This is a genomic window from Bradyrhizobium sp. ORS 278, assembly GCF_000026145.1.
In the GTDB taxonomy this organism is placed as follows: Bacteria; Pseudomonadota; Alphaproteobacteria; order Rhizobiales; family Xanthobacteraceae; genus Bradyrhizobium.
This window is the reverse complement of the sequence record NC_009445.1, coordinates 4682412-4794055: the sequence shown is the minus strand read 5'-3', so window position 1 is coordinate 4794055 and position 111644 is coordinate 4682412. Positions and strand designations below refer to the sequence as shown.

The 111644-nt window shown below is 66.3% G+C and carries 109 protein-coding genes, 1 tRNA gene and 1 pseudogene (1 of these 111 only partly in view); 65 read left to right on the top strand and 46 right to left on the bottom strand.

Going from position 1 to position 111644, the window contains the following annotated elements; genetic code table 11:
- On the bottom strand, positions 1-2198 hold the 5' portion of the coding sequence (locus tag BRADO_RS21410) for an efflux RND transporter permease subunit (protein ID WP_011927434.1). 1027 nt of this gene lie to the left of the window's left edge; the window shows 2198 of its 3225 coding nt (coding positions 1-2198); it begins with the start codon at positions 2196-2198; the stop codon falls past the left edge of the window.
- Positions 2195-3160 carry an efflux RND transporter periplasmic adaptor subunit gene (locus BRADO_RS21405; protein WP_157872683.1) on the bottom strand — a complete coding sequence of 322 codons (966 nt, stop codon included), beginning with the start codon at positions 3158-3160 and terminating at the stop codon, positions 2195-2197. Before BRADO_RS21405 ends, BRADO_RS21410 begins: the two co-directional genes overlap by 4 nt.
- A gap of 232 nt (positions 3161-3392) precedes the next feature.
- On the opposite strand from BRADO_RS21405, the gene BRADO_RS21400 reads away from it, so the two are divergent.
- Both BRADO_RS21400 and ccoG read left to right on the top strand, forming a co-directional pair.
- Positions 3393-3596, top strand: a complete 204-nt coding sequence (locus tag BRADO_RS21400) for a DUF2892 domain-containing protein (RefSeq protein ID WP_008966006.1) — start codon at positions 3393-3395, stop codon at positions 3594-3596.
- A 43-nt stretch (positions 3597-3639) separates the two neighbouring features.
- Positions 3640-5082, top strand: coding sequence for a cytochrome c oxidase accessory protein CcoG (gene ccoG / locus BRADO_RS21395; protein ID WP_011927432.1), 1443 nt, complete (start codon positions 3640-3642; stop codon positions 5080-5082).
- A 937-nt stretch (positions 5083-6019) separates the two neighbouring features.
- Here the strand turns inward: ccoG and BRADO_RS21390 are convergent.
- From BRADO_RS21390 to BRADO_RS21375, 3 genes are all read right to left on the bottom strand, one after another.
- Entirely contained in the window at positions 6020-8875 is a 2856-nt protein-coding gene (locus BRADO_RS21390; RefSeq protein WP_083794936.1) for an AAA family ATPase, read from the bottom strand.
- A 392-nt stretch (positions 8876-9267) separates the two neighbouring features.
- Positions 9268-9552 carry a hypothetical protein gene (locus BRADO_RS21380; protein WP_011927429.1) on the bottom strand — a complete coding sequence of 95 codons (285 nt, stop codon included), beginning with the start codon at positions 9550-9552 and terminating at the stop codon, positions 9268-9270.
- Positions 9553-10105: 553 nt separating this feature from the next.
- A complete protein-coding gene (locus tag BRADO_RS21375; protein ID WP_011927428.1) occupies positions 10106-10744 on the bottom strand; it encodes a TetR/AcrR family transcriptional regulator in 639 nt (212 codons plus the stop codon).
- Positions 10745-10999: 255 nt separating this feature from the next.
- On the opposite strand from BRADO_RS21375, the gene BRADO_RS21370 reads away from it, so the two are divergent.
- The 8 genes from BRADO_RS21370 to BRADO_RS21335 are packed head-to-tail and all read left to right on the top strand — an operon-like array spanning position 11000 to position 19383.
- Positions 11000-11860: a xanthine dehydrogenase family protein subunit M gene (locus tag BRADO_RS21370; protein WP_011927427.1), complete on the top strand. Its 861-nt coding sequence runs from the start codon at positions 11000-11002 to the stop codon at positions 11858-11860.
- Positions 11861-11868: 8 nt separating this feature from the next.
- Positions 11869-12387: a (2Fe-2S)-binding protein gene (locus BRADO_RS21365; RefSeq protein WP_011927426.1), complete on the top strand. Its 519-nt coding sequence runs from the start codon at positions 11869-11871 to the stop codon at positions 12385-12387.
- The gene (locus BRADO_RS21360; RefSeq protein WP_011927425.1) at positions 12384-14759 is read left to right on the top strand and encodes a xanthine dehydrogenase family protein molybdopterin-binding subunit; all 2376 of its coding nucleotides are present in this window, start codon (positions 12384-12386) and stop codon (positions 14757-14759) included. The genes BRADO_RS21365 and BRADO_RS21360 overlap by 4 nt, the downstream gene beginning before the upstream one ends.
- A gap of 25 nt (positions 14760-14784) precedes the next feature.
- Positions 14785-16035 (top strand): ABC transporter substrate-binding protein, encoded by a 1251-nt coding sequence (locus tag BRADO_RS21355; RefSeq protein WP_011927424.1) that lies wholly within the window; start codon positions 14785-14787, stop codon positions 16033-16035.
- Between the two features lie 10 nt (positions 16036-16045).
- Entirely contained in the window at positions 16046-16918 is an 873-nt protein-coding gene (locus BRADO_RS21350) for a branched-chain amino acid ABC transporter permease (protein ID WP_011927423.1), read from the top strand.
- Positions 16918-17919 carry a branched-chain amino acid ABC transporter permease gene (locus tag BRADO_RS21345; RefSeq protein ID WP_011927422.1) on the top strand — a complete coding sequence of 334 codons (1002 nt, stop codon included), beginning with the start codon at positions 16918-16920 and terminating at the stop codon, positions 17917-17919. The genes BRADO_RS21350 and BRADO_RS21345 overlap by 1 nt, the downstream gene beginning before the upstream one ends.
- On the top strand, positions 17916-18671 hold the full coding sequence (locus BRADO_RS21340) for an ABC transporter ATP-binding protein (RefSeq protein ID WP_011927421.1): 756 nt from the start codon (positions 17916-17918) through the stop codon (positions 18669-18671). The genes BRADO_RS21345 and BRADO_RS21340 overlap by 4 nt, the downstream gene beginning before the upstream one ends.
- Complete coding sequence (locus BRADO_RS21335; protein ID WP_083794934.1) at positions 18664-19383, top strand: ABC transporter ATP-binding protein; 720 nt, start codon at positions 18664-18666, stop codon at positions 19381-19383. Before BRADO_RS21340 ends, BRADO_RS21335 begins: the two co-directional genes overlap by 8 nt.
- A gap of 14 nt (positions 19384-19397) precedes the next feature.
- Here the strand turns inward: BRADO_RS21335 and eutC are convergent, their stop codons facing one another.
- On the bottom strand, positions 19398-20186 hold the full coding sequence (gene eutC / locus BRADO_RS21330; protein WP_011927419.1) for an ethanolamine ammonia-lyase subunit EutC: 789 nt from the start codon (positions 20184-20186) through the stop codon (positions 19398-19400).
- Entirely contained in the window at positions 20183-21568 is a 1386-nt protein-coding gene (locus BRADO_RS21325) for an ethanolamine ammonia-lyase subunit EutB (protein ID WP_011927418.1), read from the bottom strand. The genes eutC and BRADO_RS21325 overlap by 4 nt, the downstream gene beginning before the upstream one ends.
- Positions 21569-21825: 257 nt before the next feature.
- Here BRADO_RS21325 and BRADO_RS21320 point away from each other — a divergent pair, with 257 nt between their 5' ends.
- Positions 21826-22170 (top strand): Lin0512 family protein, encoded by a 345-nt coding sequence (locus tag BRADO_RS21320; protein WP_011927417.1) that lies wholly within the window; start codon positions 21826-21828, stop codon positions 22168-22170.
- A gap of 83 nt (positions 22171-22253) precedes the next feature.
- Here BRADO_RS21320 and BRADO_RS21315 read toward each other — a convergent pair whose 3' ends face one another.
- Complete coding sequence (locus BRADO_RS21315) at positions 22254-23159, bottom strand: LysR family transcriptional regulator (RefSeq protein WP_011927416.1); 906 nt, start codon at positions 23157-23159, stop codon at positions 22254-22256.
- 89 nt (positions 23160-23248) lie between these two features.
- On the opposite strand from BRADO_RS21315, the gene BRADO_RS21310 reads away from it, so the two are divergent.
- Positions 23249-24265: an NAD-dependent epimerase/dehydratase family protein gene (locus BRADO_RS21310; protein WP_011927415.1), complete on the top strand. Its 1017-nt coding sequence runs from the start codon at positions 23249-23251 to the stop codon at positions 24263-24265.
- On the opposite strand, the gene BRADO_RS21305 is transcribed toward BRADO_RS21310, so the two are convergent.
- The 3 genes from BRADO_RS21305 to BRADO_RS21295 form a co-directional block, all read right to left on the bottom strand.
- Positions 24253-24834 (bottom strand): type II toxin-antitoxin system VapC family toxin, encoded by a 582-nt coding sequence (locus tag BRADO_RS21305; RefSeq protein WP_011927414.1) that lies wholly within the window; start codon positions 24832-24834, stop codon positions 24253-24255. The two genes, BRADO_RS21310 and BRADO_RS21305, sit on opposite strands and share 13 nt — an antisense overlap.
- A gap of 1 nt (position 24835) precedes the next feature.
- On the bottom strand, positions 24836-25060 hold the full coding sequence (locus BRADO_RS21300) for a hypothetical protein (protein ID WP_011927413.1): 225 nt from the start codon (positions 25058-25060) through the stop codon (positions 24836-24838).
- Positions 25061-25277: 217 nt separating this feature from the next.
- The gene (locus tag BRADO_RS21295; protein WP_011927412.1) at positions 25278-25943 is read right to left on the bottom strand and encodes a helix-turn-helix domain-containing protein; all 666 of its coding nucleotides are present in this window, start codon (positions 25941-25943) and stop codon (positions 25278-25280) included.
- A 208-nt stretch (positions 25944-26151) separates the two neighbouring features.
- Here BRADO_RS21295 and BRADO_RS21290 point away from each other — a divergent pair, with 208 nt between their 5' ends.
- From BRADO_RS21290 to BRADO_RS21275, 4 genes are all read left to right on the top strand, one after another.
- On the top strand, positions 26152-27648 hold the full coding sequence (locus tag BRADO_RS21290) for an amidase (RefSeq protein ID WP_011927411.1): 1497 nt from the start codon (positions 26152-26154) through the stop codon (positions 27646-27648).
- Positions 27649-27685: 37 nt separating this feature from the next.
- On the top strand, positions 27686-28036 hold the full coding sequence (locus tag BRADO_RS21285; RefSeq protein WP_011927410.1) for a RidA family protein: 351 nt from the start codon (positions 27686-27688) through the stop codon (positions 28034-28036).
- A gap of 15 nt (positions 28037-28051) precedes the next feature.
- Positions 28052-29290 carry an FAD-binding oxidoreductase gene (locus BRADO_RS21280; protein WP_011927409.1) on the top strand — a complete coding sequence of 413 codons (1239 nt, stop codon included), beginning with the start codon at positions 28052-28054 and terminating at the stop codon, positions 29288-29290.
- A gap of 258 nt (positions 29291-29548) precedes the next feature.
- A complete protein-coding gene (locus BRADO_RS21275) occupies positions 29549-29923 on the top strand; it encodes a hypothetical protein (protein ID WP_011927408.1) in 375 nt (124 codons plus the stop codon).
- 113 nt (positions 29924-30036) lie between these two features.
- On the opposite strand, the gene BRADO_RS21270 is transcribed toward BRADO_RS21275, so the two are convergent.
- From BRADO_RS21270 to BRADO_RS21265, 3 genes are all read right to left on the bottom strand, one after another.
- Positions 30037-31209 carry a polysaccharide deacetylase family protein gene (locus tag BRADO_RS21270; RefSeq protein WP_041757649.1) on the bottom strand — a complete coding sequence of 391 codons (1173 nt, stop codon included), beginning with the start codon at positions 31207-31209 and terminating at the stop codon, positions 30037-30039.
- Positions 31210-31229: 20 nt separating this feature from the next.
- Positions 31230-31379, bottom strand: a complete 150-nt coding sequence (locus BRADO_RS35130; protein ID WP_157872599.1) for a hypothetical protein — start codon at positions 31377-31379, stop codon at positions 31230-31232.
- Positions 31380-31471: 92 nt separating this feature from the next.
- Positions 31472-32326, bottom strand: a complete 855-nt coding sequence (locus BRADO_RS21265; RefSeq protein ID WP_050781027.1) for a polysaccharide deacetylase family protein — start codon at positions 32324-32326, stop codon at positions 31472-31474.
- A gap of 91 nt (positions 32327-32417) precedes the next feature.
- Between BRADO_RS21265 and mgtE the strand changes: the two genes are divergently transcribed.
- From mgtE to BRADO_RS21220, 9 genes and pseudogenes are all read left to right on the top strand, one after another.
- Positions 32418-33836, top strand: a complete 1419-nt coding sequence (gene mgtE / locus BRADO_RS21260) for a magnesium transporter (RefSeq protein WP_011927405.1) — start codon at positions 32418-32420, stop codon at positions 33834-33836.
- 82 nt (positions 33837-33918) lie between these two features.
- Positions 33919-34209 carry a DNA-binding transcriptional regulator gene (locus BRADO_RS21255; protein ID WP_011927404.1) on the top strand — a complete coding sequence of 97 codons (291 nt, stop codon included), beginning with the start codon at positions 33919-33921 and terminating at the stop codon, positions 34207-34209.
- Positions 34210-34283: 74 nt separating this feature from the next.
- Positions 34284-35102 (top strand): aldo/keto reductase, encoded by an 819-nt coding sequence (locus tag BRADO_RS21250; RefSeq protein WP_011927403.1) that lies wholly within the window; start codon positions 34284-34286, stop codon positions 35100-35102.
- A 129-nt stretch (positions 35103-35231) separates the two neighbouring features.
- On the top strand, positions 35232-36098 hold the full coding sequence (locus tag BRADO_RS21245) for a hypothetical protein (protein ID WP_011927402.1): 867 nt from the start codon (positions 35232-35234) through the stop codon (positions 36096-36098).
- Between the two features lie 165 nt (positions 36099-36263).
- Positions 36264-36923 (top strand): glutathione S-transferase family protein, encoded by a 660-nt coding sequence (locus tag BRADO_RS21240; RefSeq protein WP_011927401.1) that lies wholly within the window; start codon positions 36264-36266, stop codon positions 36921-36923.
- A gap of 45 nt (positions 36924-36968) precedes the next feature.
- A pseudogene (locus BRADO_RS21235) lies at positions 36969-37370 on the top strand (YidB family protein); the annotation flags it as partial.
- A 201-nt stretch (positions 37371-37571) separates the two neighbouring features.
- Positions 37572-37763: a hypothetical protein gene (locus tag BRADO_RS21230; RefSeq protein WP_008964405.1), complete on the top strand. Its 192-nt coding sequence runs from the start codon at positions 37572-37574 to the stop codon at positions 37761-37763.
- A gap of 311 nt (positions 37764-38074) precedes the next feature.
- Entirely contained in the window at positions 38075-39064 is a 990-nt protein-coding gene (locus BRADO_RS21225) for a hypothetical protein (protein WP_011927399.1), read from the top strand.
- 20 nt (positions 39065-39084) lie between these two features.
- Positions 39085-39525 carry a DUF1489 family protein gene (locus tag BRADO_RS21220; RefSeq protein ID WP_011927398.1) on the top strand — a complete coding sequence of 147 codons (441 nt, stop codon included), beginning with the start codon at positions 39085-39087 and terminating at the stop codon, positions 39523-39525.
- A gap of 140 nt (positions 39526-39665) precedes the next feature.
- On the opposite strand, the gene panC is transcribed toward BRADO_RS21220, so the two are convergent.
- On the bottom strand, positions 39666-40517 hold the full coding sequence (panC, locus tag BRADO_RS21215; RefSeq protein ID WP_011927397.1) for a pantoate--beta-alanine ligase: 852 nt from the start codon (positions 40515-40517) through the stop codon (positions 39666-39668).
- A gap of 262 nt (positions 40518-40779) precedes the next feature.
- On the opposite strand from panC, the gene BRADO_RS21210 reads away from it, so the two are divergent.
- From BRADO_RS21210 to BRADO_RS21195, 4 genes are all read left to right on the top strand, one after another.
- Complete coding sequence (locus BRADO_RS21210; RefSeq protein WP_011927396.1) at positions 40780-41703, top strand: division plane positioning ATPase MipZ; 924 nt, start codon at positions 40780-40782, stop codon at positions 41701-41703.
- Positions 41704-42192: 489 nt separating this feature from the next.
- Positions 42193-43080, top strand: coding sequence for an alpha/beta fold hydrolase (locus BRADO_RS21205; RefSeq protein ID WP_011927395.1), 888 nt, complete (start codon positions 42193-42195; stop codon positions 43078-43080).
- Between the two features lie 123 nt (positions 43081-43203).
- Positions 43204-43950, top strand: a complete 747-nt coding sequence (locus BRADO_RS21200; RefSeq protein ID WP_011927394.1) for a hypothetical protein — start codon at positions 43204-43206, stop codon at positions 43948-43950.
- An 88-nt stretch (positions 43951-44038) separates the two neighbouring features.
- Positions 44039-44755 carry a DnaJ domain-containing protein gene (locus BRADO_RS21195; RefSeq protein ID WP_011927393.1) on the top strand — a complete coding sequence of 239 codons (717 nt, stop codon included), beginning with the start codon at positions 44039-44041 and terminating at the stop codon, positions 44753-44755.
- Between the two features lie 232 nt (positions 44756-44987).
- Here the strand turns inward: BRADO_RS21195 and BRADO_RS21190 are convergent, their stop codons facing one another.
- On the bottom strand, positions 44988-46748 hold the full coding sequence (locus BRADO_RS21190; protein ID WP_011927392.1) for a D-alanyl-D-alanine carboxypeptidase: 1761 nt from the start codon (positions 46746-46748) through the stop codon (positions 44988-44990).
- A gap of 442 nt (positions 46749-47190) precedes the next feature.
- Between BRADO_RS21190 and BRADO_RS21185 the strand changes: the two genes are divergently transcribed.
- The 3 genes from BRADO_RS21185 to clpA all read left to right on the top strand — a co-directional run bounded on the left by BRADO_RS21185 (position 47191) and on the right by clpA (position 51333).
- The gene (locus BRADO_RS21185) at positions 47191-47532 is read left to right on the top strand and encodes a phasin family protein (protein WP_011927391.1); all 342 of its coding nucleotides are present in this window, start codon (positions 47191-47193) and stop codon (positions 47530-47532) included.
- A 749-nt stretch (positions 47533-48281) separates the two neighbouring features.
- Positions 48282-48614 (top strand): ATP-dependent Clp protease adapter ClpS, encoded by a 333-nt coding sequence (gene clpS, locus BRADO_RS21180; protein WP_011927390.1) that lies wholly within the window; start codon positions 48282-48284, stop codon positions 48612-48614.
- A gap of 331 nt (positions 48615-48945) precedes the next feature.
- The gene (gene clpA / locus BRADO_RS21175; protein ID WP_011927389.1) at positions 48946-51333 is read left to right on the top strand and encodes an ATP-dependent Clp protease ATP-binding subunit ClpA; all 2388 of its coding nucleotides are present in this window, start codon (positions 48946-48948) and stop codon (positions 51331-51333) included.
- A 241-nt stretch (positions 51334-51574) separates the two neighbouring features.
- Here the strand turns inward: clpA and BRADO_RS21170 are convergent, their stop codons facing one another.
- The 5 genes from BRADO_RS21170 to BRADO_RS21155 all read right to left on the bottom strand — a co-directional run bounded on the left by BRADO_RS21170 (position 51575) and on the right by BRADO_RS21155 (position 55466).
- Positions 51575-52336: a sulfite exporter TauE/SafE family protein gene (locus BRADO_RS21170; protein ID WP_011927388.1), complete on the bottom strand. Its 762-nt coding sequence runs from the start codon at positions 52334-52336 to the stop codon at positions 51575-51577.
- A 58-nt stretch (positions 52337-52394) separates the two neighbouring features.
- The gene (locus BRADO_RS21165) at positions 52395-53825 is read right to left on the bottom strand and encodes an MFS transporter (RefSeq protein ID WP_011927387.1); all 1431 of its coding nucleotides are present in this window, start codon (positions 53823-53825) and stop codon (positions 52395-52397) included.
- Positions 53826-53924: 99 nt separating this feature from the next.
- On the bottom strand, positions 53925-54272 hold the full coding sequence (locus tag BRADO_RS21160) for a cytochrome c (protein ID WP_011927386.1): 348 nt from the start codon (positions 54270-54272) through the stop codon (positions 53925-53927).
- Between the two features lie 22 nt (positions 54273-54294).
- Positions 54295-54456: a hypothetical protein gene (locus BRADO_RS35480; protein ID WP_011927385.1), complete on the bottom strand. Its 162-nt coding sequence runs from the start codon at positions 54454-54456 to the stop codon at positions 54295-54297.
- A gap of 53 nt (positions 54457-54509) precedes the next feature.
- Positions 54510-55466, bottom strand: a complete 957-nt coding sequence (locus BRADO_RS21155; protein ID WP_011927384.1) for a helix-turn-helix domain-containing protein — start codon at positions 55464-55466, stop codon at positions 54510-54512.
- A gap of 196 nt (positions 55467-55662) precedes the next feature.
- Here BRADO_RS21155 and BRADO_RS21150 point away from each other — a divergent pair, with 196 nt between their 5' ends.
- Entirely contained in the window at positions 55663-56676 is a 1014-nt protein-coding gene (locus BRADO_RS21150) for a carbon-nitrogen hydrolase family protein (RefSeq protein ID WP_011927383.1), read from the top strand.
- Between the two features lie 15 nt (positions 56677-56691).
- Here BRADO_RS21150 and BRADO_RS21145 read toward each other — a convergent pair whose 3' ends face one another.
- Complete coding sequence (locus BRADO_RS21145; protein ID WP_011927382.1) at positions 56692-57153, bottom strand: PEGA domain-containing protein; 462 nt, start codon at positions 57151-57153, stop codon at positions 56692-56694.
- A gap of 113 nt (positions 57154-57266) precedes the next feature.
- Positions 57267-58199 (bottom strand): glycine/sarcosine/betaine reductase selenoprotein B family protein, encoded by a 933-nt coding sequence (locus BRADO_RS21140; RefSeq protein WP_011927381.1) that lies wholly within the window; start codon positions 58197-58199, stop codon positions 57267-57269.
- Positions 58200-58348: 149 nt separating this feature from the next.
- Here BRADO_RS21140 and BRADO_RS21135 point away from each other — a divergent pair, with 149 nt between their 5' ends.
- The 8 genes from BRADO_RS21135 (at position 58349) to nadC (ending at position 65476) form a co-directional block, all read left to right on the top strand.
- On the top strand, positions 58349-59317 hold the full coding sequence (locus BRADO_RS21135) for a lytic transglycosylase domain-containing protein (protein WP_050781025.1): 969 nt from the start codon (positions 58349-58351) through the stop codon (positions 59315-59317).
- Between the two features lie 102 nt (positions 59318-59419).
- Positions 59420-60166, top strand: coding sequence for an AzlC family ABC transporter permease (locus tag BRADO_RS21130; protein WP_011927379.1), 747 nt, complete (start codon positions 59420-59422; stop codon positions 60164-60166).
- A complete protein-coding gene (locus BRADO_RS21125) occupies positions 60163-60507 on the top strand; it encodes an AzlD domain-containing protein (protein ID WP_011927378.1) in 345 nt (114 codons plus the stop codon). Before BRADO_RS21130 ends, BRADO_RS21125 begins: the two co-directional genes overlap by 4 nt.
- Before the next feature lie 71 nt (positions 60508-60578).
- The gene (gene tsaA, locus BRADO_RS21120) at positions 60579-61055 is read left to right on the top strand and encodes a tRNA (N6-threonylcarbamoyladenosine(37)-N6)-methyltransferase TrmO (RefSeq protein WP_011927377.1); all 477 of its coding nucleotides are present in this window, start codon (positions 60579-60581) and stop codon (positions 61053-61055) included.
- Positions 61056-61069: 14 nt separating this feature from the next.
- Complete coding sequence (locus tag BRADO_RS21115; RefSeq protein WP_011927376.1) at positions 61070-62026, top strand: membrane protein; 957 nt, start codon at positions 61070-61072, stop codon at positions 62024-62026.
- Positions 62027-62094: 68 nt separating this feature from the next.
- Positions 62095-63081, top strand: a complete 987-nt coding sequence (gene nadA / locus BRADO_RS21110; RefSeq protein ID WP_011927375.1) for a quinolinate synthase NadA — start codon at positions 62095-62097, stop codon at positions 63079-63081.
- The gene (locus tag BRADO_RS21105) at positions 63078-64631 is read left to right on the top strand and encodes an L-aspartate oxidase (RefSeq protein WP_011927374.1); all 1554 of its coding nucleotides are present in this window, start codon (positions 63078-63080) and stop codon (positions 64629-64631) included. The genes nadA and BRADO_RS21105 overlap by 4 nt, the downstream gene beginning before the upstream one ends.
- Positions 64628-65476, top strand: a complete 849-nt coding sequence (nadC, locus tag BRADO_RS21100; RefSeq protein WP_011927373.1) for a carboxylating nicotinate-nucleotide diphosphorylase — start codon at positions 64628-64630, stop codon at positions 65474-65476. Before BRADO_RS21105 ends, nadC begins: the two co-directional genes overlap by 4 nt.
- Positions 65477-65483: 7 nt before the next feature.
- Here nadC and BRADO_RS21095 read toward each other — a convergent pair whose 3' ends face one another.
- The 4 genes from BRADO_RS21095 to BRADO_RS21080 form a co-directional block, all read right to left on the bottom strand.
- Positions 65484-65909 (bottom strand): HIT family protein, encoded by a 426-nt coding sequence (locus tag BRADO_RS21095; protein WP_008963324.1) that lies wholly within the window; start codon positions 65907-65909, stop codon positions 65484-65486.
- A 60-nt stretch (positions 65910-65969) separates the two neighbouring features.
- Positions 65970-67178 (bottom strand): GNAT family N-acetyltransferase, encoded by a 1209-nt coding sequence (locus tag BRADO_RS21090; RefSeq protein WP_011927372.1) that lies wholly within the window; start codon positions 67176-67178, stop codon positions 65970-65972.
- Between the two features lie 113 nt (positions 67179-67291).
- Entirely contained in the window at positions 67292-68044 is a 753-nt protein-coding gene (locus BRADO_RS21085; RefSeq protein WP_011927371.1) for a glycerophosphodiester phosphodiesterase, read from the bottom strand.
- 30 nt (positions 68045-68074) lie between these two features.
- Positions 68075-68542: a RidA family protein gene (locus tag BRADO_RS21080; protein WP_011927370.1), complete on the bottom strand. Its 468-nt coding sequence runs from the start codon at positions 68540-68542 to the stop codon at positions 68075-68077.
- A gap of 205 nt (positions 68543-68747) precedes the next feature.
- On the opposite strand from BRADO_RS21080, the gene BRADO_RS21075 reads away from it, so the two are divergent.
- Positions 68748-69608: a cell envelope integrity EipB family protein gene (locus BRADO_RS21075; RefSeq protein WP_011927369.1), complete on the top strand. Its 861-nt coding sequence runs from the start codon at positions 68748-68750 to the stop codon at positions 69606-69608.
- An 8-nt stretch (positions 69609-69616) separates the two neighbouring features.
- Here BRADO_RS21075 and BRADO_RS21070 read toward each other — a convergent pair whose 3' ends face one another.
- Positions 69617-70915, bottom strand: a complete 1299-nt coding sequence (locus BRADO_RS21070; RefSeq protein WP_011927368.1) for a DNA polymerase IV — start codon at positions 70913-70915, stop codon at positions 69617-69619.
- Between the two features lie 5 nt (positions 70916-70920).
- Complete coding sequence (locus BRADO_RS21065; protein WP_011927367.1) at positions 70921-71220, bottom strand: DUF3572 domain-containing protein; 300 nt, start codon at positions 71218-71220, stop codon at positions 70921-70923.
- 218 nt (positions 71221-71438) lie between these two features.
- On the opposite strand from BRADO_RS21065, the gene BRADO_RS21060 reads away from it, so the two are divergent.
- From BRADO_RS21060 to BRADO_RS21030, 6 genes are all read left to right on the top strand, one after another.
- On the top strand, positions 71439-71804 hold the full coding sequence (locus tag BRADO_RS21060) for a response regulator (protein WP_008964019.1): 366 nt from the start codon (positions 71439-71441) through the stop codon (positions 71802-71804).
- Between the two features lie 12 nt (positions 71805-71816).
- Positions 71817-73238 carry a PleD family two-component system response regulator gene (locus tag BRADO_RS21055; protein ID WP_011927366.1) on the top strand — a complete coding sequence of 474 codons (1422 nt, stop codon included), beginning with the start codon at positions 71817-71819 and terminating at the stop codon, positions 73236-73238.
- An 813-nt stretch (positions 73239-74051) separates the two neighbouring features.
- Complete coding sequence (locus BRADO_RS21050) at positions 74052-74408, top strand: hypothetical protein (protein ID WP_011927365.1); 357 nt, start codon at positions 74052-74054, stop codon at positions 74406-74408.
- Positions 74409-74866: 458 nt separating this feature from the next.
- Positions 74867-75256, top strand: a complete 390-nt coding sequence (locus BRADO_RS21045) for a DUF1127 domain-containing protein (RefSeq protein WP_011927364.1) — start codon at positions 74867-74869, stop codon at positions 75254-75256.
- 585 nt (positions 75257-75841) lie between these two features.
- Positions 75842-76255, top strand: coding sequence for a DUF1127 domain-containing protein (locus BRADO_RS21035; RefSeq protein ID WP_011927363.1), 414 nt, complete (start codon positions 75842-75844; stop codon positions 76253-76255).
- Positions 76256-76515: 260 nt separating this feature from the next.
- On the top strand, positions 76516-76746 hold the full coding sequence (locus BRADO_RS21030; protein WP_011927362.1) for a hypothetical protein: 231 nt from the start codon (positions 76516-76518) through the stop codon (positions 76744-76746).
- A gap of 13 nt (positions 76747-76759) precedes the next feature.
- Here the strand turns inward: BRADO_RS21030 and BRADO_RS21025 are convergent, their stop codons facing one another.
- From BRADO_RS21025 to topA, 7 genes are all read right to left on the bottom strand, one after another.
- Entirely contained in the window at positions 76760-78112 is a 1353-nt protein-coding gene (locus BRADO_RS21025; RefSeq protein ID WP_011927361.1) for a globin-coupled sensor protein, read from the bottom strand.
- 222 nt (positions 78113-78334) lie between these two features.
- Positions 78335-78502: a 50S ribosomal protein L33 gene (rpmG, locus tag BRADO_RS21020; protein ID WP_008960778.1), complete on the bottom strand. Its 168-nt coding sequence runs from the start codon at positions 78500-78502 to the stop codon at positions 78335-78337.
- A gap of 119 nt (positions 78503-78621) precedes the next feature.
- Complete coding sequence (locus tag BRADO_RS21015; protein ID WP_011927360.1) at positions 78622-79947, bottom strand: LLM class flavin-dependent oxidoreductase; 1326 nt, start codon at positions 79945-79947, stop codon at positions 78622-78624.
- A 387-nt stretch (positions 79948-80334) separates the two neighbouring features.
- A complete protein-coding gene (locus BRADO_RS21010; protein ID WP_011927359.1) occupies positions 80335-81093 on the bottom strand; it encodes an NUDIX hydrolase in 759 nt (252 codons plus the stop codon).
- Positions 81094-81132: 39 nt separating this feature from the next.
- The gene (locus tag BRADO_RS21005; RefSeq protein ID WP_011927358.1) at positions 81133-81588 is read right to left on the bottom strand and encodes a DUF983 domain-containing protein; all 456 of its coding nucleotides are present in this window, start codon (positions 81586-81588) and stop codon (positions 81133-81135) included.
- Positions 81585-83984: a ribonuclease R gene (rnr, locus tag BRADO_RS21000; RefSeq protein ID WP_011927357.1), complete on the bottom strand. Its 2400-nt coding sequence runs from the start codon at positions 83982-83984 to the stop codon at positions 81585-81587. The genes BRADO_RS21005 and rnr overlap by 4 nt, the downstream gene beginning before the upstream one ends.
- A gap of 4 nt (positions 83985-83988) precedes the next feature.
- On the bottom strand, positions 83989-86736 hold the full coding sequence (topA, locus tag BRADO_RS20995) for a type I DNA topoisomerase (protein WP_011927356.1): 2748 nt from the start codon (positions 86734-86736) through the stop codon (positions 83989-83991).
- Between the two features lie 269 nt (positions 86737-87005).
- Between topA and BRADO_RS35475 the strand changes: the two genes are divergently transcribed.
- A complete protein-coding gene (locus tag BRADO_RS35475; protein WP_011927355.1) occupies positions 87006-87170 on the top strand; it encodes a hypothetical protein in 165 nt (54 codons plus the stop codon).
- A gap of 11 nt (positions 87171-87181) precedes the next feature.
- Here the strand turns inward: BRADO_RS35475 and dprA are convergent, their stop codons facing one another.
- The 5 genes from dprA to BRADO_RS20970 form a co-directional block, all read right to left on the bottom strand.
- On the bottom strand, positions 87182-88297 hold the full coding sequence (dprA, locus tag BRADO_RS20990) for a DNA-processing protein DprA (RefSeq protein ID WP_011927354.1): 1116 nt from the start codon (positions 88295-88297) through the stop codon (positions 87182-87184).
- A gap of 64 nt (positions 88298-88361) precedes the next feature.
- Positions 88362-89645 (bottom strand): patatin-like phospholipase family protein, encoded by a 1284-nt coding sequence (locus BRADO_RS20985; RefSeq protein ID WP_011927353.1) that lies wholly within the window; start codon positions 89643-89645, stop codon positions 88362-88364.
- A 214-nt stretch (positions 89646-89859) separates the two neighbouring features.
- Entirely contained in the window at positions 89860-90456 is a 597-nt protein-coding gene (gene plsY / locus BRADO_RS20980; RefSeq protein WP_011927352.1) for a glycerol-3-phosphate 1-O-acyltransferase PlsY, read from the bottom strand.
- Positions 90457-90486: 30 nt separating this feature from the next.
- Positions 90487-91788, bottom strand: coding sequence for a dihydroorotase (locus BRADO_RS20975; RefSeq protein ID WP_011927351.1), 1302 nt, complete (start codon positions 91786-91788; stop codon positions 90487-90489).
- Between the two features lie 23 nt (positions 91789-91811).
- Positions 91812-92765, bottom strand: coding sequence for an aspartate carbamoyltransferase catalytic subunit (locus tag BRADO_RS20970; RefSeq protein WP_011927350.1), 954 nt, complete (start codon positions 92763-92765; stop codon positions 91812-91814).
- 251 nt (positions 92766-93016) lie between these two features.
- Between BRADO_RS20970 and BRADO_RS20965 the strand changes: the two genes are divergently transcribed.
- From BRADO_RS20965 to BRADO_RS20955, 3 genes are all read left to right on the top strand, one after another.
- On the top strand, positions 93017-94660 hold the full coding sequence (locus BRADO_RS20965; RefSeq protein WP_011927349.1) for an acyl-CoA dehydrogenase family protein: 1644 nt from the start codon (positions 93017-93019) through the stop codon (positions 94658-94660).
- On the top strand, positions 94657-95481 hold the full coding sequence (locus BRADO_RS20960; protein WP_011927348.1) for a CPBP family intramembrane glutamic endopeptidase: 825 nt from the start codon (positions 94657-94659) through the stop codon (positions 95479-95481). Before BRADO_RS20965 ends, BRADO_RS20960 begins: the two co-directional genes overlap by 4 nt.
- Positions 95482-95553: 72 nt before the next feature.
- Positions 95554-96297: a CPBP family intramembrane glutamic endopeptidase gene (locus BRADO_RS20955; RefSeq protein ID WP_244422858.1), complete on the top strand. Its 744-nt coding sequence runs from the start codon at positions 95554-95556 to the stop codon at positions 96295-96297.
- On the opposite strand, the gene BRADO_RS20950 is transcribed toward BRADO_RS20955, so the two are convergent.
- On the bottom strand, positions 96294-97223 hold the full coding sequence (locus tag BRADO_RS20950; protein WP_011927346.1) for an AEC family transporter: 930 nt from the start codon (positions 97221-97223) through the stop codon (positions 96294-96296). The two genes, BRADO_RS20955 and BRADO_RS20950, sit on opposite strands and share 4 nt — an antisense overlap.
- A 4-nt stretch (positions 97224-97227) precedes the next feature.
- Complete coding sequence (gene ruvX, locus BRADO_RS20945; RefSeq protein ID WP_011927345.1) at positions 97228-97713, bottom strand: Holliday junction resolvase RuvX; 486 nt, start codon at positions 97711-97713, stop codon at positions 97228-97230.
- Between the two features lie 171 nt (positions 97714-97884).
- Here ruvX and BRADO_RS20940 point away from each other — a divergent pair, with 171 nt between their 5' ends.
- Entirely contained in the window at positions 97885-99462 is a 1578-nt protein-coding gene (locus tag BRADO_RS20940; RefSeq protein WP_011927344.1) for an ABC-F family ATP-binding cassette domain-containing protein, read from the top strand.
- Between the two features lie 181 nt (positions 99463-99643).
- Here the strand turns inward: BRADO_RS20940 and BRADO_RS20935 are convergent, their stop codons facing one another.
- Together BRADO_RS20935 and BRADO_RS20930 are read right to left on the bottom strand one after the other, a co-directional pair.
- Positions 99644-100579, bottom strand: coding sequence for a cyclase family protein (locus BRADO_RS20935; protein WP_011927343.1), 936 nt, complete (start codon positions 100577-100579; stop codon positions 99644-99646).
- Positions 100580-100806: 227 nt separating this feature from the next.
- Positions 100807-101697 (bottom strand): LysR family transcriptional regulator, encoded by an 891-nt coding sequence (locus BRADO_RS20930; RefSeq protein WP_011927342.1) that lies wholly within the window; start codon positions 101695-101697, stop codon positions 100807-100809.
- A gap of 106 nt (positions 101698-101803) precedes the next feature.
- Between BRADO_RS20930 and BRADO_RS20925 the strand changes: the two genes are divergently transcribed.
- The 6 genes from BRADO_RS20925 (at position 101804) to BRADO_RS20900 (ending at position 106347) form a co-directional block, all read left to right on the top strand.
- Positions 101804-102787, top strand: coding sequence for a nitronate monooxygenase family protein (locus BRADO_RS20925; RefSeq protein ID WP_011927341.1), 984 nt, complete (start codon positions 101804-101806; stop codon positions 102785-102787).
- An 18-nt stretch (positions 102788-102805) separates the two neighbouring features.
- On the top strand, positions 102806-103882 hold the full coding sequence (locus BRADO_RS20920; RefSeq protein ID WP_011927340.1) for a nitronate monooxygenase family protein: 1077 nt from the start codon (positions 102806-102808) through the stop codon (positions 103880-103882).
- Between the two features lie 119 nt (positions 103883-104001).
- Positions 104002-104289 (top strand): Asp-tRNA(Asn)/Glu-tRNA(Gln) amidotransferase subunit GatC, encoded by a 288-nt coding sequence (gene gatC, locus BRADO_RS20915; protein WP_011927339.1) that lies wholly within the window; start codon positions 104002-104004, stop codon positions 104287-104289.
- A gap of 65 nt (positions 104290-104354) precedes the next feature.
- On the top strand, positions 104355-104588 hold the full coding sequence (locus BRADO_RS20910; RefSeq protein WP_011927338.1) for a hypothetical protein: 234 nt from the start codon (positions 104355-104357) through the stop codon (positions 104586-104588).
- Positions 104585-106060, top strand: coding sequence for an Asp-tRNA(Asn)/Glu-tRNA(Gln) amidotransferase subunit GatA (gene gatA / locus BRADO_RS20905; protein ID WP_011927337.1), 1476 nt, complete (start codon positions 104585-104587; stop codon positions 106058-106060). Before BRADO_RS20910 ends, gatA begins: the two co-directional genes overlap by 4 nt.
- On the top strand, positions 106057-106347 hold the full coding sequence (locus tag BRADO_RS20900; protein WP_011927336.1) for a hypothetical protein: 291 nt from the start codon (positions 106057-106059) through the stop codon (positions 106345-106347). Before gatA ends, BRADO_RS20900 begins: the two co-directional genes overlap by 4 nt.
- A 3-nt stretch (positions 106348-106350) precedes the next feature.
- Here BRADO_RS20900 and BRADO_RS20895 read toward each other — a convergent pair whose 3' ends face one another.
- On the bottom strand, positions 106351-106998 hold the full coding sequence (locus BRADO_RS20895) for a hypothetical protein (protein WP_011927335.1): 648 nt from the start codon (positions 106996-106998) through the stop codon (positions 106351-106353).
- Positions 106999-107246: 248 nt separating this feature from the next.
- Between BRADO_RS20895 and gatB the strand changes: the two genes are divergently transcribed.
- From gatB to BRADO_RS20875, 6 genes are all read left to right on the top strand, one after another.
- On the top strand, positions 107247-108731 hold the full coding sequence (gene gatB / locus BRADO_RS20890; protein WP_041756774.1) for an Asp-tRNA(Asn)/Glu-tRNA(Gln) amidotransferase subunit GatB: 1485 nt from the start codon (positions 107247-107249) through the stop codon (positions 108729-108731).
- 57 nt (positions 108732-108788) lie between these two features.
- A complete protein-coding gene (locus tag BRADO_RS35120) occupies positions 108789-109187 on the top strand; it encodes a hypothetical protein (RefSeq protein ID WP_157872597.1) in 399 nt (132 codons plus the stop codon).
- A gap of 284 nt (positions 109188-109471) precedes the next feature.
- Positions 109472-109966: a hypothetical protein gene (locus BRADO_RS35115; protein WP_011927333.1), complete on the top strand. Its 495-nt coding sequence runs from the start codon at positions 109472-109474 to the stop codon at positions 109964-109966.
- Positions 109967-110169: 203 nt separating this feature from the next.
- The gene (locus BRADO_RS20885; protein WP_011927332.1) at positions 110170-110436 is read left to right on the top strand and encodes a hypothetical protein; all 267 of its coding nucleotides are present in this window, start codon (positions 110170-110172) and stop codon (positions 110434-110436) included.
- A 204-nt stretch (positions 110437-110640) separates the two neighbouring features.
- Positions 110641-110997, top strand: a complete 357-nt coding sequence (locus BRADO_RS35810) for a hypothetical protein (RefSeq protein WP_244422857.1) — start codon at positions 110641-110643, stop codon at positions 110995-110997.
- Between the two features lie 126 nt (positions 110998-111123).
- Positions 111124-111217, top strand: a tRNA-Ser gene (locus tag BRADO_RS20875).
- Positions 111218-111644: the final 427 nt, after the last annotated feature.

The following is a 111644-nucleotide window of genomic DNA, read 5'->3' as shown; positions in this document are numbered from 1 at the left end:
TCGTCGATGTCGACGATGAAGGGCACATCGGCGAACACCTTCTTCATCTCAGCGGTAACGGCACGCCTAGTCGCCGCGTCCGGGCCGTAAATCTCGGCGAGCAGGGTCGCCAGCACCGGCGGCCCGGGCGGCACTTCGACCACCTTGATGCTGCTGCCGGATGGCACCGACACCGCCTTCAGTCGCTGCCGCAGGTCGAGCGCGATGTCGTGGCTCGAGCGCTTGCGGTCGCCGCGCGCGGCGAGATTGACCTGGAGTTCGCCGAGCTCCGGCCGTTCCCGCAAGTCATAGTGCCGGACGAGACCGTTGAAATTGAACGGCGCCGCCGTGCCGGCATAGCTCTGCACGTTCGTGATTTCCGGCAGCTGATGCGCGATGTCGGCCGCGGCGAACAGCGTCCGCTCGGTATCCTCCAGGCTCGCGCCTTCCGGCAGATCGACCATCACGGCGATCTCCGACTTGTTGTCGAACGGCAGCAGCTTGACAGTGACGGACTTGGTCGCGAACAGCGTCATCGACAGCAGCGTGGCGATCCCGACGCCGAGCAGGAAGATCCATGCGGAGCGCTTGCTGGCGACGATTGCACGCGCCACGCTGCGATAGATCCGCCCGAGCCGGCCCTCGCCATGGGCATCGTGATGCGCGCTGGCTGCGGCGGCGACCTGCTTCGGCGCGAGTCGCAGCATCAGCCAGGGCGCCACGACCATCGCCACGACAAACGAGAACAGCATCGCGGCCGAGGCGTTGGCCGGGATCGGCGCCATATAGGGGCCCATCAGGCCCGACACGAACAGCATCGGCAGCAGGGCGGCGACCACGGTGAGGGTGGCGACGATCGTGGGATTGCCGACCTCGGCCACCGCCTCGACGGTCGCCTGCAGGCGCGGACGGCCGTCGTGCATGCCCCAATGGCGGGCGATGTTCTCGACCACGACGATGGCGTCATCGACCAGGATGCCGATCGAGAAGATCAGCGCGAACAGGCTGACGCGGTTGATGGTGTAGCCCATCAAATTGGCGGCGAACATCGTCAGCAGGATCGTGGTCGGGATGACCACGAACGTGACGAGCGCCTCGCGCCAGCCGATCGCAACTGCGATCAGGACGACGATCGAGATCGTGGCGAGGCCGAGATGGAACAAGAGCTCGTTGGCCTTTTCATTGGCGGTCTCGCCATAGTCGCGCGTCACCGTGACCGCCACGTCGTTGGGAATGAGTATGGTCTTCAGTCCTTCGAGCCGTTGCGCGATATCGTGCGACACCACGACCGCATTGGCGCCGGCGCGCTTGGCGAGCGCCAGGCTCACCGCAGGCACGCGGTGCCAGTCTCCCTTGTCGTTGCGTGCGTCGTCCCAGACGCGGTGCTCCGCAAGATTGGGGCCGACGACCACGGTCGCGACGTCGCGCACATAGACCGGGCGGCCGTCGCGGGTCGAGATCAGCAGCAGGCCGATATCAGGGATGCCGGCGAGCGTCTGCCCGGCGGTGACGTTCCGCACGATGCCGCCGTCGCGGACGTCGCCGGCGAGGAAGGAGCGGTTCGCATCCTTCACCTTGGCGACGAGCTGCTGCAGGGTGACGCCGAACAGCGACAGCTTTTCCGGGCTGGGCTCGACGCGGATCTGCTGGGCACCGCCGCCGGAGATGTAGGTGAGCCCGATATTGTCGACCTTGGTCAGCTCCGCGCGCAACTTGTCGGCCAGCTCATAGAGGTCCTTGTCGGACCAGCGCTCGGCGGCTTCCGGCTTTGGCGATAAGGTCAGCACGGTGACCGCGACGTCGTTGATCCCACGGCCGACGATCAGCGGCTCGGGGATGCCCACGGGGATGCGGTCGAGGTTGGCGCGGATCTTCTCGTGGACGCGCAGGATCGCATCCTCGAATTTGGTGCCCACCAGGAACCGCGCGGTGACCATGACGCGGTCATCCTCGGTCTGGCTGTAGACGTGCTCGACGCCGTCGATCGCCTTGACGATCGTCTCCAGCGGCTTGGTCACGAGCTCGACACCGTCGGGCGCGCGCAGGCCGTCGGCGTTGACGCGGATGTCGACCATGGGCACGCTGATCTGCGGCTCCTCCTCGCGCGGGATCACGACCACCGCGATGAGGCCGACGACGAGCGAGGCGAGCAGGAACAGCGGCGTCAACGGCGAGGCGATGGTCGCCTTGGTCAGCTTGCCTGAGAGCCCGAGTTTCACGGCTGCACCAATTGGTCGCCGGCGCGCAGGCCGGACAGGATTTCAAGTCCATCGGGAAGATCGGCGCTCGGCAGCGCGCGGCCGCGCTGCACCGGCACGCTCACCTGTTGCGCGCCCTGCTGCAGCTGGACGGTGTCGATGCCGAAGCGGGTGATGACATAGCGGGAGGGGATGACATAGGCCTCGCGCTGGCCGCCGGAGATCCATACCCGCAGCCGGTCGCCGACGAAATACTGGCCGAGGCCCGGGACGATCGCGTCGGCGACGACGCGGCCTTCCTCGATCTGCGGATAGACGAGGTCGATCACGCCCCATTTGTCGCCGCTCTCGCCGAACTCGGCGCCATCCAGACGGATCTTGTCGCCCGCCTTCAGGAACAGCGCATGGCGCTCGGGCACGCGCAGCCGCAGCTTGAAGTTCTGCTGCGCCACCGTGACTACGGGATCGCCGGGCAGGACCACCGAGCCGACCGTCACCAGTTTCTTCAGCACGCGACCGTCGTCGGGCGCCAGCACCTGGCCTTCGCTCATCTGCTGGTTGACCACCGCGCGCTCGGCGGTTTTGGCCCGCAGCGAATTCTCCGCGACGTTGAGCGCGGTGCGCGTCTCGTCGAGCTTGACGCGGGGCAGGGTGCCGCGCTCGACCAGACCCTCGGTGCGGGTGAAGTCGATCTGCGCCTGGTTGGCCTGCGCCTGCAGCGCCTCGATCTGAGCGTCGAGCGACTTGAGCTGCAGCGCGAGCTTCTCGTCGCCGATCAAGGCGATCGGTTGGCCTCGCTTGACCGGGTCGCCTTCGCGCACCGAAAGCTGCGCGATGGTGCCGCCGATGCGACCGCGCGCCGGAACGACGCTGACGCTTTCCACGGTCGCGAACACCGCCTTCTCGTCGGCGACCTGACGCGGGGTCACCGTCAGCGTTTCGGCTTGAGACGCAATTGTTTGCCAAGTCATCTGCCACGCCATGGCGGCGATCAGAAGCCAAAATCCGCGCATCACTTACCCGCTCGTTTGAAACTATCTATTGCGTATATACGAATTTACGAATATATCTTCAAGGGCTCGGCGGCACTTTCAGTCTGCTGGCACGGGTGGCGTGGCCCCGTCGGGGACGTTGCGAAAATCCGGAACCGCGGGACGGCCGTACGCCCCACCTCGGGCTTGATTCCGCTCAAATCCATCCATGGAGAACCATGCCATGAACGTCGATAAAGCAGTTCTCACCTTCGCAGGATTCGTCGTCCTGCTCAGCCTCGCGCTCGGCTGGTATGTCAGTCCGTACTGGTTCCTGCTGACGGCCTTCGCCGGCCTCAACATGATCCAGGCGTCGTTCACCGGCTTCTGCCCGGCGGCGATCGTGTTCAAGAAGCTGGGCTTGCGCAGCGGAAATGCGTTCTCCTGAGCCGGAGTGCGGTGGGGCGAGATGACGACGAAGCAAGGGCATCATGGCCGACCAGGGCGAAACCTACATTGTCGGACCGCTCTACAAGGCGCGCGACAAGGTCTATCCCGCCGCCGTGCACGGCCGTTTCCGTCGGATCAAATGGACGATACTGTGCATCACGCTCGGCATCTACTATCTGCTGCCGTTCGTGCGCTGGGATCGCGGCCCGGGAATGCCGAACCAGGCGGTGCTGGTCGATTTCCCGCACCGCCGTTTCTACTTCTTCTTCATCGAGCTGTGGCCGCAGGAGGTCTACTATTTCACGGGCCTTCTGATTCTTGCGGCCGTCACGCTGTTCCTGATGAACGCCCTCGCGGGCCGGCTGTGGTGCGGCTATCTCTGCCCGCAGACGGTCTGGACCGATCTGTTCTACGCGGTCGAACGCTGGGTCGAAGGTGACCGGCGCGAGCGCATGCTCGGCGACAAGCGCGGCTGGACCTTCAGCCACATCCGCAAGGTCGCGACCAAGCACTTCCTCTGGATCATGATCGGCTGGTGGACCGGCGGCGCCTGGGTACTGTATTTCGACGACGCGCCGACCCTGGTGAAGGACCTCGCCACCTTTCACGCGCCGTTCACAGCCTATCTCTGGATCGGTATTCTGACGGCTACGACCTATCTGTTCGCCGGCCATGCCCGCGAGCAGGTCTGCATTTACATGTGTCCGTGGCCGCGGATCCAGGCGGCGCTGACCGACGAATGGGCGCTCAACGTCACCTACAAGGGCGACCGCGGGGAGCCGCGGATGTCGGTCAAGAAGGCCGAGGCGGCGCGGCTGCAGGGGGAGCCGGCGGGCGACTGCGTCGACTGCCATCAATGCGTCAACGTCTGCCCGACCGGCGTCGACATCCGCAACGGCATCCAGCTCGGCTGCATCCAGTGCAGCCTGTGTATCGACGCTTGCGATTCCGTGATGACCCAGATCGGCCGTCCGACCGGCCTGATCGGCTACGACACCGACATCAACGTCGCCAGGCGCCGCGAGGGCAAGCCGGAGATCTATCGGCTCATCCGGCCGCGGACGATCATCTATGCGAGCTTCATCGCCATCGTCGGCGGCGTCATGCTGTACACGCTGGCAACCCGCGGCACGATGGGCATCAACGTCCTGCATGAGCGCAATCCGCTGTTCGTGCAGCTGTCGGACGGTGGCGTGCGCAACGACTACACGGTGCGCCTCCTGAACAAGCGCGGCGCGCGGGACTTCGTGCTCAATGTCGTCGGCCTGCCGAACGCGAAGGTGACCGTCGCCGGCGAGGCGCGTGAGGCTGACGGCCGCATGGTGATCGATGTCGGCCAGGACCAGACGCGGGAGATCCGCGTCTCGATCGAGGCCAAGGGAGCGGGCCTGCCGGCTGCGCCGGTCGACATCGAGATGAGGATCACGGATCCGGCGACTGGAGCGTCGGTGAGCAAGCACGACCACTTCGTGCCGGCGAGTTGATAGTAGGGGCTGGACGGGACGCGCGTTCGTGGGCCTCATGTTTCGAGACGCGCCGCAAGCGGCGCTTCTCACCATGAGGGGCGGGTTCCGAGACCGGCGTCAGCTGGGTGCTCATGGAGAGGATCAGGCGCCGAGAGCGGCGCTACACACAGGACGACGCATACGCAAGGAGCGCGTCTGTCCCGTGTCTTGCTCCGAGCACGCCGTTTACACATGGACGATGAGCGGGGCAACACTCCCTCCTCACCCTGAGGAGGCCGCCAGAGGCGGCCGTCTCGAAGGGGCGAGGCCCACGATGTTGCCCCCCATCATCGCTCGACGAGTGCCAAGAGGCGTTCACGGAGTCAAACAGCGCATTCGAATTCAGTTAGAACGAGACATCGCCGAGCGTTCCCGCGGCGCAGATGCGCCCGGGTCGCTCCAGTCCGTTCCGCCCTTTTCAAAGAAGAGGGCGCGGGGAATGCCGGGCGCTGGCCGCACCCATGGCCCGCCTGCGGAAAAAAATGCAGGCGGCAGTCACCACAGGTTCAGCCGAGAACACCCGGCATTCCCCGCGCGATGGTTTTCACGCTTATAACGCGCTCTCCCCGGTGTCCGGCTTGTTAGCCACCGTCGCCGCCGGATCACCGCCGGACGGCTTGGCGCCAGCTTCGGGGCGCCAGGACCACGCGTCTTCACGTCCGCAACCGGCTGTTCGTCGGCGTGCCACCAGGGCACGCTGCAGCATGGCTGCGGCCACCGCATCCCACCCCGCGTCTCGTGACGATCGCGATGCGCCCCTCTAGCCGAGGCGGGACGCCGGAACTTAATCACATATTCGAAAAAAACGAAAGCATTTGTTTCGTCCCTCGAAGGCAGTCGCCACGATCCGTCTGACGGACTTGATAAAAGTAAGGCACCGTGCCGCGCGCGAGAGGCGCCAGAGGAGACGCGGCGCTCATACGAGTCGCCCGTCGGGCAGGCCGGGGATGTCGGCCGCGAGCGAGATGCGTTGCGAAAAGGCGGCGGCCTGCTGACTGGCTGCAACGGCGAGCGCGTTGGCGTGAGCCTGCTCGGCTTCCGGGCGCTGGCCCCGGCTGAGCAGCAGTCGGCTCTGCAGATGATGGATCTGCGACAGGTACCAGCGCTCTTCGGAGCGCATCGCCTCGGTGACGGCCCTGTCGATCGTGCTCTGGGCAATCATCGGGTCTCCGGCCGACATTTCCATTTCGGCCAGGATGGCGAGGAACCAGGGGATGCCCAGACGACGGCCGTGGCGGCAGAGATTGTCGATGGCGAGCCGCATCGGGTGCTGCAGATCCGCCCCGTCGCCGCGTCGGAAGCGGGTAGCGAGGTCGAGGACGCGGGCATAGTCGAGATGCGGCAAGGCATGGTCCGCGCAGAGCCGCAACAGCAATCGCGACAGCCCGTCGCGACCCGACGCGCCGCCGATCAGATCGAGCATCAACGCATGAGTGAGGACGTAGGTCTGAGTGGGGACATGTTCGGCGCGGTCGGCGTCCCCAAGCGCCTCCTGGGCGAGACGTGTGGCTTGCGCAGCGTCTCCCGTGACAAAGCTGGCAAGCGCAAGACAGACCTTGGCCGGCGGTCCAGGCACGACGCTGAAACGCGCTTGCGCGCCGCGATCACGTTCTGGATCGTACATGTCGACCGCGGTGCGGAGATGGTCGTGCGCCTGCGCGAAGCCGCCCATGAACCAGAACGCCGTCCCCAATGTGCGGTGCGCGACGCCGATCTCCGTTGCGGTGCCGGCGTCGTCGGCCTCGCGGACAAAATCGCTCCCGACGGCGCGGGCTTCGCCCAGCCGTGCGTTCATCATGTTGCCGGCCCAGAGACCGTAATAGGAGGCAAAGCGTACCGCCACCTGGTCGATGCGCGCGGCAAGCTCGCGCGCGCGGGCGAACGCCATGATGGCCTGCTCGGTGCTGCGCGCCCAGAGCAGCGTCTGACCATAGGCGACCTGCAGGGCGAGCCGTTCGGTCAACGCCAAGGATGCAGCCGAGCTATCTGGCCCACCGCCGTCGGCGATGGCGATCGCCTTTCCGAAATGAACGAGCGCTTCCTCGAAGGAGGCGTTGCGCATCGCGTCCTCGCCGGCGCGGCGCCACCACGGGAGCGCTCGGTGCGGTTCTCCGCCGATCGCAAAGTGCGATGCGATGACCTCAGGTGCTGCGGACGGCCGGACCGGCATCTGCTGCAGCATCGCCGTGGCGATCCGCAGATGCAGCGAGCGCCGCTCGTCGGCCGGGATTGTCGCGGCTACGGCGTCGCGCAGCAGCGCGTGGCGGAAGGCGAAGGCGGCTTCGTTCCTGGGCCGTTGCGGCAGGATCAGGCCGCTCGCCAGCAACGGTGCGAGCAGGACTTCGAGCTCGGCTGCCGCGAGATCGGCCACCGCCGCAATCAGTCGCGCGGTAAAACTTTCGCCCGCAATCGCGGCAAGCTGGGCAATCCGCAGGGCGGGGCCGAGGCGATCCAGCCGGACCGTCAGGGAGGCCTGCAGCGATGAGGGGATGTCGCGCGCGAGCGTGATGCCGCCATCCAACGCGGCCTGCGTGAGCTCTTCGACGAACAAAGGCACACCGGCGGAACGCTCGATGACGGTCTTGACGACTTCGGCTGCGATTGCGGATCGTTCGCAGATGCTTGCGATCATTTCGCTGATATCATGAGGACTGAGCCGGTTGAGGGTCAGCAGGCTGACGTGGTGCTGACCGATCCAGGGTGGCGCGATGTCCGGTCTGAACGTCAGCACCATCAGGAGGCGGAGGTGCTTGGTGCGGTCGACGAGGCGATCCAAAAGCTCAAGGCTGGTCGGATCAATCCAATGGATGTCCTCGACCACCACGATCGCAGGCGCAGCCAGAGACTGCCCTTCGATCCGCCGCAGCAGCGCATCGAGCACGCGTTGGCGGCGTTCAGGTGGACTCCATCCGTGTTCGTCCGTGCCGTCGTTCGCATGCCGCAGCAACGAGGTGAGCGCCGACCGATCCACCGGCGCGATCGGTAAGCCCTGCAGGAATGCCTCGAGTTTCGCTATACGCTCATGAAGCTCATCCTCGCTCGCGATGCGCGCGGCTGTCTCGATTTCGCAAATGGCGGGATGAAGCGGGCTGTCCGATCGTCCGGCGGCGCAGACGTAATGCAGACATTGCTCCGGCGCTGCCGCCGCCTGCGCCAGGAATTCGAGGATGAGGCGCGATTTCCCGATGCCCGCTTCGCCGCTCAGCAGCACGACTTGTCCGTCGCCACCGGCCGCCTCGCGCCAGCGTCGCAGCATCCACTCGAGCTCATCGTCGCGGCCGACGATCGACGCGTTTCCGGACATGGCTCTGCTGGTGTCTGCGGGCCGTTCCTGGTCGGCTGCGATCATCCGAGCGGGCGCACAGAGACGGGGTTCGATCGGTGGGGATGGCGCAGCGGATCCGACGCGCCCGCCGTCCGCCAGTGCGGTGACTGCGGCATCGAAGCGATAGCCACGTCCGACGACGGTGCGGATCAAGCGTTGCTGCTCGTCGCCCAGCGCCAGACGAACCTCGCTGACACATTGCGCCAGCGACGCATCGGAGACGTTGGCGGTCGGCCAAACCGCCGCGATCATCTCGTCCTTGCTGATGAGCCGTCCCGCATGACGCACGAGGTGACAGAGAACGCCGAAGCTTTTCCGCCGCAACCTGATCTCGCCATGCTGGTCACGAACACAACCGCTTTCGAGGTCGAGGACGAAGCTCCCGAAAGCTACTCTGAGCTCATTCTCCGGTGGCTGTCGCCATGCCATCTGCAGAGCCTGCCTCATTGCAGTGTGCAGGTCGATCCGTTGCCCGGCGCTTGCACCGGCCGCCTACAGCGAGGAGCGTAGGCGACGGCGGACAGACTGGCAATTAGTACGGCCGATAGATGTTCTTCTGAAAGGCGTCCGTGAGTTGCAGCCATCGTGTCGAGTCGAACCACGTCGAAAAGCGTCATCGGTCCTCGTTCACATAGGTTATTGTCGGCAGCACGAAGGCGGCGGGACCTTGTGGCAGAGCCAAGATCAGCGACGGTGCGCGGAACCGATCGTTTCCCGGACCTGAGGAGAACCGACTCCCGCCAGCGCAGGCGCAGTTGAGAGCATGATGCTTTCCAGCAAGCGCCGTGGCAGGCCGTCGGCATCGGACGTCGCGCGGCCGCCGATCCGGCGGGGAGCACTCAGGCCCCGATCGCGGCGGGCGTGCGGGTGGTGGCGCGCCAATGCACGCCGCTTCCGATCATGGCATCGCGATAAGCCGCATAGCTGGTCGGAAACGCGCCGGTGGCGGGGCCTTCCGGCGGCAATCCGCGCCGTCTCGGCCACCAGAACCAGCCGCCGCAATCCTTGTGCGCGCCATTCGGCGCCTTGTCGAAGTAGAACACCTCGAAATGCATCCCAGTGGTCGGGTGGATGTCGAAAATCGGCGCGTGTGGGGATAGTAAGGGATCTTCAGCGGTCTGCATTGAAATCTCCTTTGCAATATTTACTCTCATAATCAGCAACTGGAGCGGTGCGATGTCGCCCCGAGAACTCGGTCAGACGGCTCATCCGGCAGAACAAGTGGTTCGCGCTCCAGACTTCAACGCTGGACCGGCTGCAATCTGAATGCGTACGGCTTGGCGTCTGGCCGTCGATGGTCAATGTCGCTGCCGGCTGACGGAATGAGGCCGGCTCGGAACTAAAATTGATTAAAATCGCCGAGAAGTAGATCAGGAAAATCGTACCAAGTCGTCAAATCCGTTTCAAAAAAACATCAATAAGCGATCAAATCGACGGCTGCAGGGCGTCGCGGCAGTGGAGAATGCGGCCCGTCTCGAACGTCGTCATGGCCGGCCTTGTCCCGTCCATCCACGGTGCGATGCTTAGGACGAGAGATGCAGATGCCGGTGCGAAGCGCGGGGCATCACGAGAAGCTGATTTGCCGCCTCGCCCTTGGCTCTCGTCGGGTCGGCCGCATGCTCGTGCGGCCGCCCGTTTTTGCTCGCGACCGCTCGGTGTGCGCGCCGGCACCACTGGTCACGATGAGCTGCCGGCCTTGCCGTTCTGAAGAAGTTTCGGAAGCGCCAATTGCGCCCCATCGAGGAACAGCTGTATCGCGTCGCGAACGGTCTGATCGAGATCGATGGGAACGGGAGTCTCGTAGATGAACTTGCGGATCGCGAGATAGAAGATGCGGCCATGCAGCCCCCAAAACATCTCGGTCTCGCGGCCGCTGAGGGGGGAGGTCTGAATGTCCGGCAACGCGAGCTCGTGACGCAACTCGATCGCCGCCGGCTCAATGATCTCTCGCCTGACCAGATCGAGATAGCGTCCAGCGATTCCGAACGACTTCAATCCGGAGAATACGAAGATGCGGACCCAATTATACTCGAACACGCGGGCCACGTAGTCGAGATAGAAGCTCGTCAGTCGCACCTGCAGCGGCTTGCTGCGGTCGCGGATCAGCGGGCTCCAATCCTGCGACCAGCGGCTGAGATAAACCTCCTGGTAGACACGCTCGATCAGCGCTTCCTTGCTCGGGAAGTGGCGGTAAATCACCGAATGCGCGATGCCCATGCGTTTGGCGAGCTCGCGCGTCTGGCCCTCGAAGCCGCGCTCGGCGAAGAAGCGGATCGCCTCCTCGACGATCAGCCGCTCGCGGTCGGCCGCGCGCATGTTGCGGCGCTTCGCTTGCGGCGCGCCGCGGGCACCTGCCTTGCGGGCGCGGCCTGCCTTGATGCTGGTTGTCTTCGGGGCGCTGACCATGGTCTCGACCGATTGTCGCAGAGGCTTTCTGATAGCCGATAGCAGATTTGAGACCAATCGTTCGTTTCCAGTTGACCGCGGCCGCCGCGGCGTGCGACTGTTTTGAGACCAGATGGTCACAAATCTGGGTGTCCGGGCTGATGAGCCTGGCGAGCGAGGAAACGGATGAAAGCGAGGGCTTTCAGCTATTTTCGTGCAACGACAATCGACGACGCGCTGGCGGCGCATGCGCGCGCCGGCGAAGATGCGCGATTCATTGCCGGCGGCCAGAGCCTGGTTCCGGCGCTGGCGCTGCGTCTGCAGTCGCCGCGAGTGCTGATCGATATCAATCACATCGAGGAGCTGCGGGGCATTCGACGCGAGGGCGATCGGCTGCGCATCGGCGCGCTGACGCGGCATTGCGAGATGCTGACAGAGCCGCTCATCGCGGAGTTCGCGCCGTTGCTGCGCGCAGCCGCGCCGTTCGTCGCGCATCCCGCCATTCGCAACCGCGGCACGCTCGGCGGCAGCGTTGCGCTGGCCGATCCGGCCTCCGAGTTCCCTGCGATGGTGCTGGCGCTCGGCGCCGAGATCGAGATCGCCGGCCCGTCCGGCCGCCGGCGCGTCCAGGTGGACGAGTTCTTCATCGATCTGTTCGAGACGGCGCTCGCGCCGGGCGAGCTTCTCGTCGCGATCCATGTGCCGCTGTTTCGCAGCAACCAGCGCATCGCGTTCGACGAGCTGGCGCGGCGCCGCGGCGACTATGCGCTGGTCGGCTGCGGCACGATCGCGACCTTCGATCAGCATCGGATCGCCGACATCCGCATCGCGCTGTTCTCGGTTGGCAATCTGCCGACGCGGGCGATGTCCGCGGAGGCGGCGCTCATCGGCTCGCGGCTTGATGCCCAGCGGATTGCTGTGGCCCAAGATGCGCTGAGCCATGATCTCACGCCGGCAGACAGCGACGATGTTCCCGCGGCGATGCGCATGCATCTGGCGCGCGTGCTGCTCGGCAGGCTTCTCGGGCGTCTCGGGGAGGCGGCATGACGGGCACAATGCTCGAACGCGACGACGCCGATGACGCGATCCGCGTCCGCATGGTCGTGAATGGTCGCAAGGTGGCGTGCGACGTCGCGCCGCGCGATACGCTGGTGGACTGCCTGCGCGGTCCGCTCGAGCTGACCGGCACCCATGCCGGCTGCGAGATGGGCGCCTGCGGCGCGTGCCTGGTTCAGTTCGACGGCCATGCGGTTCACGCGTGCCTGATGTTTGCGGTGCAGGCCGAGGGTGCGCGGATCGATACGATCGAAGGCCTCTCGGAGCGTGGCGTGATCGCCGATCTGCAAGCGGAGTTTCATCGCCGCAATGCCCTGCAATGCGGCTTCTGCACGCCGGGCATGCTGATGACGGCGCACGAGCTGTTGTCGCAGATGGCGCGGCCCAGCCGCGAGGCGATCCGGGATGCGCTGTCCGGCAATTTCTGCCGCTGCACCGGATACGAGGCGATCGTCGATTCCATTGCCGCCGTTGCCGAGGCGCGTGCGGCAAAGGCCGCCGAGGGGCCGTCGCGATGACCGCGCCGCTGACATCGCTGGATCGTCCCAATTCCTATATCGGCCGCTCTGTCCCACGCCCGAATGCCAAGCGGCTGCTGGCGGGGCGCGGGCGCTACGTCACCGATCTCCGCCTGCCGCGCATGCTTCATGCGGCCTTTTTGCGCAGCCCACATGCGCATGCGCGCATTCTCAGCATCGACATCGAAGCTGCGCGCGCGCTGGCCGGAGTGCATCTGGTCGCGACCGGCGCAGACCTGGCCAGGATCTGCACGCCCTGGACAGGAACGCTCGATCATTTCAAGGGGATGGTCTCGGAGCCGCAGCTGCCATTGCCGCTCGATCGCGTTGTATGGGCCGGCCAAGCCGTGGTCGCTGTGGTCGCCGAGAGCAGGGCGGTCGCGGAGGACGCGCTGGAGCTGATCGCGGTCGACTACGAGGAGCTGCCGGCGGTGGTCGATCTCGACGCCGCGCGCGCACCCGACGCTCCCACGGTCAACCCGGCCGCATCGTCCAACATCTGCTTCCGCGCCCAGCTCGATAGCGGCGGTGTCGACGAGGCCTTTGCGTCCGCGGCTCACGTCGTCGAGCAGGAGTTCAGCTTTGGCCGGCACACGCCTGTCACGCTGGAGCCACGCGCCGTCGTCGCCGACTACGAGTCCGACACCGGCATGCTGACGGTGCACCACGCGACGCAGACGCCGTATCAGTTCCAGGATCTGTATTCACGCCACTACGGCATCCCTGAAGCGCGCGTGCGCGTGATCGCGCCCGACATCGGCGGCTCGTTCGGGATGAAGCTGCACGTCTATCACGAGGACATGGCGGTGGTCGGGCTGTCGATCCTGCTCGGGCGTCCGGTGAAGTATGTCGCCGACCGGATCGAGTCGTTCGTCTCCGACATCCATGCCCGCGATCACCACGTGCGGGCGCGCATGGCGGTCGACGCCGACGGCAAGATCCTCGCCATGGACATCCATGACGCCACCGCGGTCGGCGCCTTCTCGACCTATCCGCGCACCAGCGTGGTCGAGGGCAACCAGGTGATCCGCCTGATCGGCGCGCCCTATGATTTCAAGTCGTATCGGGCGGTGCTGGAGGTCGTGTTTCAGAACAAGGTGCAGACCAGTCAATATCGCGCCGTCGGCCATCCCATCGCCTGCGCCGTCACCGAGCGCATGGTGGATCTTGCCGCGGAACGCATCGGCGCCGATCCCCTCGCGATGCGCGCCAGGAACGTGATCGCCGACGATGCCTATCCAACGGCGTCCCCGACCGGCTACAAGTTCGAAGCGCTCTCGCACGAGGCTTGCCTGCGGCGCTTGCGCGAGATCATGAGCTACGACGGATTGCGCGCCGAGCAGGCGGAGCTGCGCCGGCGCGGTGTCCACCGCGGCATCGGTATCGCGACCTTCGTCGAAATCACCAATCCGAGTCCGGCCTTCTATGGCGTCGGCGGCGCCCGTATCTCCTCGCAGGACGGCGCGACGCTCAGCCTCACGCCGTCCGGCGAGGTGCGCTGCGCCATCTCGGTCACCGAGCAGGGGCAGGGCACCGAGGCGATCATCGGCCAGATCGTCGCCGATCAGCTCGGTCTCGCCCAGGAGCACGTGAAGATCATCACCGGCGATACCGAAGTCACGCCGCATGGCGGTGCGACCTGGGCCTGTCGCGGCGCCGGCATCGGCGGCGAGACCGCGCTGCAGGCCGCGCGGCAGCTCAAGGCCAATATCGTGGAGATCGCCGCTCTGATCCTGCAGGAGCGGCCGGCCGCACTCGACATCGTCGATGGGCAAGTCGTGGGCAAGGCGACCCGGCAGCCGCGCATCCCGGTCGCCGAAATCGCGCGCATCGCCTATTTCCGCTCGGACACGCTGCCGCCGGGTACGCAGGCGCAGCTGACCGTCAGCCATCACTTCGCGCCGCAGGGCTATCCCTTCGCGTTCACGAATGGCGTGCAGGGCTGCTATCTCGAGGTCGACACAGACACCGGCTTGATCAAGCTGTTGAAGCACTACGTCGTCGAGGATTGCGGCCGCATCATCAATCCGATGCTGGTCGACGAGCAGCTGCGGGGCGGCGTCGTGCAGGGATTGGGTGCGGCGCTGTTCGAGGAATGCCGTTATAGTGAGACCGGCCAATTGCTGAACGGCTCGTTGGCTGATTATCTCGTGCCGATGGCGATGGAGATGCCGGATATCGTCATCGACCACGTCGAGACGCCGACGGCGGACACCATTCTGGGCGCGAAAGGATGCGGCGAGGCCGGCACGGCGGCGGCATCGGCCTGCGTGCTCAATGCGGTGAATGACGCGCTGACGCCGTTCGGCGCATCCATCAATGCCATTCCGATCACGCCTGCGCGCGTGCTCAAGTCGCTCAATCAATACTAAACAAAACAAGATGAGGGAGGACATCATGCCAGGCTTCGAGACCAAGCTGCGACCTGCCGGACTATCCCGCCGCAAGGCATTGATGGCCATGTCGGCGGGCGCCGCCGCGTTGGCGATGCCGCGGCTCGGCCGCGCCGCCGACGACAGCATCCGCATCGGTTTCCCGACGCCGCTGACCGGCCCGTTCGCGGCCGAGGCCCGCGATCAGGTCAAATGCGCCGAGCTCGCCGTCAAGCTGGTCAACGACAAGGGCGGCATCGCCGGCCGCAAAGTCGAGCTTCTGGTGCGCGACGACAAGCTCAATGCCGGCGAGGCGGCGACGCGGACGCTGGAGCTGATCGAGAAGGACAAGGTGCACGCCGTCGTTGGCGCGCTGTCCAGCGCGGTGCAGCTCGCCGTCAACGAGGTGACCCGCGCTCGCGGCGTGATCTATGTCTCGATCAGCCAGTCCGACACCATCAACGAGGTGAAGGATTTCAGCAAATATACCTTCCACGAAGCGCTGAACCCGCACATGACCACGGCGGCAGTGGCGCGGCAGACGCTCAAGAAAGGCATGAAGGTCGCGCATCTCGTCGCCGACTATGCCTATGGCCATGAGATGCTGCGCGGCTTCAAGCGCGCGCAAGCCGCCATCGGCGCCGAGAGCGTCGGCGAGATCCTGCATCCGTTCGGCGCCGCCGACTACTCCACCTTCATGCCGCGGCTGATGTCGCTGCGTCCGGACGTGCTGTGCATCAGCAATTTCGGCCGCGACCAGGCCAATGCGATCAAGCAGGCCGTCGATTTCGGCATCAAGCAGCAGATGAAGATCGTCGTGCCGGTCATCCTGCACAACCAGCGCCTCGCGGTCGGTCCCGACGTGTTCGAGGGCGTGGTCGGCGGCGCGAACTACTACTGGGGCCTGGAAACCCAGAACAACACGGCGGCCGAGTTCAACACCGCGTTCCGCGCGGCCAATGGCGGCGCTATCCCGACCGACTATGGCGCCTATGGCTATTCCGGCGTCGGCTCGCTGCTGCAGGCGATGCAGGCGGCTGGCGGCACCGAGACCGACAAGGTCGTCGCGGCGCTGGAAGGGCTGCAGTACGACCTGACCAAGGGTCCGCAGCATTATCGCAAATGCGACCATCAGTCGGTGCAATCGGTGCTGGTGCTGGAATCGAAGAAGAAATCAGCCATGGCCAACGAGAACGACCTGTTCGCGATCGTGGCCAGCGACCCCGGCGCCGAGGAGATGCTGCGCAGCTGCAGCGAACTCGGCCACGCGACCTGACCCCGACCGCATGGGCCTCTCGCTGATCATCATGCAGCTGTTCTCCGGCATCGCCCTCGCGGCGGTGCTGGTGATCACGGCGCTCGGCCTCACCATCGTGTTCGGCATGCTCGGCGTGGTCAATTTCGCCCATGGCGCGCTGTTCATGATCGGGGCCTATGCCGGGCTGTACCTGGCGTCGCTGACCGGCAGCTTCTGGTGGGGGCTGGTGCTCGCGCCGGTGCTGGTCGGCGCCTTCGGCATGCTGATCGAGTTCCTCCTTGTTCGTCGCCTGTACGGGCGGTCGATCGATGACCCCCTGCTGCTCACCTTTGGCCTCAGCTACATCCTGGTCGAGGGCGTGCGCATCGTGTTCGGCAGCGACGGCATTCCGTTTCCGACGCCGCCGCAGCTGATCGGCGTGGTCGATCTCGGCGTCGGCTTCTTTCCGAAATACCGGCTGTTCGTGATCGCGCTGGTGGGGGTCGTGCTGCTGCTGCTCTGGCTGATGCTGGAGAAGACCCGCATCGGCCTGATCGTCCGCGCCGGCGCGCGTGATCCTCAGATCATGCGCGTGCTCGGCGTCGACATCGGCAAGGTGTGGCTCGCGATCTTCGGCCTCGGCGTCGGGCTCGCCGCGCTCGGCGGCGTGCTGGCCGGGCCGATGCGCAGCGTCAATCCTGAAATGGGCACGCTGGTGCTGGCGGAAGCCTTCGTCGTCACCGTGATCGGCGGCCTCGGCTCGATCATAGGCGCGGTCGTCGCCGGGCTGATGGTCGGCATCTGCATCAGTATGGTGGCGCTCTTCGCGCCTGAAATGGCGACTATTGTGATGTTCGCCTTGATGGCGGCCGTGCTGCTGGTCCGGCCACAAGGCCTGTTCGGCGTCAAGGGGAGGGCGTGATGAGGGTGCAGTCGACCGGCGAAGCGCCGTCGCTCTCCCAAAGCCAACGCCTGTTTGCGGTCCTGTCGGATCACCGCGTGCTGGTGTCGCTCGTCGCGCTCGCGCTGCTGCCCTGGTTGCTGCCGTCGAAGGCGCTGGCCGTCAACGTCCTGATCTACGGCGTCGTGGTGATGGGCTACAATCTCCTGTTCGGCTACACCGGGCTCTTGTCGTTCGGCCACGCCGCCTTCTCCGGCGCCGGCGCCTATCTGACCGGGATCGCCATAGGCCGCTGGGGTCTGCCATGGTTCGCCGCGGTGCCGCTCGCGATCGCCGCGAGCACCGCGCTGGCCGCCCTCATCGGCACGATCTCGACACGCACCCGCGGCATCTACTTTTCCATGGTCACGCTCGCGCTCGCGCAGCTGGTCTATTACGTCGCATTGCAGGCCTCGTCCCTCACCGGCGGCGAGAACGGGCTGCGCGGCTTCACCGTCGACCGCATCAATCTGTTCGGGCTGCCGATCAACTTCCTCGATCCGGTCAACAAATACTACCTCTTGATGGCCTTCGCGGCGCTGGCGCTCTGGGTACAGTCGCGTATCCTCAATTCGCCGTTCGGCGCGGTCATCGAGGCGATCCGCGAGAACGAGCAGCGCGCGCGGGCCTGCGGCTACGACGTCGAGCGCTGCAAGCTGATCGTGTTCATGCTGTCGGGTGCGATCTCCGCGGTCGGCGGCTGCATGTCGGCGCTGCATCTGTCGATCGTGCCGCTCGATTCCCTGCATTACCAGACCTCGGGCATGATCGTGATGATGGTGCTGCTCGGCGGCGCCCGGAGCTTCTTCGGACCGTTCATCGGGGCGGCCACCTTCCTGATCCTGGAGGATGTCGTCTCGCTGTGGACGCCGCATTGGCAGATCGTCGTCGGCGCGATCTTCGTCGTATTCGTGCTGTTCCTGCCGAAGGGCATCTGGGGCACGCTGCTCGACGTGCTGCCGTTTGCACGGGAGCGGCGATGAGCACCGCGCTGCTGCAGGCCGAAGGCATCGGCCGCCGCTTCGGCGGCTTCACTGCGCTCGAAGACATCTCGGTGTCGTTCGCCAGGGGCGAACTGACCTCGATCATCGGACCGAACGGCGCCGGCAAGAGCACGTTCTTCAACATCCTTTCCGGCACCTTGTCGCCCAGCATGGGCACGCTGCGCTTCAAGGGGCGTGAGCTCAACGGCATGCCGCAGCACCGCTTCGTGCACCAGGGCATCTCGCGCTCGTACCAGATCACCAACATCTTTCCGGACCTGTCGGTGCATGAGAACGTCCGGGTCGCGGCCCAGGCGATGCGCGTGAGCTACGACATCTGGCGCAAGCGTGCCGATCTCGTCGAGCTGAGTGAGCGCGCGGATGCGGCGCTGGCGTCGGTCGGGTTGATCGGCAAGAGCGGCGAGCAGGCCAAGTTTCTCGCGCACGGCCAGCAGCGCGCGCTGGAGATCGCGATCGCGCTGGTGTCTGAGCCGGAGTTGCTGCTGCTCGACGAGCCCACGGCGGGCATGGGGCCGGAGGAGACCAAGGCGATGGTCGCGCTGCTCGAGCGGCTGGCCGAGAAGCGCACGGTGCTGCTGGTCGAGCACAAGATGAAGATGGTGCTCGGCCTGAGCCAGCGCGTGCTGGTGCTGCATCACGGCCGGCTGTTCGCCGACGGCAAGCCGGAGGAGATCCGCGGCAATCCCGACGTGCGCCGGGTCTATCTGGGACAGAGTGAAGGCTATGGCTGAGACCGCGTTGCTCGAGCTCGATCGTGTCCAGGCCTGGTACGGCGCCAGCCACGTGCTCCACGGCATCTCGCTGCGCGTGAACGAGGGCGAGGTGGTCGCGCTGGTCGGCCGCAATGGCGCCGGCAAGACCACGACGCTGCGCACCGTGATGGGACTGATGCCCAAGGCCGAAGGCCGCATCCGCTTCGCTGGTCAGGACCTGCTGCCGTTGCCGGCGCATCGTCGCTTCCATCTCGGCCTCGCTTATGTGCCGGAGGAGCGGCGCATCGTGCCCGGCCTGTCGGTGCGCGAGAATTTGCGGCTCGGCCTCGTGGCGGCCAAGGCCGAGCTCGACGAGCGCGCGGCGATCGCCGAGATCGCCGAGACCTTTCCGCGGCTGCGCGAGCGGCTCGACCAGGAGGGCGTGACGCTCTCGGGCGGCGAGCAGCAGATGCTGGCGATCGCGCGCGCCCTGATCGCGCGGCCGCGCATGGTGCTGCTCGACGAGCCGTCGGAGGGTATCATGCCGGTGCTGGTGGAGGAGATGGGCGTGCTGTTCCGGCGGCTGCGCGACCAGGGCAAGACGCTGCTGCTGGTCGAGCAGAATGTCGAATGGGCGCTGCGGCTTGCCGATCGCGCCGTGATCATCGACCAGGGCGAGGTCGTGCATGAGAGCAGCGCGGCGGCGCTGCTCGCCGACAAGGACATCCAGGACCGCTATTGCGCGGTGTGATGGTCTTTCCATGATCAGGAGCTGCCATCCTCCAGTGCTGGCAGTTGTGGCAGCCGTGCGAGGCTGACACCTGCCGCCTGGTGCTGGAACATCCGCGCGATCAGCTCCGCGCTCTGCTTCGCCGCGTCGTCCGGCGCGAGACCGCCGTGGCGGACATTGGAGATGCAGTTGCGCTCGCTATCGACGCGGCCGCGGCGCGGCATCCAGGTCAGGTAAAGGCCGAGTGAATCCGCCGCGCTCAATCCCGGCCGTTCCCCGATCAGGATGATCGAGGCTGACGCCCCGAACAGTTCGCCGACGTGATCGGCGAGCGCGACGCGTCCCTGCGACGCAATGATGATCGGCGACAGTCGCCGTCCGGTTGCCGCAAGCAGCGGCATCAGCGTGTCCAGCACGGGCAGGGCGTTGACCTGCACTGCGCGGCTGCTCAATCCGTCAGCCACCACAAGTACGATGTCGGCCGGCGCGCGCGGCTCGGACAGCAGTGCTTCCGACGCCGGCGAGAGCAGGCGGCCCTCGTCGGGTCGCTGCAGATAGGTGGCGCGATCGGCGGCGCGGCTGTGCACGGCGAGCGCCGGCCAGCCGCGCGCGGTGGCGTCAGCGGCCAATTGTTCCGCGTCGAACGGCTTCAGCACGGCGTCGCGAGCCTCGGCATGCGCGGCCTGGAAGCCGAGATGCGCCGATGTCGGCACGCCCGGGCCGCAGCGGCCGAGCGCGATGCGGGCCTCGGTGTAGCGCGACAGCCAGGTCCAGTCGTCCGCGGATGAGGTTGCGGGCGCCTTGTTCTCCACGCCGTTCATCATTCGGCTCCCAGCAGCGGCAGTGCCGGCATCAGCCGCTCCGGCTCGAAGCGCAGCTCGCCCTTGGCGTCGCTGATGCCGGTCGCCGCGAGCCACGCCTCGAACTCCGGCGCCGCGCGCTTGCCGAGCACCTTCCGCACATACAGCGCGTCGTGGAACGAGGTGCTTTGATAGTTCAGCATGATGTCGTCGGCGCCGGGCACGCCCATGATGTACGTGCAGCCGGCGATGCCGAGCAAGGTCAGCAGTGCATCCATGTCATCCTGATCGGCCTCGGCGTGATTTGTATAGCAGACGTCGCAGCCCATCGGCAGTCCCAGCAGCTTGCCGCAGAAATGATCCTCCAGCCCCGCGCGGATGATCTGCTTGCCGTCGTAGAGATATTCGGGGCCGATGAAGCCGACGACCGTGTTGACCAGCAGCGGCCGGTAGCGTCGCGCGACCGCGTAGCAGCGGGCCTCCAGGGTCTGCTGATCAACGCCGCAATGGCCCGAGGACGACAGCTCGCTGCCTTGGCCGGTCTCGAAATACATCACATTGCCGCCAGCGGGGCAGCGCTGAAGACTGTTGGCGGCGGCGAGTGCCTCGTCGAGCAACGCCAGCGTAATGCCAAAGCCGCGATTGGCTTCCTCCGTGCCCGCCAGCGACTGGAACACCAAGTCGACCGGCGCGCGGCGCTCGATCGCCTTCAGCGCGGTGGTGACGTGGGCCAGCACGCAGGACTGGATCGGCGCATCGGACGCCAGCCGCAACGTCTCGATCATGTCGAGCAGCCGCACCATCGTGTCGACGTCGTCGCTCGCCGGATTCATGCCGATGGTCGCATCACCGACGCCATACATTAGCCCGTCCAGGATCGACGCCGCGACACCCTTGGGATCGTCGAGCGGATGGTTGGGCTGCAGCCGCGTCGACATCGTTCCCTTCAGTCCGATGGTGCAGCGGAAGCGCGTGATCACCTCGCATTTCGCGGCGACGGTGACGAGGTCCTGCAGCCGCATGATCTTGCAGACGGCCGCGACCATCTCCGGAGTCAGGCCCAGCGACACCGCTGCCAGCATCGTCGCATCGGTCGCATCCGACAGCAGCCATTCGCGGAACGAGCCGACTGTGAGACTAGCGATGGCAGCGAATGCAGCGCCGTCGTGCTGATCGACGATCAGCCGCGTGACCTCGTCGCTCTCGTAGGGAATGACCGCCTCGTTCAGGAAATGCCGCAGCGGCAGATCGGCCAGCGCCATCCGCGCCGCGACGCGCTCGGCCGCATCCTGCGCGGCGAGACCCGCGAGCACGTCGCCCGAGCGCAGCGGCGTCGCCTTCGCCAGCAGGGTCCTGAGGTCGTCGAAGCGATAGGTCGTGCCGCCCAGCGTGTGTGAAAAGCCCATCAATGGTCTCCTCGATGATGATGAGAGGTAGCGCTGGCGGCCGGATCGACCGAATGAATTTTCGGACCAGGAGAGGCGCAAGTGGACGTCATCGCGAGGGTCTTTTCCTGGGGCGTTTCAGAGCATCATCATGCACGATATATGCCCGCCTTCGATGACCATTCTTCGTCTCGGCAACACTGGTGTCTGCCGGGTTGCGCCGGTCGTGCGCTCGGCTAAGGTCGCGGGCCAAACAACGCAATTCGAGGACCACCGCCATGGCGCGCATTCGCTGTATCACCGAGATGGGCATGGGAGTCGACGTCCATGGCCGCGATGCCACCAAGGCCGCGAAGCGCGCGGTGTCGGATGCGATCCGCCATTCCAGCCTCGGCTTCTTCCGCATGGTCGGCAAGACGCCGCAGGACATGCTGGTCGACGTCACCATCGGCGTGCCGTATCCGGAGGCCGTCGACACGGCGGCGGTCGCCAAGGAGCTGCCCTATGGCACGGTGACCGTCACCGCCGTGAAGGGCGGGCTGGAAATTCCGGCGGAGGCTGGCAGCGATGCGATCATCATCGCCAATGCCGCAGTGCTGGTGCATCTCGACGACGGCAAATAGGCCGAGCGGCATGGGAGATCAGCCGGCGCTTGCATCGTTGCGCGCGGACGAAACAAGGCGCGCCACGCGGCGCGTCTCCGCCGTCACCGGCTGCCCTCGCTGACCCATCGCGCCAGCCCCTCGGCCAGTCCATCGACCATCACGCGGATCGGCGGGGAGTCCTTCTGGTCCTCGTGCACGGCGAGCCAGCAATCGAGCTCAAAGGCGATCTGGCCGGCGAGCACCGGGAGCAGCGCGGGATTGCGCCTCGCCATGGCTTTCTGCATGCCGCCGATGCCTAGGCCGGCTTCGATCGCGGTCACCTGGGCGACGTCGGAGTCGGTGCGATAGGAGAAGAGCTCGCGCGAGATCGGCAGCTGTGAGCTCGCGACCGAGCGCGCGGAATGATCGTCGCGGTCGAAGCCGATGATGTGGTGCGCGCCGAGCTGTTCGATCGTGTCGGGCAGGCCGAAGCGGGCGACGTAGTCGCGATGGGCATACAGGCCGAGCGGAACGCTGCCGATGCGGCGGGCGACGAGGCCGTCCTGCTTGGGCCGGATCATCCGCACCGCGATGTCGGCGTCGCGCCGCAGCAGGTCGTCGGTGCGGTTGTTGAGCACGAGCTCGATGACGATCTCGGGAAAGCGGTGGCGGATGCCGGCGAGGATCGGCGGCAGCACGAAGGTGCCGACGATCTCGCTCGCCGAGATCCTGACCACGCCGCGCGGCTGTTGCGCATCGCCGCCGGTTTTTGCGGTCCGGACCAGCGCGGCGAACGCCGCTTCCATCGCCTCGGCATGCGGCAGCAGCGCCGTGGCCGACTCGGTCGGCAGCAGGCCGGCCTGCGAGCGGGTGAACAGGGCGACGCCGAGGCCGGCTTCCAGCTCGTCGATGTGACGGCCGACCGTCGGCTGCGTCAGCCCGGTCGCGCGCGCCGCGGCGGACAGGCTGCCGCGCCGGACCACGGCCAGGAAGGAGCGCAACAGGCTCCAGTCGGAGATCTCGTGCATAAGAAAATGTATAGCGGCTAAAGAATGTTTGGCAATTTTCGTTTTGCGACGGCCGGTCCAGCTTGCTGGACACAGCAAGGAGATCAGCCATGTCCGACACCACATCGACCACCCCGACCGCCTTGGTTCTCGGCCTGACCGGCGCGATCGGCGGCGCCATCGCGGCGAGCCTGGCGCGGCGCGGCTTCGCCATCCGCGCGCTGACCCGCCGCCCGGCCGCAGACCGGCCGTCGCTCGCCTTTCCCGTCGACTGGCGTGACGGCGATGCGCGCGACGCAGCCTCCGTGCGCGCGGCCGCCGAGGGGGCCAGCCTGATCGTCCACGGCGTCAATCCGCCCGGCTATGCGCGCTGGCGCGAGGAGGCGCTGCCGATGCTCGCCAACACCATTGCGGCGGCGAAAGCCGTCGGCGCGACAATCCTGTTTCCGGGCAATGTCTACGTCTACTCGTCAGCATCGCCGGCGGTTGTCAGCGAGTCTACGCCGCGCCGGCCGACGACGCGCAAGGGCCGGGTGCGGCTGGAGATGGAGGAGATGCTGGAGCAGGCGGCGCGCGACCACGGCGTCCGCGTCATCGCCCTCAGGGCCGGCGACTTCTTCGGCCCCGGCGTGACGAATTCCTGGTTCGCGCAGGCGCTGGCGAAGGGCGGCATGGCCGCGACATCCGTTCAGCGCCTGACACGACCCGGCATCGGGCATGCCTGGGCCTATGTGCCGGATCTCGCCGAGACGTTTGCGCGGCTCGTCGACATCCGCGCGGAGCTGCCAGCCTACACGATGCTGAATTTCGCCGGCCACTACGATGCGACGGGCCACGACATGACGGATGCGGTGCGACGTGTCCTCGGCCGGCCTGATCTGCCGGTGAAGCCGTTCCCCTGGATCATCCTCTGGCTCGCCGCGCCATTCGTCGGCTTCATGCGCGAGGCGCTTGAGATGAGGTGGCTGTGGACGCAGAGCCTCGCGCTAAACAATGACCGGCTGGTCGGGTTGCTCGCGGCAGAGCCGCATACGGCACTGGATGAGGCGGTGAGGGCGGCGCTGAGAGGACTGGATGAACTCATCGTTCCCAGACACGGACCAAGCCATGATGCTCAGGTCCGATGAGACTCGCGTCGCCTATAAAAGAGCGCTCGTGCCGCGGGGACGAGCTGCAAAAGCGGGTCGTAGTCAGCAACGTTTGCGGTCAGAACGACGAGGCCCAGTTTTTGGGCTTGCAGCAACAACACGCAGTCTTGGAGTGCGCGGAGCTTGCTGTCCCTCTCGTAGCCCTGAAGGCGACAAAGAATGCCGGATAACAGCGCGGCGCGTCCGAGAATGTCGCCATCGGGTACAAAGATGCGATGCGGCGGCATGGCCTGGATCTGTTCTCGGATCACAGTGACGACGAGCGCCGTGCGCGGGTCGGAAGGATTCAGAACGCCGACCGTGTGCATCAGCTCCTGAACAGCAACCGTCGAATGATTGACCTGCCGATGCGCGATCACGTCGTCGAGGATCGCAGGCGACCGATTCTGCATCTGGTCGATATAGACACAGGTGTCGAGCAGAAGTCCTTGTCCGGCGATCGGGCAGTCGTCGAGGAAGGGAAGCTGGTCGTCGCGCCGGCGGGGCAGTGTCCGTTGGGGATCGAACCGTGCCCACCGTCGTGCGGCGTCGAAGTTGAACGCCGCCACATCAAAAACCTAACTTCAGTTTCGGGTCCACTTTGCCGCGCGCCTGCCTGAACACATCGGCGAAATTGTCTTCGAGCGCAATTGTCGCCAAGGCAAACTCGATCAGGTCCGTATCGGTCTCGATCCCCGTTTGCCGTTTGGCCTGTCTCACGAGCGCAGAACTTACGCGGCCGCCGATACGGCCGGCTTTGTCCTTCAGGAGGCCGGACTGTTCGGCGGCCCGCATGACCGCCTCCACACGTGTCTCGCGTCCCACACGTGACTTTGGCGTAAGCTCGCGCGGCGTGACCTGCCGCGTGGAGCCACTCGCGCCCCGTCTATGCCCGCGGATCCGAGATCGAGGGGATCGTCCCTTGGTCATGAGCGTGAGGTCCTGTTGAACAAAAAGCGCTTCTGTCCAACATAGCGGTCGGCAGTCAGCCCTGCAACGCCGCGCCATCCCTTCACTCCACCGCATCCCTCTTCGCGATCCGGTGCAACTGCTCGAACAGATCCGCCTGCTCGCTGGTGCAGAGGCACACGCCCTGCGCCGAGGCCGCTTCGCCGGCGTTGAGGTAGGCGTGGCCCATGGTGCTGTCGAGGTAGATGCCGTCGCCTTCGTGCAGGATCTCCGGCGCGTAGAACTCGGTGTGCACGGCGATGGTGCCGCGGGTGACCAGGAAGTACTCCTCGCCGCTGTGGCGGAGCAGGGGGCCGAACTCGTCGAGCGTGCGGGCGCGGACCTCGGTGATCATCGGCACCATGCGCTTTCCGATCAGGTCGGTACATTGATAGGTGTAGGTGTAGAATTTGGTGCTGACAATCTGGCCCTGGCCGGCGCGGCTGACGCTGCGGCGGGCGGTCACCGGGCGGCCAGGCTCGGGGCGCGGCGCGGCCGGGCTGAACAGCTCGGCGATGTCCATCTGCAGGCCCGAGGTGAGCTGCAGCAGCTTGTCGTAGGTCAGCGACATCAGGCCGTTCTCGACCTTCGACAGGGTCGACAGCGCCATGCCCGTTTTCTCCGCGACCTGCTTCAAGGTCAGCCCGCGCGCCTGCCTGGCGGCCTTCAGGCACTGGCCGAGCTGGGAATGAGGACCTTCGGCGGGCGCGCTGATGGCGGTATCGGTCACTTGTGTCTCCGGAAAATCCGTTAGCGGATCGGCATTGTCGCGGTGCCTCACCGGCTCGCCAATCTGGCGCGAAAGCGCAGCACAATCAATCATCTGTCTGCATGGTCCATGGGCATGCATGAACTGCGGTGGAACTGTGCGTTTTCGCCTCGTGCATATCATTTCTTATGTGCTAAATAGTTTTCCGATTTGGAAAGAGAAGTGCTCCGTGACGGCCCTCTGCGATCAAACTGCCAATGAGCTGGTCAAGCTCCTGAAATTCAAGGCGATCTCGCCAGTCGCGCTGCTCGATTCGTGCCTGGAGCGGATCGGCGCGGTCAATCCGGCGGTCAACGCGGTGGTGACCTTGGACGAGCCGGGAGCGCGGGCGGCGGCCCGGCGCGCCGAGTCGGAGCTTCTCCGCGGCGAGGACAAGGGTCCGCTGCACGGCCTGCCGGTGCTGATCAAGGACACCCAGGACACCGCCGGGATGCGCTCGACCTATGGCAGCCCGATCCTGGCCGGCAACATTCCGGCGATCGACCAGGCGTCGGTGGCGCGGCTGCGCGCGGCCGGCGCGATCATCTTCGGAAAGACCAACACGCCGGAATGGGCGGCCGGCGGCAATACCCGCAATCCCGTGTTCGGCGCCACCGGCAATCCGTTCGACACGCTGCGCTCGGCGGCCGGCTCCTCCGGCGGCTCGGCGGCGGCGCTGGCCTGCGGCATGGCGCCGCTCGCCTCGGGCTCGGACACCGGCGGCTCCTTGCGCAATCCGGCCGGCTTCTGCGGCATCGTCGGTTTCAGGCCGTCCTATGGGCTCGTCGCGAGCGAGAAGCGCGCGCATGGCTGGTCGTGCCTGTCGACCGACGGGCCGATGGCGCGCGACGTCGCCGACACCGCGCTGATGCTGTCGGTGATGGCAAGCGACGATGTGCGCGATCCGCTCGCCTATACGCTGCCGGGCGAAGCGGTGCGCGGACAGCCTGCGCGCTGGGCCGTGCCGCCGCAGGTGGAGTTGCGCAAGCTCAGGCTCGCCTTCACCGAGGATTTTAATTTCGCGCCGACCGAGCAACTGATCCGCCGCGCCTTTCGCGCCCGCGTGTCGCGCATCGCGCCGCTGTTTGCCGAGGCCGCCGAGGCCGCGCCGGATTGCAGCGGCGCCGACGAGACCTTCGCGGTGCTGCGCGCGTCGCTGTTCCTCACCCAGCACGGCAAGAACTATCGCGAGCGGCCCGAGATGATCGGGCCGAACGTGCGCGCCAATGTCGAGGAGGGGCTGTCCTACAGCCTCGCGGATTTTTCGCGCGCCGCGGCCAACCAGACCCGGATCTATCGCGCCTATCAGAGTTTCTTCGCGAAGCACGACGTGCTGATCAGTCCGACCATCACGCTGAGCCCGCGGCCCTGGTCGGAGCTGTATCCGGCCGAGATCGACGGCGCGCCGACCAAGTCCTACTTCCACTGGCTGGCGCTGGCCTATGCGGTGACGCTCGCGGGGCATCCCGCGCTCAGCCTGCCGCTCGGCGTCGACAACAACGGGCTGCCGTTCGGGCTGCAGATCGTGGGCCCCCGCGGCGGCGATGCGCTGGTGCTCGGCGTGGCCGCGGCGCTGGAGCAGGCGTTCGCCGGCGATGCCGAGCTGCGCCGTCCGCAGCCGGATCTGACCAGGCTCGCCGCGTTGCCGCCGCTGTCGCAGACGCCCGGCTTCATGGCCTGGGATTGAAGCGTGGCATCATCAATACAGTCTTCTGGAGCTAGCAATGTCCGACGCAAACTCATGGCCGTTCTCGCTGGTGCGCCGCGCCGGCGGTCTCGTGTTCCTGTCGGGCGAAGTGCCGGTCGCCGATGACGGCAGCATTCCCGAGGGCATCACGGCGCAGACCGATCTGGTGTTCAAGCTGATCTCGGAGACGCTGGCCGGCGAAGGGCTTTCGCTCGACGACGTCGTGTCTTGCATGGTGCATCTCGCCGACAAGGCCGATTTCGCCGACTACAACGCGGCCTATCGCAAGCATTTCAAGGATCCGCTGCCGGTGCGCACCACGGTGCAGGCGCAGATGATCGCGGATGTGAAGCTCGAGGTCACCGTCGTCGCGGCGGCGCGGGCCTGATCAGGAGTGATGACGATGCGGAGCGCAATCGTTCTTGGCGGGGGCATGGTCGGCGTCGGCACGGCGCTGCACCTGCAGATCAGGGGCTGGTCGGTGGCGCTCGTCGACCGCCGCGAGCCCGGCCGCGAGACCAGCTACGGCAATGCCGGCATCATCCAGAGCGAGGCCGTCCGGCCCTACGCGATGCCCCATGACATCGCTGGCGTGCTCGACATCGCGCTGGCGCGCACCAATGACGTCCACTACACGCTCGCCGGCCTGCCGTATCACGTGCGGCCGCTGCTGCAATATTGGTGGAATTCGTTTCCCGCGCGCCACGAGATCCTGACGCGCACCTATGCGCAGCTGATCGCGCGTGCCGCGCCCGAGCACGAGCCGCTGATCCAGGCCGCCGGCGCCGGCAATCTCGTGCGCCGCGACGGCTTTCGCGTGCTGCATCGGACGCAAGCGCAGTTCGACAAGGAGGCGAAAGAAGCCGAAGCGGTCGGCAAGGCGTACGGGGTCAAGTACAGACTGCTCAGCGCCAGCGAGCTGGCGAAGGCCGAGCCCGGCCTGACCGACAGCGGCATCGGCGGCCTGCACTGGCAGGAGCCGTGGACGGTGTCCGATCCGGGGAGCCTCGTTGCGTCCTACGCGGATCTGTTCGTCAAGCGCGGCGGCAGGCTGCTGACGGGCGACGCGACGACGCTGTCGCAAGCGGGCAGCGGGTGGGCCGTCACGACGCAGGAAGGCCGCATCGAGGCCGAGGCCGTCGTCGTCGCGCTCGGGCCGTGGTCGCCGGAATTTCTGAAGCGCTTCGGCATGGACATTCCGATGGTGCGCAAGCGCGGCTATCACCGCCACTATTCAGGCGGCGCGCCGCTCGATTTGCCGCTGCGCGATGCTGCCTTCGGCTACCTCATGAACCCGATGGCCAAGGGCGTGCGCATCACCACCGGCGCCGAGCTGTCAGCGCCGGATGCGAAGCCGACGCCGGTGCAACTCGGGAAGGCCGAAGCGGCCGCGCGCCAGCTGATCGATCTCGGCCAGCCGGTCGAGCCCGAGCCGTGGCTTGGTACGCGCCCGTGCATGCCGGACATGCTGCCCGTCGTCGGCCAGGCGGCGCGGCACAAGGGCCTGTGGCTGCATTTCGGCCACGGCCATCAGGGCTTTACCCTGGGACCGGCGACCGGCCGCATCCTCGCCGAGCTGATGAGCGGCGAAAGACCCGATGTCGACGTGACGGCGTGCGCGCCGGCGCGCTTCGGTGCGTAGCTCGCCCCACAACCTCGAGACGTGAAGATCGCTTCAGCTGCGTGCAGGCTGAAACTTGGACAGCCGGCGCAGCTGATTGTTTACCACGGCGCTCATCATGGTACGCAACCGGTATACGAAGACGGCACCAATGTCATGGCTTCACGAATTTGCAAGCCGGCGCGTCTACGGTCGCATGAGTTGGGCCGGGACGCGGGGGACGACACTCTTTTCGTGAGTTCGATCGGCCCGCGATCCGGACATCGTGCGGGGGAGCAGATGAACTTCACGGGCCTTGCCTATCGTTTCCTATCGAATTTCCTGTTTCTCGCGGCTGTCTATCTCAGCCTGAACTACATCGAGAACTATCAGAACCGCGCCGTGCTGGCGCTCGTCATTCTGATCTATGCCGGCATGCGGGCCGTCACCGTGGTCCGTACCTTCCACTTCTTTGGCCGCATCGAGAAGCTGGAGATGGATGTGCGCCGTCTTACCGGCATGCTCGGCGACGGGCCGGTCGGCCAGGTCATCAACAAGCAGGTGGTGTCGGACGTCGGCTCGCTGCGCAAGGATGGTGAGCAGAAGTCCTACATGGACCTGTTCTTCCTGGCGGCCGGCGTCATCCTCTGCGTCAGCAAGCTGATCGGCAAGTGATCATCGCGCCGCGCGCTGCGCGCGGCCGCATCGAAGGAGCCGCATCGAAGGATCTGTCGAAAAAGGGGCGCAGCGGCGCCCCTTTTTCGTGTCACGAGCGGAGGTGTCCGGCCTCAGCGCTTGCGCAGGCTGGCGAGGCGCACCGGGCGGGCCGGCGGCTTGGCGGCGGCCTGGCCCTCGACGCGGACGACCTGATGCCGGTGGGCCGACAAGGGGGCGACCGGCGGCCAGGCGAACAGCTCGGCCGCGGGCGCGGGCAGGGCCGGTGCGGTTGCGATCCGCGCCGTCACGGCGGGACGCGGCCACGCCGGCTTCGGCAGCGAAGCCGCGGGCACATCGAGCTTGCCGAAATCATCCAGTGTGGCGCGGGCGCGGGTCTCGGCGCCGGCCAGATCGGTCGGCGTGATCGCCGGCCAATGCGCAACCGGCGTCTCGTCGGACGGCCGATGCACCAGCCAGTCCTCGGGCTCGGTCGGCGTTGCCGGACGATCAGGCGTTGCCGCCACGACGTGCACGATGCGGTAGTTCTTGGCCTTGAGATCGGCGAGGATCTTCGGCAGCGCGGCCACGGTGCGCGCCTGGATGTCGTGCAGCAACAGGATGCCCTTGCCGCGCGCTTCCAGCCGCTTGATCGCGAGCTCGTGAACCTTGGCGCTGGATATGCTGCGCCAGTCGTCGGCGAGGAAATCCGCGCTCCACACCTGCAGGCCGAGCGAGGCCGCGTAGCTCTCCACCGCGTCGCCCCGCAGCAGGCCGGGCACGCGGAAGAAGGGCGACAGGGCGGCGGGGTCGGTCAGCGCCGCCTTGGTCCAGGCGATGCCCTGGTCGACCTCCGGCTGCACCTGCTCCAGCGTCATCCGGTTCATGCTCAGCGGATGGTTCTGGCTGTGGGTGCCGATGGTGTGGCCGGCAGCGGCGAGCTTGCGCACGCCTTCGGGAGACGCCTTGGCCTGGCGGCCGATCGTGAAGAATGTCGCCTTGACGCACTGGTCGGCGAGAATCTGCAGCACCTGGTTGCTGTATTTCGGCACGGGACCGTCGTCGAAGGTGATCACCACCTCGTGGTCCTTGAGCGGCAGCGTCTCCTTGTACTGCATCGCGCCGAGCCGTGGATGCTCGCGCGGGTCGACCACCAGCGTGCGCGACGTGCCGAGCGCGTCGGGATGGCCGGGACAATCGGCGGCCAAAGCGACCGATGATCCGAGAGCCGTTCCGCCGGCGAGCATGCCCAGCAGCACCGCGGTCCATGATCGCCGTCCAACGCAAGTCTTCGTACGATCATGCATCACGCAGCTCATCGTCTCGATCACGGCTTCTCGATCACGGCTCTTCGATGGTCGGGCGCCTGCGTCCAGGCGCGTCGATGCTTCAGGATGTAGCGCGGACAGGCGGCTGCGCCCATCGCGACGAAGACATAGCAGGGATGATCGGCCGCTGCGACCTGCCATCGGTTCATGTTCCCGTTTGCGGACGGCTGTTGCCGGATTGCAAGCCGCAAATCACCGCCAGTGGACGAAAACAGCGTAGAGCGACGGCCTGAACGGCGGATTAACCACCTTCACGCGCTGGCGCGGTCGCTTCGGCCGGGTGCTCGCTGTGCTGCTCGGGCGGCGAGTCGGGCCTGGCCGGAACCACGTGAACGACGCGGTAGCCGTGATCCCTAAGGTAGCGCAGGAACGCAGGCAGCATCGCGACGGTGCGCGGCTGCGGATCGTGCAGCAGGATCATGCCCTTGCGCGCCTGGGTGAGCCTGCGGATCAGGAGCTGCAGCGTCCCCTGCGGAGACATGGCCTTCCAATCGCTGGCCCAGAGATCGGCGCCGAACACGGCGATGCCGCGCGACTGCAGCAGGTCGAGCGTCGCCGGCGTGGATTCGAAGTAGGGGAACCGGAAGAACGGCGTGGACGGCGTCGTCGTCTCGACGCCGTTGAGCGCCTTCTCGTCAGCGGCAATGCCGCGATCGATCTCCTCGATCGCGGCCTCGGGCGAGATGTGCGCCAGATGCGCGTGCGTGTAGGTGTGATGGCCGACCGTGTGGCCTTCGGCCGCGATCTTCCGCACTATCTCGGCGCGGCCCGACGCCGGCTGGCCGACCAGGAAGAAGGTCGCGCGCACGCATTCCCTGGCGAGCGCCGCGAGCACCTTGTTGGTCATCGGCGGCGACGGGCCGTCGTCGAAGGTGAGCACGACCTCGCCGTCCTGCAGCGGCAGCGTATCGGGAAAGCTCTTCAGGCCGACGCGAGGATAGTTCTTCGGGTTGACGCTCAGCACGCGCGAGGTCCCCAGCGTGCCCTCGCGCGGACAGTCGGCCGGCGCCGCGGCTGCGCCGTGCGCGACGAGCAGCGCGGCAATCGCGCCGCCCAATGCGTTTACCCATCGCGATGTCAGTCGCGCCTGAGACATCTTTTCCCGTTGCGCTCGCTGTTGACCATTATGTAATGCGTGAAACCACACATCAGACCAATCGTCTGAACGATGGCTCGTGAGGCACGTCATGAACGAGACCCTGGACGTCGCCCCCGCCGATGCAAGTCTAGCCGATCCCGCGGCCATGCGCACCGAGTCCGGCGAGATTCGCCCCGAATTCATTGCAGCCATGACGGCGGCCATTGCCGCCGAGGACGAGGCGTTCCTGCGCGCCGAGGTCGCCGAGCTGCACGAGGCGGATCTCGGCGATCTGATCGCCGCGCTCGCTCCCGACGACCGCGTCAGGCTGGTCGAGCTGACCGGCACCGATTTCGATTTTTCCGCGCTGAACGAGGTCGACGACGCCGTCCGTGAGGAGATCCTCGAGGAGCTCGAGCCGGAGACGGTCGCCGAGGGTGTCCGCGAGCTGGAAACCGACGACGCCGTCGAGCTGCTCGAGAGCCTCGACGAGGAGGACAAGGAGGAGATCCTCGAGCGCCTGCCGCCGTCGGAGCGCGACGTGCTGGCGCGCAGCCTCGATTATCCCGAGGGCTCGGCCGGCCGGCGTATGCAGAGCGAGGTCATCACGGTTCCGCTGGGCTGGACCGTGGGCGAAGCCATCGACTACATGCGCGAGACGCCGGATCTGCCCGAGCGCTTCTACGAGATCTATGCGGTGGACGAGTCCAGGCATTGGCAGGGCGCGGTGTCGCTCGACGCGCTGCTGCGCGCGCGCCGCCCGGTGCCGCTCGCCGAGCTGATCGACGAGGATCGCCGCCGCGTCACCGTGACCGACGATCTTGCCGAGGTCGCCCGGCTGTTCGGCAAGTACAACCTCGTCGCCGCACCCGTCGTCGATGCCGAGAACCGGCTCGCCGGCGTCATCACCATCGACGACGTCGTCGACGTGATCGAGGAGGAGGCCGACGAGGACTTCAAGGCGATCGGCGGCGTGTCCGGGGACGAGGAACTGTCGGACAGCGTCTGGACCATCGCCAAGGGCCGCTTCAACTGGCTGCTGATCAATCTCGCTACCGCGTTCCTCGCGTCCTCCGTGCTCGGCCTGTTCGAGGGCCAGCTGCAGCAGATGGTGGCGCTTGCCGTGCTCGCGCCGATCGTCGCGAGCCAGGGTGGCAATGCCGCGACCCAGACCATGACGGTCGCGGTGCGTGCGCTCGCCACGCGCGAGCTCGGGCCCAGCAATGCGCTGCGCGTGGTGATGCGCGAGGCGCTGGTCGGGCTCGTCAACGGGCTGGCCTTCGCGCTCGTCACCGGGATCGCAGCGGTGGCTTGGTTCAAGACTCCGGGCCTCGGCATCGTGATCGGACTCGCGATGATCTCAAATCTCGTCGCCGGCGCGCTCGGCGGCATCCTGATCCCGATGGTGCTCGAGCGCGTCCGCGCCGATCCGGCCGTCGCCTCGGGCACGTTCGTCACCACGGTGACCGACGTGGTCGGTTTCTTCTCGTTTCTGGGCATCGCCACGCTCTGGTTCGGCTTGAAATAAGCGCAGCGCTTGAACGACTTATATCGTTAATCCGGCCTTAACGCGGCTCGGCGACACTGTTGCCCGAGACGGAGCAGGACCGATGCAACGCTTGCGGCTGAAGGCAGATGGACGGATCGTGGAATTGCGCGACGGCGGCGAGTTTCCGCTCGCGCCGTCGGCGGCTGCCCCGACGGCTCCGCTGGAGGTTCGAGATCTCCGGCGGCGGGTGCAGCTGACGCAGCAGGAGTTCGCCGCCAAGCTCGGCGTTCCCGTCGAGACCATTCGCAACTGGGAGCAGGGCAAGCGCATGCCGCGCGGCCCGGCGCGGGCGCTGCTGACGGTGATCGCGCATGCGCCCGATACCGTGTTCGAGGCCTTAGCTAAGACTTAAGCTAAAAACCGGTCCCGCGTGGCACGGTGGGCGTGTGGCATGCATAATCATGCACGCGCTTGGAGTGCACTTCCATGCTGATGATCGAGGCCAATGGTGCCAGGATTCCCGCTCTCGGGCTCGGGACCTGGGAGCTGCGCGGACGCACCTGCACCCGCATCGTCGAGCAGGCGCTGACGCTCGGCTACCGGCACATCGACACCGCCCAGGTCTATGAGAACGAGCACGAGGTCGGGGAGGGCCTGCGGGCGTCGCGGGTCCGCCGCAACGAGATCTTCCTCACGACCAAGGTGTGGACGACGCATTTCGCGCCGAACGATCTGGAGCGCTCGACCAAGGAGAGCCTGGTCCGCCTGCGCGTCTCCGAGGTCGATCTCCTGCTGCTGCACTGGCCGAACTCGCATGTGCCGCTGGCCGAGACGCTCGGTGCGCTGGCGCATGCCAAAAAGCTTGGTCTCGCGCGCCACATCGGCGTGTCCAACTTCACCGTGGCGCTGCTCGACGAAGCGGTGGCAGTCTCGCCGGAGCCGCTGGCCTGCAATCAGGTCGAGTATCATCCCTATCTCGATCAGACCAAGGTCCGGGAAGCCTGCGCCCGGCATGGCATCGCGCTCGTCGCCTACAGTCCGATCGCCAAGGGCAAGATAAAGAACGATCCGACGCTGACCCGCATCGGCCGCGCCCATGGCAAGACGACGGCGCAGATCTGTCTGCGCTGGCTGGTGCAGCAGAACGTCGTGGCGATCCCGCGCACCTCGAAGATCGAGCGGCTGTCAGAGAATCTCGACGTGTTCGATTTCGAGCTGTCCGGGCAGGACATGGCCGACATCTTCGCGATGGGCAGTCCCGAGGGACGAATGACCAACTTCGCCTTCGCGCCCAATTGGGATTGAGCGACAACCGCGCCGGCATGCTAGGGTGAGGCCAGCGGGCGGGTGGCCCGCGCTCAATCCAGGCGATGATCGCCGTGACCTCGCGTGCCGGAGGCGCGCCCGGTCGCAAGCGGGCGCGAACGAAGCGGCATGGAACGTTGGCAGTTCATCGGTTGGGGCATCGCCGCGTCCGTGCTTGCGCATCTCTTGATCGTGGGCAGTGTCGTCGTCTCGACCACTGTGCGCCCCTACGAGCTCGCCAAGACCGATGAGATCAGGGTCGACATCGTCGACGCCGACGAGCCGCAGAAGACGCCTGAGCCAACGCCCGCGCCGTCACCGTCGCCCGAACTGACCCTGCCGCAATTCGCGCCCACCACCTTGCCGGCCGCCGCCGCGCCGCCTCCGGCGCCGCCGCCCGCCGCGCAGGAAACCACCAAGCCGACACCCGCGGCCCCGCCGGTCGCCAAACAGCCGACGTCGGCGCAGACGCCCGCGAAAGCTGCCAAGACGGCTGCAAAGCAGGAGTCCAAATTGGCTGCCAGGCCGCCGCCAATGCCGACGCCAACGCCGAGCTACGTGCCTCCCGAGCCGGATCTCACGGTGAAGTATGGCGTGCCGCTCGGCTTGCCCCCGCCGCTGATGCCGCTGCCGGCGGCCGCCGGGGCGGACCAGGAGGTTGGATCGACCGCGACCAAGACTGTTGCGGCGGACATCGATGCGGCGCTCCGGCAACGCTTTCGGAGCTGTGCCCGTCTTCCGGCCGGGCTGTCCCGCTCGGAGGACATCTTCGCGAAAGTGCTGGTCCCGTTGCGACCGGACGGCCGCCTTGCGGCGGAGCCGGAGTTTCTCGGCGGACCCGCGAAGGATGAGGAGCAGGCCGCCAAGGTCCTCAAGCTCTCGCAGGGGGCGATCGCCGCGCTGACCGCCTGCCAACCCTATCCGTTGCCGCCAGACCGCTACGAGGAGTGGAAGGTGATCGAGATGTCGGTCGAACTGAAGGATTTCGGTGGCTGACCGCCTGCGTCCGGTGGCCTCGGCGCGCGATCGGGACATCGTCGTGCTTCGCTGTCGACGCACGGGCCCATGATCTTGTAATCGTGCCGGACGACGTGCGTGTCGTGAGGCTGTCTCTGTAAGGCGGCTGAGAGCGCACGCTCCTGATCGCGGAGATTGATCGACATGACGCTGACGCTGGTGATCGGCAACAAGAACTATTCCTCCTGGTCGATGCGGCCGTGGCTGGCGCTGCGCGGCTGCGACATTCCGTTCGAGGAGATCGTGATCCCGCTCTACACCGCCGATCCGGCCGACAAGGCGCGCATCCTCGAACATTCTCCCGCCGGCAAGGTGCCGATCCTGATCGACGGCGACGTCACGGTGTGGGACTCGCTGTCCATCATCGAATATCTCGCCGAGCGCTTTCCGGCCGCCGGGCTGTGGCCGACCGACGTCGCGGCACGCGCCCTCGCGCGATCGGTCTCCGCCGAGATGCATTCCGGGTTCCAGGCGCTGCGAAACGAATGTCCGATGAACCTGCACCGCGAGATCCGGCCGGTCGAGCTGTCCGCCGACGCCAGGGCCAATGTCGCCCGGATCGAGGACATCTGGCGGGATTGCCGGGCGCGCTTTGGCGCTGGCGGTCCATTCCTGTTCGGTCGCTTCAGCGGAGCGGATGCGATGTTCGCTCCCGTCGTCACCCGTTTCCAGACCTTCGCGGTTCCGGTGGCGGCCGACACGAGGGCCTATATGGAGACGATGATGGCGATGCCGGCCTTTGCCGCCTGGGTGAAGGATGGACTGGCCGAAACCTGGATCATCGACCGAGTCGAGCGGGTTTGACGCGAGCGCCGGCGCCGCTGCCTTGACGCGGCGGGGCCGGCGCGCTCCTCTGCGCCGGGGAAAACCTCGGTTAAGGAGCGGACGATGGGATTGCTTGATACTCTGCGCAACTCCGGCGCATTTCAGGGCGCGCTGGGACAGCTCGAGGCTGCCGTGCTGCCGGTGGTCCTGAAGGAGGTGCTCGGCCAGGACGGCGGCTTGAACAGCATCGTTGCCAAGCTCGAGCAGGCCGGCTTCGGCGCACAGGTCAAATCCTGGCTCGGCAACGGCCAAAACCTGCCGATATCCGCCGAACAGCTCCAGGAAGTGCTGGGCAGCGACGTGGTCAGGCAGCTTGCCGCGCGCTTCAATGTCCCCGTCGACCAGCTGTCGAAAATCCTTGCCGAACAGCTGCCGCTTGCCGTCGACCATGCCAGCCCGGATGGCAAGCTGCCGCATTCCGCCTGAGGTTCCCGCAGCGCCTCCGCACGGTGCCGTGCAGCTGTGGTATCCAGCTGATACGGCAGCGGAAATACGCATTTCCTATCTTATGAGGTCGCTGGCCAGCGGCGCCTGCTGCATGCTATAGAGATGGCATTATCTAAAGACGCGCCGGCCCGGGCCGCGGGACCTTGAGGCCTCTTGCCGGCATGCGAGCAGGAGAGGGCGTTGAGACACAAGTTCCCCATCGGGGCGACAGTCTATTTCACCGCGAGCAACGTCTCGCGTCCGGCGGCCAGCGGCACCTATGAGATCATCCGCCAGCTGCCAACCGAGGGCGATGACTGCCAGTACCGGATCAAAAGCTCGACCGAAGCGTTCGAGCGGGTCGCCAGAGAGAGCCAGCTGGCCCTCTCCTGAGGCATCGCGCCCGCCGAAACGCCCGGCGCGTCGGCGGACGCGCCGGCTCGATCGAGGAGGGCGGCATCGGTATTGCCACGGGACTGCAAGCCGGCTCCCGAAGGATTTACAATTGCTGCGCAATCCCTCTGGGGATAGCGGTCGGCTCCGCACCATCCTGCCCCGCAAGGCGCATGGAATCGTCCTATTGTCGTGGGGCGAGGCTGTCATGGATCGGGTGAGCGTTTGAGTTTGATGATCGGTTTACGGGCGTCCCATGCCGGGATGCGATTTGGGCCAGTGTTGTCGGCCCGCGTCAGGAATCAGCGCGCATGAATTCGACCTGGCCCTCGTCGTTCGACCAGCTCCTGAACTCGCCGGCATTCCCGATGTGGCTCACCGTTGCGGCCGCGGGCTTCTTTGCCTTGATCGTTCTGATCACCCTGCTGCGGGCGGAGAAGTCGGTCGCCAACGGCGCGCTGACGGTGATCACGCTGCTGGCGGTCGGGATCGCGGTCGCCTCGATGATGCGCAGCCAGGATCCGTCCCAGCGCGGCGGCAATGGCGATCCCGCCACCACCGCATCGATGGGTCTCTCGCCTCCGGCTCTGGCCTGTGTCGACGACCTCGCCGGCGACCTTGTTCTGTCGAATTGCGAGAAGAGCCTGTTCGGATCGGCCGAGATGACCGCCGCCGCGGTCAGCTATGCGGCGGGAATGCTCAGCCGGTTGTCGCAGGCCGGCGATCTCGTCAGCGCCAACAAGGTGATGACCGCGGAGCTGCTGGCCTTGCGCCGGGCGGTGGAGCGCGACCGCTATGGCCTGATGGCCTATGTGCTGCTGACGCGCGATCGCTGCACGCCGAACGACTGCGTGATGTTCCGCGCGGTGACCGACCGGCAGCAACTGGTCAACAACATGGAAGGGCGCACCTATGAGGGGCTGGTGACGCGCTATGCCTCGCAGTGGAACGCGCCGCCATCTCCCGCCGCCGCGCAGAGCCAGCCGGCCGCCGGCACGTTCGCGGGACTTGCGCCATCCGCTCCGACCGGCAAGCCGACGACAGCGGAGTTTCCAAGCTCCGCCAACACGCCGCCGGTCAGCATCATGAACCCGGAGCCGACCGCATCGACGCGCTCGGTCGCGCCGAAGCCGCCGACCCAGCTTGCGCCGGCGCCCGCGGCGGCGCCGAGCGTTGCCGCGAGCCACGCCCAGGCCCCGCCGCCGGCCGCCGCCAAGAAGGCCGCCGCGCCGAAGCCAAAACCGGCGGCCGCGCCGCAGGCCGCGCCTGACGCCGCCGAGCCGGCCGCCAAGGACGAATAGCACCCGATCGAACCCTCATCATGCCCCTGCATCTGATCAAACTGGCCGTCGGCTGCGAGTCGGTCAAAGAGCTGAAGGACTGGATCGCCGAGCGCATGCTGGCGGCCAAGAAGAAGGGCCTGCCGCAGCAGCACGTCCATGTCACGCGGATGACGCCGAAGCGGATCGAGGACATCCTCGATGGCGGCTCGCTGTACTGGGTGATTCGCGGCGAAGTCGCCGTGCGCGAGAAAATCATGGGCATCGAGCCGTTCCGCGACGGCGACGGCATCGGTCGTTGCCGCATCATCATGCAGCCGAAAGTGATCGCCGTCTCGCCACGGCCGATGCGGCCGTTCCAGGGCTGGCGCTACCTGACCGCGGAGGACGCACCCGCCGATCTCGGCAAGGCCACCGCCGCCGGCGTCGAAGCCATGCCCGAGCCGCTGCGCCGGGAACTGCGGGATCTCGGGTTGTTGTAGCGGCTTGAGGCGTCCGGGAATCGCGTGCAGCGGATGAGAAGCATCTCTTCCGCGATGCCAGTTGCCGCGCTCTCTCCCTTGCGGGGCCCGCAAGGGGAGGGCGCAGTCATCGGCACCGGTCGGGCGATATCTTGCGAAGCTCACGCCGCGATGTTGTCGATCAGGCGCGTGGTTCCGAGCTTGGCCGCAACCAGGATCCGCTTTGGTCCGGACGCGCCTGCGGCCAGTGGCGCCAGCGTCTCGGCATGGCGGACTTCGAGATAGTCCAAGGTGAAGCCCGCCTCGGTGATCGTCACGGCGCCGTCATGAACCGCGTCGTGCATAGTGTCACCGGCGCGCAACCGCGTTGCGATCTGTTTCAGCACGCGATGGAGCGTGGGTGCGACGTGGCGCTCGTCTGCACTGAGATAGACATTTCGCGAGGACATCGCGAGACCGTCGCGTTCGCGCACCGTACGGCAGCCCACGACGCGCACGCCGAGATCGAGGTCGCGCGCCATCCGGGTGACGACACGCAGCTGCTGATAGTCCTTCTCGCCGAAGATCGCGACGTCGGGCCGGCATTGCGTGAACAGCTTGGCCACGACCGTGGCGACGCCGCCGAAGAAGTGCGGGCGGAAGCGATCCTCCAGCCCGGCGAGCGCCGGACCTTCCGGTACGATCCGCGTCGCAAAGCCGTCCGGATACATCGCCTTGGCATCGGGGTGCCAGATCAGATCGACGCGCTCGGCGCTGAGCTTGGCAACATCCTCATTCCAGGTGCGCGGGTAAGAGCCGAAATCCTCTGTCGGCGCGAACTGAGTCGGGTTGACGAAGATCGAGACAACGACCTTGTCGGCGCGGCGCTTCGCCAGCCGAACGAGCGAGATGTGGCCGTCATGCAGCGCACCCATGGTCGGCACGAGAGCGATGCTGGCCTTCCTCGCGCGCAAGCTGTCGAGCTCGCGGCGCAGAGTAGGAATGGTGCGGGCGATACGCGGATGTCGTGACATTTTTGCTCGATCTCGCAGCGAAAAATCGCAGGTCTTGTGTTCGGCCTTGACGCTCGGCGGGGCGCCTTTCACAAGGGCGATGCAAACCGATCAGCCTACTCGGATACGCCTGTTAGCACGTCTCCGCACATCGTGCGGAGTTGGTAAATGCGCGCGCCAAGTAGTAGCGGAGGGCGCATCCCCCGTGGGATTCACGATGATGATGCAATTAACTTGACCGCAGACGACCGTGACTCGAAGATGATCGTAAGGGGTCGAAAACATGCTGGTGCAGACTAGCCAGGGACAATCGGGCTCGGCCCATGTGGTTGTGCTTGGAAACGAGAAGGGCGGGTCGGGAAAGTCCACCACCGCCCTGCATATTGCCGTTGCGCTGCTGAAGGCCGGCCAGCGCGTCGCCACCATCGATCTGGACTGCCGCCAGCAGAGCTTCACGCACTACATCAACAACCGCAGCGCCTGGGCGCGCCGCACCGGCCTGCGCCTGGAGCTGCCGACTCACTACTGCATCCAGCTCGGCCAGACCCTGCAGATCGACGAGAACGAGAACACCGAGTTCCAGCAATTCATGGAGGCGGTGAGCGCGGTCGAACGGTCGTTCGATTTCATCGTCATCGATACGCCGGGCAACGACAGCTATCTGATGCGGCTTGCGCATTCGATGGCTGACACGCTGGTCACCCCGATCAACGACAGCTTCCTGGATTTCGACGTGCTCGGCACGGTCGACGCCGCGACCTATGCGGTGACCGGGGAGAGCCACTACGCCGAGATGGTCCGCGACGTCCGGCGCAAGCGCCGTCAGGTCGATGGCGCCATGACCGACTGGATCGTGGTGCGCAACCGGCTGTCGATGCTGGGCTCGCGCAACAAGCAGCTCGTCGCAGAAGGCCTCAAGGACCTGTCGCTGCGGCTCGGCTTCCGCGCCATCGACGGCTTTGCCGAGCGCGTGGTCTATCGCGAGTTCTTCCCGCGCGGGCTGACGGCGCTGGACGACATCGACGAGGCGACGCTCGGCACGCGCCCCAATCTCGGCCACGTCACGGCGCGCGAGGAGGTCACGAGCCTGCTGCGCCAGCTCAAACTGCCGCTCGACGAGCGCGGCCGACGCCGCGCCGCCAACCGCGCCGAATGGTTCGCCCAGGTCGACAAGCCGCTGGACCTGCACGACATCATCAGCGCGTGAGGCCGAGCTCGGGGCGGGACCTGAGGCAGGACATTTGATCCCGAATGGCCTGATGACGGCAGCAAGACCGGCGTCTGCGATCAGTCCGCCTGAGACATCCTGTGCCTTGAACGCGCGGCCGCACCTTCAATAAACTTCGCCCGGTGAGTGCTGGCGAGGTGCGCTGGCGCGGTGGTGTCCTGTTATTGACCTTGCCTGCCACGGAGCGGGCGGATTTGTTGCAGGTCAATGCGAAAGCCGCCGTTTTCGCCAGATTACCGTCAAATTCGAGACTGATTTGAACCCGACGTTGAGAGTTCAAGTCGCATGGGAAGGGCCGGCGTAGACCCTATGCTGCACAGCAACTAGGTGCGGCGCACAACAGACGGGCGATGGATACACAACATTTAGCCTTCCTGTCACAGCGCCGTTACATATACTGAACAAAACGGGTCACGAGAGTTTTGCAGGTTTTTAACTATCTTTGGTTGTAGTTCCCGAGGGACGAACATGAAGCGTGGAATAACCGTCCTGTTGTCCGTCAGCGTGTTGGCGGCCGTCGGCTACTTCACCGCCAGCAAATGGGCGATCCGTCACGAGACGATCCGCTTCTACGATGCCTCGCGCGGCAATCGCCTCGTCGAGGTTGCCGTGGCGATCCGCCGCGACAAGGAAATGCAGGCCGACGCCGGCATGCTGAAGCTGCCGGTCGCGATCCTCAATCACGGCAACACCGTGAAGTTCACCGAATACTCGTTCGTGGCCAACGTGTTCGCCGCCCGCGGCTACATGGCGGTGAGCATTCAGCATGACCTGCCGACCGACCCGCCGATGGTCACCAAGGTCGGCGAGCCCTATGTCGGCCGGCTGCCGCAGATTCAGCGCGGCGTCGCCAACATCCGCTTCGCGGTCGAGCAGATGCGGCAGATCCAGCCGAATGCCGATTACGATCATCTGACGATGGTCGGCCACTCCATGGGCGGCGACATTTCGATGTACTTCGCCAAGCAGTATCCGGACGATGTGCGGAAGGTCGTCACGCTGGATAATCTGCGTGTGCCGTTCGTGACCGAAGGCAAGTTCAAGATCCTGTCGTTCCGCTCCAACGACCCGCAGTTCAAGACCGATCCCGGCGTGATTCCGGACAACGAGATCTGCGAGAAGGAAGGCATCACGGTCGTCAAGACCGACTTCCAGCACAACGACATGCGCGACACCGGCCCGGACGAGGCCAAGTCGTCGATCCAGGCCATGCTCGACAAGTTCCTGGCCGACAGCGACAGCTCGAGCGACATCGGCCCGGTCAAGGCCAAGGCCCCGCTGCTCGATCCGGGCCCGGTGGCGCCCTATGCGCCGACCGGCAAGACCGCGACCCCGGCGAAGCCGCTGACGCACTGATCGTCCGAAGAGCACGTTTCGGTGTGTTCTGCCCCGCCTGCGATAGGCAGGGTGCAAGTGATGGCAGTTATTGCGGACAGAGCTTCGTCCGCCCACATGATGCAGACCCCCGCAGGTGTGCGCATGGTCGATAGCTCCTCCCGATCGCGTTCCAGCCCCGTCTCCGCGTCCGGTGGCAGCCAGCGGCTGCCGGAGACGGAGAGGTCGACGGCCGATGCCATCGCGGCCTTTGTCGCGCAGGCGAACGGGTTAGCCCCGACGCAAGGAACGAGAGGGCGGCTCGTGTTTGCCCTCGACGCGACCCTGAGCCGTCAGCCGACCTGGGACATGGCCTGCGCGCTGCAGGCCGACATGTTCCGCGAGGCTGCCGCCCTGGGCGCTCTCGACATCCGGCTGGTTTACTATCGTGGCTTCCACGAGTGCCGGGCGACGGGCTGGATCTCCGATGCCGCCGAGCTTGCTCGCTTGATGAGTAAGATCGACTGTCGCGGCGGCGAAACGCAGATCAGCAAGGTCCTGGCCGAGGCGCGCCGCCACGCGACGTCGGCCGGCATTCGCGCCGTCGTGTTCGTCGGCGATGCCATGGAGGAGAGCGCCGACGAACTCTGCGCGAGGGCTGGCGAGCTCGGGCTCTTGAAGGTCCCGCTGTTCATGTTCCAGGAGGGCAACGATCCCGTCGCCGAGCAGGCATTCCGCGAGATGGCGCGGCTGTCCGGCGGCGCATGGTGCCGTTTCGATCCCGGCGCTGCTGTGCAGCTTCGCGAACTCCTGCGCGCCGCAGCCGCCTACGCCGCCGGTGGACGCGAGGCGCTGCTGCGGTTGGCCGCGTCCGAGGGAGGCGCCGCGCGCCTGCTTGGCCAGATGAAATGACGAGCGGCCCAGGTCACCGCAACGCTATCCGCCGGCGGTGCTCCCAGGCGATCATGCATTTTGTCCGGAGAGGCTCTATATTCGGCGCATGACATTGATCGCTGGCGCCGTTGCCGTCATCACGCTTTATCTTCTGTTGCAGATGTTCCGCGCTGCGAACCCGGCGGTGCTGGCCCGCGCCATCAAGATGGCCGGAGGCGTCGGCTGTCTCGCCATCGCCGCCTTCACCGGCATCCGCGGCGAGCTGGTGGTTGCGATTCCGATCGGCCTGTTCGGCGCTGGTCTGCTCGGCTGGTCGCCGGGCGGCCTCGGCAAGATCAACAGCATGTTCGGAATGGGAGGTCCGCGCTCTCCAGGTCAGAATTCGCGTGTGCGCTCGCAGTTCATCGAGATGATGCTCGACCACGACAGCGGCCAAGTGGACGGCCGCTTCGTTGCCGGACCGAACGCCGGCCGGTCGCTCGGCGAGTTCGATCTGCCGCAGCTTGCGGCGATGCTGCCGAATCTGGACGCAGAGAGCGTTTCGCTACTTGAAACTTATCTGGACCGCCGGTTTCCCGCTTGGCGTCAGCACGCGCAGGGCGATGCGGCAGGGGGGCAGCGCCGCGCGGCGCCGAGCTCCAAAATGACGCATGAGGAGGCCTATCAGATCCTTGGCCTGCAGCCGGGCGCGGGGCGTGACGAGATCGGGCGTGCCCACCGTGCGCTCATGAAGAAACTGCATCCCGACCAGGGGGGGTCGACGTACCTCGCCGCCCGGGTGAACGAGGCCAAGGATACTCTGCTTCGTACGCATCACGGCTAACTCCGGCAACGCCACCAACGCCACAAGACCGAACCTGCTTCCATCACAGTCATGTCGACGCCCGTGGCTCTCGGCTTTGTCAGGCGCGATCGTTCGACATGGTGAATAACGTCTAGCGGCAATTCCTTGACGAGTGGTTTGCGTGCGCCCGCTTGTTGCGGAGTCGCGCGCAGGCAAAGAAAAAGGCCCGCGCGTGTGTCGCGCGGGCCTCACATGCGGCGATGCCGGTGAGTTAGTTGTGTACGGTCATGCAGGAGATGTCGGCGCGCTTGAGCTTCTTGCAGACCGCTTCGGCCTGATCGCGATCGAGACCTGCGAAGCGGGCGCGGATCAGCGTCTTGTCGCCCTTCGAGACCGTCTCGGTGAACGGATCGGCCTTGCTCAAGAGGCCCTGCGCGGAGCTGCGCGCCGCATCGATGCGCTTCTGCGCCTCGGCCTCGCTGTCGAGTGCGCCGACCTGGATGATCCAGCCGCTGCGCGCGACGGCGGCGCGGGCGGGCGCGTCCGGAGCGGGGTTGGCGGACGCCATCTGGACCGGGGCCGGCGGAGCCGGCTGGGCCGGGGGCGCGGCATAGGCCATCGCCTGGGACGACGCCGGCGGCAGGCTGGAGGCCGGCAAAACGCCGAGAATGCCGTTGCCGGTGCCGTGGCCCGGCGGCTGCGGCGGCATGTCCGGCCGCGCGGCGACTTCGGCGCGGGCGATCGGCGGTGCCGGCTCGATCGCCTCGACGCGCTGCGCGAACGGCGCGGGGGCCGGGGCGGCCGCCACCGGCTGCGGGGCGGCGGTGGCGAGCTTGACGGCGCCGGCCTTGACCTGAACCGTCCGCACCTTCACCGGCTTCATCGGCTCGGTCGAGCCGGGAACGAGCGAGATCGGCTGATTCTGGATGACGCCGTTGGTCATCGGTGCCGGCTCGACCTTGGCTTCCTTGGGCGCAGCCGGCGGCAAGGCGGCGGTGGCCTCCGAAAGCGTCGAAATGAATTTTGCGGCCCGGCTCGGAGCCGGGGTCTCGGGCGCGGCCGAGGCGAGCTGCACCGTGCTCTGGTCGTCGCCGGCGTCGGAGTTGCCGCGCTCGCCGACCGCCGCAACCGTGCGCTTGGTCGCGCCCTTCTCGAGGTTCTCTGCAAGCAGGTTGCGCATGATGGCGTCGCGCGAGCCGCCGCTGCGGCCGCCGAGCACGACGCCGACCAGATGGCGGTTGCCGCGGCGCAGCGAGGTCACGATGTTGAAGCCGGAGGCGCGGGTATAGCCGGTCTTGATGCCGTCGATGCCCTCGACATTGCCGAGCAGGTGATTGTGGTTGCGGATCGACTGGCCGCGATAATTGAACACTACGGTCGAGAAATAGCGATAGTAGCGCGGGAAGCGGTCCTGGATGGCGCGGCCGAGGATGGACTGGTCGCGCGCCGTCGTGATCTGCTCGTCGGCCGGCAGGCCCGATGCGTTGACATAGGTGGTGCGGCTCATGCCGAGCGAGCGCGCCTTGCGCGTCATCATCTTGGCGAACTCGTCCTCGTCGCCGCCGATCGCCTCCGCGATGACCACGGCGGCATCGTTGGCCGAACGGGTCACTAGGCCTTTGATCGCATCCTCGACGCGGATGGTCTGGCCCGGACGCAGGCCGAGCTTGGTCGGCGACTGCTCGGAGGCGTGCTCCGACACCGGCATCTCGGTGTCGAGCTTCATCTTGCCGGAGTCGAGGCGCTCGAAGAGCAGATAAAGCGTCATGATCTTGGTGAGCGACGCCGGGTGCCGCAACGCGTCCGGATTGGTCGCAGTCAGGGTCGCGCCCGAATTGCCGTCGACGACGATCGAGGCGAACGCCGGGCTGTAGCTGCCCTCGTCATTGTGGGGGGAGTGACGCGCGTGATGCCGATGGTGCCGGCGCGCTTCCGCGCTGTCGACGGTGACCACTGCCGCCACCGCAAGGGTGATCAGCCCTGAGACGCCAACCCGCAGCAGGCGCGAGGAAGCCAAGTTTTTGCGAAGCATGAAATCCCCGTCCAATTTCTGACGTGATCACCGGAAGTTGAGGCGAAATTGTGCCAAAACGTCCCCGTGATCTTTGCCTGTCGGACCTCCAGTGTGCGCCTCGACGCGATACAGCATCGAAGGGCCTGAACTGAGGTTTTGTTAAGACGCTGTTTTAGAACAGCTTTACGGTTCGGCCGACACTGGCCGGGACCACAGGAGAGGTTAGGACGGTCGAGTTGCCAAAGGATTAAAGAAATCTTGCTCCGACCGCTTGGATTTCCGCCGAACTGCCCCTGTTCGGGGCGTTTCGAGACGAGTCATGCATCCAGTGCGCCGCAATTCCCCTGATGGTGCATTGCACAAGATTCTTGCTTCTTTTTGTGCGGTGCACTATATTGCGAAGGCGTCAGGGAGCCGGGGCCTCCCTGAGGGCGCTCAAAGTCAGGGAAAGGAATGCCACATGTTTAAGGTTGAAGACTTCCAGAACTACGGCAAGGAGCAGTTCGAAACCGTCGTGAACTCCGCCACGACCGTGCAGAACGGCATCCACGCGATCGCCACCGCCTATGGCGACTACACCAAGAAATCCTTCGAGGACACCAAGTCGTTCGTCGAGAAGCTGCAGGGCGTGAAGTCGCTCGATAAGGTGCTCGAGGTCCAGACCGAATTCGCCAAGTCGGCCTACGAGACCTTCGTTGCCGATGCGCAGAAGATCGCCGGCCTGTATTCGGATCTCGCCAAGCAGGCGTTCAAGCCGCTCGAAGGCATTGCTGCCAAGTTCACCCCGCCGGCCGCGCATTGATCGCAGCCGCCGCGAGGTGACAGTCGAAAGCCCGGCTCGCGCCGGGCTTTTTTGTTGTCTCGCGCCATGCGGCGAGCGTCGATGTGACCTGCTATTTGACGACGCGCGGCTTCGACCGTTCCCCGGTGCTTTGCATTTGGCTGCTGAGCGGAACGATCAGCGCGAGCTTGCTCGAGGCGCTGCGACTGCAAAGCTGTGTTGTTCTTCAGGTGGCAGTGGGGCAGCGCGATGTCGCGCGGCACGGCGGCAGATGCGGCCCCCAAAGGTCATCAGCGGGGATGTCGCTCACCAATGATGGTTTTTGTGCGGGCGTTCTCGGGCCGAGAGCGACAGGGGTCGGTGCAACTCGCTTGCGAAAACCCAAGTGATAACCAGAGCATGGCACCGCCACGGCGACGACGCGGGTTCCCCTGCAACGCCCGGTGAATCCGCTTTGTAAAATGCGATCGGTTTGATTAACCTCCGTGGTATCGCCGGGGCGGGGGAATCGGTCCTGCCGGAGCGCCGATCCATTCAGGGGATGCGCTTGCGGCAAACCGGCCACTGACCCATATTCCTGGTGTCGGTCCGACCGGACCGGTCGGCAGGGACAGGCGATCTGGAACGCAGGACCGGGTGGCGAAGCGGCCCGGTGGGGACAATCCCGGAAGGGACAATGCGGGAAACCCTTTATTGGGGTCCTCGCAGCATTATCTAACGCGTGCAAGATGTCGCAGCCAAATTCCAGATTGAACCGATCCGCGCCTAGGATGAGCAATAACGACAATAAGTCCGGTGGCCCCGGCGGCCCGGCCACGTCCGTGATCACCAAGGTCAAGCCGAAGACCAAGCGCCCCAATCTCTATCGCGTCCTGATCCTCAACGATGATTACACGCCGATGGAGTTCGTCGTTCTCGTTCTTGAGAAATTCTTCAACAAGGACGTCGAGGCCGCGACCAAGATCATGCTCCACGTGCACCATCACGGCATCGGGGAGTGCGGCGTTTTCACCTATGAGATCGCCGAGACGAAGGTGACGCAGGTGATGGACTTCGCCCGCAAGCATCAGCATCCGCTGCAATGTGTGATGGAGAAGAAGTAGCGCAGTGCTCTCGCAAGCCGCGACGCCGGGCCGGGTGCGCGCTCGCCGCAGCCGCTGTCAGGGAACATGCACACACGGGTCGCCGCTGCGACCGAAGAATTACGGCCGCTGCGACACATAGGCTGGCGGTTCGACAGACGAGTGCCGTTCGGTTGCCGCAGCCGGATTTGCCGCAATCGGAACGGGTTTTGCATTGACGATCCGGTGAACCCGTAATCGAGCCGTCCGACCGGTCTTTTGTCGCACTCGGTTATAACTATATTTGACAAAGGTTGTTGTTGCCTGACCGGGCGGCGGCGATCATGATGGCAGGGGGCCACAGAGGACGCGCATGCCGACTTTTTCTCAAAGCCTTGAACAATCCCTGCATCGTGCGCTGGCGATTGCCAACGAGCGTCATCATCAATACGCGACATTGGAACATCTCCTCTTGTCCTTGATCGATGACAGCGATGCAGCGGCCGTGATGCGCGCGTGCAGCGTCGACCTCGACAAGCTGCGCGGCAGTCTCGTGAACTACCTCGAAACCGAGTTCGAAAATCTGGTGACGGACGGCAGCGACGACGCCAAGCCGACCGCGGGTTTCCAGCGCGTGATCCAGCGCGCCGTGATTCACGTTCAGTCATCGGGCCGCGAAGAGGTGACCGGCGCCAACGTGCTGATCGCGATCTTTGCGGAGCGCGAAAGCCACGCCGCGTACTTCCTGCAAGAGCAGGACATGACGCGCTACGACGCCGTGAACTACATCAGCCACGGCATCGCCAAGCGCCCTGGTGTCTCCGAAGCGCGCCCGGTGCGTGGCGTCGACGAAGAGACCGAGACCAAGGGCAACGAGGACTCCAAGAAAAAGGGCGAGGCGCTGGAAACCTATTGCGTCAATCTCAACAAGAAGGCCCGCGACGGCAAGATCGATCCGGTGATCGGCCGTAACTCCGAGATCAACCGCGCCATCCAGGTGCTGTGCCGGAGGCAGAAGAACAATCCGCTGTTCGTCGGCGAAGCCGGCGTTGGCAAGACGGCGATCGCCGAAGGGCTCGCCAAGCGCATCGTCGACAGCGAGGTTCCCGAGGTGCTGTCCGCGGCGACCGTGTTCTCGCTGGACATGGGCACCTTGCTCGCCGGCACGCGCTATCGTGGCGACTTCGAGGAGCGGCTGAAGCAGGTCCTCAAGGAGCTCGAGGCGCACCCGAACGCGATCCTGTTCATCGACGAGATCCACACCGTGATCGGTGCGGGTGCGACGTCGGGCGGGGCGATGGATGCGTCGAACCTCTTGAAGCCGGCGCTGGCCTCAGGCTCGATCCGCTGCATGGGCTCGACGACCTACAAGGAATATCGCCAGCACTTCGAGAAGGACCGCGCTTTGGTGCGCCGGTTCCAGAAGATCGACGTCAACGAACCGTCGGTGGAAGATGCGATCGCGATCCTGAAGGGCCTCAAGCCGTACTTCGAGGACTATCACCGGCTGAAGTACACCAACGAGGCCATCGAGGCCGCGGTGCAGTTGTCGTCGCGCTACATCCACGACCGCAAGCTGCCGGACAAGGCGATCGACGTGATCGACGAATCCGGTGCGGCGCAGATGCTGCTCGCCGAAAACAAGCGCAAGAAGACGATCGGCATCAAGGAGATCGAGACCACGATCGCCACGATGGCGCGCATCCCGCCGAAGAGCGTGTCGAAGGACGACGCCGAGGTGCTCAAGCATCTTGAGCAGACCCTGAAGCGTGTGGTGTTCGGCCAGGACAAGGCGATCGACTCGCTGTCCGCCTCGATCAAGCTGGCGCGCGCCGGCCTGCGCGAGCCGGAGAAGCCGATCGGCTGCTACCTGTTCTCGGGTCCGACCGGCGTCGGCAAGACCGAGGTGGCCAAGCAGTTGGCCTCGACGCTCGGTGTCGAGCTCCTGCGCTTCGACATGTCGGAGTACATGGAGCGGCACACGGTGTCGCGCCTGATCGGCGCACCTCCGGGATATGTCGGCTTCGACCAGGGCGGCCTCCTGACCGATGGCGTCGACCAGCATCCGCACTGCGTGGTGCTGCTGGACGAGATCGAGAAGGCGCATCCGGATCTGTACAATGTGCTGCTGCAGATCATGGATCACGGCCGCCTCACCGACCACAACGGCAAGCAGGTGAACTTCCGCAACGTCATCCTGATCATGACGACGAATGCGGGCGCGGCGGACCTCGCCAAGCAGGCGTTCGGCTTCCACCGCTCCAAGCGGGAAGGGGACGACCACGAGGCGATCAACCGGCAGTTCGCGCCGGAATTCCGCAACCGTCTCGATGCGATCGTCTCGTTCGGCCACCTCTCGGTCGACGTGATCGGCATGGTGGTGGAGAAGTTCGTGCTACAGCTCGAGGCCCAGCTGGCCGACCGCGACGTCACGATCGAGCTGTCGGAGCCGGCGAAGGCCTGGCTGATCCAGCACGGCTATGACGAGCAAATGGGTGCGCGCCCGATGGGCCGCGTGATCCAGGAGCACATCAAGAAGCCGCTGGCCGACGAGGTGCTGTTCGGTAAGCTGAAGAGCGGTGGCCACGTCCGTGTCGTCCTGGTCAAGGACGAGTCCGGTGTGGACGAGAAGATCGGCTTCGAGTTCGTCGATGGCCCGGTCTCGCCGAAGTCGGAAGTGCCGGCGGCGCGCAAGCGCAAGCCGAAGTCCGGCGGCGGTCCGAAGGGCCCGGCGCCCAAGGGTCCGCTGGTCAAGGCATGATGCCGGGACGAGAGCATTAAAGGGAAAGGCCGGCTTCGCGCCGGCCTTTTTCTGTTTGGTAGCGTCGTCGATGAAGAGGTGGGGCCGGATCTTACTCGCGCCCGGCTATCTCAATGCGTTATGGCCGGGCTTGACCGGGACAAGCCCGGGCGTGACGAGCAAGTTGGCGGCCATCTTTGTTGCAGGGGCTGTTTTCTCCCGATGCGATCCGTTTGCTCCTCGAAACAGAGTCTCGCCGTCCTCAAGCAGGCTTGATGAAGAAGTAGACTGTCAGCCCGCAGCCGACGGCGATGACGAAACGGCGCACATACGCCGGAGGAATGGTCTGGCTCAGCCGGGCGCCGACGAAGCCGCCGACCATGGCGGCGGCCATCATGGTCAGCGTCTCCAGCCAGTGCACGCGGCCCGAGAATGCGAAGATGGCGGAGGCCATGATGTTCATCAGCGCCGCTAGCCAAATCTTCAGGCCGTTCATCGCGCGGATATCGCGCATGCCATAGAACACCAGGGCAGCGAGCATCAGGATGCCGATGCCGCCGCCGAAATAGCCGCCATAGATCGCGATCACGAACTGCACCGCCTGGATCGCCCGCGGCCCGAGCCAGCGTGCGCCATCCTTCGGCGTGAACCGCATGCCGAAGGCGAACACCGTCGTTGCGAACAACAGCAGCCACGGCACCAGGCGGCTGAACGCCGCCGACGGTGTCACCAGGAGCAGCACGGCGCCGAGCGTGCCACCGATCAGGCTGATGATCGACAGCCGGACGAGGTCGCCGCGCCACGGCGCCTTGGCGTCACCCAGGATCTCGCGCGAGGCATAGGCGCTGACGAACTGTCCGGGACACAGCGCCACGGTGCTGGAGGCATTGGCGTCGATCGCCGGAATGCCGGCGGCGAGCAGTGTCGGGAAGGTCAGGAAGGCACCGCCGCCGGCCAACGCGTTGACGATGCCCGAGCCGAAGGCGGCGAGCGCGAGCAGTGGCAGCATCGTCCAGTCTGTCATTCCGCCCGCCCATGTCACATTGATTTCAGTTTGTAGGTATCATGTTGCGGAGGCGAGATCACTCGCCCTTGAGCCGCTGGCCGTCATGAATGCGGACGTGCTCCGCGCCGCGTGCGCCGGCCGGCGAAAGGCGCAACATGCTCAAGAATGCGCCGACCAGGGCGAAGCCGACGCCGGTCAGCAGCGACAGCCTTGTGCCGTCGGATGGATCGATGGCGAGGAACATCGCCACCAGCGCCGCACCGGTGGTCTGGCCGAGCAGGCGCGCGGTGCCGAGCATGCCGCTGGCGCCGCCGGCACGTTCGCGCGGCGCAGCTGCGATCATCGTGCGGTTGTTGGGCGTCTGGAACAGGCCGAAGCCGCAGCCGGCCAGCGCCATGCGCCAGACAACGTCCCAGGCCTGCGGCTCGCGCGGCAACAGGCCCAGCGTGAGCAGACCGCCGGCAAAGATCACGAGGCCGATGCCGCCGAGCAGGCCGGCCGGCACGCGCTCGACCAGCCGGCCGGCAATCGGCGCGGTCAGGCCGACCGCGATAGGCCACGGCGTGATCAACAGGCCCATCTGCACCGGCGAATAGCCGAAATGGCTTTCGAGATAGAACGGAATCGCGACGAAGGCGAGCATCTGGCCGCAGAACGACGAGATCGAGGTCGCGATCGACAATGCGAAGACGGGGATGCGCAGGAGGTCGAGCGGCAGCAGCGGCGAGGCCATGTGGGTCTGGCGATACACCAGCCAGAAGCCGGCCGTGACGGCGACGACGAACTCGATGGCGCAGGTGGCCAGCGCCTCGCCATGGCCGAGGCTGTCGACCGCGGCAATCAGGAAGCCGAAGGTCACCGCGCTCAGCGCCGCGCTCTGCCAGTCGAACATGTGCGGCGCGCGCGGCGTCTGCGGCAGGAAGCGGAAGCCGAAGGCAAAGGTGACGAGGCCGAGCGGCACGTTGATCGCGAACAGCCAGGGCCAGCTGCCGACCGCGAGAATGCCGGCGGCGATTGTCGGGCCAACGGCCGCCGACACCGCGACCACCATCGCATTAATGCCGATGCCGCGGCCGAGCAGGGCGTGCGGATAGGTGAAACGTACCAGCGCCGAGTTCACGCTGAGAATGCCGGCCGCGCCAAAGCCCTGCAGGATGCGCGCGAGCGTCAACAAGAGCAGGCTGTCGGCCAGCGCGCAGAACAGCGAGGCGGCGGTGAACAGCACGAGGCCGGCGAGATAGACGCGGCGATAACCGATGATCTCGCCCAGCGAGGCCAGCGGCAGCAGCGAGATCGTGACCGCGAGCTGATAGCCGTTGACGATCCAGATCGAGAACGCGGGGCTGGCGTTGAGGTCGCGCGCGATCGTCGGCAGCGCCACATTGGCGATGGCGCCGTCCACCACGGCCAGCACGATGCCGAGCGCGATCGTGACGATCGCCCAGGTTCGCTGGGGCAGCGGCAGCCCGTCGGCATGCACCATCGAGGTCGTGGTCGTAGATGTCATTGTGGAAGCTCCGGCCGCAACCGGGCCGCGGTTGGTGCTCGGAAACAGGCAACCGCGCTGCACAATCCCTGTTCCATGCCGATCGGCAGGGCGAGCCTGTCAGCTTCGCTTGGGACGGACCTGGATCGCCTTGAGATAATTGACGACGGCTTCCGCGTCGGGCCGATCGAACTGGAAGCTCGGCATGTCCTTGTGGATCGTCGAGAGGCCGGTTTGCAGCCGCTGCGAAAAATCGTCGTCGTAGAGCTTGCTGTCACCGAAGGTCCTGAACGGAGGGGCGTCGGGATGCGGGCTTGCGCCGGTGGGACCTATCGCATGGCATCGGCTGCAAAGGCTTTGCAAGAGCGCTTTTCCTCGCTTCTGCTCGCTGTCCAGCGCATGGCTGGCGGTCGAGGTCAGCACCAGCGGAACGAGGGCATATCCGAGACGACGCATTTGCAGGCTCATGTCAGCTTCTCGTTGGCGCGTTCTACCAGCGCCCCTCGGCCTTTCCATAGGCATAGAGCGCAACCAGCCCGATCGTCACGCATGTCGAGCCGATCAGCACGATGCGATCCCAGCGCAGGCGGGTCTCGGCGCCGCGCTGCAGCGTGAGCAGCGAGAACAGGGCTTTCAAGGCGAAACGGCGCATGCGGAAATCCGGCTGCCGCCCGGCTCGAAAGGCAGGGCTTGGCGTAGTGTAGACTAGCGCGTCAGGTTGCTGCGCCGCCACTCGCGTGGCGACTGGCCGAACTGCTCGCGAAACACGCGGCCGAAATGCGAGAGGTCGTTGAAGCCCCAGCTGAAGGCGATCTCGCTGATCTGGCGATACGCCAGGGCAGGGGCGGCGAGGTCGCGTCGGCACAGCTTCAGGCGCTCGGCGAGCACGAAGCGCTGGAAAGACAGCTGCTCGTCCGAGAACAGGTCGTTGATGTAGCGCGGCGACAGGCCGAGCTCGCGCGCGACCTTCGGCAGCGACAGATCGCAATCGGCGAGACGCGCGCGGACATTCGCTTTGATGCGATAGAGCAGGGCCGCCCGATGGCTCGAGGCTGGCAGCGGCTGGGTTCGCAGCCGCTCGGCCAAGGTCATCGCCAGCAGGTCGGCGGCCTGGTCGGCCAGACGGTCGGCGTGCTCGGCGCCGATGTGATCGGCGCGTTCGCACAGCTTGACGATGAACTCGTAGGCGAGAGGCTGCAGCGGGCTGTCGGCGCCGAAGGTGATCGCCGTGACGGCCTCGGTCGCGCCGATCCTGCGCTGCAGCATGTCGCGCGGCAGCTTGAACACGGTCTGCCGGAAGGCGGTGTCGAACTGCAACTCGTAAGTGCGGGTCGTATCATAGATCGCGAATTCGCCGGGACGGATCATCGTGTCGCGGCCGTCCTGGGTGACGCCGCCGATGCCCTCGCGGCCGAGCGCGACCAGCACATAGTCGGCATCCGCGCGCGCGATGCGCTGCGAGGTTCGGCGCACGCGCTGCCGGTCGGAGACGACCTCGGAGCAGACGGCGCGGCCCAGCGTCGTATGCGTCACCGCGCCGCGAAACGCGCTGCCGAGATCGGACGTGCAGTCGAGTCCGACATAGACGTCGCAGACGATGTCCTGCCACAGCGCCAGCCGGCGGTGGCCCGGGCTTCCCTCGGTGGTGAACAGGATCGGCATCGGTCCGTCTCCCCTTGCACCTCTGTCGATTAAATCTGGCGCAGTGCAGCAAGTTTCGGGCCGAAGCCGGCCTGGCGCCGCCACAGTCGACTTTTCGTTCCTTGCAAGACGAGCGCGAACCGGCACCTCGGTCAATAGTGGCGTGACAGGGAGCGCGGCGGGACCGCCGCAAACGGCAGCAGCGGGAGCATCGACGATGGGACTGGCACATCCGAAATACAAGGTGGCGGTGGTGCAGGCGGCGCCGGCCTGGCTCGACCTCGACGCCTCGATCAAGAAGACGATCGGATTGATCGAGGAGGCGGCCGACAAGGGCGCCAAGCTGATCGCCTTCCCGGAGGTCTTCATCCCCGGCTATCCCTGGCACATCTGGATGGATTCACCGGCCTGGTGCATCGGCCGCGGCTTCGTGCAGCGCTATTTCGACAATTCGCTGGCCTATGACAGCCCGCAGGCCGAGACGCTGCGCGCCGCCGTGCGCAAGGCGAAGCTGACCGCTGTGCTCGGCATTTCCGAGCGCGACGGCGGCAGCCTCTACATCGCGCAATGGCTGATCGGCCCGGATGGCGAGACCATCGCCAAGCGCCGCAAGCTGCGGCCGACCCATGCCGAGCGCACCGTATATGGTGAGGGCGACGGCAGCGATCTCGCCGTACACGATCGTCCGGACATCGGCCGGCTCGGCGCGCTGTGCTGCTGGGAGCATCTGCAGCCGCTGTCGAAATATGCGATGTATGCCCAAAACGAGCAGGTGCATGTTGCGGCCTGGCCGAGCTTCTCGCTGTACGACCCGTTCGCGCCGGCGCTCGGCGCCGAGGTCAACAACGCGGCCTCGCGGGTCTACGCGGTGGAGGGCTCGTGCTTCGTGCTGGCGCCATGCGCCACCGTCTCGCAGGCCATGATCGACGAATTGTGCGACCGGCCCGACAAGCACGCGCTGCTGCATGTCGGCGGCGGCCACGCCGTGATCTTCGGTCCGGACGGCTCCTCGCTGGTCGAGAAGCTGCCGCCGGATCAGGAAGGCCTGCTGATCGCCGAGATCGATCTCGGCATGATCGGCATCGCCAAGAACGCTGCCGATCCCGCCGGACATTATTCGCGCCCCGACGTGACCCGGTTGCTGCTCAACAAGAAGCCGTTCAATCGCGTCGAGGCGTTTGCACTACCCGTCGATACTGTGGCGCCGGGCGAGGTCGCGGCTGGCGGGTAGCCGGCCGCGAGGCTGCTAGGTCCCGGCTTCGGGCTGCGCCGGCGGCGGTGCCGCACGGCGCGGCGGACGCTGGGCGCGCGCGACCGGTGCTGCCATCTTCGGCTGCAAGGTGACGATCACCGGGTTCGGTTTGTGGTCGGTCGCCGCGCCGGTCGCTGCGTCGACGCCCATGCCGATCACACCGCCGAGCAGCAGGTTGCCTGCGAATCCGGCCGCGCCTGCCGTCGGGATGTCCTTCTGCAGCGGGATGATCTGGGTCTCGTAGCCCGGCTTTTCGATCGTGACGCTGATGTCCGCGTTGCGCTTTGCCACGAACGAACACGGCGTCGTACAGGTCATCGGCGCCTCAAGGCCGGCGACCGAGGCTTCAGCGCCTGAAGGGGTCGATGCCACGCTGATCGTTTCGGTAGTGCCGCGTGTGACGGACGCGCACCCACCCAGGGCGGCGCACAGCACCACCAACGCTACAACTCTCATTTGTATTGCCCCCTTGAACTCGGGGGAAACTCAAGCTCAACTGGGACGGGAGAGCAAGCGGTATCAGCTTTTTCCGAAGGGAATTGTTGCTGAGTTCAAAGCGAGTGTGGCTTTCAGGACTTACTTTCGCGGATCCCGCGCGCGATCGCCTTCTGGGCGTCGAACTCGGCGCGCCGGCGCGCGAGCTCCTCGGGGGCGAGCAAAGCGGGGTTGCTGTAGTCGCGCTTCCAGCTGTGATCGTCGCTCCATTGCAGCGGCGATTGCACGGTCGTCCGTCCGGCTGGTGAACTCTCCAGCACATCGAGCGTGAGCTCGAGAGTGAACGCCTGCGAGGCGGCGTCGTGCGGCTTGCCGGCGGAGTTGCCGAGCGGAAAGTCCGAGAACAGGAAGCGCGGCACCGCGGCGTGCTCGACGATGTCCTTGGCGCAGCCCATCACGACGGTCGAAATGCCATTGGCTTCGAGATGCCGGGCCACCAGGCTCACCGTCTGGTGGCACACCGGGCAGTTCGGTACCAGCACGACCGCGTCGATCTCGTCGGCGCGGCAGCGCGCGAGAATTTCCGGAGCGTCCTGCTCGATCGTCACGCGCTGGCTGCGATTGGTCGGCGCACCGAAGAAGCGCGGCCCGACCGCGCCGACGCGGCCCTCGCTGGCGAGCCGCAGCAACTGCGGTAGCGGAAACCAGGTGTTGGAATCCGCAGCCGTCGTATGCGTGCGGTCGTAGGCGATGTGCGAGATGCGCAGATCGTGCGTGGCCGACGTGTCGCCGTCATAGACCGAGTAGAACTTCGCGCCGCCGTTGTAGGGCGCGCCGGGGCCCTGATCGCCCTTGGCGGGATCGTAGGGCGCCGCCGTAGTGATGAGTGTCACGCGCGATTGCGCGAGCGGCTTGCGCAGCTTCTGTAATGGCGCCGAAATATAATGTGCCCAGCGATACGGCGTGTCGTAGCCGATCGCGAGATAATAGTCCCGCGTTCGCGCCATGTAGGCCAGCGGCGCGGTGTCATCCGGCGCGAAGCCGAGCGGGTCGGAAGAGGCGGTCATCGGTCGCGCTCCTGAAGCGATGGCGGATTGCTAGCCGGCCGATGCTCCGTGTCAAGGCGTCGCGCTTTGGAACCGGAACGGGGCCTCCGGCTTTGTCTGTCGGCTTTTGGTTTTCCGCCGTCATACCGGCCATAATTTCCTTTGTTTCCATGCATCGCTCGATCCCGGCTCTCAGCGTCGCTGTCTGTCTTCTGGTCGCGACGATCGGATGCGCCGCGGCCAATGAGGGCGAGACCGTCTGGCCGCTCGCCGACGGGGCGCCGCCGGCAAAGGACGAGTCCAAGGACGCCGCGGCCAAGCCTGAGGATCCGAAGGAGAGCGGCACGCGCGAGGCGATCTGCCTGATGATCGAGTCGGCCGCCAAGTCGAACGATCTGCCGCTCGAATTCTTCGCCCGCGTGATCTGGCAGGAGAGCCGGTTCCAGAGCGACGCGGTCGGACCGGTCACCCGCAGCGGTCAGCGCGCCCTGGGCATCGCCCAGTTCATGCCGGGCACCGCGAGCGAGCGCGAACTGCTCGATCCGTTCGATCCGGTGCAGGCGCTGCCGAAATCGGCGCAGTTTTTGGCCGAGCTGCGGGATCAGTTCGGCAATCTCGGGCTCGCCGCGGCGGCCTATAATGCCGGCCCGCGCCGGGTACAGAACTGGCTCGCCGGCAAGGGCCAGATACCGTGGGAGACGCGTAACTACGTCTCGGCGATCACCGGCACATCGATCGACGACTGGGCTGCGGCGGGCAAGGGCGGCAAGTTGCCGCCGAGCGCGCGGCCGACCTCCTGTCATCAGCTGATGGCGCTGTTGAAGCGCGCGCCCAATCCGTTCGTCACCCAGCTCGAGCAGCACGTCGCCATGGCGGCTGCGAAGTCCTGGGGCGTGCAGCTGGCGGCCGGCTTCGACCGCAACAAGGCGCTGTCGATGTATGCGCGGGCCATCAAGGGGCTCGGCTCTGTCATCGGCGATCGTGATCCGAGCCTGCTGTCCTCGGTGATGCGCACGCGCGGCAATCGCGCCTTCTATCAGGTGCGGATCGGCGCCGACACGCGCGGCGAGGCCGACGCGCTGTGCAGCCGCATCCGCGGCGCCGGCGGCGCCTGCTTCGTGCTGCGCAACCGGGCCTAGAGGGCCGCGGCTTGCGCCGTATGCAGAGCAGCGCGCGCGTGATGGCGGTTGACGCGGGGCGGTTTCGAAAGCCTTATCGCGGTCCGCTTCGCTGGGCCGCCCGTGACATTTCCTCCGCTCGATTCGCCGCAATGGCATGGTTCGTTCCGGGCCTTCGGCTGGGGCCTGCGCGCGACGTCGGCGACCATCCTGTCGGTGGTGCTGTTCGTCACCTTCATCGGCATCGGCGCGCTCGCCCACGACACGCATTTCAGCATGCTCTGGGCGATCCTCAGCACCGTGCTGGTCTGGGCAGGGCCGGCGCAGATCATCCTGGTGTCGACGCTCGGCTCCGGCCAGACCATCCTGCAATCGGCGATCGCGGTGACGATGAGCGCGATCCGGCTGTTTCCAATGGTCGTGGCCGTGCTGCCGCTGATCCGCGGGCCCAAGACCCGGCGGCGCCAGCTGGTGCTGATCGCGCATTTCACCGCGGTGACCCTGTGGGTCGAATGCTATCGCTTCCTGCCGCATGTGCCGCGCGAGCGCCGCATCGCCTTCGTCCACGGGCTCGGCACCGGCTTGATGGGCGTGGCGCTGATCGCGACCATCATCGGCTATCTTCTGGCCGCCAACCTGTCGCAGACCTTCGGCGCCGCCGTGCTGCTGCTGACGCCGCTCGCGTTCTTGTTCTCGACCCTGCGCAATGCCAGGGAGTTGGCCGACGTGCTCGCGCTCGGCCTCGGCCTCGTGCTGTATCCGGTCGCCGCCCGGCTCAACAGCGGCGTCGACATCCTGGTCAGTGGCGTCGCCGCCGGCACGCTCGCCTTCGCCGTCCACAAATGGCGCGAGCGGCGGGAGGCGGCATGAGCGACTTCATCGGCGATTGGCATGCGCTGGTGGTGCTGCTGGTCGCGGGCGTCATCCCCAACCAGATCTGGCGGCTGCTCGGCCTGTGGTTCGGCAGCGGCCTCGACGAGGGCTCGGACCTCCTGATGTGGGTCAAGGCGGTCGCGACTGCGATCCTGGCCGGCGTCATCGCGCAGATCGTCGTGCAGCCGCCCGGCGCGCTCGCCAGCGTGCCGTGGGGCCTGCGGCACGGCGCGGTGGTCGCCGGGCTCGCGGCCTTTCTGGCGACGCGCCGCTCGATCTTTGCCGGCGTCGTCTGCGGCGAGGCCGTCATGCTGGCCGGCACTTGGTGGCTCGGCTGAGTTGCGCGACCGCAATTGCGATGCCGCGGCGTTCGGCTAGATTAGCTGTGAGATCTGAGGATTGTTTTGCGATGACCACTGAGACCGATCTCCGCCCGGGTGAAGTCACCGTCGATGCGCCGCAGCCGCGCGATGCCGCGCTGTATTTCATCGGCCGCATCCGCGCACCCTGGACCTCGCGCCTGGAGACACCCCGGCAGGGCAGCCTCGAGGGGCCGGTGTGCCGGCTCGAAATCTTCGAGCCCTGGGTGCCGGCCCTGCAGGGGATCGACGGTTTCAGCCATCTGCAGGTGCTGTATTGGCTCAACCGGGCCCGCCGCGACCTCGTCAAGCAGAGCCCGCGCCATCATGACGGCGAGACCCGCGGCACCTTCGCGCTGCGCTCGCCCGTGCGCCCAAATCCGATCGGCGTCTCGACCGTCCGCTTCGTCGCGCTGGAGGGCAGCACCGTGCTGGTGCGCGGCCTCGATTGCCTGGACGAGACGCCGCTGATCGACCTGAAGCCGGATCATTGTGTGTTCACGCCTGGGGCAAGCGAGGACAAATAGGACCGGCGATCGGGATGTCGAACCTGAACAAGCGGCCACAGAAGACCGTGACGGCTCTGGATGCGATCACCGCCGACCTCGTCGCCGTGCTGGTCGCGGTGACGGACGGGCACCCGAAGATCATGACGATCGATCACGCGGCCGCCTTGCCGAGCGGCCCGTTTCAGTTCGCGCACCGCTCGCTGCAGATGGGCCTGCGCGCCTGGGTCGAGGCGCAGACCGGCCATCCCTTGGGCTATGTCGAGCAGCTCTACACCTTTGCCGATCGCGGCCGCTCCGGCGATCCCGACGCGCCGCATCGCATCTCCATCAGCTATCTCGGCCTCACGCGCGAGGAGGAGGGGCGCGAGGGCGCCGATGCGCAATGGTCGTCCTGGTACGACTACTTCCCCTGGGAGGATCATCGCGATGGGGCGCCGGCGATCCTCGCCAAGATCATCGCGCCAAGGCTGAAGGCCTGGGCACGCCTGGCAGATGAGCCGGCGTTGCAGAAGACACGCTGGCGACGTGCCGCCATCACCTTCGGCCTCGACGGCCGCGAGTGGAACGAGGAGCTCGCGCTGCAGCGCTATGAGCTGTTGTACGAGGCCGCGCTGATCCCGGAGCGCGTGCGCGAGCAGGGCGGCGAGGCGGCCGTGCCCGGCCGCGCGATGACGGGTGACCACCGCCGCATTCTCGCCACCGGCATCGCAAGGCTGCGCGCCAAGATCAAATATCGCCCGGTCGTCTTCGAGCTGATGCCGGATGAATTCACCCTGCTGCAATTGCAACGCAGCGTCGAGGCGCTGGCCGGCCGGCTGGTTCACAAGCAGAACTTCCGCCGGCTCATCGAGCAGCAGGAACTCGTCGAAGAGACCGGAGCCATGGCTCCCGACACGATCGGACGGCCCGCCAAGTTGTTCCGCTTCCGCCAGGGCGTGCTCGCGGAGCGCGCCGTGGTCGGAACCAAGCTGCCGCTCTCGCGGTCGTGATCCCCAGCGCTTGACAAGACTTATGCTCAGGATAAGTATAAGCCATCTTATGCTCAAGGAGAGTATAAATGGCCGGGACCGTTTTGGCTGCCGTCGCGCCGAAGTCGTCTGTTGCTGACCGCCTGAAGCGGGTGATCCCGCCGCCCGAATGGGCCGTCTACGAGGAGGATGTCGAGGCCATCCTCGCGCTCAAGCGCCGGCGCAACGCCTTGCTGCTGGCGCACAACTACCAGACGCCCGAGATATTCCACGGCGTCGCAGACATCGTCGGCGACAGCCTGCTGCTCGCGCGCGAGGCGACCAAGGTCGACGCCGAGGTGATCGTGCTCGCCGGCGTGCATTTCATGGCGGAGACGGCGAAGCTGCTCAATCCCGGGAAGACGGTGCTGATCCCGGACCTGCAGGCCGGCTGCTCGCTCGCGGACTCCATCACCGCCGATGACGTCCGGCTGATGCGCGCGCGCCATCCCGGCGCGCCGGTGGTCGCCTATGTCAACACCTCGGTTTCGGTGAAGGCCGAGTCCGATGTCTGCTGCACCTCGGGCAATGCGCGCCAAATCGTGGAGTCGCTCGGCACGGATCACGTCATCATGCTTCCGGACGAGTATCTCGCCCGCAATGTCGCGGCGCAGACCAAGGTCCGGATCACGGCGTGGAAGGGACATTGCGAGGTGCATGAGCGCTTCAGCGCCGAGGATGTCCGCACGCTGCGCGACAATCATCCCGGGGTCACCGTGCTCGCGCATCCCGAATGTCCGCCGGAGGTGGTGGCGGAAGCGGACTTCGCCGGCTCGACGGCGGCGATGTCCGACTATGTCGGCGCCAAGCGGCCGGCGCGGGTGGTTCTCCTGACAGAATGCTCGATGAGCGACAATGTTGCGGTGATGTACCCCGACATCGAGTTCGTCCGGCCCTGCAATCTGTGCCCGCACATGAAGCGGATCACCTTGAAGAACATCCGTCATGCGCTCGAGACCAACACGCATGAGGTGACGATCGATCCCGCGATGGCCGAGCGCGCGCGGCGTTCAGTGGAAAGGATGCTGGCGCTATGAGCACCGATCTCTCCAGTCTCATCGGCCGTCCCGTGATCATCGGCGGCGGCGCCGCCGGGCTGATGACGGCGCTGCAACTGGCACCCGAGCCCGTCGTACTCGTGTCGAAGTCGCCGCTCGGCGCGGAGGCGTCGAGCATGTGGGCGCAGGGTGGTCTCGCGGCTGCGGTCGGTCGCGACGATGAGCCGGCGCTGCATTTCGCCGATACGATTGCCGCCGGCGCAGGCCTGTGTGACGAGGCCGCGGCGCGTCGCATCATCGATGCTGCGCCTGCGGCGGTCGAGCGCCTCGCGGAGCTCGGCGTCGCGTTCGACCGCGATGCCGACGGGCGCTGGCGCCTCGGCCTCGAGGCGGCACACAGCCGCAAGCGCATCGTGCACGCCACCGGTGACGGCACCGGGCGCGAGATCATGCGCGCGCTGATCGCGGCCGTCAGGCGATGTCCGTCGGTGACCTTGCTCGAAGGTGTCGAGGCGCGCCGGCTGATCGTCGTGGACAATGCGATCCAGGGGGTGGTCGCGGTGAGCGGCGAGGAGCCGGTCGTGCTCGCCACCTCGCGCGTCGTGATCGCGACCGGCGGCATCGGCGGCCTGTTCCTCGACAGCACCAATCCGTCCGGCTGCTTCGGCCAGGGGTTGGCGCTGGCGGCGCGGGCAGGGGCGGTGCTGTCCGATCTCGAATTCGTGCAGTTTCATCCCACCGCCTTCGACGGTCCGTCGCGGCCGCTGCCGCTGCTGACCGAGGCGATCCGCGGCGATGGCGCGGTGTTGATCGACGAGACCGGCACGCGCTTCATGGCGGACGAGCCCGGCGCCGAGCTGGCGCCACGCGACGTGGTGGCGCGGGCGGTGTGGCGTCAGCGCGCGCAGGGCCATCGCGTCTTTCTCGATGCGCGCGAGGCGCTGGGGGGCACCTTCGCCGCGCGCTATCCCGTGATCAGCGCGTTCTGCCGCATGGCCGGAATTGATCCGGCCGTCGATCCCATACCGGTTCGACCCGCCGTGCACTACCATATGGGCGGTATCTCCGTTGATGCGATGGGCCGCAGTTCGGTCGACGGGTTGTGGGCTTGCGGCGAGGTCAGCCGCACCGGACTGCACGGCGCCAATCGCCTCGCCAGCAACTCGCTGATGGAAGCAATCGTCTGCGCGCAATGGGTGGCCGAGAGCACGGCCGGGACGCCGCGGCGCGCTGCCAAGGTCGGAGAGCCCGCGGCAAGCCCCGCTGCATCTGATCCGTCCTCGGTGCGTCCGCTGCTGTCCGGCGCACTCGGCGTGCTGCGCGACCGCGATCGGATGGTGTCCGCCATCCGGAGCCTGCTCCCGCTGGCGATAGGAGCTGGAGCGACGGCCGATCCAGCCCTGGTCGGGCTGATGATGTCGGTGGCTGCCCATGCGCGCGAGGAGAGCCGCGGCGGGCATTGCCGCACCGACTGTCCGGACACGCTGCCCGCCGCGCAGCCGTCCCGTTTTACGTCGTCCTCAGCGATCGCCGCCGCGTGGGAGATTGCGGAGACAGGGCATCCTTCATTCAGGAGCATCGTATCATGAGCCTCAATCCACTCTTTCCCTTGCTCTACGAGCCACTGCTCCGTGCGGCGCTGCTGGAGGATCTCGGCCGCGCCGGCGACATCACCACCGATGCGATCGTGCCCGCCGGGCAGCGCGCTGCCCTGCAGTTGCGGGCGCGCCAGCCCGGCGTGATCGCCGGCCTCGACGTCGCGCGCTGCGCCTTTCAGACGGTCTCGCCCGAGGTTCGCATGGAGACGATCCGCGGCGACGGCAGCGTCGTCGCGGCCGGCGATGTGATCGCCACGATCAACGGCCCGGCGCGGGCGCTGCTGACCGGCGAGCGCGTCGCGCTGAACTTCCTCTGCCACCTCAGCGGCGTCGCCTCCGCGACGGCCTCGCTGGTCGCGGCCGTGAAGGGCACGCGGGCGCAGATCGTGTGCACGCGCAAGACGACGCCGGGGCTGCGCGCGCTGGAGAAATATGCGGTGCGCGCGGGTGGGGGCGGCAATCATCGGTTCGGGCTGGATGATGCGGTCCTGATCAAGGACAACCATATCGCGATTGCCGGCGGCATCGCGGCGGCGATCACCAGGGCCAAGGCTCATGCCGGCCATCTCGTGAAGATCGAGGTCGAGGTGGACAATCTCGCGCAGCTCGAGCAGGCGCTGAAGCTGGGCGTCGATGCGGTCCTGCTCGACAACATGACGCCGCCAGAGCTCGAACGCGCCGTCGGCATGGCCCGCGGCAAGGCGATCACCGAGGCCTCGGGCCGGATCACCGTCGACACCGCGCCGGCGATCGCGGCGGCGGGTGTCGACCTGATCTCGGTCGGCTGGATCACGCATTCCTCGGCCGCGCTGGACATCGGGCTCGACGATGCGTGAGCCGTGATCAGCCCTTGAGCGCCGCGATCAGCTTCGCGGCGTTCTCTTCCAGCACCTTCGGGTCCTCCTTGCGGCTGGCCGGCGGCAGCAGGCTGTCGCCATTGTGGCGCGGCATGATGTGGACGTGGAGGTGGAACACCATCTGCCCGCCGGCATGCTCGTTGAACTGCTGCACCGTGATGCCGTCGGCGGCGAACGCCGTCTTGGCGGCGCGGGCGATCGTGCGCACGGCGCGGCCGACATGGAGGTAGTCTTCCTCGGTGATGTCGAGGATGTTGCGGGCCGGAGCCTTCGGGATGACCAGCGTGTGGCCGGGGACGCGCGGCATGATGTCGAGGAAGGCCAGCACGTGGTCGTTCTCATACACCTTCACGCAGGGGAATTCACCGCGCAGGATCTTCGCGAACGGGTTTTGGGGATCGTAGGCGGTCATCGGCAAATCCTTCAGCGGTTCCTCGTCAGGCGCCTTACTTTCATTGCCTCGTGCCGCCGGTCAAGATTGCTCGTCCAGGTCCTTGCGGAACGGGCCGGATTCGGCGAGCTCGCGGCCGGCCTGCTCGACAAAGGCGCGCTCGCGCTTGAGGTAGTCGTCGATGGCGCGGCGCAGGCCGCGGTCGGCGATGTGGTGCGCGGAGTAGGTGGTCTGCGGCAGGTAGCCGCGCACGATCTTGTGCTCGCCCTGCGCGCCGGCCTCGACGACGGCCAGCTTGTGCTGGATCGCGAAGTCGATCGCCTGGTAGTAGCAGACCTCGAAATGCAGGAACGGGTGGTGCTCGATGGCGCCCCAGTTGCGGCCGAACAGCGTGTCCGAGCCGATGAAGTTGATGGCGCCGGCGATCCATCGGCCGTCGCGCTTGGCCATCACCAGCAGCACGTCGTCAGCCATGCTCTGGCCGATCAGCGAGAAGAACTTGCGGCTAAGATAGGGCCGGCCCCATTTGCGCGAGCCGGTGTCCATGTAGAAGTCGAAGAACGCGTCCCACGCGTCCTCGGTGATGTCCTTGCCGGTCAGCCAATGGATGGTGATGCCGGCGTTCAGCGCATCGCGCCGCTCGCGCTTGATCGATTTGCGGTGGCGCGAGTTCATCGTCGCCAGGAAATCGTCGAAGCTGGAAAAACCCTGGTTGTGCCAGTGGAACTGCTGGTCGGTGCGCTGCAGGAAACCCTGTGCGGCGAGCAGCTCCCACTCGGCCTGGCGGGCGAAGGTCACGTGCACCGAGGACGCCTCGCTGATCCCGCACAGCGCCTTCAGGCCCTGCGCCAGCGCGTTGCCGATCATCTCCCGGTCCTGGTCGGAACGGATCAGCAGCCGCGGCCCGGTCGCCGGCGTGAAGGGCACGGAGACCTGCAGCTTCGGATAGTAGCGGCCTCCGGCGCGCTCATAGGCGTCAGCCCAGCCGCGGTCGAAGACGTATTCGCCCTGCGAGTGCGACTTCAGATAGCAGGGCACGACGCCCAGGATTTCCTCGCCCAGCTTGGCCACGAGATGCCGCGGCGCCCAGCCGGTGCGGATCGTCGCCGAGCCGGAGGTTTCGCAGGCGGACAAAAAGGCGTGGGAGACGAACGGGTTATAGGAGGGGCCGCAGCCGGCGGATGAGCCGGGGGCGAGGCGGCCGGCGGGATTGGCGCAGGCGTCCCAGGCAGCGGCCGGGATTTCAGAGATCCCGGGTACGGCTTCGAGCGTGATCTCAGGTGAGGCCATCGAACCCCTGAACAGAAGGCAACTCTGGAACGTTCGGCCGAGCCGCCCGGATTGCTATGGGATCAAGATCGTGCATCGCAGCACCGACTTCAAGGCCCGCCTCGAGTCTCGCCTCACGTCTCCGGCGTAAACCCTTCGAAGATCATCTGATCCGCGTAACGCGCGGCGGTGGCGCGCTGCTCCGGCGTGCGGACGGTCCAGGTCAGCAGCGGACAGCCGAACACATTGCGCGCGACCCAGGGCGCGGGCGCCGGCAGCTGCTGCACCCAATAGGCGACGAAATGCGGCTGCGTGCTCAGGCCGTGCCTGAGATGTAGCATGCTGTCGCGCTGCGCTTGCGTGAGCTTGTCCCAGTAGCCGTCCTCATAGGTGCGTTGGGCGACGATGCCGCGCGTCAGATTCGGCATTGTTTCGCGCATGGCGTGCACGAGGTCCGGATCGAACGACATGCCAACCGCCGGACCGGAATAGGCCGACAGCACCTCGGCCATCCTTCGGACCAGCCGACGATCACCCTGAAAGGTGCTCTTGACCTCGACCACCAGCGGCACGCGTCCGCCGATCAGGTCGCAGAGGTCCTTGAGCGTCATCATCCGCTCGTCGGTCTGCTTGAACGTCACGGCCTTCAGCTCGGCCGCGGTCTTCTCGATCAGGAGGCCCGAGCCCTCGGTGAGGCGGCCGAGCTCGTAGTCGTGATGCACCATCGCCTCGCCATCGGCCGAGAGCTGGATGTCGCATTCGATGGCGAAATTGCCGGCGATCGCGCCGCGCGCGGCGGCCGGCATGTTCTCGATAATGCCGCTGGCCGCATCATGCAGGCCGCGATGGGCGACGGGGCGGGCCGTCAGCCAGTCAGGTGCGCGCATTCGCCCCGTCCATTCTCGTCCAATTCAATCTCACTCGACCTCGAACACGCCTTCGACTTCCACTGCCGCATCCGACGGCAGCGATGCGACGCCGACCGTGGTGCGGGCGTGGCGGCCCTTGTCGCCGAACGCTGCGACCATCAGGTCCGAGGCGCCGTTGAGCACCTTCGGTCCATCCAGGAAGTCGGGGGCCGAATTGACGAAGCCGCCGAGCCGCACCACGCGCACCACCTTGTCGAGATCGCCGACCGCCGCCTTGACCTGGGCGAGCAGGTTGATGCCGCAGCCCTTCGCCGCGGCATAGCCGTCCTCGATCGACACGCCGCCGCCGAGCTTGCCCGCCGCGATCAGCTTGCCGTCGCCGCCGAGGCAGACCTGACCCGAGACGAACAGCAGATTGCCGGTGCGCACGAACGGGACATAATTGGCCACCGGAGCCTTCGGCGCCGGCAACGTGATGCCCTGTGACGCCAGAGTCTGTTCAACCGTACCCGCCATCGCAAATCCCCGATCTGTCGCGTGAATAATGGGCCCGTGCCGGACCGCGGCCCTGTTTGGCGCAGTTGCCAGCGACATGCAAGCAGCGGCCGCCGCCGTTAACTGGGCCCCGTGATCGCACGTTTCCGTGAGACAGCCGCAGTTGCGACGTAATGCAGCGGTCTTTAATGTGACGGTTTATCGATACGTCCCCCGAGGAAAACTCATGGCTCATTCGTTTCGACTGTCGATGGGAGCGCTGGCGATTGCCGCGATCACGTTCGGTCCGGCGCAGGCCGGGGCAGGAGTGCCGTTCCTGCCGCACCAGGCGCTGTATGAGCTGAGCCTGCTGAAGTCGCGTGGATCGAGCCCGGTGAACAGCGCGCGCGGCCGCATTCTCTATAATTTCTCCGGCAATGCCTGTAACGGCTACACCTCGGACTTCCGCCAGGTCTCCGAGCTCGATCTCGGCGAAGGCAAGGTCACGCTCAGCGACCTGCGCTCGACGGCGTGGGAGGACGGCGCCGGCAAGAGCTACCGCTTCAAGATCGACTCGCGGATGAACGACCAGGCCTCCAGCCCGGTGGACGGCATCGCGGAGCGCAGCGGCGACCACATCACGGTGAAGCTGAAGCAGCCGGAGGCGAAAACCTTCACGCTCGACGGTTCGACGGTGTTTCCGACCGAGCAGATCCAGCGCATCATCGCGGCCGCCCGCGAGGGCAAGTCGCTGCTCGAACTGTCGGTGTATGACGGCTCCGACAATGGCGAGAAGGTCTACAACACTCTCACGGTGATCGGCGCAGCGGTGCCGGGCGACAAGGCTCCGGCCAAGCCGGACGCCTCGACCGACAATGACGAGATGAAGTCGCTGACGCGCTGGCCGGTCACGGTCAGCTACTACGACCGCGACGCCAAGCGGACGGAGGGCGAGCAGACGCCTGTTTATGCGATGTCGTTCGAGCTGTATGAGAACGGCGTCTCGCGCGCGCTCGTGCTCGACTACAATGACTTCGTCATTGCAGGCGCGCTTGGCAAGTTCGACGTCAAGGACAGCAAGGACTCCAACAAGCCCTGCAGCAACTGAGACGGGCGTCATTCCGTCTCCTCCGGCCCGCCATAGGCGATGCCGCGGATCACCGCGGCCTGGCCGAATTTCTTGCGTAGCGCATCCATCGCGCGCTCGGCGGAGGCTGAGCGTCGGTCGAGCATGTCGGTGTCGGAGGCTTCCGAGCCCGGGCGCAGCGCGCTGACGCCGGCGCCCATCAGGCGGAACGCCGTGCCATCGGTCTCTCGTGCCAGCATCTCCTTGCAGATGGCGAAGATCTTGCCGGCGAGCTGGGTGGGCGCGGCGATCGACTGCGAGCGGGTGCGCTGGCGGAAATCTGATGTCTTCAGCTTCAGCGTGATGGTCGAGCCGGCGAGCTGGCTCGCCTTCAGCCGCGCCGAGACCTTCTCCGACAGCCGCCAGAGCAGCTTCTCCAAGGTCGCGTAGTCGCGGATGTCGGTGTCGAAGGTGGTCTCGCTGGAGATCGTCTTGGCGCCGCGGTCGGCCACCACCTTGCGATCGTCGAGGCCGCGCGCCAGCCGCCAAAGCCTTCGGCCCTCACCGCCGAACTGCTTCATCAGCTCGATCTCGTCGGCGCGCTGCAGGTCGGAGATGAGGCGAAAGCCGTGTTGCGCCAGCCGCTGCTGGCTGGCCGGTCCGACGCCGAAGATGAAGCCCACCGGCTTGTCGGCAAGCATATCGCGGGCCTCGTCCTGGTCGAGCGCGGCGAAGCCGCGGGGCTTGTCGAGATCGGAGGCGATTTTGGCAAGGAACTTGTTGCAGGACAGCCCGACAGAGACCGTGATGCCGATGATCTGCTCCACCTCGCGGGCGAAGCGCGCCAACACTTTCGCCGGGATCATGCCGTGGACACGCTCGGTGCCGGAGAGGTCGAGGAATGCCTCGTCGATCGACAGCGGTTCGACCAGCGGCGTCAGCGCCTGCATCGCCTGCCGGACCTCGCGGCCGACCCGGACGTATTTCGCCATGTCCGGCCGTATCACCACCGCGGAGGGGCACAGCTCCAGGGCCTTGAACATCGGCATCGCCGAGCGCACGCCATAGGTGCGGGCGATGTAGCAGGCCGCCGAGACCACGCCGCGCTTGCCGCCGCCGATGATGACCGGACGGTCGGCGACCTCTGGATTGTCGCGCTTCTCGACCGTGGCATAGAACGCGTCGCAGTCGATATGGGCCAAGGTGAGCCCGGGCAGGGAGCGATGGCGGACCAGCCGCGGCGAGCCGCAGGCGCTGCAGCGGCGCGCCGTGGAGGCGAGATCCGACAGGCAGTCGCGACAGAAGCAGGTCGGCCGGCTGACCGCGTGCGTCCCTCCTTCTGGCGCCATCGTGCTCACGGCACGTCGCGCTCCCACTGCCGGTCGCCCAATACCTGCCTTGCGGCCATGATATTGGTCGGATGTAACTTGGAGCTTTCGGCAAAAGCCTTTACCGTCGCGTCATCGCGCAGCACGAAATCGAGCACGCTGGCCAGGAAATTCGGGTCGGCCGCCGAGGTCCGCAGCGTCTCCGGCCCGATCCCGGTCTCGGCCAGGAACCGGCCGATGCGCTCGGGTTCCCCGGCCAGGAAAGACAAGGCCTGAATGGCAACGATTTCAGCGACTTCGCGCGGATTTTGAGAACGCTTTTTCAACGGGGCATTTGCCTTTCCATTAACTTGTCGTCTCTACTTTGCAGGCCATCATGCCCGAGTCTTCGGAGCGGGTTCAAGCAAGTGGAAACCATCTCGGTCGAAGATGGAATACCGCCTTAACGGCTTTGAACGAATCTGGGGCTAGTTTGAATTAGATGGGTAGCGGTGGGCAGGTGTCCACCGGAGGGCAGTCGGGTGTCAGTAATTCGGAGGGGCGGATGGGCAAGACCGTCCTGATCGTGGAAGACAACGAGCTCAACATGAAGCTCTTCCGCGATCTGTTGGAAGCCCATGGGTACCAGACGTCCGGCACGTCCAGCGGCGTGGAGGCGCTCGACATCGTGCGCCGGACCCGGCCCGATCTCATTCTGATGGATATCCAGCTGCCGCAGGTCTCCGGCCTGGAAGTGACGAAATGGATCAAGGACGATCCGGATTTGCGCGCGATCCCGGTGGTCGCGGTGACGGCTTTTGCGATGAAGGGCGACGAGGAGCGCATCCGCGAGGGTGGCTGCGAAGCCTATCTTTCTAAACCGATTTCGGTCGGAAAATTCATAGAAACCGTGCGACGTTTCATCGGCTGAGGAGTTTCTGCAGTGTCCGCGCGCATCCTTGTCGTCGATGACGTCCCCGCCAACGTCAAGCTGTTGGAGGCACGGCTGTCGGCCGAATATTTCGACGTGCTGACCGCCTCGAACGGCGCCGAGGCGCTGCAGATCTGCCAGCGCGCCGAATGCGACATCATCCTGCTCGACGTGATGATGCCGGACATGGACGGCTTCGAGGTTTGCCGCCGGCTGAAGTCGAACCCGGCGACGCATTTCATTCCCGTCGTGATGGTGACGGCGCTCGACAGCCCGTCCGACCGCGTGCGCGGCCTCGAGGCCGGCGCCGACGATTTTCTCACCAAGCCGGTCTCCGACGTCGTGCTGATCGCGCGCGTGCGCTCGCTGACCCGGCTGAAGATGATGACCGACGAGCTGCGCATGCGCGCCCTGACCTCGCTGGAGATCGGCGTGCAGGCGCCCGAGCGCAACGCGGTCGCCGATGCAGGAAAGGGCGGGCGGATCCTTCTGGTCGACGACCGGCCGTCGTCCTATGAGCGGCTCGGACCGATGCTGGCGACCGAGCATTCGGTCGATGTCGAGCCGCATCCGGCGGAGGCCGTGTTCAACGCGGCCGACGGCAATTACGATCTCGTCATCGTCTCGCTCGACCTCGACGATTTCGACGGCTTGCGGCTGTGCAGCCAGCTGCGTTCGCTGGAGCGCACGCGTCACGTGCCGATCCTGGCGATCGCGGAAGCCGAGAACAATTCCCGGCTGCTGCGCGGCCTGGAGATCGGCGTGAACGACTATCTGTTGCGCCCCGTCGATAAGAACGAGCTCTTGGCGCGCGCGCGCACCCAGATCCGCAAGCGCCGCTACACCGATCACCTGCGCGACAACGTGCAGAACTCGATCGAGATGGCGATCACCGACGCGCTGACAGGCCTGCACAATCGCCGTTACATGGAGACGCATCTGTCGACGCTTGCCGACCAGGCGGCGAGCCGCGGCAAGCCGCTGGCGCTGATGATGCTCGACCTCGACTACTTCAAGTCGATCAACGACACTTACGGCCATGACGCCGGCGACGACGTGCTGCGGGAATTCGCCATGCGGGTGCGCAAGTCGATCCGCGGCATCGATCTCGCCTGCCGCTATGGCGGCGAGGAGTTCGTGATCGTGATGCCGGAGACCGATTTGCACGTCGCCGGCATGGTCGCCGAGCGCCTGCGCCGCTCGGTCGCCAATGAGCCGTTCTCGGTGCACAAGGGCGAGAAGCGCATCGACGTCACGGTCTCGATCGGCATCTCCACGTTGGAGCAGAAGGGCGAGCCGATCGCCGACGTCATGAAGCGCGCCGACACCGCGCTGTACCGCGCCAAGAACGAAGGCCGCAACCGCGCGGTCGCCATCGCGCCGGTGCATCAGCCATCCTCCTTCCTGCCGCAGGCGGCCGGTCGGGGCCGATAGAGGGCAGGGCGGCTCCGCTCTCTCCTTCGCTGGCTCAAGTTGCCGCCCGTGCGTCCCTGCGTCTGCCATCGTGCCATTCCGGGCCTCGTGGGCGGGGCGCTCTGACTCCAAGGACGGATAGGTATGAAGCTCTCCGCTATCATCACCCGCGAAGGCGGGTGATCCAGTATTCCAGAGACTTCGCGGGTCACAGAGGCGCCGCGGCGTACTGGATCTTCCGCCTTCGCGGACGATGACGGTTGTGGGTGCGCGCGCACCGTGCCATTCATCACAGAGGCGAACTCATTCATCCTCGCCGCGCCACCGCGCCCGAGCTGTGCCACTTAAAACCCTCATCGAGAACAGAGGGCGCAGGGAAGGCCGGGTGCGGGTCGCACCCATGGTCCGCGTGCAGCAAAAAAGCACGCGGCAGAACCACAGGTACGGACCGGACATCCGGCCCTCCCTGCGCGATGGCTTTACGGCTTACTCCGTGCTCTCCCCGGGGACCGGCGTTCTTGCCCCCGTCATCAGCGCGCTCGTCGCGAGCGCCGACTTGGCCTCAGCATCGGGAGGCCAGGACCACACGGCTTCACCGTGCGCATCGGGATGTTCGTCCGCGCGGCCAAGCCATGCTGCACCCCGACACGCCCACCGCAGCCCACCTCACGCTCGTGACGATCGCGATGCGCCCCTCATGGCGAGGTAGGATACGAGAGCAGATAGCACGAATTCTGAAAAGAAGAAACAAAAATCTTGCCGCCTGGCTGGCCGATGACGGCGAACGACCTTCACCAATTGCGCAAATAGGGCATCTCGGCTGTCGAAGTCATCATGACGCGCCGATCCTGGCCTGGTCTGCTCGCCGGGCTGTTTGTCGTCAATGCGCTGTCGGAGTGGCTGCAGGTGCGCGTCTGGCGCGATGGCAAGGAGCATGTGATGCGCTTTGGCCGGGGTCGCTCCGAAGCGCCGTTGCGCATCACGGGCGATGCCGGGATCGTGGACGGCGCGCCGAGGCGAGGGACGGAGATCACGTTCTGTCCAGATGCGCGGGTCTTCACCACCGTCGGTTTCGACGAGGCGAGGATCGAGCAGAGCCTGCGTCGAATGCCGGTGTTCAAAGTCGGTGTCACTGTGACGCTGTCGGATCAGCGCAGCGCCGAGAGCAAGACGGTCACGCTGCGCCTCTAAGCGCGTAGACCCCGCTGTCCGATAGCTCCGGCAGCCAAGCCTCAGCTGTTTGGTCGCCGACCATATCAAGGACTTCCGGAGGCGTCGGTCGTGTCGGACATGTTCAGACACAGTTCGACGTCTTCTGTCAGGACGTTGTTGGCTCGCCTTTGCCGCCGGCTGCGCCCGTCAAGCCACAGCCGAGACGGTCCAACTCATCAGTTCGACCTACTCGCCGCGAAGCTGTGAGACATCGCGGAACATCTCTTGATTTTGCGAGAGATCGATGGTATCAAGATGCTCATGAGCAAATCGATGCGCCACGTCAACCACGCAGACATGAACGGCTTCGGCCGGGTCGTGGGGGGAGACGCGCGCTAGGAGTTCGACGACGCGATGTTTCTACCAGGCCCCGCCAGCATCGGACGGGGCCTTTTGATTGGTCTCGCTCGCTGCCGGCCCAACAGCAGGAGCGACCGATGCCACCTCATCAGACCGACCTCACGGCCGAGACCGAACGCAAGGTCTCCGTGCCCTCTGCCGGACTCTCTGCCGCCCTGAAGGACGCGCAAGCCGCGCGACAATCCAATGCGACTGTCACCGCGCCGGGAGATGTGTCGCCGGAAAAGGATGCCGCGGGGCCGCCAGTCACACCGACCTGGCCGATCATCCGTCTGATCGGGCGCTGTGCGCGCGCGCTCCAGGGCTGGCGGACACGCGAGCGCATCCGCGCCAGCCTGGACGGCCTGAGCGAGCGGGAGCTGACCGATATCGGCATCGCGCGCGGCGAGATCGAATGCATCGTCGCCCAGCAGCGGCTCGAGCGGCTGAAGGACGAAGCACGGAGCATGTCGCGTGGTGTGATGTAGCCGAAGTCATGCACGCCAGCAGGGCGGATTGGCGCAGCGTCATCCGCCGCTCGGTCTTGGCGTGAGACGGCGGATTACGCTGGCGCAAATCCGCCCTACCTATCCGAGGCGAAACGACATGGCGGACTAACGAACGCGTCGTTTCGTCCGCATGTCAGCTCAGTGGGGATCCATCCGCAGCGTCATTGCGAGCGCAGCGAAGCAATCCAGGGTGGTCCGCGGGACTCTGGATTGCTTCGCTGCGCTCGCAATGACAGTGGAGAGATCGAGGGGCTCGTTGGAATCCATTCGGTCCAGCGATCGCGCGAACAGGCACGGCAACGGTCGGGCTTCGCGCATGGGTGCTCGGCTGCGCGCGAGGAACTACATACCTTGATCTCGATCAATCCCCGTGCTATCCGCAAATCATGATCAACGTCGTGCGCCGCTCCAATCGCAAACATACGACCCGCTGCAGCCGGGCCGTGGAAGGAGTCGTGCGCTAGGGTTTCGACGACACGATCATTCCACCAGGCCCCGCCGGCATCGGACGGGGCCTTTTGTTTGGCCACGCTCCCTGCCGGCATCACACAGCAGGAGCGACCGATGCCACCTCACACTCACCTCACTGCCGAGATCGCGCGCGATGCCGCGCCGCTCGGTCTCGATCGTCCCATCGCCACCAAGACCATCGCGACCAAGACCAACGCCGCGCGGGACGTGCCAACCGCGCCGCGTCCAGCCTCCGTCACGCTGTTGCGCGAGGCTGCGCCGGAGAAGAACGCTGCTGCTCCGCCGGGTATATCGGGTCTGCGCGGCATGCTTGCGCAGCTTTGGCACGCGTTTCAGGACGGCCGCCGGCTGCGGCGTTTGCGCATTCAACTGGTGGATTTGAGCGAGACGCAGCTGATCGACATCGGCGTCAACCGCGCCGACATCGAGCACATCGCCGCGCATCGCGCGCTCGAGAAGCTCAAGGACAACACGGCGCATCTGATGATGTCGCGCGGCGTGATGTAATTGCGCCTTCTTGCTCGTGTCCTCAGGGCAGATCCGTCGATCTGCCCTGACGTGATCCCGCGCGGAGAAGATGCAGTTCATTGGTCGGCATGCTGTTCGCTGCGCTCGCAATGACGGAGGAGAGTTCTGATCAAGACTCCGTCTCTCCTTTGGAGGCGTGAGACGGGGTGCGCGTGCCATCTTGCATGCGGCGTCGGCGAACTTGCCCCGGAACCGCGCGCCGCTGCGGGCGTTTGTCTCGGGCCCAAGGAGGAGCCCCGATGACCAAGCTGATGTTTGCCGTTGCCGTGTCGCTGACCGTTCTGCCGTCGCTCGCATTGGCCCAGGGCCATATGGGAACGCCGCAGGAGCAGAAGGCGTGCGCGCCCGACGCCAAACGGTTCTGCCGGAGTCAGATGGGTGACGACTTCGCGGTCCAGAACTGCCTGACGCAGAACCGGCAGAAGCTCAGCAAGCGCTGCTCGGCGGTGTTCCAGAGCCACGGCATGTAGTTCGTCGCGCCGTTCAGGCGGCGCGGACCTTGCGCAGGAATTTCTCCAGCTCGTCCTTCAGCCGGTCGCTCTCGCGCGACAGCGAGTGGGCCGAGGTGAGGACCTGTGAGGACGCGGCGCCGGTGGCGTCTGCGCCCTTGCTGACGTCGCCGATATTGCCGACCACGCGCGCCGTGCCGCCGGCGACGTCCTGGACGTTGCGCGAGATCTGACTCGTGGCCGCGCCCTGCTGCTCGACGGCCGCGGCGATTCCGGCCGCGATCTCCGAGATCTGCTGGATGGTGCCGCCGATCTGCTTGATCGAGGCGACGGAGGACTGCGTCGCGTTCTGGATGCCCTCGATCTGCTGACCGATTTCCTCGGTGGCCTTCGCGGTTTGCGAGGCCAGCGCCTTGACCTCGGAGGCGACCACCGCGAAGCCGCGGCCGGCGTCGCCGGCGCGCGCCGCTTCGATCGTGGCGTTGAGCGCGAGCAGATTCGTCTGTGCGGCGATCGAGGTGATCAGCTTGAGCACGTCGCCGATGCGCTCGGCGGTGCGCGACAGCTCGCTGATGCCGACATCGGTCTGCTCGATCTGCCGCACGGCCTCCTTGGCGATGCTGGTCGATTCCGTGACGCGGCGGCCGATCTCGTGCACGGAGGACGTCATCTCGCCAGCGGCCGATGCCACCGACTGGACCGTGGCCGAAACCTGGCCGGAGGCCGCGGCCGCGCTGGTCGACAGCTGCTGGGTCTGCTCGGCGGTCTTGCTCAGCGTGTTGGCCGAGACCTCCAGCGTGCGCGCGTCGGCATGGACCTTGTTGATGATCTGGCCGACCGTGGATTCGAACTCGTCGGCCATGCGCCGCATGGCGGCATGCTGTTCGGTCTTGGCGGCGTCGAGATAGACCGACAGCGCGAGATCCATGTCGATCATCGCCGCCTTGGTGATCGCGGCCTGCAGCGCCGCCTTCTTCTCGCGCGCGGCCTGGCCGCCGAACCAGCCGTCTAACAGCTCGGTCTCGATCGCCTGCTGCAGGCCGGTGACGATCAGCGAATAGCCGGCGATGTACCAGCGCGGCTCCAGCCCCATCCGGTTGTGGGCCTGGCCGATGCGCGTCACGGACTTCACATAGGCGTCGTCGAACTTGGCGGTCGCCAGCGACATCCAATGGTCGAGCTGGGCCTTGTGGGCGTGCCGCATCGCCGTCTGGCTGGAGAACATCTTCGCCAGCGACGGCACCTTGCCGACATGGGCGTAGAACTTGTCGAGCAGGCCCGGCAGCACCTTGCCGATCAGCGGCCGCAGCTCGCGCAGATGCTCCCGGGTCGCGTTGTCGATGCCGATGAAGTCGAGGCGGGATTGCAGTGTCGTCAGATCGGTCATCGCTGGTCCGCCCGTCATCCGTACGCAAGGGAGAGGCCGCGCTGCGGAGTGCCTCGCTACCCCTAGAATTGCACGGGTTTGGTTGATGGTTCCTTACGGCGGGAACCGAAGTTCAACGGGGCGGATAATGTTACCGCAGGTCGCGCGACGGGCGAATACAGACCTCCGCAATAAAAACGGGGCCGAAACGGCCCCGTCGAAGTCGAAAGCAGATCCGCGATCTTACTTGATCTTGGCTTCGCGAAATTCGACGTGCTTGCGCGCGACCGGGTCATACTTCTTCTTGACCATCTTCTCGGTCATGGTGCGCGAATTCTTCTTGGCGACGTAATAGAAGCCGGTGTCGGCCGACGACACGAGCTTGACCTTGATGGTGACCGCTTTGGCCATGTCTTGAACCTCTGCAATGAATTCGGGGGTGGACGCCGGCCAAAGAGGGGGCGCCGTTGGCCGGCAACCTACCCAGCCAGCCCCCAAAGTCAAGGTTGCCGGGCCAGATTCTGGGCCCGCTAGCCCGGGAAGAAACGGTTTTTCGGCCGGGGCAGGCCGAGATTGTCGCGCAAAGTCGGGCCTTCGTACTCCCTCCGGAAGATCCCGCGGCGCTGCAGCTCGGGAATCACCTTGTCGACGAAGTCGTCGAGCCCTGCGGGCAGGAACGGGAACATGATGTTGAAGCCGTCCGAGCCGCGGCTCTCCAGCCAGTCCTGCATCTGGTCGGCGATCGTCTTGGCCGTGCCGACGAAGGCCAGGCCGCCATAGCCGCCGACCCGCTGCGCGAGCTGCCGCACCGTCAGCTTGTCGCGGGCCGCGACGTCAACGAGGCGCTGCCGGCCGCTCTTGGAAGCATTGGTCTCGGGGATGTCAGGCAGCTGGCCGTCCGGATCGAATCCCGAGGCGTCGGTGCCGAGGATGACTGAGAGCGAGGCGATGGCGCTGTCGTAATGCACCTTGCTGTCGAGCAGAGCGCGCTTCTCCTTGGCCTCCGCGTCGCTGTCGCCGACCACGACGAAGGCGCCGGGCAGGATCTTCAGATGATCCGGATCGCGGCCGACCTTCTCCATGCGGCCCTTGATGTCGGCATAGAGCTTCTGTCCGTCAGCAAGGCTGCCGCCGCCGGTGAACACCGCCTCCGCGGTTTCGGCCGCGAGCTGCTTGCCGTCCTCGGACGCGCCCGCCTGCACAATCACCGGCCAGCCCTGCACCGGGCGGGCGATGTTCAGCGGTCCGCGCACTTTGAGATATTTGCCCTTGTGGTCGAGCACGTGCATCTTGTCGGGATCGAAGAACAGCCCGCTCTCGACGTCGCGCACGAAGGCGTCGTCGGCGAAGGAATCCCACAGGCCGGTGACGACGTCATAGAACTCGCGGGCGCGCTTGTAGCGCTCGGCGTGCTCCATGTGATCGTCGAGGCCGAAATTCAGCGCGGCGTCCGGGTTCGACGTCGTGACGATGTTCCATCCCGCACGCCCGCCGGAGATGTGGTCCAGCGAGGCGAAGCGACGGGCGACATGATAGGGCTCGTCGAAGGTGGTCGAGCCCGTCGCGATCAGGCCGATGTTCTCGGTCACCGCCGAAAGCGCCGAGAGCAGCGTGAACGGCTCGAACGAGGTCACGGTGTGGCTGCGCTTCAGCGCATTGATCGGCATGTTCAGCACGGCCAGATGATCGGCCATGAAGAAGGCGTCGAACTTGCCGGCCTCGAGCTTGCGGATCAGCTGCTTGAGATGGGCGAAATTGAAATTGGCATCCGGCCAGGCGCCGGGATAGCGCCACGCGCCTGTGTGGATCGAGACCGGGCGCATGAAGGCGCCGAGCTTGAGTTGACGAGGGGCCATGAGGGGCGTCCGAGGATGGTTGCTGTGAATGCTTGCTATCTTGGGGAGATAGGAACTCGCCCGATGGGTGTCAGTAAGACGCAGCAGAACACGATTTCATTTTTGGAGCCGTGCATAGCACGCTCATTCTTTGGTGAGCCACGACAGTCGCGCAGCAAATGGTGTCGTCCCGGCCTTGAGCCGGGGTCCATACGCCGTGACGAATTTGTGAGGCACAGTCTCGACCATCCGGGCCTAAGACAGAGTCCGCGGTATGGGTCCCGGCGTTCGCCGGGACGACACCGTTTGTAGAGCGCCCACCGCCTACCTCATTGCAAGCGCATTGGAGCATATGAAGGTGACCGCGATCATTTCGCTTGACACGAGCACGGCGCCGGTTCGTTGATGCTACGCGCCGAGCACGTCCTTCTGCATCTTGCCGCCGTAGAAGTGGAAGAACGGCACTGGGGCGTCGTGGCGGAGCGGGCCGGTGGCGAGGCGCTTGTCGAGCTCGTGGAGCACGTTCTTGGTCATCGGGTGCAGGTCGGCGAGCGGCTTGGAGCCGAGCTCGACCCAGACCAGCTCGACCAGCTCGGCATCGGCATGAATGACGCCGTCGACGCGGTGGGTAATGGCTGAAGCGTCGGCCGTGAAGAAACGGGTGTCGAAGCGCTTGATGCGGCCGGGCGGGGTGATGGCGCGGGCGATCAGGAACAGACCGGAGGGATCGGGCAGCAGGCCGGCTTCAGCAAAGGGTGTCCAAGGTCCGTCCAGCTTCGGCGCCGGGCCGTTGATCTTGCGGCCGAGACAGAGGCCGGTTTCCTCGCAGGCCTCGCGGATCGCGGCGATCGCCAGCGACTTTGCGCGCGACGGAGTCGTCTGCGGCTTGCCCTTGAACAGGTTGGCTTCGAGCTCGGCCGGCATCGGAGCGGCGACCGGAATGCGATGATCGGTCTTGTCGACGCGGCCGCCGGGGAAGACGAACTTGCCCGGCATGAACACGACCTTGTCGTGGCGCTTGCCGACCAGCACCTTCGGCACCGCGCCGCTGCGATCGACCAGGATCAGGGTCGCGGCATCGCGCGGCTTGGTGTAGGGGTGGTGGTCCGCTTCCTTCTCGGCGGGCTTGCCCGCCGGCGCGCTGGTCGCCTGTGCCGTCTCGCTCATGTCCTCCCCGCTTTTCTTATTAGTTGGTCCGTTCGTTGATCACACCGGCGGAATGCCCTCGGCCGGTTGCTCGTCGAAGCCGTGCATGCGGAACGCCCATTGCAGCCCGACGACGGCTCCCTTGACCGGCTGCAGCAGCGCGAGCGAGGAGATCAGCGTGAGCGGCAGATAGATGGCGAGCTGCAGCGCCACCGGCGGCGCGTAGTTGGTCTCGATCGACAGTGCGATCGGCACGACGATGTGGCCGACGATGACGATGACGAGATAGGCGGGCAAATCGTCGGCGCGATGACCGGAGAAATCCTGGCCGCAGCGGTCGCAATTGTCCGCGACCTTCAGGAAGGCGCGGAACAGCTTGCCCTCGCCACAACGTGGGCAGCGGCCGCGCAGGCCGCGCTTCATGGCGGTCCAGACGTCGCGCTTTTCGGCGAGACCGGTGTCGCGAGTCCAAGTCTTTGTCAAAGTTTGCGGCAATGCGCGGGGCGTAGAACTCATGGCGTCCATGATTGGCCTTTCTTCGATGTGCCGGGCTTGCGTTTTGCCCCTGCCTTCTGGCTTTTCTTACGGCTCTTTTCTTTATGCTTCTCTTTATGCTTCGTGCGAGCCTCGGACTTGCCGCGCTTGATCGCCTTGGCAACCGCTTTGGCGTTCGTCCCGACGGTATTCTTGCGCCTGGGGCCCGCGCCACGCGGATGCCGCGACACCAGCACATCGGCCTGCGTCAGCAGTTCGAACCGCAGCGCACCGGCCACCGGTTGAGCTTCTACCAGACGCACGTCGACGACGTCACCGAGCCGATGCATGGCACCACTGCGCTGGCCGATCAGTGCGTGGCGCGTCTCGTCGTAATCGAAATATTCCGTTCCGAGGGTTCGGATCGGCACCAGGCCGTCAGCGCCGGTCTCGTCGAGCTTGATGAAGAGGCCGGCGCGGGTGACGCCGGAGATGCGGCCCTGGAACGAGGCGCCGACGCGGTCGGCGAGGTGATGCGCGATCAAGCGGTCGGCCGTCTCGCGTTCCGCCTTCATCGCCCGCCGCTCGGTGACCGAGATCTGAGCGGCAACTTCGGCCAGATGGTCCGCCGTCTCGCTATCGGGCAGGGCGCCGTCGCCCAGACCCAGCGCACGCAACAAGCCGCGGTGCACGACGAGATCGGCATAGCGGCGGATCGGCGAGGTGAAGTGGGCGTAGCGGCGCAGGTTCAGGCCGAAATGCCCGTAATTTTCGGAGGAGTACTCGGCTTGCGCCTGCGAGCGCAGCACGACCTCGTTCACGAGCTTCTCGTAGTCCTGGCCGGCGACCAGTGTGAGCACGCGGTTGAACAGCGACGGCCGCAGCGCGCCCGATTTTGCAAAGGGCACGTCGAGCGTCTTCAGGAACTCCTGCAGCGCATGCACCTTCTCGACCGTCGGCTCGTCATGCACGCGGTAGATCAGCGGCAGCGCCTTCTTCTCCAGCGCCTCAGCCGCGGCGACGTTGGCGAGGATCATGAACTCCTCGATCAGCCGGTGCGCGTCGAGGCGTTCGGGCACGACGACGCGGTCGACGGTGCCGTCCTTCTTGAGCAGGATCTTGCGCTCGGGGAGGTCGAGGTCGAGCGGATCGCGCGCATCGCGGCCGCGCTTGGCGACCTCATAGGCGGCATAGAGCGGCTTGAGAATGGGCTCGAGCAGCGGACCTGTGACGTCGTCAGGCTTGCCGTCAACAGCGGCCTGCGCCTGCGCGTAGGAGAGCTTTGCGGCCGAGCGCATCAGCACGCGGTGGAACGAGTGCGAGCGCTTGCGGCCGTCGGCGCCCATCACCATGCGGACGGCGAGCGCGCCGCGCGCTTCGCCCGGCACCAGCGAGCACAGATTGTTGGAGATGCGCTCGGGCAGCATCGGCACGACGCGGTCGGGGAAATAGACCGAGTTGCCGCGGATCAGCGCGTCGCGATCGAGCGCCGAGCCCGGCCGCACGTAGTAGGCGACGTCGGCGATCGCGACGTGGAGAATGAAGCCGCCGGCATTGTTCGGATCGGGATCCGGCTCGGCGTGGACGGCGTCGTCATGGTCTTTGGCGTCGGGCGGATCGATCGTGACCAGCGGCAGGTCGCGCCAGTCCTCGCGGCCCTTCAAGGTCGCCGGCTGCGCGGCTTCGGCTTCCGCGATCGCCGCGGCCGAGAAGTCCATCGGAATCTCGTGGGCGTGGATCGCGATCAGGCTGATCGCCTTCTCGGTCGCCACCGAGCCGTAGCGCTCCTTCACGCGGCCCGCCGGCAAGCCGTAGCCACGGCCGCGCAACAGGTCGACGCTGATGAGATCGCCGTCCTTGGCGTCGCGGGTGTCGCCCGGCGCAATCGACAGCTCGCGGCCGGCCTGCTTCTTGTCGACCGGGATCAGGCGGCCGCCGCCATTGGGGTTGCTCTTGAAGATGCCGAGCACGCGGTTGCGCGCCTGGTCGAGCACCTTCAGCACACGGCCGCGATAGGCGATCCCGTCGGCATCGTTGATCGGTTCGACGCGGAGCAAAGCGCGGTCGCCGACGCCGGCGGTGGCGCCGGGCTTGGCGAGGCGAGACGCGTAGATACGGATGCGCGGCGGCTCGGACTGCTCGGCCTCGTCCCACTCGGCGGGTTTTGCGATCAGCTCGCCGTCGCTGTCGCGGCCGGTGATGTCGGCGACCAGAGTCGCCGGCAGGGTGGCGGGCTCGACGATTTTCTTGCGGCCGCTCTTCTTGATGGTGCCGTCGGCGATGAGCTCGCGCAGCAGCTCCTTGAGGGCTGCGCGGTCGGCGTTCTTCAGGCCGAACTCGCGGGCGATGTCCTTGGTGCCGATCTTGCCCGGATTGGCGCGGATGAAGGCGACGATGGCCTCCCGCGGAGGGAAGCCGATGTCGCGCTTTTGTTTCATTTTCTCATCCGCGGGCCTTGCCGGCGCTCTTCTTGGGCGTGGCCTTGGTGGCGGGCTTGGCCGATGTCTTGGCGGCCTTCGCAACCGGCGCACGCGCCTTGCTGGTGGAGTCTGATTTCGGCTTGGCCGCGGCCTTCTTGGCGACGGCCTTCTTCGCCGGCTTCGGCGTGTCGTCGTCGCCGCCGGCCTTTGGTTTGGCCGCGGCCTTCGGCTTCGCAGCCTTCTTCGGAGCCTTGGCCTTGCCGCCGCCCTTGGCGGCGCGCTCGTCGATCAGGGCGATCGCCTCGGCGAGCGTGATCGTGTCCTTCTCCTTGTCGCCGGGGATGGTGGCGTTGACGCCACCGGCGGTGACATAGGCGCCGTAGCGGCCAGCCTTCACGGCGACCGGACCGAGCGAGGGATGATCACCCAGCGCCTTGCCGGGATCGGCGCCGAACCGCTTGCTCGGACCCTTGGCGACCTTCTCGGCGATCAAGGTGACCGCACGGTTGAGGCCGATGTCGAATACCTCGTCGCCGGCCTCCAGGCTCGCATAGGTCTTGTCGTGCTTGACGAAGGGTCCGAAGCGGCCAAGCCCAGCGGTGATCGGCAAACCCGTTTCCGGATGCTTGCCGATCTCGCGCGGCAGTGACAGCAGCTTCAGCGCCAGATCGAGATCGACGTCCGAGGGCTGCGTGCCCTTGGGGATGCCGGCCCGCTTCGGCTTCTCGCCCTCGGCATAGTCCTTCTGCTCACCGAGCTGGATGTATGGCCCGAACCGGCCGGCCTTGACGGCGACCTCGAGGCCCGAGTCCGGATCCTGGCCGAGCATGCGATCGGCCGCGGCCTCGCTGTCGGCGGCGAGCGGCCGGGTGTAGCGGCACTCCGGATAGTTGGAGCAGCCGACGAAGGCGCCGAACTTGCCGGCCTTCAGATTGAGCCGGCCGGTGCCGCAGGTCGGGCATTGCCGGACGTCGCCGCCATCCTCGCGCGGCGGGTAGATGTGCGGGCCGAGCATCTCGTCGAGCGCGTCGAGCACCTGCGCCACGCGCAGATCCTTGATGTCGTCGACGGCGCCGATGAAGCCGGTCCAGAAGTCCTTCAGGACCTGCTGCCATGCGATCTCGTTGTTGGAGATGCGGTCGAGCTGTTCCTCCAGGTCCGCCGTGAAATCATACTCGACATAGCGGCGGAAGAAGTTCTCCAGGAAAGCGATGACGACGCGGCCCTTGTCCTCGCCATGCAGCCGCTTCTTCTCGAGCTTCACATAGCCGCGCGCCTTCAGCACATCGAGGATCGAGGCATAGGTCGAGGGCCGGCCGATGCCGAGCTCCTCCATGCGCTTGACCAGCGACGCCTCGGAGAAGCGCGGCGGCGGCTCGGTGAAGTGCTGGGTGACCGCGAGGTTCTGGCGCTTCAGCGCCTCGCCCTGGCTCATCTGCGGCAGGCGGCGGCTGTCCTCGTCCTCCTCGTCGTCGCGGCCTTCCTGATAGAGGGCGAGGAAGCCGTCGAACTTGATCACTTGTCCGGTCGCGCGCAGCTCCAGGGTGCGGCCGCCTGCCTTGGCGACGATGTCGACGGTCGTGCGCTCCAGCTCGGCCGATTCCATCTGGCTCGCGATGGTGCGGGTCCAGATCAGCTCGTAGAGCTTGGCCTGGTCGTCATCGAGCCGCTTGCGCAGCTCGGCCGGCTTGCGCGACAGGTCGGTCGGGCGGATCGCCTCATGGGCCTCCTGGGCGTTCTTGGCCTTGGTCTGGTACTGGCGCGGGCTGTCCGGCACATATTTGTTGCCGTAGATCTCGCCGATCACCTTGCGCGCCTGGGTGATCGCCTCGGGGGCGATCTGCACGCCGTCGGTTCGCATATAGGTAATGAGCCCGGTGGTCTCGCCGCCGATGTCGATGCCCTCATAGAGCCGCTGCGCGATCCGCATCGTGTGCGCCGGCGCAAAGCCGAGCTTGCGGCTGGCCTCCTGCTGCAGGGTCGAGGTGGTGAAGGGTGCCTGCGGGTTGCGCCGCGCCGGCTTTGCGTCGACGGTCGCGACCGAATAGGTCGCCGCGTTCAGCGCGTTCTTGAAGTCCTCGGCTTCCGCGCCGGTGCCGATGTCGAGCCGCTGGATCTTCTTGCCGTCGGCACCGACGAGGCGCGCTTCGAACGTGTCGCCGCGCGGCGTCGCGAGGGTCGCGATCAGCGACCAGTATTCGCGCGGGACGAACTTCTCGATCTCCAGTTCGCGATCGCAGACCAGGCGCAGCGCCACCGACTGCACGCGGCCGGCCGAGCGGGCGCCCGGCAGCTTGCGCCACAGCACGGGGGACAGCGTGAAGCCGACGAGGTAATCGAGGGCGCGGCGCGCCATATAGGCGTCGACCAGCGCGCCGTCGATCTGGCGCGGGTTTTTCATCGCCTCCGATACGGCCTGCTTGGTGATGGCGTTGAACACGACGCGCTCGATCTTCTGATCCTTCAGCGCGCGCTTCTCCTTCATGACCTCCAGAACATGCCAGGAGATCGCCTCGCCCTCGCGATCAGGGTCGGTGGCGAGAATCAGGCGGTCCGCACCCTTCAGGGATTTGGCGATGTCGTTGAGTCGGCCGGCCGCCTTGGGGTCGACCTCCCAGATCATCCGGAAATTTTCTTCTGGATCGACGGAACCGTTCTTCGCGGGGAGGTCGCGGACGTGGCCGAACGAGGCCAGAACCTCGTAGGAGGAGCCCAGATACTTATTGATCGTCTTGGCCTTGGCAGGCGACTCCACAATGACGATATTCATGTAATTCCAATAGCTTAGTGGAAGGACTGAAGGCGGTTTCGCGGGATTCGCGCTCGGCCCATTGATCCGAACATGGGTGGTGAGGGGGTTCCTGTCAAATCGAGGGATGTTGAAACCCGATTGCGCTGGGCTCGCGAAGTACCTATCAGGTTGTAAAGAGCGCAATTGGAACCGTGCTCTTTTGACGATGTTTTCCGTAAAATACCCGGCTTTGGATAGAGTTGTTGGCCAAGGAAGCGGACAAACGCGACCCATATATAGAAGAGTCAGTGGAGGATCCCGATGCCGCGGCGGCGCTGATCGCCGAGGTCACGGCGAGCCTGTCGCAGCTCGCGCAGCGGCATAACCTCGACATGCTCGACTATCTCCTGCGCATGGCCAATCTCGAAGCTGAGGAGCACCTGCGGCTACGGAGCAAGCGCAGCCTGAGCTGATGGCGCAGGCGCTAGATCAGCGACACCATCCCGCCACCGTGCCGCTCCAAGCGGCCGGCCAGCTCGAGCTCGAGCAGCACCATGCGCAGCACGGCCGGTGACAGGCCGCTCATCCGGATCAGGTCGTCGATGGACACAGGCGTCGGGCCAAGCAGGCCGAGGATCTGTGTGCGGTCGTGACTCTCGGGATCGGGGGCGAACAGCTCCTCGTCCGGCTCCCGCAGCGACAGGGGCAGCGGCCGCTCCATGATCGGTCCGACGGCCTGGATGATATCCGCGGCGGTTGTGACGAGGGTCGCGCCCTGCTTGATGAGATCGTTGGTGCCGGCCGAGCGGGGATCGAGCGGCGATCCCGGCACGGCGAACACCTCGCGGCCCTGTTCGCTGGCCATGCGGGCGGTGATCAGCGAGCCCGAGCGATGCGCAGCCTCCACCACGACGACGCCGAGCGAGGCGCCGGAGATCAGCCGGTTGCGGCGGGGAAAGTCGCGCGCGCGGGGCTCATGGCCCAGCGGCATCTCCGAGATCGCGGCGCCATGGCTGCCGATGATGGCGCCGAGCAGGTCGACATGCTCGGGCGGATAGATCCGGTCGTGGCCGCCGGCGAGCACCGCGACGGTTCCGCTTGCGACACTGGCGCGATGCGCGGCCTGATCGATGCCGCGGGCCAGGCCGGAGATGATGATGAAGCCGGCCTGTCCGAGCTCATGCGCGAGCAGGCCAGCAAATTTGAGCCCCGCGGCGGAGGCATTGCGTGATCCCACGATGGCGATCATCGGACGCGTCAGGGTGTCCCGGTCGCCGCGGATGACAAGCAAAGGCGGCGCGTCCTCACAGGTCGCGAGCCGCGGCGGGTAACCGTCCTCTTCCGGCGCCCGCAGCTTCAGGCCTTGCCGGCGGCAGGCCTCGAGCTCGGCTTCGGCTTCGTCAATCGAGCAGATCCGGCCGGCGCTCGCGCCGCCACGACGGGCCAGCTCCGGCAGGCGATCCAGCGCGCGCCGCGCGGTGCCGAACTGGTCGAGCAGGGCCCGGAAGGTGCGCGGACCGACATGATCCGAGCGGATCAGGCGTAGCCGGTCGCGCCGCTCGGTCGCGCTGAGTTCGGTGGTTGGATTGATGGCGTCCACGCGAAGCCCCCCCTCGCAGAGGGCCCAACATGGAACAACCCGAGGGCGCAGGGAAGAGGGTGCGCTACGTCAGGGCCACTTCGCGCGTGTCGTCCGTCATGGCGGCTGGCTGCTCGTCCGGGACGGTCAAAGTCGCGCCCATGGGAGCCTGGCGCAGCCAGCGATCGGCCGCGTCGCGGCCGCGCTGATGCAGGGTCGCGATGAAGTCGCTGCCGAGGTCGGTGGCGTCCCGCTGCGCGAGCGCGTCGATCTCGTCCTCGGCGGCCAGACGATGAACCCGAGGGGGATGCAGACCGTCGCTGCGGGCCCATTCGAGCGCGGCGAGCTCTGCGTTGAGAACGGCATTGGCCGAGATCTGGTCGAGCCGGCGATCGATCGCGGCGGAGGTGACGGGCACGTAGCCGTCGCGGGCCGGCGTGACCTGAACCACCAGCAGGTCGGCGGCACTGGACTCGTGCGCGATCTGGATCAGCGGCGGATTGGCGACGGGGCCGGCATCCCAATAGGCCTCGCCGTCGATGTCGACGGCCGCGTGCAGCGGGGCGGGACAGCTCGAGGCGAGCAGCACGTCCGGCGTGATCTCGGCGTTGCGGAACAGCTGCGGATGGCCGTCGCGGATCCGGGCCGCGGCGACCAGGAGGCGCGGCGCGCTTGCGCTGTGCACGGCATCGAAGTCGATCGTCTCGGCCAGAATGTCGCGAAGTGGATCAAGATCGAGCGGGTCGGCGCGTCCGCCGCGCAGCCCGGACCCGAACGACACGGCGCTGCTGGCGGGCGAGAACGCGCCGATCACCATCAGCGCGCGGAACGAGGCCTCTTCCATCAGCCGGGTCCAGAACAGCGCCAGCCGGTTGCGCGCCTCGTCGCGGCCGCCATGGGCGAGCCCGCTGGCGAGCAGCGCGGCATTGATCGCGCCGGCGCTGGCGCCGCTGACCGTGTCGAAATCGCAGGCGGGCTCCTCCAGCAGGCGGTCCAGCACGCCCCAGGTGAAGGCGGAGAAGGTTCCGCCGCCCTGCAGCGCCAGCGACAGCTTGCGCGGCGGCCACGTCCGCGGCGGCGGCGGCAGGGTGGCGCTGGCGATGGTCTCGGCGAGCGAGCGCTCCGGGGTTTCGGCGGGCTTCGGCTCGTGTGCTGTCGTTGCCGTGATCATCGGCTCGACGATGGCGGTGATGGTTTCGACGAGCAGATCCGCCCGCACGGCGATCGGCGCCTCGGCGATCACAGGCTCGCTCGCCGCGGCCGGGATCGGCTCGGCGGAGGTGCTGGCGGAGCCGAACGGATCCTCCGTCGACCAGATTTGCGCGGCGGACAGAAGGACGCTGGCGCTCGAACGGACCGGTGTGGACATGTGCTGCGCCGACTCCTCATCAATGCGTTCGTCGCGCGCGGCGATGAAGCGCTCGAATTTGGTGTTGCGTGATCAGATGCCGGAATCATGACAGCCAATCATGATTCACACCAGAGTCGTGCGTTAACTTATTAGTTAAACATGTGGCGGTGTTGCGGCGCTGCCGCTGTGAGCCCCGCCAGCGACGCATATCTTCCGTATTTGCCCGGAGTGATTACTTCTTCGCGCCGATTTTGCTCTCGGTGCCCGCCCGCAGACGCTTGATGTTTTCGCGGTGCATGTAAATGAGTAACAGCGTGAGCAGGGCAAACAAGGCGGCCAGCGCGGTGTGGCCGAAAGCCCACAATACGATCGGCGTCAGCACGCTCGCGACGAGTGCAGCAAGTGATGAGTAGCGGGACGCGAATGCCGTCGCGAGCCAGACAAGGCAGAAGAAGATCGCGTAAGGCCAGAGCAGGCCGATCAGAATACCGATATAGACCGCCACGCCCTTGCCGCCGCGGAACTTGAGCCACACCGGGAACAGATGTCCGAGGAACGCGCCGAGGCCGGCGAGCATCGCTGCGTTCGAGCCGCCCAGATATCCGGCGATGATCACCGCCGCCGTGCCCTTGAGGGCGTCGCCGAGCAGGGTCGCGGCCGCGAGCCCTTTGCGGCCGGTGCGCAGCACATTGGTGGCGCCGATGTTGCCGGAGCCGATGCTGCGCAGATCCTGCGTGCCGGCGAGCTTGGTCAGGATCAGGCCGAATGGAATGGAACCGAGGAGATAGCCGATCAGCAGCGCGACCGGCAGCATGGCTTCGGATCCCATCACGCGACTCCCTCGACGCTTCGTCCGGCGTCAGACATGTTCGAACACGGTGCGGCCGCCGACGATCGTGCGGACCACGCGACCGGTGAAGCGGGCTTCATCGAACGGCGTGTTCTTGCACAGCGATTTGAGGTCGGCCGGATCGAGGATCCAGGGCACGTCCGGATCGATGACGATGATGTCGGCCGGCGCCCCGGCGCGCAAGGTGCCGCCGGGCAGGCCGAGCAGTTCCGCAGGCCGCGTGGACATCGCGCGGATCAGCGTGGTCCAGCTCAGCTCGCCGCTGTGCACCAGCCGCAGCGAGGCCGCGAGCATCGTCTCCAACCCCACCGCGCCGCTGGCGGCTTCCGCGAACGGCAGCCGCTTCACCTCGACGTCCTGCGGATTGTGGTCGGACATGATGACGTCGATCAGCCCTGAGGCCAGCGCCTCGACCAGCGCGCGGCGGTCGACCTCGGTGCGCAGCGGCGGCGTCAGCTTGAGGAAGGTGCGGTAGGGACCGATGTCGTTTTCGTTCAGCGTGACGTGGTTGATCGACACCGAGGCGCTGACCGCGAGGCCCGCGTCGCGCGCGCGCTTGAGCACATCGAGCGAGTCGACCGAACTCAGCGCTGCGGCGTGGTAGCGGCCCTTGGTGAGCGCCACGAGGCGCATGTCGCGTTCGAGCACCACGGCTTCCGCCGCGGCGGGAATGCCGGACAGGCCGAGGCGCGAGGCAAACTCGCCCTCGTTCATGACGCCTTCGCCGACGAGGTGGGGGTCCTCGGTGTGATGCACGATCAGCGCGTCGAAGTCGCGCGCATAGGTCAGCGCCCGGCGCATCACCTGGGCGTTCATGACGCTGCTATGGCCGTTGGAGAAGGCCACCGCGCCGGCGGCGCGCAAGAGACCGATCTCGGTCATCTCCTCGCCGCGCAGCCCCTTGGTCAGCGCCGCCATCGGCTGGATGTTGACGATCGCGGTGTCGCGGGCGCGGCGCAAAACGAAGTCGACGGTCGCGGAGTTGTCGATGACCGGCTCGGTGCCGGGCTGGCAGATGATGGTGGTGATGCCGCCGGTCGCCGCGGCCTGGCTGGCGCTCGCGAAGGTCTCGCGGTGGCCGAGGCCGGGCTCGCCGACGAAGGCGCACATGTCGACCAGGCCGGGCGCGACGATCTTGCCGGCGCAGTTGACGACGTCGGTTCCCTCGGGCACGCCGGCCGCGCCGATGCCGCGCTTGAGGTCGCGGATGACGCCGTCGGCGATCAGCACGTCACCGGGACCGTCGATGTCGCGGGAGGGATCGATGACGCGCGCATTGGCGAGCAGGATCGGGCGGCGATCGGTCAGCATGTCGTTTCGTCCCGACTTTGATCTCAAGCGTTGGGCAGGTTGCGGGCCAGCGCCTCGAGCACGGCCATGCGCACGGCGACGCCCATTTCGACCTGTTCCCGGATCAGCGACTGCGCGCCGTCGGCGACGATGGAGTCGATCTCGACGCCGCGGTTCATCGGTCCCGGATGCATGACGAGCGCGTCCGGCTTGGCGTAAGCGAGCTTCTTCTGGTCGAGGCCGAAATACTGGAAATATTCCGACGACGACGGCACGAAGGAGCCGTTCATGCGCTCGCGCTGCAGGCGGAGCATCATGACGATGTCGGCGCCGTTCAAGCCTTCGCGCATGTCGCGCGCGACCTCGACGCCCATCCGCTCGATGCCCGGCGGCAGCAAAGTGGAGGGCGCGACGACGCGGACGCGGGCGCCCATTGTGTTCAGCAGGAGGATGTTGGAGCGCGCGACGCGCGAATGCAGCACGTCGCCGCAGATCGCGATGACCAGGCCCTCGATGCGGCCCTTGTTGCGGCGGATGGTGAGCGCATCCAGCAGCGCCTGCGTCGGATGCTCATGCGCGCCGTCGCCGGCATTGATCACGGAGCCGTCGACCTTGCGGGCCAAGAGCTCGACCGCGCCGGAGGCGTGGTGACGGACCACCAGGATGTCCGGATGCATGGCGTTGAGCGTGACCGCGGTGTCGATCAGGGTCTCGCCCTTCTTGATCGACGAGGACGACACCGACATGTTCATGACGTCGGCGCCAAGCCGCTTGCCGGCCAGCTCGAACGAGGATTGCGTCCGCGTCGAGGCCTCGAAGAACAGGTTGACCTGGGTCCGGCCGCGCAGCACGGTACGCTTCTTGTCGACCTGACGGTTCAGTTCGACATACTCCTCGGACAGATCGAGGAGACCGGTGATGTCGGCGGTGGAAAGGCCCTCGATTCCCAGCAAATGCCGGTGCCCGAGGACAAACGTCGATTTCGGAGAGGTTGCCATTAAAGCCAGAGCTATAGGCGCGGTTTCCATGGCGGGCAAGGCCGAAAGCCGGGGTTCCGAGTTATCCCCCGTTCCGTCTGTCCAGGCGTGGGCACGGCCCGATCCAGGCTCGTTGGCCGCCGCCGGGGCGCGGCAAGGGTTTGTGAACTATGCGACGGAGCGGAGGCATTTTTCGCTGCCGGGCGCGGCCGCGACCCCCTATGATTTTTCAATTCGGCCGCGCCGATGATCTGTTTGCAAAGGCCACGGCCATGACCCAGCCATCGCTCGAGACCCACGAGGTCTTCAACCAGTCGCCGCCCTTCGCGGACGTGAACCTCTTCACGGCCGACCGGCCGCTGATGGACGCGGTCGCGGCGAACGGCGGGAGCGGCGCCGAGCAGGAGCTGATTGCGTTCGGCAAGCTGTGGGGCTCGGCCGAGATGGCCGAGCAGGGCCGGCTGGCCAACGAGAACACGCCGAAGCTGCGCAGCTTCGACGCCAAGGGTTTTCGCCGCGACGCCGTCGAGTTTCATCCGGCCTATCATCACATGATGGCGCAGGCCGTCGCGGCCGGGCTGCACAATTCGACCTGGACGGCGCAGGGCAAGCCCGTCGGCGGCAGCGCCGAAGTCGTGCGCGCGGCAAAGTTCTACGTCGCCTCGCAGGTCGAGAGCGGACACCTCTGTCCGATCACGATGACGCGTGCCTCGGTCGCCGCGCTCGCACCGCAGCCGGATCTGCTGGCGCAAACGATGCGTGTCATCGCGACACGCGACTACGATCCGGCGTTTGCGCCGTGGTGGCAGAAGCGCGGCATGACGCTGGGCATGGGCATGACCGAGAAGCAGGGCGGCACCGACGTGCGCGCCAACATGACGTCGGCCACGCGCTCCACGGACGGTTACCGCATCACCGGGCACAAATGGTTCATGTCGGCGCCGATGTGCGACGCGTTCCTGGTGCTGGCGCAGGCCGAGGGCGGGCTGACCTGCTTCTTCATGCCGCGCTTCACGCCCGATGGCGCCGTCAATGCGCTGCGCTTCCAGCGGCTGAAGGACAAGCTCGGCAATCGCTCCAACGCCTCCTCGGAGGTCGAGTTCGCGGGCGCCTATGCCGAGCGGGTCGGCGAGGAGGGCCGGGGCATCAGCACCATCATCCAGATGGTGCAGCTGACGCGGCAGGATTGCGCGATCTCGTCCGCCGGCCTGATGCGCTCGGGGCTGGCCCACGCGCTCCACCACGCCCGCCATCGCAGCGTGTTCCAGAAGCATCTCGCCGATCAGCCCTTGATGCAGGCGGTGCTGGCCGACATGGCGCTGCATGTCGAGGCGACGGTTGCGCTGGTGATGCGGCTGTGCCGCGCTTTCGATCGCATGACGGATGATGCGGACGAAGCCGCCTACATGCGGCTGCTGACACCCGCGATCAAGTACTGGGTCTGCAAGAGCGCGCCGCCGTTCCTGTACGAGGCGATGGAGTGCCTCGGCGGCAATGGCTATGTCGAGGACGGCATCCTCGCGCGCCACTATCGCGAGTCGCCGGTCAATGCGATCTGGGAGGGCTCGGGCAACGTGATGTGCCTCGACGTGCTGCGCGCGCTGTCGCGCGAGCCGGAGGCGGCGGCTGCCGTCCTGAACACCTTGTCGGACGCGACGCGTGGCCTGCCTGGCGCAGCGGACGCGGTCGCCATGATCGGCCAGGCCTTCCGGCGTGGCGACAGCGAGCGTGTTGCACGGCTCGCCGTGGAGAAATTGGCGCTGCTGTCGGCCGCGGCCGCGCTCAACGCGGTGACGCCCGCCCATGCCGAGCTGTTCGCCGCCACGCGGCTCGCCACCGTTCATCCGAGCATGTATGGCGCGGTCGATCTCGCTCCCGCCGCCAGCCGTGCCTTGCTGGAGCGCACCCTGCCTTGACCGACACGCCCGACGCCGCCGTCATCGATTCCCTCGATCCCGCTCATCCGCCGCAGCGGATCGCGCCCGCGCCGCATCAGCCGCGCACGCTCGGCTTCTGGCGCACCTTGCTGTGGGGCGTCCTCATCATCGTGGTGTTCTTCATCGGTCAGCTGACGCCGATCGGCTACTTCCTGCTGCGCCATGACGGTGCGATCGACAGCCTGCCTCAATTCGAGCTGGCCATGATCCAGATCGCGAGCCGCTCTCTCACGGTCTCGCTGTCGGCGATCATGGGCGTGCCGGCGATCCTGATCCCGATCTATTTTGCCATCCGCCACACCCGCATGTCCTTCGCCGACTATCTCGGCCTGCGCTGGACCGGCTGGAAGAATTTTGCGCTCGGCGTCATCGGAATGGTCGTGATCCTGGGCTGCTGGGAGCTGGCGGCGCAATTGACGGGGCACGACGAGAAGTCCGCGAGCTTCATGGTGGACCTGCTGAAGACCGCCCGAGGCGACGGCACGGTCTGGCTGATGGTTATCGCCTTCTGCGTCGCTGCGCCGGTCTCGGAAGAGCTGATGGCGCGCGGCTTCCTCTATCGCGGCTGGTCGGACTCCTTCCTGCGCGTGCCCGGCGCCATCGTGCTGTCGTCATTGCTGTGGACCGTGCTGCATCTGCAGTACGACTGGTTCGCTCTGCTGAACGTATTTTCGCTCGGTGTCTGGTTTGGCTATCTGCGCTACCGGACGCACTCGCTGTACCTGACCATGGTGCTGCACGGCCTCAACAACCTCGCCGCCACGATCCAGACGATGTGGCTGGCGAGCGGCAATGGCTGAACAGAGGCGGCGCGTCCAATCGTTGTTTGCGCCTGTTTTTAGCGCGATCATGATCCACAACAAGCGGGGACGATGATGACCGATGCCGTTCGCGTGATCAAGGCGCCACGCACCTGGTACTTCTTCGGAACGCTAGGCTTCACGCTGCTCGCGGCACTCGTCTCCATGCTCGGAGGGGCTGTGACGCTGATCGCGTTGATGATCATTTTTCACGTTCCGTTTGAGGCGGTCTCTGAGCAGATCATCACTCATGCGTACTGGAAGATGGCTGTGGCGATTGGCAGCATTCCCGGCGAGCTTGTCGTCATCTGGCTCGCGGTGCGATGGGCCCGTCGCAGTTTCTCCGAGTATCTGGCGTTACGCTGGCCAACGCCACAAGAGCTCGTCCTTGCACTGCTCGTCATGTTTGCCGCCATCAACACTGTCGGCTTCATCGGACAGTGGATCGGGCAGACGCTGGATGCCGGCGTTGTCGCCGAACTCGGCCGTGCGCGCCGCGATGGTCCGCTGGCCTTTTTCCTGTTCCTGGTCATCGGATGTATCGGCGCGCCTCTCATTGAGGAGTTCGCGGTCCGCGGCTTCATGCTGCGCGGCTGGTCTGAGTCCTTTCTGCAGCCTGCCGGGGCCATCGTGCTCACTTCGGCCTTCTGGGCCATTTGCCATTACCAATACAATTGGTTCGGCATCTTGGAGATCTTCATCCTGGGGCTCGTGCTCGGCTATTACCGCTTGCGCAGCGGCTCAACCTGGCTCACCGTGGTCGCGCACTCCGCCAACAACGTCTATTCCTATTTCGTGATCGGCCTGCTCACCTAGCCGCCGCCCACCAGAGCGATGAAGACCGGCATCGTCAGTGCGGCCAGCACCGTCTGCAGCGAGATGATCTGGGCCAGCAGCGGCGCGTCGCCGCCCATCTGTTTGGCAAGGACGTAGGCGCTGGGCGAGGTCGGCACCGCCGCGCAGATCGCGACCACGGCGAGGCTCGGGCCGGTGACGCCGAACCAAGCGGCCAATCCGAGGGCGAGGATCGGCATCAGCACCAGCTTGAGCACGACGCCGAGCGCGGCCGCGAAACCGGCCTGTCGCAAGCCTTCGAAATGCAGGCCTGCGCCGGTCACCAACAGGCCGATCGGCAGCGACGCCTGGCCGAGCGCGTCAGCGACGTCGTGCCAGAGCTTGGGCAGCGGCACATGCGTCACGTTGAGCGCGAGCCCGACGACGCAGGCCCAGATCAGCGGGTTGCGGATGATCGTGGCGACGATCTCTGCCGCCGAGCGCCGAGTCGGCGAGGCGTAATGGGCGAGCACGGCCACGCTCAAGACGTTGACCATCGGGATGATCGCGATCATCCCGACCGAGGCCACCGCAAGCCCGGTCGGTCCGTAGAGGCTGCGCGACACGCCGAGCGCGACGTAGGTCTGCCACCGCGTCGCGCCCTGGAAAATCGAGGTGAAGGCCGGGCCGTCGACACCGTCACGCGCGAGCAGGGGGCGCAGCGCAAGGCAGAGCGCCGACATCGCCAGCATCGCCAGGAACAGCGCGCCGCCGATCCCGGCGACTGGTACCGCGCTCAGATCCGCCTTGACCAGGCTCTGCAGCAGCAGCGCGGGGAACAGCACGTAGTAGGTCAGCCGCTCGAGCCCATGCCATTGCGCCTCAAGCCGGATCAGGCTGCGGCGCAGGCCGAAGCCGAGGACGATCAGCAGGAACACCGGCGCCAGTGCGGCGACGACTGCGCTCATCGCCTTACTGGCCGGAGCGGCGCAAGGTCGTCAGCCGGTCGAGCGCGCCCTGCAGGATGAAGATCGCCGCATGCGTGTCGATCACCTCGGCGCGCTTGGCGCGGCTGACATCCATGCCGATCAGTTCGCGCTCGACCGCCGCGGTCGACAGCCGCTCGTCCCACAGTCCGATCGGCAGGTCGGTGAGGCCGGCGAGGTTGCGCGCGAACGCCCGGGTCGATTGCGCCCGCGGCCCCTCGCTGCCATCCATGTTGATCGGCAGGCCGAGCACGAAGCCCACGACCTTGCGCTCTGCGCAGATGGCGAGCAGTCGCGCGGCATCGGCCTTGAAGGCCTTGCGCTGGATCGTCTCGACGCCGGTGGCGAGGCGTCGGTCAGGATCGGACACCGCGACGCCGATGGTCTTGGTGCCGAGATCGAGGCCGACCAGTGCGCCGCGCTCGGGCCAGCGGCCGGCGGCTTCGATGAGTGGCAGGATAGGAGCGGGCATGGCGGGCCGCTTAGCACGCGCTGGTGTGACGGACCAGCGGGCCGGGAGTACGGATTGCCGCTGCGCCGCAATCGTTCTATAAGCATCATCACACCGTGAACAGGAGTGGTGCCGTGGATCGCAGGACCAACATTGCCCGCCGCTTTGTGTCCTCTGCCGTCACGGTCATCCATGCCCTCCTTTCTGACGCTCGACGCGGTCGCCGCCGCGACACCTGATCATCGTCGCCTGTTCGACAATCTCTCGCTCTCTCTCGGTGCCGAACGCGTCGGCCTGGTCGGGCGCAACGGCTCCGGCAAATCGACCTTGCTGCGGATCGTTGCTGGTTTGTCCGAGCCGGCCGCGGGAACGGTTACGCGAGCCGGCAGGCTCGGCACGCTCGCGCAGCACTGGGACCCCACGCTGCGTGTCGATGAGGCGCTCGGCGTCTCCGGCGCGCTGGCGAAACTCGACCGGATCGTTGCCGGGAATGGCGATGACGAGGATCTCGGCAGCGCGGATTGGATCCTCTCCGCCAGGATTGACGAGGCGCTGATCGAGGCAGGTCTCCCGGGCGTGACGCTGGATCGCGCGATCGATTCGCTCAGCGGCGGCGAGCAGACGCGCATCGGCATCGCGCGGCTGCTGATCGAGGCGCCCGACCTGCTGCTGCTCGACGAGCCCACCAACAATCTCGACGCTGACGGCCGCGCCGCCATCGGCCGACTGGTGCAGACCTGGCGCGGCGGGGTGCTCGTCGCCAGCCATGACCGCGCGCTGCTGGAGCTGATGGACCGGATCGTCGAGCTGACGCCGGTCGGTGTGCGGATCGTCGGAGGCGGCTGGTCGATGTTCGTGACGGCGCGCGACGAGGCGCGGGCACGCGCGACGGCCGCGCTGGAGCGGGCGGATGCGCGCCTGCGCGATGTGGGGCATGCCCTGCAGCGCCAGCGCGAGGCCAAGGCGCGCAAGGACCGGGCAGGGCGTGCAGCGGCGGCGCGCGGCTCGGCGCCCAGAATCATGCTCGGTGCGCGCGCCGAGCGAGCGGAGAACACCGGCGGCCGCTCGCAGCGGCTCGCCGAGCGCATGATCAGCGAGGCGGCCGAGCAACTTGATCAGGCGCGGCAGCAGGTCGAGGTGCTGACCCCGCTGTCCATGATGCTGCCGCCGACCGGGCTCGGCGCCGGAACGGAATTGCTCGCGCTGGACGATGCAATTGTGATGGCGGGAAACCGGACCTTCGGTCCCTGGACGCTTCACATCAAAGGCCGTCAGCGGATCGCGATCACCGGGCGCAATGGCGCAGGCAAGACCACGCTGCTGCGGGCCGTGATGGGCGCCATCCCGTTGTCGAGCGGAAGGCTACGGCGCGCCGAGGGGCGTGTCGCCATGCTGGATCAGCACGTCGCGCTACTCGACGGAAAGGAGAGCGTCGTCGGCAATCTCCGCCGCTTGCATCCGGCACTCAGCCGCGAGGCGGCGCATGCGGCCTGTGCGCGCTTCGCCTTCCGCAACCGGGATGCCGAGCAGAGCGTGGAGACGCTGTCCGGCGGCGAGCGCCTGCGCGCTGGATTGGTCTGCACGTTCGGCGGCCAGCAGCCGCCATCATTGTTGCTGCTCGACGAGCCGACCAATCATCTCGACATCGCTTCGATCGAGATGCTGGAGCAGGCGCTCCGCGATTTCGACGGCGCGCTTCTCGTCGTCAGCCACGATCCGTCGTTCCTGGCGGCGATCGGCATCGCCGCGGAGTTTGAAGTGGCGAGCTGAGCGCTTCGTGAACAGAACGGAAGCCGGGATGAGCGGAAGCCTGCGCCCGGAGGGCGGAGGCGGACGCGACATCCGGGTTCTCACCAGTTGGCGCGGTGAACCCGGATGTCGCTATCGCCGACGCCGAAGAGGCGTCGGCTGGCGCTCATCCGGGCTCCACGTCAATTGGCGTCGCGACTTGCTAGCGGATCGCGATCGGGTTGATGTTGCCCTGCACGCCGCCGCGCCAGCGCGGCTGGCCGAGGACGAACAGGAATTCGTAGCCCTTGTCCTTGGCGAGCGCCGCGGTGTCCATGTTCTCGAGGATGTAGGTGCCGTTCATGGCGAGCAGGATCTGGTGGACCTCGAACAGGTTCTTCGACTCGAACGGGATCGCTTCCAGCGCCCAGGTGTCGGCGCCGATCGCGACCACGCCCTTCGAGGTCAGGTACTTCGCGCCCTCGACGCCGAGACCCGGCTCGCCGGCGCTGTAGCGCTTGTCGTCCTTGCCGACGAGGCCGAGCCAGCCGGTGTGGAAGATGACGATGTCGCCCTGGCGGATCTCGACGCCCTGTTTCTTGGCGGCCTCCTCGATCTCCTTGACGTTGAAGGCGGTGCCTTCCTTGACGATATCGGTGCCGTAATAGGCGGCCATGTCGAGCAGTACGCCACGCCCGACCAGCGGCGGCACCTTCTCGATGCCCAGCTTCTTCAGGCCGGTCGGGTCGGCGAAGTCGAGCAGCTTGTTGCCGTTGTAGTAGACGTGCTCGATGCCGAGGTGGCCAAGGCCGTCGATCTGGCTGCCGACGCCGACCCACCCCTCGACGATGTCGTCATTGTAGGTCGCCTTGTTCGGGCCCAATCCGGGGATGCCGGCTTGACCCGGCTGCACGACGGTGACCTTGAACGAGCGCGGCGGGTAGGCCGGGGTCTTCGAATCCACGATCATGCCGAGCGGGTAGGTCTTGCCGGTCTTTACCAGCGAGGCCGCCTTGACCACCAGGTCGGGCGTCATGTAGTTGGCGGCGCCGATCTCGTCGTCGGGCCCCCATTTCGACTTCGTCCAGTCCTGAGCATTCGCCGTCCCGACCGCAGCCATCATGGCGATCGAGCAGCACAACACGAACGCGTTGCGCATCGCATTTCCTCCGACATGTTGATGTTTGTTGTTGTCGCGCTGGCCAGCGCTGCATCCTAACGTAGTGGATGACAGCCGCACAAAATCTTTCTCGGTGCGTGCAGAGCACTGCGCCCGAAAGTCGCATCGGTCAAAATAGCCGCGATTTGCAGAGCCGTCGCATCATTTCGCGCGATGGAATGAATCGCTCGCGCGTCGTGCTGCCGACAATCTCTGGATGAAGGCCCTCAGGCGGCGATGTCGCGATCTCGGCGGCTCAGGCCCGCTATGAACGCGGACAATGCGCTGCTGCGGCGCGCGGCGCGGCGGTGGATGAAGAGCGTCTTGACCTGCGCATGGGTCGGATCGAGCGCATGCAGGCCGATGCTGCCGCTCATCTCGTGCCGCGTCGCGACCGCGCGCGGCAGCAGCGCGACGCCCATGCCGGCGGCGACGCAGCCGATCATGCCGTCAAGCGTGCCGAGCTCGATGCGCGAAGCGGCAGGCCAGCCGAAATCGTTGAACACCTGCTCCAGACGCTGCCGATAGGTGCAGCCGGTCCTGAACACCAGCGCGGTCGGGCCCGACGCGGCGGTGGCCGCGCGCAAAGAGGAGAGGCTCTCGAACCGCCGGGCCGTCACCAGGACGAGTTCTTCCTCGAAGGCAACGATGCCGCTGAGTTCGGGATGGTCGATCGGACCTGCGACGAAGGCGCCATCCAGCGTGCCGTCGAGCACGCCGGCCACGAGATCCGAGGTCGGCGCGGTCCGCAGGCTCAACGCCACCGCGGGAAAGCGCCGGTGGAAGTCGGCGAGCCGCATCGGCAGACGCACCGCGGCGGTCGTCTCCATCGAGCCGATCATCAGCGGCCCCCGCGGCTCGCCGTCGTCGCGCGCGGCGAGCACGGCTTCGCGCGACAGCGCCGCCATACGATCGGCGTAAGGCAACAGCCGCTGGCCGGCGCCGGTCAGGGTCATGCCGCGGCTATGGCGGTCGAACAGTGGAGTGCCGATCTCGGCTTCCAGTGCCTTGATCCGCTGCGTGACGTTGGACTGAACCGTGTTGAGGACCTCCGCGGCCCGCGTGATGCCGCCGGTACGGGCCACCGCAGCGAAGGTCTGCAGGTCGCTCAGTTCCATAACCCGCTCTCCGTTTTGATTCTGCGATGGCAGAGTTCTCAATTATTCATTTTCAGAGAATGTTACCGGCGCCTAGTCTCAGCGTCCAGAGGCGAGGAGAGTAGCCATGCCGCTGAGAACGCAGCTGACCGAGAGGCTTGGCATTCATCATCCGATCCTGCTGGCGCCGATGGACCTGATCGCCGATGCGATGCTGGTGCGTGCAGTCAGCGAAGCCGGCGGCTTCGGGATTCTCGGCGGCGGCTACGGCAACGGCGCGTGGCTTTCGCAAGAAACAGCGAAGCTCGCCGACCTTCGCAAACCGTTCGGCATCGGCTTCATCACATGGTCGCTGGCGAAGCAGCCCGAATTGCTCGACATCGCGCTCGGAGCGAAGCCAACGGCGGTCATGCTGTCGTTCGGTGATCCCCGGCGCTTCGCGCCGCTGATCAAGCAAGCGGGCGCGCTGCTGATCTGCCAGGTGCAGGACGAGGCCATGGCGGAGCAGGCGCTCGCGGCCGGCGCCGACGTGCTGATCGCGCAAGGAACCGAAGCGGGTGGTCATGGCGCCGCGCGGACGACGCTCGATATCGTGCCGGCCATCGTCGATCTCGCGGCGGGGCGCGTGCCGGTGGCCGCGGCCGGAGGATTGGCTGATGGTCGCGGCCTCGCCGCCATGTTCGCGCTCGGCGCCGATGGCGTGCTGCTCGGCACGCGCTTCTACGCCAGCCGGGAATCAGCGGGCGCCGATGAAGCCAAGCGGCGCATCTGCGCGGCGAAGTCTGGTGGAACGGTTCGCGGCATCATCTTTGATCTGTCGCGCAACAACGTCTGGCCGGCTCCGTTCACCGGGCGTTGCCTGATCAACGATCACGCGCGGCGCTGGATGGGCCGCGAGGTCGAAATGCTGCAGCAGGTCGAAAGCGTGTCGGCCGGCTACGCTCAGGCGCGAGCCGAGGGCAACTTCGATGTGGCTGCCGTGATCGCGGGCGAGGCGGTCGGGCTGATCCATGATATCCCGCCGGCCGGCGAGATCGTCGCGCGGATCGTCTCAGAGGCCGAGCAGATCCTGCAAGGCCGGCGAAACTCATCCGTGCCGCTCCGGAACTGAAAGAGAATGAGGTGAACCATGTGGCCCGACCGCCGCTTCCTTGATCTCGTTAACACCGAGCACCCGATCGTGCTCGCGCCAATGGCCGGCGTGATGGATGCCGATCTCGTCATCGCGGTCGCCCAAGCCGGCGGCCTCGGCTCGCTGCCCTGTGCGATGCTGTCCGCCGACAAGGTGCGCGAGCAAGTCAGGATCATCCGCCAGCGCGTGTCGGCGCCGGTCAACACGAATTTCTTCTGCCACACGCCCGTGGAGGCCGACGCGGCTCGTGAGGCCGGGTGGAAGAGGCGGCTCGGCGCCTATTATGAAGAGTATGGCGTCGATCCCGAGGTGCCGGTCACCGCGGCCAACCGCGCGCCGTTCGATGCGGCGATGTGCGCCATCGTCGAGGAGCTGAAGCCGGAGATCGTCAGCTTCCATTTCGGCCTGCCGGAGCAAGGTCTGCTGGCACGTGTGAAGGCGACCGGTGCGGTGATCATGGCCTCTGCAACGGTCGTGCGCGAGGCGGTCTGGCTGGAGCGGAACGGTGCCGATGTCATCATCGCGCAAGGCGCCGAGGCCGGCGGTCATCGCGGCATGTTCCTCACCGACAAGCTCGCCGAGCAGGTCGGGACGTTGGCGCTGGTGCCGCAGATCGTCGATGCGGTGAAGCTGCCGGTGATCGCGGCCGGCGGGATCGCCGATGCCCGCGGCATCGCGGCGGCATTCGCGCTCGGCGCCTCCGGCGTGCAGATCGGCAGCGCGTTTCTGCGCTGCCCCGAGTCCAAGGTTAGCGTCCCGGCGCGCGCCGCGCTCGCGGCAGCCAGCGACGAATCGACGGTCATCACCAACGTCATGACCGGCCGGCTGGCCCGCGGCGTCGCCAACCGGGTGATGCGCGAGGTCGGGCCGGTCTCGCCGGACGCGCCGGCGTTTCCGCATGCGGCAACCGCGCTCGGTCCGCTCAAGGCGGCCGCGGAGAAGCAGGGCAAGGTCGATTTCACCAACCTTTGGGCCGGGCAGGCGTTGCCGCTCGGGCGCGAGATACCGGCAACCGAGCTCACGCGGACATTGGCCGAACAGGCACTGGCGCGCCTCGGCAAGCTGGCGGGCTGACGTCAGGGAGACGTCGAGGGCAGGGGAGCTGCCCAGGGAAAGCCTGGGGCTGCCGGTTGCGGCGCGAAAGCGGGCTCTGCTATAGGGCGGGTACACTGTGTCCCGAGAGGCCCTATATAATGTCGGTCGATGCCGCCACCGTCCGCAAGATCGCGCAATTGGCGCGGATCGCTGTCACTGACGCCGAGGTCCCGCATCTGCAGGGCGAGCTCAACGCGATGCTGGCCTTCGTCGAGCAGCTCTCGGAGGTCAATGTCGAGGGCGTCGAGCCGATGACCTCGGTGACGCCGATGGCGATGAAGAAGCGCCAGGACGTCGTCACCGAGGGCGACATTGCCGACGACATCGTCAAGAACGCGCCGATGACCGAGAACAACTTCTTTCTCGTGCCGAAGGTCGTGGAATAGCCAGGGCAGGTCGGCGCGCTCCTCGCGCGCCATCTGTTCCTCCAACCGACAAGCGAGCCACCGCCATGTGCCTGCTCTGCGACGATGAAGCGGCCTACAAGGCCTATATGGACTATCTCGACGCGATGGAGCGGCAGGGCAAAGCCGCCGATCCCGACAAGGCCGTCAACGAGGTGCTGGATCAACTCGAGGCGGCCAACGCCAACAAGGCAACCTCGAAGAAGAACAAGTTCTTCGCCGACGACGCCGACGCCGACAAGACGCTCTCCCCGTTCTTCTGCAGCCCGATCAACAAATGACCGATTTGACTTCGCTGACGCTCGCCGAGGCCCGCAAGGGCCTCGCGGACAAGACCTTCACGTCGCTCGAGTTGACCGACGCCCATCTCAAGGCGATCGAGGCGGCGCGGGCGCTCAATGCCTTCGTGATGGAGACGCCGGATCAGGCGCGCGCGATGGCGCGCGACGCCGATGCCAGGATCGGCAAGGGCGAGGGCGGGCCGCTGGCCGGCATTCCGCTGGGGATCAAGGACCTGTTCGCGACCAAGGACGTCCGCACCACGGCGTGTTCGAAGATCCTGGGTAATTTCGTGCCGACCTACGAGTCGACCGTAACCGCGCAGCTGTGGCGCGACGGCGCGGTCATGCTCGGCAAGCTCAACAATGACGAGTTCGCGATGGGCTCGTCCAACGAGACCTCGTGCTTCGGCCCGGTCGGCAACCCCTGGCGCCGCGAGGGCTCCAACACCACGCTGGTGCCGGGCGGCTCGTCCGGTGGCTCGGCGTCCGCGGTGGCGGCGCTGCTTTGCATGGGCGCGACCGCGACCGATACCGGCGGCTCGATCCGCCAGCCGGCGGCGTTCACCGCGACCGTCGGCATCAAGCCGACCTATGGCCGCTGCTCACGCTGGGGCATCGTCGCCTTCGCCTCGTCGCTCGACCAGGCCGGTCCAATCGCGCGCACGACGCGCGATGCCGCGATCCTGCTGCGCTCGATGGCCGGCCACGATCCGAAGGACACGACCTCGGTCGACATTCCCGTGCCGGACTACGAGGCCGCGATCGGAAAGTCCGTGAAGGGCATGAAGATCGGCATCCCCAAGGAGTATCGTCTCGACGGCATGCCGGCCGAGATCGAGAAGCTGTGGAGCGAGGGCGCGGCCTGGTTGAAGGCCGCCGGCGCCGAACTGGTCGAGGTGTCGCTGCCGCACACGAAGTATGCCCTGCCGGCCTATTACATCGTGGCTCCGGCGGAGGCGTCGTCGAACCTCGCCCGCTACGACGGCGTCCGCTATGGCCTGCGCGTGCCCGGCAAGTCGATCGGCGAGCTGTACGAGAACACCCGCGCCGAAGGTTTCGGCGCCGAAGTCCGCCGCCGCGTGATGATCGGCACCTATGTGCTGTCGGCCGGCTATTACGACGCCTATTACATCCGGGCGCAGAAGGTCCGCACCCTCATCAAGAGGGACTTCGAGGACTGCTTCGCCAAGGGCGTCAGCGCGATCCTGACGCCGGCGACGCCGTCGGCCGCGTTCGGCGTCGGCGAGAAGGGCGGCGCCGATCCGGTCGAGATGTATCTCAACGACATCTTCACGGTGACCGTGAACATGGCGGGCCTGCCGGGCATCGCGGTGCCCGCCGGCAAGGACAGTCAGGGTCTGCCGCTCGGACTGCAGCTGATCGGCCGTCCGTTCGACGAGGAGACGCTGTTCTCGCTCGGCGAGGTCATCGAGCAGGCGGCGGGACGCTTCACGCCGGTCCGGTGGTGGTGAGCATCGACGATTTCAAGACGAGCCTCGCGGGCGATGCGCCCGCGGCGGGGCTCACGCCCGTGTTGACCGGCCTGTGGTGGCTGGCGAAGGGCGATTGGGACAGGGCGCACAGGATCATCCAGGACGAGACCGGCCGCGACGCAGCCTGGGCGCATGCGCATCTGCATCGCGTCGAGGGCGATCTCGGGAACGCCGGCTATTGGTATCGCCAGGCCGGGCAGCCGGTCGCCACCGATGCCCTCCCCACCGAGTGGGAGCGCATCGTCGGCGCGCTGTTGACGACCTAGCGGTTAGCGCAGCTTGCCTTTCGGCAGGAGATATTCGTGCACATGCGGGCAGATGTTGCCGGCGCATTTCTCCCCCTTGATGAGGGGCTCGAGCTGCGCGATCAGGTCCTTGGCGTTGAACACTTTCGGCGGCGCCGACGCCACCGGCGCGGGCAGGAAATGAATGTCGCCTTCGATCGCGGGCTTCGGTGGGCCGCCGCCGGTATTCATGGGGATGAAGATGACGCCCGCCAGCTTCACTGGCGAGGCCGGCAGGCCAGCCGTATCCCGCTGGTCTCGCCAGGCCGCGACGTCGCTGGCCTCGTTGGCCGAGACGGGGATGTGAACGCGCAGCGACGGGATCGCGCTTGCCAGCCTGGTCCTGGTGTCCTCCTCGGTCGGTCGGCGCATCACGAACTGCATGTCGGACAGGATCTCGAAGCCGGCATAGCCCTTGGCAACCGCAAGCTCGGCGCAGCGATTGAGCCAATAGACCTGCACGCTCTCCTTGGTCGTGAAGCCGTTGCCGCGGAAGCTGACACGGGCCACGTCGGGCCTGAGCTCCGTGACATCTGCGCCGCCGAAAATGTTGTTGTCCTGGTAGGGTGTCGCGCACGACACCAGGGTGAGGGCCACAGCCGTCACCGCCAAATTCATCAATCGTCGTCGCATGCCCCGTATCTCCCCAGCGATTTGTAGGCCGGGTTCCGCGCGAGGGTCTACCTACGGCCGGTTGCGCAGCGGCTGCGGCAAACGCGGCCGCGAGCCGGAGCGGTACGGGCGGGGCGCACTCGGATTGTCTCGCATTCACAGGCGGAAGGCGCCGCTTGCGGGCCGCAGCGGAGGCTCGTCCGGCTTGACTGCCGGGTGACGTTGCGCGAAGCCGGATGCAACCGACACTTTGCCTGGACACCACTGCCATGAACGCACCCGCCACACCGCACAAGCTGATCAAGGGCGCCACCGGCGACTGGGAGACCGTGATCGGCATGGAGATCCATGCCCAGGTCACCTCGAAGTCGAAACTGTTCTCGGGCGCCTCGACGGCCTTCGGCGGCGATCCCAATACCCACGTCTCGCTGGTCGACGCCGCGATGCCGGGCATGCTGCCGGTCATCAACGAGGAGTGCGTGCGCCAGGCCGTGCGGACCGGGCTCGGGCTGAACGCCAAGATCAACCTGCGCTCGGTGTTCGACCGCAAGAACTATTTCTACCCCGACCTGCCGCAAGGCTACCAGATCAGCCAGTACAAGGACCCGATCGTGGGCGAGGGCGAGGTCACGGTCGAGCTCGACGGCGGCAAGACCGCGACCATCGGCATCGAGCGTCTGCACCTCGAGCAGGATCCGGGCAAGATGCTGCACGACCAGTCGCCGTCGCTGTCCTATATCGACTTCAACCGCTGCGGCGTGGCGCTGATGGAGATCGTCTCCAAGCCAGACATCCGCGACGCCGAGCAGGCCAAGGCCTACGTGACCAAGCTGCGCTCGATCATGCGCTATCTCGGCACCTGCGACGGCGACATGGAGAAGGGCTCACTGCGCGCCGACGTCAACGTCTCCGTCCGCAAGCCGGGCGGGCCGCTCGGCACCCGCTGCGAGATCAAGAACATCAACTCCATCAGCTTCATCGGCCAGGCGGTGGAGGCCGAGGCGCGGCGCCAGATCGAGATTCTCGAGGACGGCGGCGTCATCGAGCAGGAGACCCGGCGGTTCGATCCCGACAAGGGCGAGACGCGCTCGATGCGCTCCAAGGAGGAGGCGCATGACTACCGTTACTTCCCGGACCCGGACCTGTTGCCGCTGGAGTTCGACCAGGCTTTCGTCGACGAGCTGAAGGCGGCGCTGCCGGAGCTGCCGGACCAGAAGAAGGCGCGCTTCATCGCCGATTTCGGTCTCTCGCCGTACGACGCCTCGGTACTGGTCGCCGAACGCGAGAGCGCGGCGTTCTACGAAGCCGTGCTGGACGCGCTGTCCGAGCGGGTGCGCGACGGCAAGCTCGCCGCCAACTGGGTGATCAACGAGCTGTTCGGGCGGCTCAACAAAGAGGGCCGCGACATCGCATTCTCGCCGGTGTCGGCCGCGCAGCTCGCGTCCATCGTCGCGCTGATCGGCGAGGGCATCATCTCCGGCAAGATCGCCAAGGATCTGTTCGAGATCGTCTGGAGCGAGGGCGGCGATCCGCGCGAGCTGGTCGAGAGCCGCGGCATGAAGCAGGTCACCGACCTCGGCGCGATCGAGAAGGTGGTCGACGAGATCATCGCCGCCAATCCGGACAAGGTCGCGCAGGCCAAGGCGAAGCCGCAGCTCGCCGGCTGGTTCGTCGGTCAGGTGATGAAGTCGTCGGGCGGCAAGGCCAACCCGCAGGCGGTCAACGATCTCCTGAAGAGCAAGCTCGGCATCTGAAACGACGCTCGCGGATCTTCGTTCCGACGGCGCGCACGAAGGTGCGCGCCGTTTTGCTTGGCGCTCGCGTTCGGCGAATCGCCGCGCGCGATTCGCAAAAAAGCCACCGTTGACGCGCGTCCGAACGCGCACGAGGGCGTGTGCGATGAAAATTTTTTCGTTGCCAAAATTTACGACTCAGAGTCCGCGAACGACGCCTCTCGCGTGAGTCTGCCCGCCGCTCGGCGCACGCCGCCATTTTCGTCGCGATCTGCGTGCTTGCAGGAAATGCTTGCAGCGCAGGCTTTTCTTGCGATGTCTATTAGTAGCGGGCGCGACGGCGGCGAGATCGGCGCTTTCGATTTTGTTGTCGCGCGACGCGCTGCTTCGCGCGTTGCGTCAGCCGCACGCGCGCGCGCGTGTCAACACTTCCTTAAGCCGGAAGCTGTTTTTTTTCACTCGTTGGTGTATCGATGAGGAGTGCAGCTCGATTCCCGAGTGCACGCATCGACTAAGCCATCTCACATCGGAGGGCAACATGGCCAAGAAAGCGAAGAAGGCGAAGAAGGCAGTGAAGAAGGTCGCGAAGACCGCGGCGAAGAAGACTGCCAAGAAGACCAAGAAGGTCGCCAAGAAGAAGTAACTCTCGCAGTCCCTGCGAGATGAGTCCGGCAGCTGATGCCGGCACGTCGTTGGAACGAAGGTTCGCTCGAGGCCCAGAGGGCCGACAGATCGCCCGAAGCTCCAACCGACGATAGAGGGTGTCGGCGAGACATCAGGTCAACGGTCGGATCGAACTCAAGGCAGCGTCGCTGCCGCGGAACGGTCCGGCAGAAGAAACAGGATTTCTTCGTTCGGTGCAGATCGCGTTTTCGGTCTGCAATCTCGCCAGGCTCACAGCCAGAGCGAGATCTGGTCCTGACGTGTTCGCCGACGCCCTCGATCCCCCGACGATCGCTTCCCGGTCGTTCCTCGTTTCCTGCGCCGCGCCTGATCGCCGCCGGCACGAGACCCTCCCGCTCTCACATCGCCTGTCGCTGCCGCGTGTCGGACGCTTGCTGCCGATGTCCGCATCCGCGCATGCATGCCCGCTGTCGATCGTGCCCCCTCGCACCCATGGTTCGTCGATCGCATGCGCCGTCGCGCCATTGCCGGGCGTTGCAGGGACGGCGGCATGGCGCCGTTTTGGCGATGGTTACAGGTTTGCCAAACAGAACGGTAAACCGCTCTTTGCGGCTTTCAAAAATCTCTTCTGATTCAAGCGTTTGCGTCGTGGCCCGACGCATCGGCCGGCTTTTGTTCAGGCTTCCTTCAGCACGATGCTTAAACTGCCTTTCAAACTTGATCCGCATCTTTCGCGCATAAGCCGTCAAACGGCATGGGGACTAACCAGGCGTTGAACAGTTGGACGGGGGCTGCGCTCCAGGGGAGCCGCCTCCTTGCGAGAAGGAGAGCGACGATGTTTCAGGGACAACTCAATCTGGACGGTGCGATCGAAGTCGCGGCGGGAGCGGTCGGCGACGTGCTGTTCGAGCTCGGCATGCGGCATGCGAGCGGCCGCGAAGGCGCGGTCGATCTGATCGCCGCCCACAAATGGTTCAATCTCGCTGCCCTCAAGGGCCGCACCGATGCGGCTGCGATGCGCCGCGAGGTGGCCGAGCAGATGTCTGATGCCGAGATCGCAGCGGCGCAGCGCGAGGCCCGCGCGTGGATGAGCGCGCACTGACCGTGGTGCGCCGGAGCGCTCCGGCCTCGCGCCTCGTCGAGAGGTGGACGGCGAGGCCGGAAGCCGGGCTGTCGCGCCGGCCGATATCTGGCTTCGGCGCATGACGACCTCGCAGACTTGCTGCGTTGCCCGACGCAAGTCTCGTCGGACGTCCCTGGATCTCCTATCTGTCGTCCAACGGGACGATCGAAGTGGGACGACGGGATGGCGCAGGCGCACCAGCGACGAGCGACGCGGCGGGAGCTGATCGACTGCCATGACTGCGGGGGCGGGGTCTCCTTCAGCGCGGCAGCCTGTCCGCATTGCGGGTCGACCGAGCCGGCGGGGCCCGTGGTGCAGAGCAGGCGCGAGTTGCGGCGGTTGCGGATCGAAGCCGCCAACGATCGGCGGCTCGTCGTGGTGACGGCACTTTGCGCGGCAGGGGGGACACTCTATGGCGCGATCATGGGGGCAGGGGGCGCAGCGTCGCTGTGGGCGGCGCTCGGTTATGGCTTCGTGGGTGCCGTCATCGGCGTGCCGGCGGCCTTCGTGATCAACATCAGCAGGAGCCTGTTCGACTGAAGGCGTGCCCACCGGGATCGGCGGGCAGGAGAAGGCGAGTCGAGACACGATGGAGGCGTGACCCCGTGCCGGTGGCGCATCTGCCGCTTGCGATGCGCCGCCGAGTGGGGCATACGGAGCGTCGCTGGAGACGTGGCCGAGTGGCTGAAGGCGGCGGTTTGCTAAACCGTTATAGGGTTGTAAAGCCCTATCGAGGGTTCGAATCCCTCCGTCTCCGCCAGTCGAGTCTCCGCTACCCGACAAACCGATCGGCTCCGACTCGCTCGGCGTGACCGGTCCGTCTCCTCCGCGCTGATCCCGGCGTTCAAATCTTCCCCGCTTACTCCCGCGCATCAAGTCTCGTCGGTCGAGTCGGACCTGCTGAATCTGCGGTTGGCGGCGGGGCGCCTGCTTGACCAGCCGTCGGCGGGGCGCCTTGGGACGTCGTTCCCAGCGCCGCGGACCAACCCGTGAACGCCGCCCTTTATATTCCTATTCGTGTGACGCCCGCGGGGGGGGGCGACTCGGCTCGGCCGCGATGCGGCCGGCCAGGTCGATCGCTCGCAAATGCAGGTGAAAATAGCGGGCTTTCAGACTGCTCGTAAATCGAGCACGAGGCTTGCCGTGATTCTACGAAGGCTGCGCGATTCCGACCCAGGTCGTGCCGC

Bases quoted from the DNA above. Each gene is read 5' to 3' on its own strand.
- BRADO_RS21405 (WP_157872683.1), bottom strand. From the start codon at position 3,160: ATGGCGTGGCAGATGACTTGGCAAACAATTGCGTCTCAAGCCGAAACG.
- BRADO_RS21400 (WP_008966006.1), top strand. From the start codon at position 3,393: ATGAACGTCGATAAAGCAGTTCTCACCTTCGCAGGATTCGTCGTCCTG.
- ccoG (WP_011927432.1), top strand. From the start codon at position 3,640: ATGGCCGACCAGGGCGAAACCTACATTGTCGGACCGCTCTACAAGGCG.
- BRADO_RS21390 (WP_083794936.1), bottom strand. From the start codon at position 8,875: ATGAGGCAGGCTCTGCAGATGGCATGGCGACAGCCACCGGAGAATGAG.
- BRADO_RS21380 (WP_011927429.1), bottom strand. From the start codon at position 9,552: ATGCAGACCGCTGAAGATCCCTTACTATCCCCACACGCGCCGATTTTC.
- BRADO_RS21375 (WP_011927428.1), bottom strand. From the start codon at position 10,744: ATGCGCGCGGCCGACCGCGAGCGGCTGATCGTCGAGGAGGCGATCCGC.
- BRADO_RS21370 (WP_011927427.1), top strand. From the start codon at position 11,000: ATGAAAGCGAGGGCTTTCAGCTATTTTCGTGCAACGACAATCGACGAC.
- BRADO_RS21365 (WP_011927426.1), top strand. From the start codon at position 11,869: ATGCTCGAACGCGACGACGCCGATGACGCGATCCGCGTCCGCATGGTC.
- BRADO_RS21360 (WP_011927425.1), top strand. From the start codon at position 12,384: ATGACCGCGCCGCTGACATCGCTGGATCGTCCCAATTCCTATATCGGC.
- BRADO_RS21355 (WP_011927424.1), top strand. From the start codon at position 14,785: ATGCCAGGCTTCGAGACCAAGCTGCGACCTGCCGGACTATCCCGCCGC.
- BRADO_RS21350 (WP_011927423.1), top strand. From the start codon at position 16,046: ATGGGCCTCTCGCTGATCATCATGCAGCTGTTCTCCGGCATCGCCCTC.
- BRADO_RS21345 (WP_011927422.1), top strand. From the start codon at position 16,918: ATGAGGGTGCAGTCGACCGGCGAAGCGCCGTCGCTCTCCCAAAGCCAA.
- BRADO_RS21340 (WP_011927421.1), top strand. From the start codon at position 17,916: ATGAGCACCGCGCTGCTGCAGGCCGAAGGCATCGGCCGCCGCTTCGGC.
- BRADO_RS21335 (WP_083794934.1), top strand. From the start codon at position 18,664: ATGGCTGAGACCGCGTTGCTCGAGCTCGATCGTGTCCAGGCCTGGTAC.
- eutC (WP_011927419.1), bottom strand. From the start codon at position 20,186: ATGATGAACGGCGTGGAGAACAAGGCGCCCGCAACCTCATCCGCGGAC.
- BRADO_RS21325 (WP_011927418.1), bottom strand. From the start codon at position 21,568: ATGGGCTTTTCACACACGCTGGGCGGCACGACCTATCGCTTCGACGAC.
- BRADO_RS21320 (WP_011927417.1), top strand. From the start codon at position 21,826: ATGGCGCGCATTCGCTGTATCACCGAGATGGGCATGGGAGTCGACGTC.
- BRADO_RS21315 (WP_011927416.1), bottom strand. From the start codon at position 23,159: ATGCACGAGATCTCCGACTGGAGCCTGTTGCGCTCCTTCCTGGCCGTG.
- BRADO_RS21310 (WP_011927415.1), top strand. From the start codon at position 23,249: ATGTCCGACACCACATCGACCACCCCGACCGCCTTGGTTCTCGGCCTG.
- BRADO_RS21300 (WP_011927413.1), bottom strand. From the start codon at position 25,060: ATGCGGGCCGCCGAACAGTCCGGCCTCCTGAAGGACAAAGCCGGCCGT.
- BRADO_RS21285 (WP_011927410.1), top strand. From the start codon at position 27,686: ATGTCCGACGCAAACTCATGGCCGTTCTCGCTGGTGCGCCGCGCCGGC.
- BRADO_RS21280 (WP_011927409.1), top strand. From the start codon at position 28,052: ATGCGGAGCGCAATCGTTCTTGGCGGGGGCATGGTCGGCGTCGGCACG.
- BRADO_RS21275 (WP_011927408.1), top strand. From the start codon at position 29,549: ATGAACTTCACGGGCCTTGCCTATCGTTTCCTATCGAATTTCCTGTTT.
- BRADO_RS21270 (WP_041757649.1), bottom strand. From the start codon at position 31,209: ATGCATGATCGTACGAAGACTTGCGTTGGACGGCGATCATGGACCGCG.
- BRADO_RS35130 (WP_157872599.1), bottom strand. From the start codon at position 31,379: ATGAACCGATGGCAGGTCGCAGCGGCCGATCATCCCTGCTATGTCTTC.
- BRADO_RS21265 (WP_050781027.1), bottom strand. From the start codon at position 32,326: ATGTCTCAGGCGCGACTGACATCGCGATGGGTAAACGCATTGGGCGGC.
- mgtE (WP_011927405.1), top strand. From the start codon at position 32,418: ATGAACGAGACCCTGGACGTCGCCCCCGCCGATGCAAGTCTAGCCGAT.
- BRADO_RS21255 (WP_011927404.1), top strand. From the start codon at position 33,919: ATGCAACGCTTGCGGCTGAAGGCAGATGGACGGATCGTGGAATTGCGC.
- BRADO_RS21250 (WP_011927403.1), top strand. From the start codon at position 34,284: ATGCTGATGATCGAGGCCAATGGTGCCAGGATTCCCGCTCTCGGGCTC.
- BRADO_RS21245 (WP_011927402.1), top strand. From the start codon at position 35,232: ATGGAACGTTGGCAGTTCATCGGTTGGGGCATCGCCGCGTCCGTGCTT.
- BRADO_RS21240 (WP_011927401.1), top strand. From the start codon at position 36,264: ATGACGCTGACGCTGGTGATCGGCAACAAGAACTATTCCTCCTGGTCG.
- BRADO_RS21225 (WP_011927399.1), top strand. From the start codon at position 38,075: ATGAATTCGACCTGGCCCTCGTCGTTCGACCAGCTCCTGAACTCGCCG.
- BRADO_RS21220 (WP_011927398.1), top strand. From the start codon at position 39,085: ATGCCCCTGCATCTGATCAAACTGGCCGTCGGCTGCGAGTCGGTCAAA.
- panC (WP_011927397.1), bottom strand. From the start codon at position 40,517: ATGTCACGACATCCGCGTATCGCCCGCACCATTCCTACTCTGCGCCGC.
- BRADO_RS21210 (WP_011927396.1), top strand. From the start codon at position 40,780: ATGCTGGTGCAGACTAGCCAGGGACAATCGGGCTCGGCCCATGTGGTT.
- BRADO_RS21205 (WP_011927395.1), top strand. From the start codon at position 42,193: ATGAAGCGTGGAATAACCGTCCTGTTGTCCGTCAGCGTGTTGGCGGCC.
- BRADO_RS21200 (WP_011927394.1), top strand. From the start codon at position 43,204: ATGGTCGATAGCTCCTCCCGATCGCGTTCCAGCCCCGTCTCCGCGTCC.
- BRADO_RS21195 (WP_011927393.1), top strand. From the start codon at position 44,039: ATGACATTGATCGCTGGCGCCGTTGCCGTCATCACGCTTTATCTTCTG.
- BRADO_RS21190 (WP_011927392.1), bottom strand. From the start codon at position 46,748: ATGCTTCGCAAAAACTTGGCTTCCTCGCGCCTGCTGCGGGTTGGCGTC.
- BRADO_RS21185 (WP_011927391.1), top strand. From the start codon at position 47,191: ATGTTTAAGGTTGAAGACTTCCAGAACTACGGCAAGGAGCAGTTCGAA.
- clpS (WP_011927390.1), top strand. From the start codon at position 48,282: ATGAGCAATAACGACAATAAGTCCGGTGGCCCCGGCGGCCCGGCCACG.
- clpA (WP_011927389.1), top strand. From the start codon at position 48,946: ATGCCGACTTTTTCTCAAAGCCTTGAACAATCCCTGCATCGTGCGCTG.
- BRADO_RS21170 (WP_011927388.1), bottom strand. From the start codon at position 52,336: ATGACAGACTGGACGATGCTGCCACTGCTCGCGCTCGCCGCCTTCGGC.
- BRADO_RS21165 (WP_011927387.1), bottom strand. From the start codon at position 53,825: ATGACATCTACGACCACGACCTCGATGGTGCATGCCGACGGGCTGCCG.
- BRADO_RS21160 (WP_011927386.1), bottom strand. From the start codon at position 54,272: ATGAGCCTGCAAATGCGTCGTCTCGGATATGCCCTCGTTCCGCTGGTG.
- BRADO_RS35480 (WP_011927385.1), bottom strand. From the start codon at position 54,456: ATGCGCCGTTTCGCCTTGAAAGCCCTGTTCTCGCTGCTCACGCTGCAG.
- BRADO_RS21155 (WP_011927384.1), bottom strand. From the start codon at position 55,466: ATGCCGATCCTGTTCACCACCGAGGGAAGCCCGGGCCACCGCCGGCTG.
- BRADO_RS21150 (WP_011927383.1), top strand. From the start codon at position 55,663: ATGGGACTGGCACATCCGAAATACAAGGTGGCGGTGGTGCAGGCGGCG.
- BRADO_RS21145 (WP_011927382.1), bottom strand. From the start codon at position 57,153: ATGAGAGTTGTAGCGTTGGTGGTGCTGTGCGCCGCCCTGGGTGGGTGC.
- BRADO_RS21140 (WP_011927381.1), bottom strand. From the start codon at position 58,199: ATGACCGCCTCTTCCGACCCGCTCGGCTTCGCGCCGGATGACACCGCG.
- BRADO_RS21135 (WP_050781025.1), top strand. From the start codon at position 58,349: ATGCATCGCTCGATCCCGGCTCTCAGCGTCGCTGTCTGTCTTCTGGTC.
- BRADO_RS21125 (WP_011927378.1), top strand. From the start codon at position 60,163: ATGAGCGACTTCATCGGCGATTGGCATGCGCTGGTGGTGCTGCTGGTC.
- tsaA (WP_011927377.1), top strand. From the start codon at position 60,579: ATGACCACTGAGACCGATCTCCGCCCGGGTGAAGTCACCGTCGATGCG.
- BRADO_RS21115 (WP_011927376.1), top strand. From the start codon at position 61,070: ATGTCGAACCTGAACAAGCGGCCACAGAAGACCGTGACGGCTCTGGAT.
- nadA (WP_011927375.1), top strand. From the start codon at position 62,095: ATGGCCGGGACCGTTTTGGCTGCCGTCGCGCCGAAGTCGTCTGTTGCT.
- BRADO_RS21105 (WP_011927374.1), top strand. From the start codon at position 63,078: ATGAGCACCGATCTCTCCAGTCTCATCGGCCGTCCCGTGATCATCGGC.
- nadC (WP_011927373.1), top strand. From the start codon at position 64,628: ATGAGCCTCAATCCACTCTTTCCCTTGCTCTACGAGCCACTGCTCCGT.
- BRADO_RS21095 (WP_008963324.1), bottom strand. From the start codon at position 65,909: ATGACCGCCTACGATCCCCAAAACCCGTTCGCGAAGATCCTGCGCGGT.
- BRADO_RS21090 (WP_011927372.1), bottom strand. From the start codon at position 67,178: ATGGCCTCACCTGAGATCACGCTCGAAGCCGTACCCGGGATCTCTGAA.
- BRADO_RS21085 (WP_011927371.1), bottom strand. From the start codon at position 68,044: ATGCGCGCACCTGACTGGCTGACGGCCCGCCCCGTCGCCCATCGCGGC.
- BRADO_RS21080 (WP_011927370.1), bottom strand. From the start codon at position 68,542: ATGGCGGGTACGGTTGAACAGACTCTGGCGTCACAGGGCATCACGTTG.
- BRADO_RS21075 (WP_011927369.1), top strand. From the start codon at position 68,748: ATGGCTCATTCGTTTCGACTGTCGATGGGAGCGCTGGCGATTGCCGCG.
- BRADO_RS21070 (WP_011927368.1), bottom strand. From the start codon at position 70,915: ATGGCGCCAGAAGGAGGGACGCACGCGGTCAGCCGGCCGACCTGCTTC.
- BRADO_RS21060 (WP_008964019.1), top strand. From the start codon at position 71,439: ATGGGCAAGACCGTCCTGATCGTGGAAGACAACGAGCTCAACATGAAG.
- BRADO_RS21050 (WP_011927365.1), top strand. From the start codon at position 74,052: ATGACGCGCCGATCCTGGCCTGGTCTGCTCGCCGGGCTGTTTGTCGTC.
- BRADO_RS21045 (WP_011927364.1), top strand. From the start codon at position 74,867: ATGCCACCTCATCAGACCGACCTCACGGCCGAGACCGAACGCAAGGTC.
- BRADO_RS21035 (WP_011927363.1), top strand. From the start codon at position 75,842: ATGCCACCTCACACTCACCTCACTGCCGAGATCGCGCGCGATGCCGCG.
- BRADO_RS21030 (WP_011927362.1), top strand. From the start codon at position 76,516: ATGACCAAGCTGATGTTTGCCGTTGCCGTGTCGCTGACCGTTCTGCCG.
- BRADO_RS21025 (WP_011927361.1), bottom strand. From the start codon at position 78,112: ATGACCGATCTGACGACACTGCAATCCCGCCTCGACTTCATCGGCATC.
- rpmG (WP_008960778.1), bottom strand. From the start codon at position 78,502: ATGGCCAAAGCGGTCACCATCAAGGTCAAGCTCGTGTCGTCGGCCGAC.
- BRADO_RS21015 (WP_011927360.1), bottom strand. From the start codon at position 79,947: ATGGCCCCTCGTCAACTCAAGCTCGGCGCCTTCATGCGCCCGGTCTCG.
- BRADO_RS21010 (WP_011927359.1), bottom strand. From the start codon at position 81,093: ATGAGCGAGACGGCACAGGCGACCAGCGCGCCGGCGGGCAAGCCCGCC.
- BRADO_RS21005 (WP_011927358.1), bottom strand. From the start codon at position 81,588: ATGAGTTCTACGCCCCGCGCATTGCCGCAAACTTTGACAAAGACTTGG.
- rnr (WP_011927357.1), bottom strand. From the start codon at position 83,984: ATGAAACAAAAGCGCGACATCGGCTTCCCTCCGCGGGAGGCCATCGTC.
- topA (WP_011927356.1), bottom strand. From the start codon at position 86,736: ATGAATATCGTCATTGTGGAGTCGCCTGCCAAGGCCAAGACGATCAAT.
- BRADO_RS20985 (WP_011927353.1), bottom strand. From the start codon at position 89,645: ATGTCCACACCGGTCCGTTCGAGCGCCAGCGTCCTTCTGTCCGCCGCG.
- plsY (WP_011927352.1), bottom strand. From the start codon at position 90,456: ATGGGATCCGAAGCCATGCTGCCGGTCGCGCTGCTGATCGGCTATCTC.
- BRADO_RS20975 (WP_011927351.1), bottom strand. From the start codon at position 91,788: ATGCTGACCGATCGCCGCCCGATCCTGCTCGCCAATGCGCGCGTCATC.
- BRADO_RS20970 (WP_011927350.1), bottom strand. From the start codon at position 92,765: ATGGCAACCTCTCCGAAATCGACGTTTGTCCTCGGGCACCGGCATTTG.
- BRADO_RS20965 (WP_011927349.1), top strand. From the start codon at position 93,017: ATGACCCAGCCATCGCTCGAGACCCACGAGGTCTTCAACCAGTCGCCG.
- BRADO_RS20955 (WP_244422858.1), top strand. From the start codon at position 95,554: ATGATGACCGATGCCGTTCGCGTGATCAAGGCGCCACGCACCTGGTAC.
- BRADO_RS20950 (WP_011927346.1), bottom strand. From the start codon at position 97,223: ATGAGCGCAGTCGTCGCCGCACTGGCGCCGGTGTTCCTGCTGATCGTC.
- ruvX (WP_011927345.1), bottom strand. From the start codon at position 97,713: ATGCCCGCTCCTATCCTGCCACTCATCGAAGCCGCCGGCCGCTGGCCC.
- BRADO_RS20940 (WP_011927344.1), top strand. From the start codon at position 97,885: ATGCCCTCCTTTCTGACGCTCGACGCGGTCGCCGCCGCGACACCTGAT.
- BRADO_RS20935 (WP_011927343.1), bottom strand. From the start codon at position 100,579: ATGCGCAACGCGTTCGTGTTGTGCTGCTCGATCGCCATGATGGCTGCG.
- BRADO_RS20930 (WP_011927342.1), bottom strand. From the start codon at position 101,697: ATGGAACTGAGCGACCTGCAGACCTTCGCTGCGGTGGCCCGTACCGGC.
- BRADO_RS20925 (WP_011927341.1), top strand. From the start codon at position 101,804: ATGCCGCTGAGAACGCAGCTGACCGAGAGGCTTGGCATTCATCATCCG.
- BRADO_RS20920 (WP_011927340.1), top strand. From the start codon at position 102,806: ATGTGGCCCGACCGCCGCTTCCTTGATCTCGTTAACACCGAGCACCCG.
- gatC (WP_011927339.1), top strand. From the start codon at position 104,002: ATGTCGGTCGATGCCGCCACCGTCCGCAAGATCGCGCAATTGGCGCGG.
- BRADO_RS20910 (WP_011927338.1), top strand. From the start codon at position 104,355: ATGTGCCTGCTCTGCGACGATGAAGCGGCCTACAAGGCCTATATGGAC.
- gatA (WP_011927337.1), top strand. From the start codon at position 104,585: ATGACCGATTTGACTTCGCTGACGCTCGCCGAGGCCCGCAAGGGCCTC.
- BRADO_RS20895 (WP_011927335.1), bottom strand. From the start codon at position 106,998: ATGCGACGACGATTGATGAATTTGGCGGTGACGGCTGTGGCCCTCACC.
- gatB (WP_041756774.1), top strand. From the start codon at position 107,247: ATGAACGCACCCGCCACACCGCACAAGCTGATCAAGGGCGCCACCGGC.
- BRADO_RS20885 (WP_011927332.1), top strand. From the start codon at position 110,170: ATGTTTCAGGGACAACTCAATCTGGACGGTGCGATCGAAGTCGCGGCG.
- BRADO_RS35810 (WP_244422857.1), top strand. From the start codon at position 110,641: ATGGCGCAGGCGCACCAGCGACGAGCGACGCGGCGGGAGCTGATCGAC.